Consider the following 87,762-nt stretch of genomic DNA (forward strand, 5'->3'; position numbering starts at 1 on the left):
CCTCTGTACGAACAAGACGTAGTTGAAATCTTTATCGACGAAAAAGGGGATGGCCGAAGTTACATGGAGCTGGAGATCAGTCCGAACAACGTGATTTTCGATGCTCTCATCCAAAATGATGACGGACAGGGCAAGAAGCTGAAGGTAGATGTAACTTGGCGCCTAGAGGGACTTCAAACCGAGGTGGAAGCCGATGACCAAGGTAACCGACTGTACTGTATTCATATCCCGTCCGATAATTTCAACTCACCCTTGACTTCAGGATTATGTTGGAGAGTTAACATGTATCGCATTGATGAGAATGAACAGGGAGAACGGGAATATCAGGCTTGGCAGCCAACCGGAGCCATTAACTTTCATATGTCATCCAAGTTTGGTCTATTGCAATTGGCTTAGCATTGCCATTCATAACGACGAGGAGGTAATGAAGATGAAAAAAGGAATAAATATATGGTCGTTTCCAGGGAACTTAGCCATCGCAGACTGTATTAGGACAGCTAAGAAGGCTGGATTCGAGGGGATTGAACTATCGCTGAACGGAGAAGGGGAGCTAAGCCTGTCAACCACAGATCAGGAAGTTCGCGATATTCAAGGACGTCTTGAAGAGGCAGGAATTGAGATTGCAGGTCTAGCTACCGGACTATACTGGGATTATCCGATGACGAGTGCGAATACGCAGACTCGCACCAAAGCAATGGATGTGTGCAAAAAACAGTTGGAACTCGCAGCCGCATTTGGCGTGGATACGATCTTGGTAATTCCCGGTGCCGTAGGGGTTGATTTTATCCCTGAGAGCGAAGTGACTGATTACGAGGTGGCCTATGAGCGGGCTCAAGAAGCTATCGCATACCTGCTGCCATATGCTGAAAGTGCCGGAGTATCGATCGGAATTGAAAATGTATGGAACAAGTTTCTGGTGTCGCCGCTCGAACTTCGTACGTTCATCGATTCCTTCCAATCCAAGTATGTTGGCTCCTATTTCGACGTAGGCAATGTGGTGCAGAGCGGCTATCCGGAACAATGGGTTCGTATTCTGGGGCATCGGATCAAAAAGGTCCATTTAAAGGATTATCGCCGGCAAGCGGGTGGACTACATGGCTTTGTGGATCTACTCGCCGGAGATGTGAATTATCCCGCTGTTATGGAAGCATTACGTAACATTGGTTACGACAACTACGTTACGGCAGAGATGATTCCGCCATACACCCATCATTCTGAGCAGATAGTCTACAACACGTCCAGAGCGATGGATGCTATTCTGGAGAGATCCATTTATTGAAATCATATAACAACGCATTTATAAAATATCATTTTTACATTAGGAGGGAAACACATGTTGAAAGTGGGCTTGGTTGGTTTTGGTTTTATGGGGCGCATGCATTTTGATAACTATATACGCCTCGCCTCGGAAGGGGAATCTGTCGAACTAGTTGCTATCTGTGATTTGAAAATAGATGAACTACAGCATGGTAAAGCATCCGGAAATATGGCAACAGAGCAAGAAATTTATGACCTCACACCTTATCGGCTATACGACGACATCGCAGAAATGGTGGAGCAAGAAGAACTGGATATCATTGATATTACATTGCCTACACCGCTGCACGCAGAGCTCACATGTGCCATGTTGGACAAAGGCATCCATGTGCTTTGTGAAAAGCCAGTCGCACGCCATTCATCAGATGGTTGGAAGATGGCCCATGCCGCAAAACAGACGGGAAAAACACTGATGATCGGTCAATGTTTACGCTTTTGGCCAGCATATGAATATCTCAAGTCAGTGGTTGATGAGAAGCGGTATGGAGCGGTGAAAGCAGGTTATTTCTTCCGTGGTTCAGGTTTGCCTCAAGAATGGTTTCTGGATGGTGACAAAAGCGGTGGCTGTATATTAGATATGCATATCCATGATACGGATATCATCCACTGGTTATTTGGAAAACCGGACCAGGTTTCTACACTCGCTCGTAATGTGAATCCAGGGAGTGGCTATGATATCCTATCGACCCATTATCTATATCCTGATGGAAAGGTACTGAATGCACAGGCAGATTGGACGTTAGAGGGTGATTACGGTTTCTCAATGACATTCCGCGTTAATTTTGAGAAGGGAAACCTTGTATTTGAGAATGGAGAACTAAAAGTGAATCCGAATGATGCACCAGGCTTTGTTGCCGATCTTTCTCCAGACTCGGGGTATTATCAACAAATCCGGTACTTTATCCGCTCGGTTGCAGCAGGGGAACCAGTGTCGGTATGCACCCCAGAGAGCGCGATAGGAAGTCTTGAAATTATAGAAGCAGAGATACGCTCAGCAGATGAACGAGGTGCACTTATAACGCTCGGGGAAAAGGCTAGCAGCCTGACAGCGGAGGTATAGTTTATTTCATTAATTATGTTTCTTCTGATGGACAAAAACCTGCACTCTGTAGAATGGAACAGATAAGACCGTATTCATATTCGAGCCCCACTTTTAATTATTTCTGAGGAGAGGCGATTTGGGAATTATAAAAGTAAAATAATTATTCAACTAACGGGAACGATAGCTTAATAAAACTAAGAAAGCAGCTGATCTATATGATCGGCTGCTATTTTTTTACTAATGGACTGGTCTCTATCAATCCATTGGTAGCCTCTTACATGATTATTTCAAGGATGGAAGCCATCCCGACAAGAGCGCTCCGCCGCGGGTATCGTTGTCAGCCATAAGTTCGCCTCCATGTCGCCGGATGATGCGTTCGGATATAGCCATGCCCAGACCGCTGCCTCCAGTAGAACGGTTCCGGGACATCTCGCCTCGAAATAAGGGTTCGAATACCCGCTTCAGTTCATTCTCTGCAAATCCTGAACCCGTATCTCGGATTGTAAACCTGACTTGATCGGTAATGCTGTTGCACTCTATGATAATTTTTCCGGAATCAGGGGTGTATCTGACGGCATTATCCATTAAATTGCTGATCGCGCGTTCTAGCAGATGAGCGTCGCCGCGAACAATGCATGCACCTGTTAAATGCAAATTTATTGAGATATTCTTTTGCTGAGCCGAGGGCGCCACATTTTCTACCGATTGCTGCAGAACAGTGTGCAGGTTTACGACTTCTTCGATAAGCATAAATTCGCTATAATCCATTTTGGAAAACGTAAATAGATCCTCGACCAAACGGTGCAGCTGTAATGCTTTTTCTTTGCATACGGCGACGTACTTCGCAGTTTTTTCTTGTGATTGGGCTATCCCCAGTTCAAGTCCTTCGAGGTATCCACGCAGTGCAAAGAGCGGGGTTCTAAGATCGTGTGCCACAGCGGCAATGACGAAACGACGTTCCTCTTCGAGGCTCGTTTGTTTCAAGTGAGACGTTTGCAATCCTTGTACCATCTCGTCAAAAGCATCCCGGACATCGGCAATTTCCTTGATGTGTGAAGCAGGAATAGGCACGTTCCAATCCCCGGAAGCAAGCAATCGCACAGACGTACTAAGCCTCTCAAGCGGTTTGATCAAAAAATGCCGCATCGCCATGCTGATGACAAACAAGGCAACCAAAAATCCGATAAAGATTGAGAACACTTGGAGCTGGTTTGTTTTAGGAATGTAAAGTTCGATTTTCCCTTTTATTTGACCATCTGCGAGCAATGTATATCGTTCAACAGTTGAATATCTATTGATATGGTCCGCATTAGTACGATAAATCTCCTGTCCGGCAGCGGAGACCAGGGAAACCTTCATGTTTGTATCATCCAACAGGCCTTTCAACTGCACCTGCCATTCGGGTACACTCCAGCGGTCCATATTCGCTTCGATCTGCCCAATAATCTCATTCTGTTGCATTTGTTGTTCTTCATTCAGCAGTGGAGCTGCGGAAAATCGTAAGGTTCCGGTTTCGATATAATGAGCGGTCAAAAAGAGGAGCCAAGGCAACAGCAGGATGAACAGCAGAAAAAGCAACATGAGTTTACGAATCCTTAACGTTCTCACGTGAACCTCCTTCGTAGCGATATCCCACGCCCCAAACGTTCACCAGATATTGCGGATTAGCCGGATCGATTTCGATCTTCTCGCGCAAGCGGCTTACATGCACACGAACCGTATGTCTGTCGCCAATGCCTGCCCAATACTTGTCCAGCAATTGATCATACGTAAATACGTGCTTGGGGTGCTGGGTAAACAGCAGCAACAATTCATATTCTTTGGGGGTAAACATGACTTTGTTGCCTTCTACGAATACTTCTCTGGATACGAGGTTTAATTGCAGATGACCGTTTTCCAGCAAAGATTCTACCGTGGTCTGAGGTGGGGAAGAAGTACGTCTTAATACAGCCTTTACTCTAGCAACAATTTCGCCAGGAGAAGCCGTTTTCACAATGTAGTCATCTCCACCCAGCGAAAGCCCTCTAATTTTATCCACGTCATCACTTTTGGCGCTTAAGAACAATATCGGCACAGAACTTTCTTTGCGAATCTGGCGGCACAAATCGAAGCCGTTCTGTCCAGGCATCATGATGTCCAGAACGATACATTGAATGGCACAATGCTGGAGCGCATCCCAAGCCTCAGTAGCGTTGCAAGCCGTGATGACACGAAATTGTTCGTGTTCCAAGAAGTCTTTTAATAATTCGACAATGCTAAGGTCGTCGTCAACAATAAGCACAGTAATTGAATCGTTCATCCGTATCCCACCTTCAAAACCTAGTGTAACATGGGCGTATTGAAAACGAATGAATGTTTATAATTTTGTGATATTTTGTTGATGGTTTTGTGGCGGGTGTGCGCCTTCTTTCGAGAGGTTTTGTTGGTATCCTTTTCAAAGGAACAGGGAGAATTCCCTGCATCAGGATCGAAATCAGAGGGAGGACATATTTATGTTGCATGTTCAAATTGTGTTGTTTGATGGTTTTGATCTCTTGGATGCAATTGCGCCTTATGAAGTGTTTATTGCGGCATCGATGTATACTGAAGAAGCCCTGAGGGTAGAACTAGTGACCGCGGAAGGGCCACGGGACGTCACAAGTGGCATTCAAGGGCTGGAGATCGAGGCGACTGGGAAACTGGATCCTGAATGTGGGGGCATGATCCTTGTGCCGGGCGCATCCGGTAAAGTCTCCGGAGAGGAGCCTGATTCAATTCCAATCATTCTGAACCATGCTGCTGGTACAGAAATTTCTGTAAAGATTAGACAAGCATTGGAACGAGAAGACGTTCTAGTTGCTACGGTGTGTGGCGGTTCGCTTCTGCTTGCGATGGCAGGTTTGCTTGAAGGCAGACATGCAGTTACGCATCATATGGGCATGGGAGTTTTGGGCGCTACCGGTGCATTTCCTATTCAGGCACGCATTGTGGATGACGGCAATTTGGTGAGTGCAGGTGGTGTGACTTCTGGGCTTGATGTTGCGTTATATTTAGTGGAACGTACACTAGGCCCTCGTATCGCACATGCCGTGGAACAGCTATTTGAATTTGAGCGGCGGGGAACGGTATGGAAAGCAGAAGGAATGGTGCGGGCGGATGACATGGACGCGACAGGAAAAGAAGAGGAAATAAAATTCGCGCCGGTTACCCTAGAGAAGGTGCATACCTCTGCGTCACTTTACGAAGGGAAATGGGAAGTAGTCATCTCAACACCAATTGGAAAACTTGAAACTAGGCTTGTGATTCATACAGATAACGGCAGCATTCGGGGCACAGCTACGCAAGACGGTGAGACTGTGGAACTCATCCAACCTCGGGATCAGGGTGATAAATTAGTCTGGGATCTTCGGGTGAGCAAACCGATGAAATTACAGCTTCATTTTGAGGTAAACGTACAAGGGGATGTGATGACTGGAACTGCCAAGGCTGGTTTCTTGCCAGCATCGAAACTGACAGGTCATCGCTTAGTTTGATTGAGATTCAGTGTAACGACAGATGATATTAGAAATGGAAAGGTTCAATCATGAAAAAAACAAACATGGCCTACCGCGTTTTGGTCGGGGTCAGCATCATTTTCATTCTGTATTCACTAGTTAGACATTACGTATTCGATCCGGAAGCAACCGCATTTCTCAATCACAAAACCGGGCTGAAGCGTGAATTGAATCTTCCGGTATGGCTAAAAATCATGTACATTCATGTTGCATTTGCATGTTTAGCAATGGCAGCAGGATTAGTCAATTTTTCAAGCTTCATACTGGAGAAACACCGGAAAATTCATCGGATCAATGGGTATGTCTATGTCGTTTCTGTGATGATGGTTGTGCTGACATCCGGCTACATGGCTCCATATTCCACAGGAGGCAAGATCAACAGCATCGCATTTAACATAATCAACATCATTTGGCCACTAATGACAGTTATGGCGATTGTGCAGATTAAAAAGAAACGAATCGTAAAACACCGGAATTACATGATCCGAAGTTATGCTTTCTGTTTTACGAATATGTTGATTCACCTAATCACATATATGTTCAATGAAGGCTTCGGCTTGGCCTATGCGAGTAGTTATACATATGGTTTGTATAGCAGCCTCGTTCTGTTATTGATCTTTCCGGACATGTTTATCCGGTATCTGAATAAGATTAAAAAAAACAAAACGATCGAAACCTATTTTTCGTAGGTTTCGATCGTTTTTGTTGAACTGTAACAACGTTACATGTCATGTAACGATTCTTTTCTATCCGTAACAAAGTTTATCCTATCTAAAAAATTTGAATTTTAGCTCAAAAGACTTGATACCGCAGTTTTTTTTTCGGTACTTTCCATGATCTATATGTCTAAGAAATTTAAATTGACATATCGCAAATGATCGATATAATAAGGGTTATGAATCCAATTGAAGTATTTAAAGCCATTTCGAATGAATCCAGGTTACAGATCTTACAATGGCTCAAAGAACCATACGTGCATTTCAAACCCCATGAAGGAGTGGATATGAAGGAAGTAGGGGTTTGTGTAAGTCAAATAACCGACAAGCTTAACATGACACAGTCAACGGCTTCTCAATATCTTACGATATTGCAGCGGGCAGGGTTGATTACAACAAAACGGATAGGCAAATTTACGTATTATCAGAGAGACGAGGAAGCCATAAAGCAATTGGCTCGTTATATGATGAATGATATGTAAGTCGTTACTGAGTTCTTACCAAGAATTCAGTTTTTTCTCCGCTCATCATTTCGACAATTCGTTATATGTTTATTTGTAATTATACATATCTACATTTCGCAATATGTCATTTATTATACTTTATTAAAGGAGTTGTATTACATATGTCATCGAGTTTGAAAGTCTATATTTTAGCTATCGTTAGTTTTTTGGTTGGGACTTCTGAGTATATTTTATCTGGCATTTTAGATAAGGTAGCCGGGTCTTTTGATGTCTCACTGGCTGCAGCTGGTCAGTTAATCACCATTTTTTCTCTGGTCTATGCTTTATTCACTCCAATTCTAATGGCGATAACCGCGAGTATGGACAGACGAAAATTGATCATTATTGGCCTAGCAATATTTGTGATTTCTAATATCCTCGCATTTACCCTACCAGGATATGGACTGTTTGTAGTTGCTCGTATCATTATGGCGATTGGTGCAGGAGTTGTTGTGGTCACTGCTTTAAATATTGCAGCTAAAATAGCACCAGCAGGTAAACAAGCAAGTGCTATTGCCACAGTGGTCATGGGTTTCACAGCATCATTAATCGTTGGTGTACCTCTTGGACGAATCACAGCCGACACTCTTGGTTGGAAATCAGTGTTTGGGGGGATTGCACTTTTGGGGATTATCGCAATGATCATTCTTTCTTTCGCCATTCCGCGTATTAAGGGGGACGCGCCCATTCCGTTAAGACAGCAGTTAAGTTTATTGAAAAAGCCTAAAGTTGCATTAGGATTATCGATTACCTTCTTTTGGCTTGGAGGATACTCCATCGCTTATACGTACCTCTCTCCCTATTTGCTTGAAGTATCGGGACTAGGTGATAAATATCTCAGCGGCGCATTGCTTATATTTGGTATAGCCAGCATGATTGGCTCCAAAATCGGCGGCTTCAGTACGGACCGGTGGGGCGTTCATCGAACATTATCCGGTGGATTGGCACTCCACATTGTCATGCTGATCCTGTTGTCCGTTGTGACCCATACATTACTTGGTGTAATGATCGTTCTTTTGTTGTGGTCCTTCTCAGCATGGTCATCCGGTCCAACGCAGCAATATCATTTAACGACAATTGAACCTGAAGCATCAGGAGTTATGCTTGGTCTTAATCAGTCCATGATGCAGCTTGCTATGGCAGCAGGTGCTGGTGTGGGAGGGATAGCTGTTGAAACGATCTCTCTCACGTCGATTACATGGATTGGTGCTGCTGGGATTGCGATTGCAATATTTGCATTGGTCATCCTAAATAAAATGAATACCGTTACAAAAGTTAATTCCAGCATCAACTATAAGTGAATTACAAGGAGCACTCTTCTGAAGAGTGCTCTGTTTGCTTTTACCCTATTATATTAATGTGCGACTTTTATTTAATAATCGGAGTGTTTATTTTGTATTAGACTAAAAACACAACAATGGAACAGGAGACTTTAATCCATACATACGGGGATTAATTCAGTTAGCAAGCGAGTAAACATGCGAAAACATAACTTTATAGTATGTGTGTGAGAAATGAAAAAAACATTATTGGCTTGTATTATGATAATGTTGATGCGAGCATCGGCTTGTGGAAATGTTGAAACAACATCATATCCCAATGCATCAAGTGAGCTTACACCTGAAACGGAAGAGTCTTTTATTCCAGAAAACAAATCCGATTGTATTGTAGATCGTATAAGTTTGGATCGTGAAACTGAAGAATATCTTTATGGAACATGGAAAGTTGAGAAACTTCTAGGATTTGCAAATTCATATAATGAGGCTGCTGAATATCCAACAGGGCAAAATTTATTGGAGATAGAATTATAACCAAAAAAAGACCTTTTTTCATCAAAAGGACTTAAAAAAACTATAGTAAATATCAATATGAACTGAAGAATGCAATATATGATATCACTATTCAGAATCCCACACGGCCATGAAGTGGATTGATTCATTACGGTGATCCGTATCAAAGGTAGAAGTACAGAACATTACGCTAACGGGAAACGATAATTTAATATACCAAGAAAGCAGCTGATCTATGGGATCGGCTGCTTTTGTTCAACTATAGGACAGTTTAGTTGAATATTAATTGCTCTGAACTACCACAAAGGCGAATATTCTTTTGGGGAAAAGACGGAAAAGAACTCCCCAGTTCCAGGCTCTCATGTACAAGAACAAGTTCCCACTTAGATAAGAATTTAAGTGCAGCAATGAAACAGGAGCAGGTACCTCAGGCAGGCAACACTGCTCCTTGTAATATAGGATATCCTTTCAAACACCCTGTTTGATTAAACTCCAGATGCGTTCAAACCGCTCTTGGTAGTCTGGTGAATTCCATGATTCCTTAAAAGAGGGGAGACTAAACACCGCAAAAGCAGATAGTATTGCCTCGGCCCGTTCAAAGTGAGGATCGTTATAACCCATAAACCCATCAATAATTTGATATGAATCCCAGAGAACATCCCGTAATACCAAAGGATTACTGTCCACATACTGTGTATTCAATGCGAACATTTTGGGATTCTCATTATAAGCGCGTTTTTTGGCATTCACAAATGCCCAAAGCCAGTCGTGGAGCACTTCCTGGGATGAGGCCAAATGCGCCATGTTTATACTGATTTGTTCTGAAATCATCCGATTGAACCAGTTTTTAGCTACAGCTGCCCAGAGTTCTTGTTTATTTTTAAAATGCTTATAGAGTGCTGCATGGGTAATATTCAATTCATCCGCTATTTGTGAGAGCGTCACTTCGGATTTCTCCGTGCGCTCCATTAATGCTTCGGCAGTTTCAATAATAAGCTGCTGCGTGATTTTAGCCATTTGTTATGGCAGGTGAATATGGGGCTTTTTGAAGCGACCAGTTACTGCTATACCCCAGTCTCACACCGTTCTGCCCAACCCTTCTTTCGTTAGTTAGTCTTTACCACCCGGTAATCATACCTTTTAATTTATTTTAGCATATAAAATATGTAGTAACAAACGTTGACTTTTGTAACCAATAAGATTATGCTTGCTGTGTAAGTTACAAAATTAAATAAATGTTACTTGGTGAAACTGCATACAGGAGGATAATTTTATGAAAGCAGCACAGATTACCCAATATTCAAAACAGTTTAAAGTTGAAGTACGCGATATCCCAGTCCCGGAAATAACGGATCACGAAGTTTTGGTGAAGGTAAAAGCTGCGGCGGTCAACCACCTGGAACTGCTTATCGCGACCGGAAGCGTGAAGTTAATCCAGGACTATGCGTTCCCGCTGACACTCGGTAATGAGCTCACTGGTATTGTCGAAAAGATTGGCAAGAACGTCACTGGTTTCAAAGTTGGCGATGCGATTTATACACGGCTCCCGCTGCAAAAAATCGGTGCGTTTGCCGAATACGCGGCGATTCATGCGGATGCCATCGCTCACTTACCGGGTAATCTGGATTTTGTAACCGGTGCCGCTGCGCCTTTAACAGGATTGACAGCCTATCAAAGTTTGCATGAAGAGCTAGCTGCAAAAGCTGGAGAAAGTTTGTTCATTCCCGGCGGCTCTGGTTCATTTGGCCAAATGGCTATTCCTATCGCTAAAAGCATGGGGCTGAAGGTCATCGTTAGTGGAAGTCCAACAGCACGCGAACGTACAATGGCCGCTGGAGCGAGTCAATACATTGACTACACGACCGAGAACTATTGGGAACGACTTCGCGATCTTGATTATGTGATCGATACCTTGGGACCCAGTGAATTCGATCATGAACTCTCCGTCATTAAACCAGGCGGTCATCTTCTTTCGCTAAGAACAGGCCCTAATAAACGTTTTGCTAAAGCAATGGGCTTACCGTGGTGGAAACAAAAGCTATTTAGCATTGCCGGAGCCAAGTATGATCACAAAGCAAAGAAAAAGAAGATCGAATATCATTTCGTCTTTGTACGCAGCGATGGAGAGCAGTTACGAAAAATTACTAAGATTATTGAAAAGAACGGAATTGTTCCCGCGGTGGACCCTACAGAGTTTCGCATTGAAGATATCAATGAAGCTCTAAACCTTGTTGCAACAGGTCATCCTAAAGGAAAAGTTATTATCCGATTTTAAGGGAAGGGGGTGATGATCATGAAATTGAAAGGCAGAACCATTCTGGTGACTGGTGGTACGTCCGGAATTGGCTTTGCTTTTGCGAAACGACTGCACGACATGGGGAATACGGTAATCATAACTGGACGCTCACAACAACGAATCGACCAGATCTTAAATAACAATCCCGGCTTTATAGGCATAGTGGCTGATGTTAGCAATCCCAATAGTGTAGAGCATCTTGCGAAGGAACTAACCATTCACTATCCCAAACTGGATATTGTTATGAATAATGCAGGTATTATACACGAATTCGACTTGTTTGATGAAACAGTCACTTACGAGCATCTTACTGCAGAAATTGCCACAAATTTGAACGGGACAATCTACGTGACCAAGGCATTATTACCCCTGTTAGCTAAACAACAGGAGGCAATGATTGTTAACATGAGTTCTCTACTTGCCAATATTACTATTGCCAACGCACCTACGTATTCTGCTACAAAGGCTGGCATTCACATGTTTAGTGATGCGTTACGTGAGCAAATTCGGGCTAAAGGTAAAAACATACATGTAATGGAACTTTGTCCACCGGTTATTTCGGAAACCAATCTCACAGACACTTTTAACGAAGGCTTATTAAATAAGATGATTTCCTTGCCATTAGAGAAGCTTGTTCATGTTGGTATTAAAGGGATGGAGAAAAATAAACTGCGAGTAAATGCGGGGTTTACGAAAGTTATGCGCTTTTCCATGAAGTTCGCTCCGGATTTCATCACACATACTTGGGGACGAATGCTCCTCAAATCAAAGCAGTAAGGATGAGTAAGTGGTGACACCTTCAAAATTCTTTACCGATCGTTCTCAATATGTTATATTGACTAACAGGGAGGGAACCAAATGGCAAGGAGTAAGGAATTCGAAGAGAATGTAGTATTAGAAAAGGCGATGAAGCTCTTCTGGGAACAGGGCTACGAGAAGACATCGATAGCGGACTTAGTGGAGCATATGGGGATTCACCGAAGAAGTTTATATGACACGTTTGGCGATAAGCACACACTGTTTCTGAAAGCGATGGACCGATTTCACGATAAATTAAGTGCTGGGCTTGCAGGAGAGGTTAAACGCTCTAAGACTGCTGCGGAGGCATTACAGCTTATTTTCAGTTCCGTAATCTGGAGTGTGGATGACTCACCTTCCGGTTGTTTGATGGTAAATTCAGCTGTGGAACTTGCAATGCGGGATACCGAGGTTGATATTAAGACCACAGATTTGTTTGTTTTATCAGAACAGTTGTTTAGAGATATTATTCGGTGGGGACAGCAGAATGGAGAGTTTAGTACTGGTTTTAGTGCTGAAGACCAAGCGGAACATTTGCATGCCGTTTATGTAGGGATAAGAGTAATGACAAGAACCTCCATACCCACGGAAAAATTGCAACATATAGCCGATACATCGATTCACCTGCTAACTAAATAATGATTGAAGATCCGACTAAGAAAGTATGGTTGCATCATTCCCTATGCACTTTCTAGTATGATCGTTCTTAAATTAATGATCTATCCTTCATTTAAATAATCTTACTAAATGGTGCTTTATTCAATCATTATTAGAATGATCGTTCTCAAACGTTAAGCCTTTGGGCCCTGATTTTATTATGAATAATTACAATCCAAAACAAACAAAAAAGGAGCTAATACCATGAACATTTCTAAACAAGTCGCATTGGTTACTGGAGCAAACAGGGGGCTTGGCCGCCAGCTTACACTTGAACTTCTTTCTAGAGGGGCTAAGGTTTACGCAGGGGCAAGAAATCCAGAGACCATCGATATCCCCGGCGTTATACCTGTAAAGCTTGATGTAACCAATCCTCAAGAGGTAGCAGCAGCTGCAAGCCTTGCTAAGGACGTTACCCTTCTCATCAACAATGCAGGATCATCTACAGGTGCTTCTCTCCTGGAAGGGGATTTGGCAAAAATCCAGCTGGAAATGGATACGCATTTCTTCGGTACGTTATCCATGGTTCGTGCTTTTGCCCCGGTCATTGAAAACAACGGTGGAGGTACGGTTCTGAATATTCTTTCCGCATTATCTTGGTTCAGTGGCGGAACTGCGGGTGCTTATACTGCTGCGAAGGCTGCAGCTTGGGCATTGACGAACGATCTGCGTTTGAATTTGTACCCTCGTCAGATTAGAGTTGCAGGCTTACATGTAGGATTTATGGAAACAGACATGACAGCCGGTCTTGATGCTCCCAAATCGAACCCTTCAGATGTTGCGAGAATGGCTATTGATGGCATCGAAAGCGGCAGCTTTGAGATTCTTGCCGATGATAACAGTCGAATGATTCAAGCTGGACTTTCCGGTGGCGTTGCTACTCTATACCCGCATCTTTCTTAATTACAATTACGGTTTGGACTAAAATTAAAGAGGAGTGTTCAAAATGAACAAATTGTGGAGTGAAACCAAAGTCGGTAATCTGAAATTGCCGCATCGTTTAGCTATGGCACCGATGACACGCAGCAGAGCAGAAGAAGACGGTACGCCGGGTGAATTAACCTCCCTGTATTATGCACAAAGAGCTTCGATGGGGCTTCTCATTACGGAAGGGGCACAACCATCCGATGATGGTCAAGGTTACCTGTGGTCGCCGGGGATTTATACGGAACAACATATTGAAGGGTGGAAAAAAGTTACAGATGCCGTTCATGCAGCTGGCGGATTTATGTTTATCCAGTTAATGCATGCTGGCCGGATGTCTCATCCCGACAATACACCCCATCATCGTCAGCCCGTTGCGCCATCAGCGATTGCTCCTGGTGTACAGATGTTTACCGCTACAGGCATGGAGGACATCCCTGTTCCGCGCGAGTTAACCAAAGAGGATATTCAGACGACCATTGCCGATTTCCGCAAAGCAGCAGCAGCGGCTATTGAAGCCGGAGCAGACGGCGTTGAAATTCATGGAGCTAATGGATATCTCATTAATCAATTCATTGGTGAAAATTCGAATACACGGACGGATGAATATGGAGGATCGATCGAAAACCGGGCCCGCTTCGCAATTGAAGTGACCAAAGCCGTTGTAGAAGAAATTGGCGCTTCAAGAACAGGCTTCCGTATTTCACCGGGGACACCTCTTGGAGGAATTGAGGATGGGGAACAAGGTCCTGAACTTTATCTCTACCTGGTCCAAGAATTAGCGAAGCTGAATTTGGCTTACCTTCATGTGATGCATCTTGGAAATGAAAAGCTGCTGCAGGACGTTCGCTCCATTTGGACCAATCCACTATTAGTCAACCGGGCAGGACGTGCTCTGGAAGATCTGAGTAACGATCTTGATAACGGCATAGCTGATATCGTACCAGTTGGTGCATGGTCATTAGCTAATCCGGATTTAGTAGAGCGCCTTAAAACAGGGGCACCATTAAATGAGGCAGATCCTAAAACCTTCTTCGCGGCAGGAAGTAAAGGCTACACGGACTATCCTACCTTACAAGATTTAGAAGCACAAAAGAGCTAAGAAGTAGTTAAAGGACTAATACGTCGTTAAACTAACGGGAAACGATATCGTTATAAAACAAAGAAAGCAGCTGATCAATATGATCGGCTGCTTTTTTTCAACTAACGGGCAGGTTAGTTTTATGAAATGACGCATAGCAGTTGGCTACCTTACGTATTTTTTTATATTTCCAATTGTGCGCTTCATCATTATAATATATGACGTTTTTTCTTATATGAGCAGTTTTTGAGTTCAAAAAAATCTCCTTTGTTTACGTTTTGCCGTTTAAACATCTTTGGCTTTCGTATAAGCATATATGATTTAGCGTCAGCTTTAGCATCCTATTTCGTGAGAGTTTTCTCTATGCTTTTTGCGATATTCATTAGGGCTGCATCCTATTTCCTGTTTGAACAGTTTGGTAAAGTGTGAGTAGTTGGCATACCCCACATGTCCGGCAATGGAATGAATCGATTGTGTGGTGGTTTCAAGGAGTTGCCTGGCAGCTACAAGACGGATGTGAATAACATAATTGCCGAGTGACATGCCCATCTCTTTCTTGAACAGTCTTGCGAGATAATCAGGGTTCATATAGACTCTGTCTCCAAGACTATTTCTCGTTAGGTCTTCTCCATAGTGGGTGCGTATATAATGGGTGATCTCGTGTACAACCGACTTCGGCTGCTCGGAAACCTTCAAATATTCCGCAGCCGTATTGACCAGATAGGCAATGTACGATTGCATATCTTCAATCGAATGCAGAGACTGCATAAACAATTGATCATTCGTACTGCCCATGTACAGCTTGTGGACTTCAATTCCCTTACTTTTCAATTGGGCATAAACTAACTGCACCAGATCAAGACGCAGCAGACTGAGAACAGCGGTACCTGCGTTGCCTTCATGGACAAGTTGATGCATATAACGACCGGTTTCATCCAGAAAGGATTGGAAACGATGCTCATTCAGCAATTGCTCCAGCAGTCCCAGATCAGGCGGTATATAATCTAATTCGGGCCTTTTATAGTTCTCCAGCAAGAAGGTTTGGTTGCGGTGCTTGATTCGCTCTTCATTCATTAACAATAGCTCATTCACCGTATGGCGGATTTGCCCGAGCGGCAGGGAGAAGCCGATCGTACAGCAAGCATCCGATTTCAGGTAGTTGTTTACCTCCGGAATGAAGGCGCTGCACATCAATTCGATAAGTTGTACATCCGGTAGCCTGTTCCATTTTATAATAACCATCCAGTTATGATCCTTGATCTCGGATATTGCTTCAATAGAGAACAAACTGTCTTGAAACCGTTCAACCATCACGTTCAAACAAGCGTAATCAAACAGATTTTTGTCGGTTTTGCCCAGCGTACCATCATATGGAAACAGATTAACCAGCATAGGAAGAAATAGATCCGTTGGCTCATAAGGCAGATGCTGCTCAGTCAAAAATTCAGAAACATCAGCGGAGTTGGACAGATAGACTTTACTGGAGATGAGCCTGCGCCAGCTGTCCTCAATAAGCTTGCTTCTATTTTTCTGCCAAAGTTCACCTTCATAAATGGCCTTCTGAATAAACTGCTGATCCCGGGCTTTGGCAACTGCCTTCTGAATAATCAGAGTCAACTTGTCGAATTCGATGGGCTTTAGAAAATAATCAAAGCTTTGCAGTTCGATGGCTTTTTGCGCATAGTTGAAATCGGCATAATTGGTAAGAAAGATCGTTTGTACATTATACGATTCATCACGGACCCAGGCGAGCAGCTCGAGTCCGCTTCCCTGCGGCATCTCAATATCACAAACAAGAATCTGAACCGGATGATTTTGCAGTACCTCTTTGGCTTGTGCAATATTGTAGGCAGTGAAGATCGTATTAATTCCCAAGGCTCCCCAGTCAATTTTATTCTCCAATGCCATGACAACAAAGTAATCATCATCAACCAGCAATATATTCATGATTTATCACCTCTCCAGAAGGTTCTGAATTCAATATCATTTTAGGCAAGGAAAGCGTGATTCGAGCGCCAATTGTGTCGTTTGCAAACGTAATTGCAGCTTCATGCCGGTACAGCAGCTCCAAACGTTGAATGGTATTCATAATGCCAATCCGGTTGCCTCCTGTTTGTTCCAGTGCTTCTCCACGGATGAGAGCTTCAAGAATTTCCGGCTTGAATCCGGGTCCTGTATCAGAGATATGGATCAGCACACGATCACCATTTTCCTGTTGTTCTACATGTACGGATAACGTAATACATAATTCCCGTTCCCGTGAGACTCCATATTTGACAGCATTTTCGATGAAGGTTTGTATAACCAGTGGTGGAACAGCGATACCTGTGATCGTTTCGGACGTTGCAATTCGATAGGAGAAAGCATCCCGGTAACGTGATTTCTGGATGTCCAGATACGTTCTCACATGTTCAATTTCGTTCTCCAGCAGAACGAAATTGTCTCCGCTTTGAAAGATATAACGGAAATACCGGGACGTGGCGAGAGCCATACTTTCAATCTCCTCAAACATTTGCATCTGTGCCATACTGTACATGCTTGTCAGACAATTAAGGAAAAAATGAGGTTTGATCTGTAACTTCATATAATCCAAACGTATTTTCTGTTTCTCCAATTCCTGCTCATAGCGATCAATCTTGAAACGCTTAATCTGGCCCACCAGTTCCTTGAATTGTGCATTAACCTGTTCCAGTTCCATAATCCGGCTGCTCTTATGATCTGTCGCCTCATCACCCTCGTTTATTCGAGCAAGATTTTTGGAAAAACGCTGAATGGGAACAAGCAGATTCTTTCTGAAAAACATAAGGATTGCGCTTAATGAGGAGGTTACAATCAAAAAAAGCAGCATGATGAGCAGCTGAGCCACCATGATTTTCTCGAATGCACCGAATTTGATAACCATGCGTGCACTAAAATCCGCGTTGGAAAAGTCGCTGCTGACAACGTTGTGTGACTGGAGCACATCAAGGAAGGAAGGTATCGGTTCCAAGATGTTCTCTCCTCTGGCAGGTCCAGAAAGCTGGATGCCATTCTCATCCACCAGTGAGGCGTATCCGTTGACGCCCAGATTGATTTGCTGCAGTGGAGCGATCAGATCATCTGCGGATATCAACGCAATAAGATAGCGATTGTAGTACGGCACAATATTGATCAGATAAGAAGTACCATTCACGTGGATGGGCGTCCAATGGGAATAGAACTTCTCATATACGCCTTTGTCACGAGTTAGAGTAATGATTTGTCTTTTCACTTCCGAATAATCTGAATATGAGATGCTTATTGGCGCACAGTTGAGGAAGTATTCACTGTTCTCTAAGTAATAAAAGAAATTGTACGACTGGCCATAGTTTCGTTGTAATTCGGCAAAAAGCTTATGTAATTTCTCGTTGGACTTCAGAAAAGGAATGCTATTCACACCATACGTATTCATCGTTTCCAGATTTTCGTCATTGGCGAGAGTCCATCCCATGAAATGATTAATGTAGGCAAAATCATGATTAATGCGATTCATATACAAATCCGTGGTGTCCTGCAAGTATTGGGCGGACTGCTGCCTGACCAAGGAGATGGAAGCAACACTGATGATCAGATCCAGAACGAACACGACAAATGAAATGACGAACATCATGCGAATATAATGACGAATCGGATAGGGTTTAATGGCGCCCAGGTTTGCCAGAACAATACACCCTTTCTTAAATGCTTCATAATGTAAACGCTTTAATATATCAGAAATAGTATAAGACCTTTGCATGAAAAAAACATAAAGATTTGCATTTTTGGAGTTCAAAAGTCCGGAATACACACAGGAAGGTCTGGATTGCCATATGTTTTCTTTTGCAAGCTTGAGGTTACCCGCAGGCAACCCCAGAAAGGAACATCAGAAGTCCGAATACCGTACGAAGGGGTCCGATAAAGAGAGTGGGAAGCCGTTTATACTGAGGTTATTCCTGAGATGAATGATTCAAACGGGAAAACAGCATCAGTATATGGGAAGGAGGGAAGAAAGAACTGTGCGGACTTACCCACTATTCTTTGTAAAGACAATGGAAAGAATCAGGCGCAATTGGGGGCTTTACGTTTTACTTTTACCGGCTTTCGTGTTAACACTACTTTTTGCTTATAAGCCAATGTACGGCGTTATTATCGCATTCAAGGATTATAGTCCGGCCTCGGGAATCGGGGGCAGCCCATGGGCCGGATTCAAGTATTTTGAGAAGTTTTTTCATTCCTATCAATTTACGAATACGATACGTAACACACTTATAATCAGCCTGTACAGTTTGGCTACATTTCCGCTTCCGATTATGCTTGCATTAATGGTGAACCAGATGAGGGCAGGGAGGTTCAAGCGATTTTTCCAGACCGTCTCCTATATGCCCCACTTTATCTCAACGGTAGTCATGGTCGGATTAATGCTAATTCTGTTCTCGCCTAGCACTGGACTGGTTGGCAATATGTATCAGTTGTTTGGAGCACAGGCACCGGACTTAATGGGCTCATCGGCTCTGTTCAGCAGTGTGTATGTATGGTCTGATGTGTGGCAGCACGTCGGTTGGGACAGCATCATCTATATTGCCGCGTTGTCTGCCGTAGATCCAAGCCTCTATGAAGCGGCAACGGTCGATGGGGCAAGCAGGTGGCACAAGATTCGTTATATTGATATTCCGATGCTTCTGCCGACGGCGATCACGCTGCTCATTCTAAGGATGGGCGGATTGCTTGGTGTAGGATTTGAGAAGGTCTATCTTATGCAGAACGACTTGAATATCCTTTCCAGTGAGATTCTGTCCACGTATGTATACAAAATCGGTTTGCTGAGCAGTCAATACAGCTTCTCCTCGGCAATTAACCTGTTTAATACGGTGATTAATTTCATTTTGCTTATTCTGGTCAATCAGTTGTCCAAGAAATACAGTGAGAACAGCCTATGGTAGAGGGGAGATAAACCAAATGAGCGTTATGGAGACGGCAGCAATCACCAGAACTCCCCGAGTTAAGCGACGATCACGCATGTCGGTGGCAGAAGCTATAATGTATGTTTTTGCTATTCTTTTTCTGATTGCGATCATGTACCCGATCTATTTTATAGTCATTGCATCCTTCAGTGATCCCTCTTCTGTGGCTAACGGACAGGTATGGGTCTTTCCCAAAGGCTTTACGCTTGAAGGGTACAAGGAACTGCTGAGGCACGAAAATATATGGATTGGATATCGCAATACCATTCTATACACGGTGGTAGGAACGCTTATCGGACTTGTTGTTAATATTTCGGCGGCTTATGCCTTATCAAGAAAAGATCTGGTTGGACGAAAATTTTTCTCTCTGTTCTTTATTTTTACGATGTTTTTTAGTGGCGGTTTAATTCCAACCTTCCTAACCATTCGCGATTTTCATCTTTACAATACGTTTCTCGTGATGGTGCTACCGTTCTCCGTAGTGGTGTTCGATATGATCGTTGCCCGGACCTTCTTCCAGACCAGCATTCCTGGGGATCTATGGGAGGCAGCCCAGATCGATGGTTGCGGTAATCTGCGGTATTTTGTGCTGGTTGTACTGCCGTTGTCCAAAGCGATCATCGCAGTGTTGGGATTATGGATCGCCGTAGGATATTGGAATTCATATTTTAATGCCTTGATTTACTTAAAAGACCCTAACCTGTACCCGCTTCAATTGATTCTGCGTAACATTCTCATCACGAATCAGATGCAATCCGGCATGGGAACCGGGGAGGCTGCACAAGTCGCCTTACGTCTTGCAAATCTAATGAGGTATTCCGTGATTATTATCGCCACGATTCCAATCATGTGTGTCTATCCGTTCATCCAAAAGTATTTCAATCAGGGGGTGATGATCGGCGCAGTGAAGGAATAAGGCAGATGGTCATTCATTACGAATCAAGGAGGGTCCCACATGGGGAAAAAGATAGGTAAGAAGTTTTTCACTAAAATGAATAGCTTGCTGCTTGTTACCGTGATGCTGGTAAGCGTTGTTGGATGCAGTAGTGGTAATAGCAGCGAGGTCGCAGAGACTCCAATATCAAGCGATTTTAATAAAGAAGGGCTGCCGATTGTCAATAATCCGGTAACGCTCAAAGTGTTGACGGTTCGCTGGGGGAACATGGGTGATACCTTTACCCAGAACCAATGGCTTAAGGATTTGGAGAAGGAGACCAATGTGAAAATTGAGTGGCAAGTCATGTCCTCCAATGATTGGGGTGAGCAGAAATCGATTATGCTGGCGAGTGGTACGCTTCCGGATATTATTCTGGGGGATCAGGTGTTCAGCGATTCGGACATTGTCAATAACTTGAGCTATTTCCGTCCGCTGGATGAATACATCGATTCGTATATGCCTAACTTGAAGGCAGCGATGGAAGAGACGCCTGACATGAAGAAAATAAGCACATTTCCTGACGGCAAAATTTACTCCATGCCTACCCGATTACCTTCCCGTCCGAAGAGCAGGAATCAACCTGTAATCAACAAGGCATGGCTCGATAAACTTGGGTTGAAGGCACCTACAACCACAGAAGAACTGTATCAGGTATTGAAAGCGTTTAAGGAGAAAGATCCAAATGGAAACGGTAAACCGGATGAAATTCCATACACGGAAACGGGTCTGAATATGGACTTTCTGAATCCGTTCGGGATCACGGATATTAATGCCAGCAGCATGATCGTTCAGGATGGCAAGCCGGTCTATTTTCCGACAACGGACGCTTATAAAGAAGCTCTTATTTACACACATAAATTGTATTCAGAAGGTTTGATCGATCAGGAATTGTTCACCCAAGACAACACCATGACCTCAGCCAAATGGCAAAATGCAGACATTCCCATTGTCGGCTTCAGTAACCAATGGACCCCTGATGCGGTGTTTGGCAAGTGGAGCGACCAGTACGAAGCGATTGCGCCTATTGCCGGACCTGATGGCAAACGTTATCAGCCAGGTGACCCTGGTGGCATGAATCTGGCCCGTAATGAATTGCTCATAACAAGTTCATGTACGGTTCCGGAAGTAGCAGCACGCTGGGCCGATCAATTCTATACGAATGAAGCTAGCATTCAGAATTTCTGGGGTGCGATCGGAACTGTCATTGAGAAAAATGATGATGGCACCTACACACTTATGGACCCTCCTGCAGGCACAAGTGCCGATGCCTGGTACTGGGATCAATCGCTGCGCGATTTTGGGCCTAAATATGTAAGCCCTTCCTTTGAAGAAAACATCAAGCTCAACCCGGAGGCGGGAGACGGACTCAAGCTGCAAATCGATCAGTTGGGCAGCGCAGACGTTACAACGCCTTATCCGAAGGTCATGTACAATGCAGAAGAGTTTCAGGAGCTGCCAACGCTGACAACGGATATTGATGGTTATGTGGCAACGATGCGTGCCCAATGGGTAACGAAAGGTGGCATTGAAGAGGGGTGGGATGCTTATGTCAAAAAGCTGAATGACATGGGTCTTGAACGGTTGGTGACCATCCGTAATGATGCTTATGAGCGTTATATGAACGTTAAATAAGCTCGAATTCAGAGAATGTTTTAAGTAGCGGTTTATATAGCATCCTGAGGAGGAATTGAATGCGCAGCAAATACATTGTATGGTCACTCGTATTAACGATGCTGGTCTCGAACGTATTCCTGAATGTCGGATTTCCTGCCAAAGTTTCGGCTGCTGGTGGGGAGAATCTGGCACTGGGTAAACAGGTTACCGCAAGCAGCTATAACCAAGCCTATAGCCCTACCAATGTGACCGACAGTAATCAGACGACCTACTGGGAGAGTGCAAACAACGCATTTCCGCAATGGATTCAAGTGGATCTTGGAGCAAATACGAATATTGAACAAATCAACTTGAAGCTGCCTTCAGCTTGGGAAACTCGCTCACAGACGATCACCATTCAAGGAAGCAGTAACGGTTCAACGTTCACAGACATCGTTGCTTCCAAGGACTATATATTTGATCCATCCGTGGCAGAGAATACGACTACGATTAATTTTGAAGCTACAGAAACACGATATGTTCGTCTCATGGTGACCGGAAATACCGAATGGCCCGCTGCTCAATTGTCCGAATTTGAAATTTACGGTCCTTCTTCGCAGGTACCAAATCCTGACCCGACTGAACCCGAAGCGCCTGTGGAAGGAACGAATATTGCGATCGGCAAAGCAATCACGTCATCTTCCAGCAGTCAGTCTTATGTTGCTGCGAATGCAAACGATAATAATATCAATACGTACTGGGAGGGAGGCAGCAATCCGAGCACGCTGACGCTGGACCTCGGTTCCAATCATCAGATTACAGCCATTGTACTGAGACTAAACCCGGATCCGATTTGGAGTACACGAACGCAGACGATTCAAGTACTTGGACATAACCAGGACACAACCATTTTCAGCAATCTGGTGTCTGCCCAATCGTACACGTTTAATCCAGCTTCAGGTAACAACGTGAAGATTCCTGTAACAGCAACGGTGAAACGTCTGCAATTAAACATTACGGCGAATTCTGGCGCTCCAGCTGGTCAAATTGCTGAATTTCAGGTATTTGGCACCGCTGCACCGAATCCCGACTTGACGATTACAGGCATGTCCTGGACGCCTTCTTCACCTGTAGAGAACAGTCCAATCACGCTGAATGCCATAGTTAAAAACATGGGCTCTACTGCATCTCCGGCATCTATCGTCAACTTTTATCTGAATAATGAGCTGGCTGGTTCAGCATCCGTAAATGCGTTGCAGGCAGGGGCTTCGACAATGGTATCGCTTAACGCCGGCAACCGAAGCGCCGCATCATATACGCTAAGCGCGAAGGTGGATGAGAAAAATCAAATCATCGAAGAGAATGAAAGTAACAACCATTATACGCATTCATCTGATCTGATCATTGCACCAATTACAAGCTCGGATCTGGTAGGAACGGTCTCTTGGAGTCCGAGCAATCCTACCGTAAACAGCACGGTAGCTTTTACCGTTAATCTGAAAAATCAGGGGAATCAGGCTTCAGCAAGCGGTGCGCACGGTGTTACGGTTGTACTCAAAAATGCTGCCGGAGCAACGATTCAGACATACTCTGGCTCGTATACTGGTGTGTTAGCTCAGGGTGCATCCGTCAATGTCAATGTCGGCAGCTGGACAGCTGCAAATGGTAACTATAATGTGACAACGACCGTTGCCGCTGATAGTAATGAAGCCCCGGTAAAACAATCGAACAACGTAACGACAAGCGCGCTGACTGTATATTCTGCTCGCGGTGCGAGCATGCCGTACACAAGGTACGATACGGATGATGCTACTCGTGGCGGTAGTGCAACGCTGAAGTCAGCACCGACTTTTGACCAGGCATTAACGGCGTCGGAAGCATCTGGGCAGAAGTATATTGCCCTGCCAACCAATGGTTCCTACGCACAATGGACGGTCAGACAAGGCGAAGGAGGCGCCGGAGTTACCATGCGATTTACGATGCCGGATTCGGCAGACGGTATGGGACTAGATGGATCGCTGGACGTATATGTAAATGGCAGCAAGGTCAAAACGGTTCCCCTAACCTCTTATTACAACTGGCAGTACTTCTCTAGTGATCATCCGGGAGATACGCCAAGCGCAGGACGTCCATTGTTCCGTTTTGACGAAGTTCACTGGAAACTAGATACACCTCTGAAAGCTGGAGACACGATTCGTATTCAGAAGACCAATGGGGATAACCTGGAATATGGCGTTGATTTTCTTGAAATTGAATCTGTACCTGCTGTAATCTCGCGTCCGGCCAACGCTGTTTCTGTAACCGATTTTGGTGCAGTGGCTAACGATGGTAAGGATGATCTTGCCGCATTTGAAGCAGCCGTTCAATCCGCCGTTTCTACAGGCAAAACGTTATATATCCCAGAGGGTACATTCCATCTGGGCAACATGTGGAAGATTGGAACGCCAGCAAACATGATTAATAACCTCACTGTTGTTGGTGCAGGCATTTGGCATACGAATATTCAATTCACCAATCCGAATGCAGCATCGGGTGGCGTTTCTTTCCGAGTGCAAGGCAAATTGGATTTCAGCAATGTCTATATGAACTCCATGCTGCGCTCAAGATACAGTGAGAACGCAGTCTACAAGGGATTTATGGACAATTTCGGTAAAAACTCGAAAGTCAGCAATGTATGGGTCGAGCATTTTGAATGCGGGTTCTGGGTGGGGGATTATGCACACACACCAGCGATCATCGCTGATGGCTTGGTCATTGAGAACAGTCGTATTCGGAATAACCTTGCAGATGGGGTCAACTTTGCCCAAGGCACGAGCAATTCGACGGTACGCAACAGCAGTGTTCGCAACAACGGTGATGACGGTCTGGCTGTATGGACCAGCAACGTGAATGGTGCACCTGCAGGGGTGAACAACTCCTTTTCGTTCAACACCATTGAGAACAATTGGCGTGCAGCGGGGATCGCCTTTTTTGGAGGTAGCGGACATAAGGCCACCAACAATCTGATTGTTGATACGGTTGGCGGTTCAGCGATCCGAATGAATACCGTCTTCCCAGGCTACCATTTCCAAAACAACACGGGCATTCTGTTCTCGGATACAACGATTATTAACAGTGGTACCAGCAAGGATCTGTATAACGGGGAACGGGGAGCGATCGATCTGGAAGCTTCCAATGATGCCATTAAGAATGTAACCTTTACGAACATCGATATTCTCAATACACAACGCAGTGCCATTCAATTCGGCTACGGCGGTGGTTTCGAGAACATTGTGTTTAACAATATCAATATTAATGGTACCGGTCTAGATGGAATTGAGACATCACGCTTCACAACGCCGCATAAAGGAGCTGCAATATACACGTATACCGGCAATGGTTCAGCAACGTTTAACCATCTGACAACGAGCAACATTGCCAACCCCAATGTGCATCAGATTCAAAATGGATTCAATTTGACTATCCAATAGAAGTTATTCATGCAAAGAAGGGAGCTCAAAGGGCTCCCTTTTCCGTATTATGACAGGGTAATGGTATTGATAAAAACAGACCGCATATATGGCAAGGAAGGTGGATTTAATCAATAAGTGTACTATAATAATGGAAATTAAATGAGGGATGGTGTTTCTCCATTGAAAACTATTTATTGCGATCTTGAAATTACCTTAGATGTCATTGGCGGAAAGTGGAGACCTCTTATTCTGTATTACTTAATAAAAGGACCTAAACGGACCGGTGAATTGAAAAGGCTCATACCATCAATTTCTCAGAAAATGTTAGTACAGTCGCTGCGGGAGTTGGAGAGTAATCATTTGATTATAAGAAAAGTGTACAATCAGGTACCACCAAAAGTGGAATATGCAATATCAGAACTGGGCATGTCACTTGAACCCACTTTGCGAGCTCTTTGTGATTGGGGTCAGGATTATGTAGAGAAGACATTGAACAAGGATGAATATCGAAGATTAAATATAGAATAGAGTAATTTTAAAATGAATTTATTCTGTACTCCATCACAATTATCACTTTTTAGTTACTATATAACTTAAAAGTACGTACTATTTTAAAAGTGATAATTAGTACATAATGAGACTCGTGACCATGAAGATAATAAAAGGAGTGTTTAGTGATGTCAACAAACAACCATCAAATCATTCTCAATATACGTTTTAAAATTAAGCCTGGTAAGAAAGAAGCTTTCCGTGAAAGCCTATTTGCAATGATTAGCAACTTCAAAAGTGAACCTGCCTTTGTCAATGCAATCGTCTCCAATGATCTTGATCATTCTGATGATCTTGTCATCTATGAGATCTGGCAGGGAACAAGAGAAAGCTGGGTTCAACACGAGCTTACTAAACCTTATCGAGCTGAGTATGAAAGTGCACTTACTAACCTTATTGATGATAGAATCATAAGCTGGCTTGAACCAGTCGGTGAATGGGGGAGTACACTGACGAATGTAAAACGGTAAATTTCTTAGAATGAGTATGGTTACTTGTTATTCTTGCTGTAGCTTCCAAGTCGATTTGTAACAAATCATTTCTGAGTATTTTACCATGAAACAACAATCATTAAATATACTGCCAATTACTTAATCAATGGAAGATGTTCTCGCTTGCTTCACTTTAGAAGATGTGGACGATAAGATAAAAAAGTCACAGTAAATTAATAACATTTTTTCGGGCATAAATGTAACTTTTGTTGTTACATTTATGCCCGTCTAGCTTTAATGGAGAATAAGATGAGAATGTGAACAAGTATTTTTTAATGAAGGTGCCTAATGTAAAAAGGCTTTCTTTATAGAGAGAAAAACCTTTGAACTCTTCAATTCCATATTAGAAGCATGCAGGCAAATTCAAGGCATGCCATAACAATAGGGTGAATATGAAAAGCTGTAACTTTTGGCATGAAGAACATTTCAACAACTGCAGTTCTCTCCCTCTCGACTGTTTCGATACATGATATGAATCATAGGATTTAGGTATGCATTCGATCCCGTCATTATTGGGGTTCTTACATCCATGAATGTTGCAGGTGAAATTTCGATTCTTTTGTTGCTCTCGCTGGAATAGGGGAAATAATAGTTTAGAAAATCTAGGAATTTAGGGGCTGGAGTTTAACGGAACAGGAGATTTCTTCACATAATTGTTTATGATCAAGTGGAGAACACTCTAACAATTGGAGTGAGGTGAAAGAATGGTACAAGCATTAGATAATGTACATGTTGTCATTACCGGAGCCTCCGACGGCTTAGGTTATGCCATGGCAGAAGCCCTTCTTAATAAAGGGGCAACTGTAGCACTAGCATCCCGTCCAGGATCAAAATTAACTGAAGCCATAAAAAAACTTAAAGCCCCACTCATGATTGAACAAGGAAAAGGACGAATCATTAACATCTCAATGAATCATGAGACCATGAAAAGAAAGGGTTTTGTTCCGTACGGTCCGTCGCGTGCCGCAACAGAATCGCTGTCAGCGATCATGGCAGAGGATCTTAAGGAATCTGGAATTTCGGTCAACATGTTGCTACCGGGCGGAGCAACGGCGACGGGCATGATTCCGGATGATCTGCGCAGCGAGATCGAGGCGAAATTCCAGCTGATGCAGCCGGAGGTTATGGCGGAACCTATTATCTTTTTGGCTTCATCGGAAGCGGAGGGTATCTCGGGGGAACGCATTGTGGCCTCCGAATTTGAAAGTTGGTTAAAGGAAAAAAGTAAATAATAGGCAATTCGAATGCTTCCACTATAAGTCACATTGAAAGTCGCTATTTTAGCGGCTTTTTTGTTATATCGGTACAAGTTATGTTCCGTTAGGGGAATGATATGGAACATTTGAGAATCGACCACTAAACCATTTCCATTTTAATCCAAGGATAGTAAAATCGTTGTACCACCACTAGTAGAAATGATGGGGCAGATGGGGATTGGAGAAGGCAAGAAAAGAAAGGAGGCGCATAGATACTTATGTTTCGGAGTCCATATATTTTAGCCTTGTTGATGATGTGTCTGATGTCAGGCTTGGCTGCTTGTTCTGAGTCAGAGCAATCGGAAGACAGGGATGCTTCGAAAAAGGCTGACTTCACGGAGCAGATACAGAGCCTGAATATGGAAGAACCGTCATGGAAGCTGGATACCACCCCAGTAGATCTAACGTGGTTCGTTGGAGCCGAATGGTACGGGCACACTTGGGGTGAGAGCCTGACTTCCAAATACGTCACCCAAAAAACAGGGGTCAATATCGAATTTGAAGTAGCAACTAGTGAACCAAGCGAGATGTTATCACGGTCGTTGACGACAGGTAGTCTGCCAGATTTGATAACCATCGGCTCCTGGGAGAGTGCGGTTAACAAACTTCGGGAGAGTAATCTCATCTATGCCCTGGATGAGTTAGCCAACCAGTATGATCCTTACTTTTACAAGGTAGCAGGTGATAGTGCTTTACAATGGTATCGGCAGGAAGACGGCCATACCTATGTTATTCCCAATGATGCGTACAGTCCCGAACAGATGCGTTCAACCGGCTTGACGGGAGCGAACCAAACCTTTCTCGTACGCAAAGATCTATATGAGTCGATGGGCAAACCAGACCTTAGCACGCCGAAAGGGTTTCTAAATGCACTGCAATTGCTGAAGAATCAATATTCGGTTTATAAAGGACAGCTGATCAGTCCATTTTGGGCACAGGGGAATGCATCCTATGGGATGACTGAATATTTGCAAAATCTGCTTGCGATCCCCCATGAGCAGAACGGTAAAGTATACGACCGAATGACAGATCCCGATTATATCGAGTGGCTGAAAACATTTCGTACCGCTTACGAGCAGGGCCTGATTAATGTTGATTTTCTGGTCGACTCCAGTGCACAGGTGCAGGAAAAAACCAACCATGCCCAATATTTTATGATGATTCGGGAATGGACAGACATATCGGACCTCAATTCGAAATTGGAAGTCCTTACGAATCAAAATTCATACTATATTGCTGTAGATGGACCCCGGAGCAGCAGGGGAGAATCCGCCAAACTGTTCCCCGGCAGCATGGATGGCTGGATGGTTACGATGATTAGCAGATCCACGAAAAACCCTGAACGAGCCATCCGATTTTTGACCTATCTGGCCAGCGAAGAAGGCCAACGGGATTTATTTTTGGGCAAAGAAGGTGAAACCTGGGTGATGGAGAACGGTAAACCACAGTTAACGGCGGCGATGGTCCAGTTGTATGACACGGATCGGGAGCGGCTGGAAAAGGAATATGGCATAATGGATACCTACTGGATGCTGCGAAACCCTGCTTTCGTTAACCAGTGGAGACCAGAGCATACCCCATCCATTAAGCAAATGGAGGAGTTCGCCAACCAACAGGCCGATCTGGACAGCGGCATCTATAAGGGACTAGATCCTGTAGGGGATTCCGATATAGCGTTAGCCTGGTCACGTATTTCTCAGAATTGGGAAGAAGTGCTGCCAGAACTAATTACAGCGAAGGATGAAGCTGCCTTTGACAAAATTTTTGAAAATTTTCTGATACGTCGTGTGAACTACGGCTTTAACCAGGTGATGGAATATCGCCAGGCTGAACTGGAACTGCGGAAAGCCAAGATAGCCAGATAACCTTTCCCTAACACATTCTTACACTAGATATTTTTGGTATAACAAAGGTGGTGAATACATCAGAATGAAATACCTACTGACGAGATTGAGGAAGCTTTATCGGAATGCCCGTATATCCCAGAAGCTGTTTCTGGCATTTAGCCTGATGATTGCCATACCTGTTATTTTGATATCCTTTGTGTATATCCGCATGCAAGAAACGCAGCTATATAAGGACGCTATGGCAACGGGCAAAAGCCACGTTTCATGGCTGTATGAACAATTGAGCAGAAGAATGGACATGATTGAGAACGCTTCCAATACGGCCCTCACTCAAAAGTCATTTATGGATTTTATTCATTCCAATATGCTTGTGGATGGACTGCGCCTCGTAAAGTTTAAGCAGAACCAGTTTGAGCAAATGCTCAATATTATTCAAAGCAATGCGATGATCAGTGAGCTTAGCTTTTACGTCGATAACCCAAACTTGTATGAAATCTGGCCTGAAATCTACCATTATAAGAAATTTTACCCGCAGGATTATTGGGTAAAGCTTCGGGATGAAGGTGGTTCGGCTTACCGTTTATTTTCATTTAGGGATGGTGAACACACCTTATCCTACTATCGTCTGGTTCGACTTCAAGGACAGGAACAAAAACGCCCTAGTATTATGGAAGTGCGAGTCCCGCACAGCATGTTTTTCAGCGACCTGCTCCAGGAGAGCAAGGGGGACTTCTTTTCGGTGTTGATGAACGCAAGTGATCCTCCCCAGTATGTTTACAATCCGCAGCATGAGTTTTCTGAGAAGTACGGGCAGGGGCTGGAGGAGATCCTTGACAGTATTCATCGCCAGCTGGATGCATCGTCGCAGGAAAGCCCACTTCAGGTTAAGGTAGGAGATCAGAGCTACTATGCATTATATCGATACATCGCTCCGTTGAACACTTATGTGGTCGATATTGCTTCTCATCAGACATTGATGAAGGGTCCGCGCAGTTGGTATGCATTTGTGGTAACGATTACTTTATGTGTATTGCTGCTGATTATGTTACTCGTATCCCAAACGACGCGGCGTATTTTCCGGCGGTTGGACAACGTACTGGGTTCCATGCGTCAGGTACGGAAAGGCGAGCTGGATGCAATGATTGATACTGGCCTTGATGAGAATGAAAGAGGAGATGAAATCGATGAGGTGGCCGTGAATTACAATAAAATGTTACATGAGGTCAAACGTCTAATGACACAGGTCGTGGATAAGCAATTAATTGCGAAAAACGCACAGCTGCACTCCCTGCATTCGCAGATTAACTCCCATTTTTTATATAACGCTCTGGAATCGATCCGCATGGTAGCAGAGGTACAGAGGCAGCCTGCTATAGCCAATTCATTGGTGTCGCTCGGCTCCCAGCTGCGCTATAGCATGCAGTGGCGCAGTGATACCGTTGCTTTTCGTGAGGAGCTTGCCAATATCCAGAGTTATATTGAATTTATGAACTTTATGGAAGGTGGCAGTATCGTTATGACGGCAGATCTTCCTCAGGAGATCCTTCGCTACGCCATTCCCAAGATGTGTATGCAGCCCATCGTTGAAAATGCAATTCATCACGGGGCACCTTCAGGCGGCAGGGTATCTATAGAGATTACCTTTTCTGTAGAGGATGACAATCTGCTTTTCATTAACATGAGAGATGACGGAGAGGGGTTAGAGCCTGAGATGTTACACTGTCTTCAGGCGGTACTGCGGAGCGAATCGGATACGCCGATGGTGACTAGCAGGAGCGGACTTGGTTTGGAAAACGTAAATAAGCGGTTGCAGCTTCATTATGGCAAGAATTGCGGTCTTTGGATTGATAGTGTGCAAGGTGCATATACCTGTGTAACGATACGCTTGCCTTGGAAAAATGGTAATCTTGGAGGGTGGTAGAGCATGATGAATATCCTGATTGTGGACGATCAAAAACACATTCGTGACGGCCTGCAGGCCATGCTGCATCAATTTCCTCTGGAGCTGAACAACATATACTGTGCCGCGAGCGGTATGGAAGCGCTGACCCTATTGCGGCAGCACTGCTTTCACATCGTTATTACTGATATTAGAATGCCGGATATGGATGGGTTGGCACTCATGGCTCAAACCAAAGAGGAATACATGGATGTGGAATTCCTCATTATCAGCGGTTACAGTGATTTTACATATGCCCAGAAAGCGATCGGGCTTGGGGCAAAGGGCTATTTGCTTAAACCTTTGAAGCGAGAGGATCTGCAAAATTCCCTGGAGCAGGTATGGAAAGAGATCCAGACACGGCAGGCACTTACGCACAATATGCAGCATGTATCCCGTCTAGCCCAAGAGACAGATCGTAAAGAATTAAGAATGTTTATGCAAGGTGCGTTAAGTGATGATGCATGGATTCTTCAGATTGAGGAACAAAATGATGCGTTATGGCGTTATTATCGCCTAGCGCTGCTGCGGGAGGAAGCTTGCATAAACCAGCCCGGAGCCAGCAGCTCCCATAGCATGGAAGCCATTGCTTATCGTGTGTTTGGCAGAGAAGGTTGTATATGCCTGCAGCATCGCCCATACCTGATCCTTGCGGTGGATGCGTCCATCGATCCAAGTGTTTTGCCTGAAGCGCTCAAGGAAGCAAAGATCACTGCCATAACGGCCATGACTAACCCGATTCAGGGGTTAAAAGAACTACCAGGCAGTTATACCCAAGTGCTTGACCTTTATCGCCACAGTTACCTGTTTCCTGATCAGTACAGTATCTTCCCATCACATATTGAGCATATGGAGCTTCAATGGCAGCTTCCTTATGAAGACTTATATGAACTTTTCCAGTCGGTTGGAACAGAGAACAGTGGAACCATTACACAGGGTATTTCTACAATATTTCATAAAAAGGTGCTGCAACGCTATCCTATTCGCTATACCCAACAGCTCTGCACCGCCACCGTTCAAATGATGGAGGAATATGAACGAGTTATCCGCCCTTATATGGGGGAAGAAAAGCTGGACCTTGAATCATTGCGCAATCTCTTTGATTATCAAGGGATGCGTGATTATATACAAGCACTGCAGCAGCAGCTGCTTCGGCTGAATCAGTTCTATTATGACTATAAGTGCAGCTATCGCCATTCGCAGGATCTGAATGAAGCCATTCGTTTTATCCACGAGAGTTACCACAAACCGCTGGACCTTGCGATGGTATCCAATCATGTATCGCTTAATTATGCTTATTTTTCAAATCTGTTTAAGAAGAATATGGGTAAAGGTTTTGCTGAATACCTACGAGATGTTCGTCTGGATAAAGCGCGGCGGCTTCTCGCTGAAACCGATCATAAAATTGTTGAGGTGGCCGCTATGGTTGGATATGAAAGCTACAAAAGCTTTACACGGGCGTTCCGACATGTGATGCAGATCCAACCCACAGAGTACCGACAGATGATGCGGCAGAAGGCAGATTGAATCAAAAGCCAAAAAAATGGGATACCACAAAAACAATTGTACCTTTTCAGCAAAATAACCTATTCGATAGAATAAGGATATCCCCCATGTAAGCGATTACTTAAGTGCGCATGAATTGGGAGAAGCTATTATTTCATTAAAAGGAGGGCAATGATGAAACCATCTTACTTTACGGAGAAACGGTTTATGAAAAAGCTACTTGGTATGTTCCTTGTAGTTGTAATGCTGGCTAGTGTTGGCATACTCCCAGCTTCAAAGGTTCAGGCAGCGGGAACTACCGTAACCTCAATGGAGTACTTCTCACCAGCAGACGGGCCTGTTATTTCAAAATCAGGGGTTGGCAAAGCCAGCTATGGATTTGTTATGCCTAAGTTCAATGGAGGCTCCGCGACATGGAATGATGTTTACAATGATGTAGGCGTTAATGTAAAAGTGGGCAGCAACTGGGTTGATATCGACCAGGCAGGCGGTTATATCTATAACCAAAACTGGGGGCACTGGAGCGATGGCGGCTTCAATGGCTATTGGTTCACCCTCTCCGCAACAACCGAGATTCAACTGTACTCCAAAGCGAATGGTGTTAAGCTGGAGTATCAACTTGTATTCCAAAACATCAACAAAACAACCATCACAGCGATGAGTCCGACACAAGGTCCACAAATCACAGCAAGTTTCACAGGCGGTGCAGGCTTTACATATCCAACGTTCAACAATAATCCTGCGGTCACTTATGAAGCTGTTGCGGATGATTTGAAGGTGTATGTCAAACCTGTTAACAGCAGCACCTGGATTGATATTGATAATAACGCAGCCAGCGGCTGGATCTACGATCACAATTTTGGCCAATTCACTGATGGCGGCGGTGGGTACTGGTTTAACGTAACGGAGTCGATCAATGTCAAATTGGAATCAAAGACTTCCTCGGCTAATCTTGTTTATACCATTACGTTTAATGAACCTACACGAAATTCATATGTGATTACGCCATATGAAGGAACAACCTTCACCGCAGATGCAAATGGTTCCATTGGGGTTCCGCTTCCGAAAATTGATGGGGGGGCGCCAATCGCCAAGGAACTGGGCAATTTTGTATACCAAATTAACATCAATGGGCAATGGGTTGATTTGAGTAACTCCAGCCAGAGCAAATTTGCATACTCCAGTAATGGGTACAACAATATGTCCGATGCCAACCAGTGGGGATACTGGGCCGATTACGTCTATGGCCTTTGGTTCCAGCCGATCCAAGAGAATATGCAGATTCGTATCGGCTATCCACTGAACGGACAGGCGGGCGGAAATATAGGCAACAACTTCGTCAACTATACCTTTATCGGCAATCCCAATGCTCCGCGTCCGGATGTATCTGATCAAGAGGATATCTCCATTGGAACGCCAACCGACCCGGCAATCGCAGGCATGAACCTCATCTGGCAGGATGAGTTTAACGGAACTACGCTGGATACAAGCAAATGGAACTATGAAACAGGCTATTATCTCAATAACGATCCCGCTACATGGGGATGGGGTAACGCAGAGCTGCAGCACTACACGAACAGCACCCAAAATGTCTATGTACAGGACGGAAAGCTGAATATCAAAGCCATGAACGATAGCAAATCTTTCCCGCAGGATCCGAATCGGTTTGCACAGTATTCTTCTGGCAAGATTAACACCAAGGATAAATTGTCCTTGAAGTACGGCAGAGTCGATTTTCGTGCCAAGCTTCCTACAGGTGACGGTGTATGGCCAGCACTGTGGATGCTTCCACAAGACTCGGTATACGGCACTTGGGCTGCATCAGGTGAAATTGATGTTATGGAAGCGAGAGGCCGTCTGCCTGGATCAGTAAGCGGTACCATACACTTTGGGGGACAATGGCCCGGCAACCAATATTCGGGCGGCGATTATCACTTCCCGGAAGGGCAAACTTTTGCCAATGATTATCATGTATACTCGGTAGTCTGGGAAGAGGACAATATCAAATGGTATGTAGACGGCAAGTTTTACTATAAAGTCACTAACGAGCAGTGGTATTCTGCAGCTGCACCGAATAATCCGAATGCACCTTTCGATGAGCCGTTTTACCTCATTATGAACTTGGCAATCGGCGGAAACTTTGACGGCGGCCGTACTCCGAACGCCTCCGATATCCCGGCGACGATGCAAGTGGATTATGTACGCGTGTATAAGGAACAGTAATAAAACAGCTGTTTGCACAATGAACAAGCCGTTGATCTGAATAATGAGGATCAACGGTTTTTTTTGTTGTTCATTTGAATTGATGTTATTTAAGCAGGTAGGATCTCTGTTTATATCTAGAGTCGCATCATGCGGGTATGGAAAGTCTCGAGGATGTTTGGGGAATAGTAATTCATTATGAACAGGAATGGAGCGTAGAGGAATGAAAGTATTATCTATGATTCAACCATGGGCGACCCTGCTTGTCCGAGGCGAAACTCTCTATGAAACAAGATCCTGGAAGACCCGGTATCGCGGTCCGTTGGCCATTCATGCAAGCCGGAAAGTCGATAAGCAGGCCTGCAAATATGAACCCGTACGTTCTTTACTCGCCAAGAATGGCTATACGGAACAAAACCTCCCTACGGGGGTTATCCTTGCAACTTGCGAGCTTTCAAATTGTTATCAAGTCATCGACACTAATCCTTCGTCAGCCATTCTGGATTGCGGAAAGGTTGTGACGGGTGAGGACTTACTGTTAGGCGATTACAGTCCAGGTTATTTTGCCTGGGAAATAGCGGGTTTCCGTCTGCTCAAGCCCTATATTCCTGCGAAGGGAAAACTGGGACTATGGGAATATCCGATAGACGAAGAGTTGATGATATGACCTATGTAATCCAACATGAATTTCCGATCTGGACAATTATAAGTAAGGAAAGTTTTGAATCAGGGAGGATTTTTTGGGGCTATGTTGCGAACAATCTAAAAGAGCCTGTTCCATTCTTAGAAGTTTCATACAGATTAAGGGCTTGAGAGTGGGGGGGGGACGCCTACACGATGGATTTATCAACTATTTCTCTGAACAAAATCCCGATACATATGTCATTCGCATTTGGGTTGAAGTTATGATTCCCTAGGTGGGAGCTTCTTACATGTCTGAAACACAGTTCTACAAATTAACGGATAGCTTGGATAATACCAAGAAAGCAGCTAATCACTTTGATCGGCTGCTTTTGTTCAAGTTAACGGGCAGGATCGACATCATATTATAATTCCTTATCTTAGCAACCTTCCTCCATTTCGGAACGTCGATAACTGATGATAAGGGGGATTATAATGAAAAATATGATATTTAAATACCGAACATCTATGAATACAAAAATGTTCTTATTCTTTATTGGCATCATGAAACCGTAGACAATTCGAAGAATGCGAAATTTAACAAACAAATTGAAATGGCAATTCAAAAGATTTAAGTGTCGTAAAGGTGAGGTGGAGAAGTTAAATATTGAGGATTAAATCCCTAGTTCGCTTTTAGTTTCTTGAGGTTTTTCTTGTCAAATCCCTTTGCAATTAACCATACAGACAAACTCAATTCATATACGCCAACGGGAAGAGCAATCACTCCTTTTACTGCAGAAAGAGGTTCTATAATACCGAACATTTCTAAAAGACCCGCTATAAATACAAGTATAGCAGTCATAATACCAGATAGCGCTAACGTTCTTGGAACCAACCTTGTTCTAAAAAGTAAATAGCTATACAGTGCAGTATTAATACCGAGCATAAAATTAGGACCTAACATCGATGTCCATCGATGAAATGCTTGCAGCAAGTGACCGAGCTCTTTAAGATTTTCTATACTCGTTAAACTGTTTCCTTCATAATATATACTAAGCTGCACTAAACCTAGTATACTTACCACACCAACGGCAATAAGCACAGCTTCCATGAATCGAAAACATAGATATCCTAACGCGAGTTGTTCATTCCAACGACGAAGATAAGGGAACAGCATAACCGATGTACCAACTGCAGTTAGAACGAGTATGAGATCGTTAAGTACTCCGAGCAAGACCTTTGTTTTAAAACCATTTGCCACGGACAAATACCATTGTTCAGATAATACCGGCTCATAAGAGATAACAGCGATAACTGAAGTGACTGCAGCAACAATATAAAAAATCCCGATTATAATTCCATTCCTTCTGTCTTGCGTCATTTTACCTTACCTCCTTAAATTAATTACTGTCTAGGTATATAATTGCAGAGTTACTCTGAAAATGGATTGGAGGTTATTATGGACCATTACGCAGTCATAGAGAGCGCTCTACTCCATATTGAGAACAATTTAGATCAGCCCTTATCTTTAGATTCTGTAGCGGATACAGCCAACATGTCGAAATATTACTTTCACAGACTGTTTTCCGCCATAACAGGTTCTTCCTTAAACAATTACATACTTTCCAGAAGATTGAACGCTTCACTACAATTCATACAATCCGATCAATTATCCCTTACAGATATTTCGTACCTACTTAACTTTGGAGCCCAATCATCATTTACTCGTGCTTTTAAACGCCAATATGGCATAACCCCGAGCGCTCTAAGAGTACAAAATATGAAAATCCCTCTAACACCAATGCCTTCAGTGGTCAAAAGACCCGTAAAGAACATCAATGGTGATATTGTCACTGACTTCACCCTAACAGACTTTGAATCCATACGAGTTACCGGAATAGCTTTTGAAGTTGATCTGGCTGAAGATGATTATAAGACAAAGATTCGCTCTCAATCTGACAAATTATTGCAGTCAATTGATGAAACAGTAAGTGGCCCATGTTATATCATCTATTCAAATTGCCTACCTAATTCAACCCGCTTTAGAGTCTTGTTTGGAATCCCATATGACATTCAGATCAATAAAGATTCTTATTTTACTATTGACGTACCACATCTCTTCTGTGCCAAATTCAAGTATTTCGGTGATCTCCTTGAAATAGGAGATATCCTTAAAACTGATTATGCAAGATTTTTGAAAATTTCTAGACAGGAAACCGAGGATTCACATATTGAGCTCATTCAAACTTTTGATGATATACACAATTTTCAATCTGCCTTCCACATTTATGCACCTATCAAAAAACTGCCGATTGATTCAGCATACTAATTACCATAATTTACTTCATGCCCTCCGTTCTTTTTGAATTATTATGAATGATCTCAAGATAACACAGAGGTTAAAAATGCACTTTTCAAATCTTGCTGTAACTAAAAAGGGCCTATTCGGATGTATAATTGCCGCTGCTATGCTTTTTCTTCACTTGTAATAACCCGAGCGGGAAACCACAGCTAACTTCAAGAGCCAAACAGACCATGGCGTGCTGGTAGGTCCTGAATGACGTCGTTTGTGATATATTTATAACGGAGATACCTTTTAGCAGTTTGAAAGTATCGATGGACAGGCAGAATGCGTTAATCTCAATGACTTCCATGAGAGGTCACTTACGATGTTTCGCCCGTTAAAGACGGAAAATGCGAAGGAAACAGGAATGAGCGTATGAGACCTCTTGAAAGGATCATGGCAAAGGAGCAGATATTATGGCCAGGAACGTCATCAAAGACCAGCAGCAGAGGGAACTGCGCCGCAATCAAATTTTGTCGGCAGCGGCTTCCGTATTTTCCGTGCGAGGCGTAGCCGTAGCGAAAATATCCGATATTGCGACCGAAGCGGGGTTAAGCTACGGTCATGTTTATAATTTTTTTGATTCCAAGGAGAAGATCCTATTGGCACTTGTACAGTCCTCACAGGAGAGGTATACCGAGCTGCTGCTCGAAGCGCGCGGCGGCAGCGGAACAGCATTGGACAAACTTAGATGGCTCATTGAACAATACCTACAGAAGGGCAGTACGTCCACGAATTTCTGGATCGTGCTGCAGGCGCAGGCGACCGAAGTGTTAAATCCGGAGGAGAAAGCGGAGATCAATCAGAAAGCACAGGCTAACCGTGACCTGCTCGCTGACATTATACGTGACGGGCAGACAGAGGGTACAATCGTGGAAGGGGATGCGGTTGAACTGGCCACGTTGCTGCTGTCGCTGTTTCAAAGCACATCAATATGGGGTTACCGCGGCTTCGGCGAGCCTTCCGGTAATGCCGTCGATATTATGCTGAGGCTTGTTGTAAAAAAGTAAACCAAGCGGATTGGAATAATCAAAAAAGTGGTTGACAGCAAAAAAATCAGCTGGTATTATCACAGTTATAAAATGACAAATTGATCATTCTGTCAATTTGTCGAACGAAGTGAATGAAGAATCGACTGGACGACCGGAGATTCGATTTCCTAACCTTTTACCTGATCACAGGGGAAGATAGGAAATCGAATCTTTCTTTTATTCTCTAAATCCGATTAAATATATAGGCAAAGTTCCATTGAGAAAAAGGGAGCATATGAAAAGAAACAAGTTTCGGGGTTTCACGCTGACAGACTTATCAGTTATAGCGCTGGTAACGGTGGTGGCTCATTAAGAATAAGATTAGCTTCCAGGATCATGTCGAGATGAGTTTTCTTGAGAAGCTGTCCCAATAAATCACTTTATCTAAAAAGGAGCGATTAACCATGACTCAATTAACCGTAGACACATCCCGTCAAATTGATCTTTTAGCGAAACGCACGATACAAGGAGGCCCGCGTTTCCTGCAGCGTTTGGCTGACGGCCTGGAAGACCGTCCTTATACGTTATTCACGCTCAAGCCGCTTGGTCCTGTTATTGGCGCCGAGATTGAAGGCGTTGACTTAAGAGAGCAGGTGTCGCCAGAGGTTAAGGCTGAACTACACCGTGCATTGCTGGAATGGAAGGTTCTTTTCTTCCGCAACCAGGACATTACAAGCCAGCAGCAGCTGGATTTTGCGAGACAATGGGGAGAACTTGAGAATCATCCGTTCCTGCCAAAGGGTGCGGCAGCGGAGATTACCCGTTTCGAGAAAGATGCGAATATGAAGGGGCAGGAGAACAACTGGCATGCGGATGTCACCTGGCGTCTTGAGCCTTCCATGGGTGCCGTTCTTCGATTGTCTGAGGTGCCGTCGCAAGGTGGGGATACGCTGTGGGCGGATATGGGCGCTGCTTATGACAACCTTCCGGATGAGGTGAAGGAGCGCATTGACGGGCTGAAGGCCATTCACGATTTCACGCCAACCTTCGGACGGTCAATGCCACCTGAGCTGCTGGCACAGAAGCAGGCGGAATTCCCTGCCGCCGAGCATCCGGTTGTTCGCACGCATCCGGAGACGGGGCGGAAAACTCTGTTTGTTAATCGGGTATTTACGACGCGAATTGTTGGCCTGGCTGAGGAGGAAGGAGAGGAACTGCTCCAGTACCTGTTCCGTCAGGCGGAAATTCCGGAATACCAAGTGCGCTTCCATTGGGAGAAAAATTCAATTGCACTGTGGGATAACCGTTCGACCCAGCATTACGCTTCTTCCGATTATTATCCAAACCGTCGCGTAGCGGAGCGGATTTCCATTATTGGCGATCGTCCTTATTAATTATATACTTCGGCCAGGCTTCGCTATCATAGCGTTCTAAGAACAGTGGAAGCACGTGCATAGAGCAACATGGATTCAGCATTCCGTTATTTTTACTTTAAAGCACGACGAAGGCTCGGAACAGAAACGTCAGTTTCTCGATGGCGGCAAATGGTTATGGCACCAGTTCAAAAAAATTGAGCTGGTGCTCTTCAAATTTGAAATTGCTCAGTAATCCTCATTAAACAAGACACGGAGATTTGCGGATAAATGCGGTTAGTATCCTTGCTATATCTTCTGGTGGGAATTCGCAATTTGTCATAAACCAGTGTTGAATAATTCCAAACTGTGCATTTCCTAAATAAGTAATTGCATAGTCAGAAAACATATAGGCTGGATCTTTGGTTAAATTTTCAAACATTCGTGTGCCCACCAAATATTGGAGTCGCTCTCTTAATTCAGTTGGAGCTCCCGAACAAATTAGTGTTTTAAAGAAGTTAGCATGAACATGCAAGTACTGAAAGGCTTTCGTGATTGGAGGGTAAGCTTCATTATCGTACTCGTGGCTCATTAACTCTTGAATATTGATGGGTTAATGCCAAATTATAATAGGTTCTACAGCTTTAATCAACATGTGTTTATTATTTCTGACTACATTTAGGAGGGTACCATGGAATATCGATATCTTGGGAAGTCAGGGACAAAAGTTAGTGCGTTTGCATTAGGCGGATCAAGTTTTGGAACTAGAGTAAGCGAAGATGAGAGCATAAAAATCATTGATGAAGCTTTAGACTTCAAATCAATTTAATTGATACATCTAATATCTACGGAAAAGGGGAATCAAAGCGTATTATCGGTAAAGCTGTCGCGGGACAAGAGCCTTGTTCCATTCAAAGTCGCTTATATAGCGGCTTTTTTGATTTAAGGAACTAAGTTCTTGTCCCTTGCTGAGGACAAGAACATTGTACCATTGTCGAAAAGGACAGTGCGCAGGTTTTCGGGCCATGGTAACGCTGAAAAGGTACATAGGCTATCGCGTTTTGAGTGGTGCATCCTCGTCACATCCCACGGAGGGAAGAGGGCTTCGTGAATGGAGGAGACTCTCCGAGGCTGGGAAAGAAAAGTGTCAGGAGTGTCGCAGCTGGAAGCGAACGTGCTTTTGAAGGCACTTTCGCTTCTTTCGCTATTCTTGGTCTATGATGTTTCCCAGCGCCGTTGGAAGAAAGGGTCATTGAGTTCCTTCAGTGTTCGAAAGTTGTCATCGACCTGAATGAGGATTGCCGTCGAAAGTGCTTTTGCACGGTGAAGTATGTCCAATCTTATTGGGTTTTGATGATTCTCACTTATATCCCCTCGAATGAAAAGACCTGCAATAACCTTAAGACAACAGATGGTCGTGTTGTTGTGGCGAGAAACTGGAGCGAACCTGACATCCTTCCCGCAACAGCTCCGCCATGGCTCAACTTTTGTCGTGTCAAGGGAAGATGAGTTGCACGGGAATGACGGCATTCTTAGGAGAATAAATATCTTCCATTTGTTCACGTAACAGCTTTACGGCTGTTCGTGCCATTTCCTGTTCATCCTGCTGCACATAAGCTACGCCTGAAATATGTGGATTATCGAAAGATAGTAAATCGATATTGGAGTGATCGTTCAGACGATCGATCGCGGCAGATGTAAGGCGTGCGGTTTCTTCAGTCAAGGAGAAGGCTGCCGAAATTCCACTGTGGTTCTGTAAGAAGTCGCTTACATAGTCCAATGCTTGATCGCTGCGTAGAATGTCGAGAGGGATGTGACACCACAAGCTCTTGTCAATCGAGATGCCTTGATCTGTGTACGCCTGCTCGAAGCCAAGCGTGCGATCCTCGATGGCTGTATTGGCATTTTCAGGTGAGATGAGCGCAATCTGTTGATGACTCTTGGATAGCAAATGGGAGACAGCCTTGTACGCACCGCCGTAATTGTCGGATGTAATGGTGTACGTCTCAATGTTGCGCAGATAGCGGTCGATGAACACGCACGGGAATTTATCGAGCGACAGACGCAGTAATGATTCGTTGTACTTCTCATCTTCTGTCGGAAAAACGATCAGCCCCTTCACACCGAGCTCCGTTAGTGTACGAATGACGTTTGTTTCAATAGTGGAGGACTCGCGCGTGATGCTTAGTATCATGCTGAGGCCGGCTTCTTGCAGGAATTGTTCCGTGTAGTCAACGAGCTTCTGAATGACACGGGTCCTCATCGTCGGAATGATAAAGCCGATGAGCGGCATGGAGGACGCACTCCTTGGGGATGGCGGAGAATTGATACTGGAAATAACAAGACTAGAAGAGACGAATGAGCCTTTGCCTTGTACGCGTTTAATTAATCCTTCGTCAGCTAGTAGGGTTAGGGCGTTCCTGACGGTTATTTTACTTACTCTGAATTCATCCATTAGTTCTTGCTCAGAAGGAATGCGGTCGGTTGGCCGAAGCTGCCCTGATTTAATTTTCTGAAGAATATCTTCTCGAATTTGTTTGTAGAGCGCCAGCTTTTTCAAAAAGTTGCATCTCCCCATAAACTTTATGATTTTATAATCAATTGGTTATATAAAGCATATTTCATCTATATTATAATACGGCATGTAAAGCGCTTACAATATGGAATCTGAGAATTTGTTGCGAAGGGGTCTTATCTTTGAACGGTTAGATTTGATGTTAAGGATGGTGGTGCCAAGGTAGATTGAACCCGCTTAAATTAACAGAACTAACTAGTCAGCCGACTTTTCAAATGCATAACCAAAAAAGAGAGGATGACGAACAAATGAAAAAACGCAGTACGTTAATCTCCTTCGTTACAGTCCTTATTATGTCACTTGTTTTTACAGCATGTGGTACTCCTTCTGATTCAAAAACGGAAACACAGCAATTAGGCGCTAATGCTGGTGAGAATGCAACAGAATTGTCATTTTGGACATTCGTAGATTTGCACGGCAAGCATTTAGATAAAATGCTGGGATTATGGAACCAACAGAACCCAGACAAACAGATTAAGTTGAATGTAACGGTTATGCCTTACGATGATATGCACAACAAGCTCTTATTGGCAGTTACAAGCGGAAAAGGTGCTCCTGATATCGCGGATATCGAGCTTGGTCAATTCCCTAAATTCTTGGAAGGTGACAACGTTCCACTGGAATCTTTGAATGATGTATTTGCACCATACAAAGACGTTGTTGTTCCTTCACGTGTCGAGATTTACTCCAAAGCCGACCAGGTTTATGGCTTTGATTATCACGTAGGTGCTACGCTTGCTTTCTACAACACTGAAATTCTCGAACAAGCAGGTGTAGACTACAAGACAATCAAAACTTGGGAAGATTACAAACAAGCAGGCATCAAGGTTTATGAAAAGACTGGCAAGTACTTAGGTACTGCTGATACATCAGCTACGTGGCAAGCATCGCTGCTGCTAGCTCAGCAAAACGCAGATTTTACAGATGAAAATGGTAATCCAAAAGTGAACTCGCCTGAAATGATTAAAGCGTATGAAATGTTAGTCGATCTGCAGAAGAACAATGTTATTCATACGATCCCTGGCGGACAACCCGACACAGAAGAAGCAAAAGGCGAATACAACAAAGGCAACTACGCAAGCGCATTGATGCCTGAGTGGTACATGTCCCGCTTTGTAAACGAAATGAAGGACCTTAAAGGGAAGTATGCAATTGCTCCATTGCCTGTATTTGAAGAAGGTAATCCTCGTTCCGTTGGCTTAGGCGGTACTGGCACAGTTGTTACTAAGAATGGTAAAGACGTTCAGTTGGCCAAAGAATTTGTAGCCTTTGCCAAGCTTTCGAAAGAAGCTACGACTGAAATCTGGAATACACTTGGTTTTGACCCAATCAACATGGAAGTATGGAAAGATGATGCAGTAACGAAAAACCCTGATAATGAATACGTCCAATACTTCAAAACAAATGCATTTGATACTTTGAATGAAATCAAGGACGAAATTAGAGCAATCAAGTCCGTTAAAGCTTCACCGACCATCGGCAATATATTCAATACGGTTACCTTGAATGCTATCTTTGAAGATGGCCAAGACGTGAAGGAAGCGCTGGATGAAGCACAAGAAGCAATTGAACAAGAATTGAAATAAATTCAATAAGTAAATGATTTGATTAAACCTGTCGGCAGGTATAGTAGTCGGCAGGTTTAACCATAGTCAAGGGAGATTGAGAATATGATAAAGAAATTTGTATACTCTCAAAAGGTTGCACCTTATGTTTTTGTATTGCCATTTATACTCATATTTTTGTTATTCTGGTTCTATCCGCTTGTAAATTCATTCGTAATGAGCTTTCAAGATAAGATGTTGGGACAGGATCCTAAATGGGTTGGTGAAGCGAATTATTCGAAATTACTTACAGATAAAGTGTTTTTGACGGCTATTAAAAATAGCGTTGTGTACATGTTAGGAACCTTAGTGCTATTAATTCCCTTTCCCATGTTATTCGCCGTTATGATCAACAGTAAGTTAATGCTGGGAAGAGAGTTTTTTAAATCTTCGTTCTTTCTCCCTGCATTGACATCTGTCGCAGTTGCGGGTACCATTTTCCGCCTTACATTTGGTGAAATGGAAGGTTCATTAATGAACAGTTTCCTAGGTCTATTTGGTGTAGAGCCTATTAAATTCCTGAAAGACGGAGAATGGAGTATGGCAGCACTGTTAATCCTCGCATGTTGGAGATGGACAGGTGTTAATATGCTTTACTATCTATCCGGTTTGAAAAGCATTGACAATGAATATTATGAGGCTGCTTCAATTGACGGGGCATCGGCTTGGCAGAAGTTTAGAACGATTACAATGCCATTATTGAAGCCGACCACGGTATATGTTACGACAATTAGTGTTTATGCAGGTTTAGCTATGTTTACCGAGAGCCTGATGATGTTTAACGGTAACAATTCACCCAAAAATATTGGCTTAACCATTGTTGGATTTCTGTATAGACAAGGGATTGAGAAGAATAAGCTGGGTTACGCAGCTGCAGTTGGTATCATTCTGTTAGTCATTGCTATGGTTATCAATTTAACGCAGTTGAAATTAAGTGGAATGTTCAAAAAGGAGGAGGATTAAAGTGGGCAAAAGTCAGACGAGGGATAATTTTATTTCCAGAATAGTTATTATTTGTTTGTTTATTATACTATTCGTTATCATTATGATTCCATTCTATGCAGTGACCCTGTCTTCCTTTAAACCAGGTGAATCATTAATTAGATATGGTCTTAACCTAAGTTTGGATTTTAGTATTATGAGTTTTGACAATTTCATTTATCTGTTTACTGGAGAACATGATTATTTTGTTTGGTTTTGGAACAGTATGACTTTAACCATCGTTCAAGTGGTTTTAACACTTTTTGTAAGCGCATTTGTTGGATATGGTTTCGCAGCATATGATTTTAAAGGGAAGAACTTCCTCTTTATATGTGTTTTGCTCATTATGATGGTGCCTTTCGAAATACTGCTGGTTCCTTTGTACAGCCTAATTAATGATTTGGGAATGGTGAATAGCTATTCGGCAATTATTCTGCCAGGTGTGGCCAATGCTGCGACAATATTTTTCTTCAGGCAATATCTAAGAAGCATACCCAAAGAGATTATTCAATCTGGGCGGGTTGATGGCGCAAACGAGTATGCAATTTATTTCAGGCTCATTATGCCAATTATGAAGCCATCCTTTGCAGCAATGGCCATTCTTAATGGTATGAATAGCTGGAATAATCTGTTGTGGCCATTCATGGTATTAGGAGATCAGAGTAAATATACACTTCCAATCGGTTTGAAAACGTTGTTAACTCCTTATGGCAATAACTATGACCTATTGATCGTAGGCTCCTTCTTCTCCATCATTCCAATTTTCATACTGTTTATTGCTTTCCAGAAATATTTTATAGACGGTATGACTGCAGGTGCTGTTAAAGGGTAGCAAATATTATGATGAAGCAGGTGATAAGATGAAAATGCAACAAAGAGCATTGCACGACATTCAACCATTAATTGAGCAGAGAGCAGATCCTTTTATGTACCGACATTCGGACGGTTATTATTACTTCGTAGCATCCGTTCCGGAGTATGATCGGATTGAAATCCGTAGAACTGAGAACCTTGAGGGCCTTGTGACATCAACTCCTGTGGTGATCTGGAGAAAACGCGAGACGGGTATCCTTAGTGCCAACATTTGGGCGCCTGAACTGCATTTTATTGATGACAAATGGTACGTGTATTTCGCTGCCGCACACACGACGGATACGAATGAAGGCTTGTTCGACCATCGGATGTATGTGCTAGAGAATGACAATGCCAATCCGCTCGAAGGCAGTTGGACGGAAAGAGGACAGGTTCGTACCGCGTGGGAAAGCTTCGCCCTCGATGGCACTACCTTTGAGCATAATGGCAGCCGTTATTACGTATGGGCACAAAAGGATCCGAATATCGAAGGTAACTCTAATCTGTATATATCTAAAATGAGCAATCCGTGGACGCTGACTGGGCCGCAAACGATGATTTCGATGCCGGAATTTGACTGGGAGATCATTGGTTATAAAGTGAACGAAGGCGCAGCATTTCTTCGCAAGGGTAATCGGGTATTCCTTTCTTATTCGGCTAGCGCCACTGATTTCAATTATTGCATGGGCCTGCTTGAAGCCGATGCGGATGCTGATTTGCTCGATGCCACCTCATGGCGCAAGTCGCAAGCAGCGGTTTTCTCGACAGATGAGAGTATCTCGATGTATGGTCCTGGTCATAATTCCTTCACGGTGTCAGAGGCCGACGAAAAGACGCTATTTGTGTTTCACGCAAGAACCTACAAGAACATTATAGGAGATCCGCTGTACGATCCGAATCGCCATACATTTGTGACGGAGCTTTTGTGGACGGCTGACGGCAGACCCGATTTCCGCGGTTCGGTCGCAGCACTTGCACGTTCTGTACAGTGAACGAGTGTCCCAACAAGGTTGGTTGATGGATTTGAGTTCGTTTATCCAACTTGCCAAAGAGAGACAGTAAGAACATCGAAGGCACCCATTTGGGTGCCTTTAATTTCGCTCTACAGATAAGCCCAAGGAATCAGCGTTGGCGACCCTGTTGCATTTGCCGATGTAGGCGGCTTCTGTTTTACTGCAAGGCTCGAATGCCCACTATTTAACAAAAGATAGTTATGCGGTTAAGGAGAGTACTGTAATTCTAGTTATCTAGGGACAAGATTTTGTACCGATTGCCAGAATGGTCGATTTAACAAATTCTTTATTAATCCTAACTTTCATTTATGCTCTTGATATTTTTAATTGTTGCAAAGTGCATTGCTTCATGGTAAATCAGAAAACCCAGTAATTCTTCTACATTTGTAAAGATAAGTCCTGTAGAAGACTTGTAATGAGGATTGATTTCTTCTTTCAATTTGCTTGAAAGTATCGATTCAACCCTTTCAATTTGTTCAGTTAACAAGGCGATTATTTGAGACATCGTTGGAGGCTCTATATTCCAGTCAGACGGTTGCGTTCCTGGATCAAACAACTTGCTAAAATTAGCAGGATAATTGGTTTCTTCCCCCGTAAGTTGGAAAGCGAACTTCTCATGTATAACATACATGTGGCCTAGATTCCATTTTATATTGTTTTTCAAACCTGGTGGAATGATTTCCGAGGCGGAGTCATTTATATTCCTCACATTTTCAACTGCTTGACGGCGAACAAATCCCAATTGATCTGCCACAAAATTGCTCATGATTTTGCCCCCCATACAGTCTCTATTGAAATCGTTAAGAAAAAATCACTTGTTTTTTGGTGAAGAAATTCCGCTAGTTTTACTAAAAAACACTTTTGCGTCAGTGACCAGAGTTGCTTTTAGAAACATAACTTGAGACTCGTTGTGATAGATTTGCCAACGCACGTTCAAAATAGGATTCATCATGAAGTGCTCTACTTAGAATTAATGCCCCTTGGATACTAGCAATTGTTTCCTCTGAAATTTGGTCAGCCGTCTCTTTAGAGATACCTGTTTGAACTAGTGCCGCGCTTAAGGCTTCAATCCATCGTATAAAATATTGCTGAATTACAGCAGCGAATCGATCTCTTGTTTCGTCCAATGCGAATGCACCAATAAGACATATACGCTGACCAGATTGAAAATAAGTATCGACCTCTTGCCACATATGATCAATGGCTGCTTGGGGTTCATTCTGTTCGAGCGGTTCAAAAATGTTCTTGATAAACCATTGATCAATATGAGCAAGAATTTCAGCAGCCATCTCATCTTTTCCACCCGGAAAGAAATAATATAAGCTTCCTTTAGATAGACGCGTCCGGGCTGTAATTTTACTCAAAGATGCCCCCTCATAACCTAATTCACGAAATACCTCAGTAATAAGAGGGATGACATCGGATTTTTCAAAAACGGTACGAGTCATAGGTTTAACTCACTTAGGCTTGGGTGTTCAGCTGGGCGCGTGCCCAGAGGCCAATGAAATTTTCGTTCCTCTTCCTTAATCGGCATGTCATTAATCGAAGCAAATCTACGCTTCATCAAGCCGTCGTCAGCGAATTCCCAATTCTCGTTTCCATACGATCTGAACCAATTTCCACTATCATCATGCCATTCATATGCGAATCGAACGGCAATAAGGTTATCTGTAAATGACCAAAGCTCCTTGATCAGGCGGTAGTCCAGTTCTTTGGCCCATTTTCTAGTTAGTAAAGAGACAATTTCTTGGCGGCCTGTTATAAATTCGCTCCGATTTCTCCAATAACAATCCTCAGTATACACAAGTGAGACGCGCTGAGGGTCTCGGCTATTCCAGCTGTCTTCGGCCATACGAGTTTTTTGGATTGCTGTCTCACGAGTGAATGGGGGAGTTAAATTATTCATTAAGTTTTCCTCACTTTCTATACCGTTTGTGTTAGTATAAACCGATCGGTTTATAAATGCAAGTTTACATCCCAAATTCAATACCAATTTCGAATCAGATAGGTTTAGCTGATAAACATAAAGTCTTGAGATTGACTATTCAATTGAATTACATAGTCGAACTGAATAGAGGGGAGCGGATATGAAGCATAAATTTTTACCTTTGTCGAAACCATGCATTACATTCTATTAGTATTCTTGGCTGATAGGCCTGCATCGGATTAACGACTTCAAACAATTAATGATGATCTTCGAGAAAACGAGTAACAGGAAGATGGTAATGTCCTGTTGATTCCAAAATGATCATAGGTTGGTGATCCGTTTGCTCCTCATTAAGCTTTAAGAACGTATGGAAAGCTTTATGGTCCTTCACGAGTGCGAAGGACCATAAAGCTCTTTCCGTAAGGCTTACCTTTGTCTAGAAAGCATAAGGAGTCGTCATATGGGCGGCTTTTTTCTTCATCGTGCATTAATCCGGTGATTTATAAGATCCTGCGCGATCAATCATTACCTTCCAATCCTCTGCTTCATAAGGCATGCTGTCCTCATTCTCCGGTACGCCAAGCTGAACCTCAAGAATTACCATCCTGGTTTCGGCCAGAATAGAAAAGAGGCTATTCAAGGTAATCGCAAACTGATTGCCTGTGGTCACCTGCCTGATCTGCCCGTTAATAAGCACCTGCCCACTGCCTGAAATGACAGTCCATGCTCGGCACCCTAATCGATGCTGGCGTAATCCGATATGTTTGCCAGGCAAAAGCGTCATATTTAATGTGGTTACGGTTGTATTTTCGTCTTCTACCGATCTCTCCATGACGCGATAGCTGCCCCAAGTTGCCTCGACGTACATCGGTTGCAGTGGAATACTGCCCAATTGCTCTTTAATTTCATTTGAATCTTTTTTGTTGGCTATGAGAATTCCGTCCGGACTTGCGACAGTGATAATACCTGGGACTCCGATGACGTGGATCGGGTAGGGGAGCTCGTTAACGATGTAGGAATCCGGGGAGGATTCGGATATTTTGCCATGTCCCAATACATTGGAATCCAACTGATCACAAAGAGCATCCCAGCTCCCGATATCCTGCCATACACCCTCATATGGCAGTACAACAGCCCGTTGCGATTGTTCAGCAACTTGTTTGTCAAAACTGCGTTCAGGCAACTGTTCATACAGGGCTAACAATTGATCGTAATGAACCGGAAGGCCATTTTTTTCAATATGGGACAACATAAACGCAAGAGAGAAGGCATACACCCCGCAGTTCCACAATGCGCCATGCTGTAGCAGGGTTTCAGCGACATCCAATTCAGGTTTCTCTATGAATTGTGTAACCGGTGCATAACCATTAGGTTCTTTTTTTCCTGGCAGGATGTATCCATATTGTTCTGAAGCGTATGTGGGCCTTGTCCCAATTAAAATGATATCGGCATGAGTCTGTTTCAATATATCCGGAAGTAATTTGAAGCTCCTGAAAAAGTCCTCATCTGCGAACACATCCGCTGGGGCGATACAAATCATATCGTCAGGTTCAGCCGCTCCGGAGGATTTCAGATACAAGGTCGCCAAGGCAGCTGCGGTAAAAGTCCCTCGCTTAAAAGGTTCTCCAATGACGGGTATCTTGCCTTTGGTATGACGGGCTGTAATGTCGGTCTGGTCCTGATGTGAAATGATGAGCGTTTGGTCCAGTAGGCCTGAGCTGTCAAGCTGGCGGCATACTCTGCTGATCATGGATTCTCTTCCGCCTGCAGGTGACGGAAGTATATCCACGAACAGCTTGGAGCGAAGCTCATTGGACAGCGGCCAAAGCCTTTTGCCTGCGCCGCCACATAGCAGTACGATATGCATTGGCTTCCTCCTAAGCTCGGGGAGTTTTGCTATAGATTTTACGTTTGTGAAAGGAAAGAGATCGGTATTTAAGCGCAAAATTGCGAATTTGTTGTTCTTTTAACGAAGAAGCGTTCATGTTCAGACTTTTATTCATGGAACTCTTTAGGGTCATGCTGGCCGGGTTGTTCGAATACATAAAATTGGCATAGGTTTCATACTCAGAGAACCCAAACTGCTTCTTCTTATTGATATTCGAGATAATCGCTTTGTACCATGGCAGCTGATGGATCGTTTCGATTTTCTTTTTCAAAGCAGCGAGTTTCGATTTTTCGAACAGCATATAATGGGTGACAAAAGAGCGTGGGCGCGGCGCTTTCATTTTTAACAGCTTGCGGTAGGTGTTGAAATATTCTGGCTGACTCCAGTCGCGACAGTAAAATACCGTCTTATTTTCAACAATAAATGAATGAGGTTTAATGAGCACCGTATCCGCATCCATCACCAGAAAGTGCTTCGCTCTCACAATGTGATCCCCGTTCATTTTAAGCAGTTGTTGATATAACCAGCCTGAGCGGTCCCAGCGGGATGATTGATAGTGTATATCGTTTTTGGTGATAGGCAGGACTGACCGCTCGTTAACAAAAATGCAGTTTTTGCGGGAACAAAGGTTTCTGATTTTGTTGCTGGTCGGGGAAACAATATAAATCTGTCCAATCGGGTGCCGCACATAACGGCGAATGCTATCGATAACCTGAGGAAGGGTGCTCAAATCTTTTTCAATCGCAGGTATAAGAACATCGATCATAGGCCCACGATTTAACTGTTTTCCATGCTGAACTGGCATCTTCTCAACTCCCTGGACAAATGGTTACATCTTGTTCATGATATGTGTGCAAAATTGGTTTGGTCAGGGCATGTGCGAATATACCATTTTTACGAACAAGGGCATTTGTTTAGGGTAGTTTTATCGGTATTACATATACTGCATGATCTTGATGAAACATCAGGGTTGGATTCATTTGTTGAAGGGAGAAGTGTTATATGGGGGTTGATAAATTGAAGCCGTTAAGAAGCAAATGGTTGAAAACAAAAGTGATCCTCAATAATGGTTCTATCAAACCATTTATACCTGATACGCAGCGATTTAACAAAGCCAGCCTGTGGTCCATGATCAGCAGATACGGTATGGTTTATATTAAACCCGAGATTGGCACTTACGGAATGGGTGTCATAAAGGCGGAGATGCTGAGTCATCAGTATTTCACCTATCAGATTGAACAAAAACGACTGTCGTTTGATAACTTTGACTCGTTCCATGCAAGTCTTGTACGTCTGGTGCATAAAAGAAGCTATCTCATTCAGAGAGGAATCGATCTGCTTAAGCACAACAAGAGGCGTTTTGATATCAGAGTCATGATACAGTTAAGTCCCGACAGTCAGTGGGAGGCAACGGGAATCATCGGCCGACTCGGTCATCCGAAAAAAATCGTGACCAATTATCACAGCGGTGGTAAACCAATGGATGTTCACAGACTGCTTGAATCTCATGCATCCCTGAAACGCAGAAATGAACTCATCCAGGAGATGAATGAGCTTGGATTACGTATTGCACGCCACATGAAGAAAAAATACCCGTACCTTAAGCAAATCGGCGTTGATGTTGGACTGGACCGGAGTTTGAAACCCTGGATTATTGAGGTGAACGTCAAACCGGACCCTTATATTTTCAACCAATTAAAGGACAAGACAATGTATCGAAGGGTGATAAAATATTTCCGCCATGCTGCTAAAAAAACAAAATAACGTTTCTCTTTTAATCATAACGATATCATCCCCCGCAGTCCGTTCTTATTCTGTAATCTATGCAGGGACCGAACTGTTCTTTTAGAGAGATACCCTTATTTGGCAGCCGTCTTGTCGTCATAGAATTTTGCGAAAAAAGTGAATCTATCTCGAAAATTACTCTTAGCAGAGATCCAGAAATGACAGCATGAAACTAAGCCCAGCTTTAGTGGTTTTTAAAAACGGTGCTTCTTAGGATGTATGAGAAATTAGAACATTAAGAGTGCTTAACACCCTTCCTCACCAGCCGTAAGAATAGTATAAAAGGCCGCATCAAAATTTTCATTACGCTGTGGTGCCCCGAGAGGGGCATGGACGGCTAACGGGTAGTTTGAAAAAAGAAGATCTGTTTTGAAATGTGTAAGTTATTTAATGGATATAATTTAGAAAAATTCATTGTCTGTTAATAAGATGTACATATGGGAGTACTACTTAAGATAAACAATCTTTTAGAAGATATAATTAACAGGCTAAAGATAAGCTTGAAAGAGGATACAAACGGAATAATAATTGGTGAGTTCAATGATGTGATCGCTAGTATTAAGTTCAATTCTCTTCATCTAACTCCGTACAAATCATTTCTAAAAAAACAGATGGTGCATAGTGTGGGGCGATTAATTTTTGGTCCTATGAGGAATTACCTGATAATCAATTTAGGGTGAGAGAATTCCCGGATTTTATTGTCGGAAGACAAGAACATAATCCCATTGAAGTCGTTAATTTAGCGGCTTTTTTTGCGTTACCGGTACAATTTCTTGTCCCAAGTCAAGGACAAGAGCCTGTACCGATTACCGATTACCGATTAGATGATTATCTAAATGAAAAGCGATGTAATTAAAGTCTCAATTAAGCTAACGGTCAGTTTAACGTAATTGGGTAGGTTAACAAATACATGGATTGCATTATCCATTCAGTTTCTGCTGTGATTGAACTGCCCGAGGTTTCAACACCGAAGTAAGAATTACAACACTGCTTACGATGCCAATCCAAGTGAGCGTTGATACGCTATTCCAGCTTAACCCTCTATCGAAGAAGAACAGTTCTCGAAGTCCCTCCACCATAAATCGCATAGGTAACCAAGAGTACACCCAATCATGATAGAACGTAGACATCATTTCAGGGGCGAGGGCGAGTAATGGCGCTCCAAAGAATAGAAGTAACGCAAAAATAGGGAGCCCCTTGAAGCCTAACCACGAAACCACAGCGGATATCATGAGGAAAAAACTAAAGAAGGTAATCGTTAAGAACAGTGCTGTATCTACGAATTTCGGAATATGAAGCCCTACCATACTTTCGGCTAACCACGTTAAACCGAACCCGACCACTACCGCAATAACAGCCCCCATAATAATCTGCATAAACTTTGCGGTGAACAGCTCCGATCGAGTTGTCGTCACCATCTTGTTAACAACCATAAAGAGTACCGCTGCACTTACAAGACATGCCATCCAGAGTGGCTGGAATAAGGAAGCAGGGGCGTTGCCGTTTGCGCTTTTCGTGCCGATTTCATTGACATTGGTAACCTTTTTTGCAATTGGTGTTGCCAAGCTGGAAGCTTGTTCTACGGTAAGTGTTGCTCCCTGCCTTTTGAATCCATCGAGAATTTGTGCACGAGCATTGATATTTATATTATCAACGACTCCATTTAAAATTTGTCCTGCCATGGTGGATGCTGCAGTATTCATACCTTGGTTGATAAAAATTTCAACTTCTGGAGAAGTAGGTGCTGGAGTACGCAATGAAGCCTGTTTCTCGCTAAAATCTTTAGGAATAACAAGTGCCGCGTAATACTCTTGATTATTTAAACCCTTCTGTACTTCTGCCGCACTTTTTACTTCCAACCATTCAACAACGTGCACTTCGTCTGAGGTCGGCTCTGATGTTTTTTGCATCGTCTCAACAATCGTTTGCCCCATATTCATTGTGGGCTGATTCGGAATTTCGACTCCTTGGTCTTCGTTTACAATGGCAATAGGCAAGTTTTTAGGCTCGACCTTAACCGAAGGGAAGAGGGTAAGTGAAAAAATAAAAATGACTAATAAAGCAATAATAGGTGACAACAAAGCGAGTTTATTTTTAAACATGTTCAAAGTAGACCATACCTTTCAAGTTGATTATTTCGTTTGAATTTCCGTGGATAAGCCTTTGATACCACTCATGACGAAACGTACAGCCTCTTCAATCTCATCATCGTGAATAGAGGACTTGTTTAACAGCACAAAGTTAGAAGCAAAGAAGCCGCCGATAAAAGTGGAAAGCATCATCAGAATTCGTTCCGTAGGCATGTCAATGAGCTCACCACGTTCTTTGAATGTCTCAATAACTTTTGCAAGGCGAGAAAAAATGACTTCTGAGAAATATGGGATAAGCTCATTTTTTAGTTCCTCTTTATAAATAATTTCTTTGACGAGTACCTGAAATATCTCTTTGTTTTGTGAAATGAACTCCGTTCGGTTTTTAAGAAAAGCAGATAAAAAATCCTCGAAACTCTCTGAGATATTCATGATTCGACTAAGCGTTGTGTCAGCCATGGAAGGGAAAAAATCTTTTAAGTAAGGGATAATAAGGGTCAGTAGTAAGTTTTCTTTTGTGCCGTATTGCTTAAAAATACTTGCTTCAGAAACCCCAGCCACTTTTGCGATTTCAGCAGTTGCAGTATTCGAATAACCTTTCTCAGCAAATAGTTGTATGGCCGTCTTGATAATCCGTTCCTGTTTCACACTTAGCTTTTGGGGCAACTGGATCTCACTGAATAGATTTTTTGGGGTCACTTTAGTTAACACCTCGTCTGTTTGGTATATTTTATAAGTGAGTAGTTACTCACTTAAAGGGTTATATCACGAATTTAAATTACATGTCAATAAAAAGTGAGTATCCACTCACTTTAAGATTGTAGATTTCTCATATTACGACAGCACCAGTTAAATCAATAATAAATTTTATGCCTTTAAAAAAATAAGCAAGATCTCTTATATTGTTAGCGTCCATTTCGGGATTATCTCCATCGGCTGGAGAAGAGATGGAAAAATCAATTAAGGAGACTTTCCTTAATTCTATCTCGCTTGGCTGTAGCTGTATTCAATCACGTTTCGGGAATTAAATGTAACAAGATACCATTTTGTTACATTAGAAACACCCCAGGTCTTAGAGACGAAAAGGGGTGTTTCTATTACTTTTCTAATATTAAAATTAGTATTTAATGTCCAGTTAGATTAATGTTTAACTGTTACCTTGATAAAGTAAAGATATAAGGGAAGGTTATTTCCATTTACCACCCTTGCGAAAACGAAATTATTCCGCGAAATTCCATTCTGAAAAGATATTCATCTTTTTATATAAATCTTCCTCATCCATAGAAATGTTGTTTTCAATCCACCAATTTAAAACGCCAAGAACTGCTCCGATGTAGGCCTCTATTTTAATTTGTATTTCTATGGAATTTACTTCTATTGAGCCATTCTCAGTCAAGTATCTTTTCATGCCTGCTCCCATAGCTTTTCGCAATAAATTCCTTAAGGAATCTCTTTCTTCAAATAGAAGTTGTGAAAATAATGTTTTATGTTTCTTTGCAATAGAAAGCAATTCTCGAAAATTATCAAACGGAGTAAGAGATACCTCGGTAAAATTCTTAAATTCTTCCTCAGCAATTTGACGTACGGCACTGGAAAGTAAATCGAATTTATCCTGGAAATGTGTATAGAACGTAGTTCGGTGCACCATCGCTAACTCACAAATTTGCTTTACTGTTATCTGTTCAAACGGGTGCTTTCCCATTAGTTCAAGTAGAGCATTGTATAAGAGCTTATGGGTTCTTCTGACTCTAAGGTCTTCGTTTGTTTTATTAACCATGACAGATTCCTCTCCGTGTATCGTTATTCGACATATCAGCGTTTTTATCGGTTGTTGAATTTGATTATACATCATATCATTTATTCTACAAACACATCTTAAATATACATGTGTACAGTTAAATAAGGAGTGATATAAATGGCTAACTTAAGTAAGGAACATCAACTCACTACTCTTGAACATCAATTACTAAACAATGCTACAGAGTTAGTTCCTTATCTTCAAAAGTTCGGAACGATTATTGATGAAGAAAGACATATTCCTGAAGAGGTTATTCAAAAAGTGTCTGAGTCTGGTTTGTTCAAACTTGGTACACCCAAAAAATACGGCGGACATGAGGTTAGTATCCGTGCCATGGTTGAGATTATTTCCGAGGTAGCCAAGGGGAACGGCTCTGTTGGCTGGGTCGTACAAATCATAAACGGAAATAACTATACTGCTTCATTATCTTTACCTTCCGAAGCATTAGATTCACTCTACAGTCAGAAAGAAGAGGTACGTTTTTGTTCCGTCTTAGCAGCGCGCAAAGCTGTAGTGAAAAAAGTAGACGGAGGGTATTTGGTAGAGGATGGATTTTGGGGATTCGGTTCAGGTTCTAAGCATGCAACCCACGCTTTGTTAAATTTGAATGACGGAAAGGCCATGCAAGAAAGCGGGAATATGAAAATGATGTTGGCTGTTGTTCCGATGAGTGAAGTTACAATTGTTGATGATTGGTATACGATGAGTTTAAAAGGGTCCGCAAGTAATAGTTTAGCGTTGAAGAATGTATTTATTCCAGATCAATATGTCGTCACCCAGGACACAGAACAGGTCACTTCCTTAACTGTTAAATTAGAAGGACGTGACAGATATAGACCATATGTGCAACTTATTACAAGTATTACAACCGGAATAAGCGCGATACTTGGACTTGCTAGAGGAGCAGTTGAGTATTTTGTTGAAAAAGCGCCTCATAAAGGAATAACAATGACTGTCCATACATCTCAAGCTGCTGTAGGCCATATTCAATATAAAGTAGGATTAGCTGCAATGAAAGTTGAGTCCGCTCACCTTCATATAAGTCGAGCAATTGATAATATGGAGGAGCACGTGCAAGATGCAGAAGTATTGAGTCTAAAAAAACTGGCTCAGCTACAAACGGATATGACTTATGCTGCGATGTTATGCTGGGAAGCTGTAGACCTGTTAATGGCAGAGAGCGGAGGTGGTGTTATTGCTGATTCCAATCGCTTATCTCAAATCTTCCGCGACATTAGAGGCGGCTCGAATCATGCACTGACTACGGCATCTACGGGACTTGAACTTTACGGAAGAGTTTTGCTGGGCTTACCACCACAGCATGGGATGACATTAGCTTATTTATCAACCCTAAAAACAACTAGTGGAGCTGAAGCAAACCATGTGTAAAATAGCAATCATTTCTGGAAGCCCCAACCGTAAATCCCGAGTAAACGGAGTCATAGAATATGCCAGGTTGAAATTGGAGCAAAAGGGCTGCGAAGTGGCGATCATTGATGTGTCATCGTTACCTCCAGTTGACTTGATGCACGCCAATTTCAACAGCAAGCCCATATTAAGCGCGCACACCAAAGTGGAAGAAGCATCAGGAATCATTATCGCTAGTCCGGTTTATAAAACAACCTATACTGGTGTCCTTAAAGCTTATATTGATTTATTACCACAAAAAGGCTTTAAAGAGAAAATCGTTGCTTCGTATTTTGTAGGAGGCACTATTTCGAATTTGCTTTCAATTGACTATACGTTGAAGCCCATATTAGCCTCGATGGGAGCAAAGTCTTTTGCAGAAAATGTATTTGCAATCGACAATCAAATCGAACGTACTGAAGATGAAGAACAAAACATACGTTTTCATTTAGCTAACGAAATTCAGCAACGACTTGATGCCTCAATCTTCGATCTGATCTCCTATACAAATTGAGTTTTGAAGTTAACTAAAGGGAAACGATAGTTCTATAAAACCAAGAAAGCAGCTGATCAACGTGGTCAGCTGCTTTTATTTAACTAACGGTCAGGTTAGTTCTATTATGGTACTATGTAGAGTTATACTATCGGTGAGAGCCTGAAGTATGGGAAGGTAGGTGGGTATGGAATACATCATACGCTTAGCAGAGAAAGAAGATATCAGAGTTTTACTTGATGTTAGAAATAACAAAGATTTATTTACAACGTATTTGAACCAACAAGAAAAAAAGGAAGTGTATCTCCTTGTTGCTGAAATGGATAGATCAACAATTTTGGGGTTCGGTCTTTTAAAACTTAATAGTAACTTATCGCCCAAATTGAGTGACTTATATGTAAATCAAAACTATCGTGGCAATGGTATTGGTTCGAGTTTAATTAGACATCGTGAAAAACTTGCGAGGAAACTCGGCTATTCTGAAATATTCGTTCGTGTTGACCCAATTGGGAATCCTAAAATGATGAAGCTTATAACCAAGCTTGGATATAAAAGAATTACTGAACCATACTCAAGAACAGCTTTATTCCACAATGAAGACGGGACAACATATGAGCAAACTTATACAAGGGTTGATTTAAAGAGGTTATTGAACTAACGGAAAACTGTCGAGGGACGAGAACATATTCCCATTGAAGTCGCTATTATAGCGGCTTTTTTGTTTTATCGGTACAAGTTCGTGTCCCGAGCCAAAGACAACAACTTGTACCGATTGTCAGAATGGACAAGAACATAAGTGGCTAGGAGAGCCTAACTTCGGCAAGCGCTTCCGTACGGAGCCATCTCATTGCGTTGGCCACGTAAGAATCCCGTTTGGACTGGGGTAAATCGCTTGATTTAAAGAATAAACAAAAGAAATAATGGCTGCACAAGAAGTTACCGAGCAGCAAAAGAAATAAACAAAAATTTAATAGCGATTGCTTCTGGGGATGGGAGAATAATCACTATGTATATTTGCGTATTTTTTTACTTTTTGTCCTCCACATGTGTACAAAGAATAAAAAAGATGCTACATTGAAATCAGTATAACCCCCTGTATAACAAGGTTTTTCGCAGAATAACATGTCTCCTGTATGAGGACAAATGTATATCAAGGAGGGAATCGAATGTCAAGTCAAGTATTGGACCAATTTTTAAGTTCGAACATCGAAGATCTAAAGAATAAAGGTCTATATAACTTCATCGATACACTGCAGGGTGCAAATGGTCCTGTTATTCGTATTGACGGAAAGTCCCTAATCAATTTGTCTTCTAATAACTATTTGGGCTTGGCAACAGATTACCGCCTGATTGATGCTTCAGTTAAGGCGGCGCAGGCATACGGGGCAGGGGCAGGGGCTGTGAGAACAATTAATGGTACGATGGATCTTCATATTGAGCTTGAAGAAAAACTGGCCCGTTTCAAAAAAACGGAAGCCGTTATCGTGTATCAATCGGGATTTAACTGTAATATGGCTGCTATATCCGCGGTAATGGACCAGCATGATGCGATTTTATCCGATGAGCTGAACCATGCTTCAATTATTGATGGCTGCCGCCTGTCGAGAGCCAAGGTGATTCGCTTTAAGCATTCGGATATGAATGATTTAAGACGGCTGGCGAAAGAGGCCAAGGAATCCGGTCAGTACCATAAAATTATGGTCATCACCGACGGGGTTTTCTCCATGGATGGTGATATAGCAAAGCTGCCCGAAATCGTGAAAATAGCAGAAGAATTCGATCTGATTACTTATGTGGACGATGCCCACGGTTCGGGCGTTCTCGGAGCAGGCGCAGGAACCGTGAAACATTTTGAATTGTCCGACCGCATTGACTTTCAAATTGGTACTCTTTCCAAGGCAATCGGTGTTGTCGGCGGTTACGTGGCGGGTAAAAAACAATTGATCGAATGGCTGAAACTGAGAAGCCGTCCGTTTCTGTTCTCGACATCGCTACCTCCGGCTGCAATCGCTTCCTGTAGCGCTTCTATCGACATTTTGATGAATGACAAAGAGCTGATCGATAAGCTGTGGGAGAATAGCAATCATTTGAAAGAACGCTTGAGCCGGCTTGGATATGATGTAGGCCAAAGTGAAACTCCAATCACACCTTGTATCATTGGCGATGAAGTAACCACCCAACAGTTCAGCAAACGGCTCTATGAAGAAGGCGTCTATGCCAAGGCAATCGTATTTCCTACGGTCCCGAAAGGAACTGGAAGAATACGCAACATGCCGACAGCTGCTCATACCAAGGAGATGCTCGACCAGGTGATCTCTGTTTATGAGAAAGTTGGCAAGGAAATGAAGCTGATTTAGCTGCATTTGCGGGAGTATATTTCGGGAGGAATGTCTTATGAACACGATCTTGGTGACTGGAGCACTGGGTCAAATCGGTTCTGAGTTAGTTGTTAAATTACGTGAGATTTATGGTGCGGATCATGTCGTTGCTACGGATCTCAGGTCATCAGCCCACGAAATTACCCGATCAGGACCATTCGAGCTGCTGGATGTGACAAATGATAAGGCAATGTTTGAAATCGCCAAGCGGTACGAAGTGGATACCATCATCCATTTGGCTGCGCTGCTGTCGGCTACTGCAGAGGAGAAACCCCTGCTTGCCTGGAATTTGAATATGGGCGGATTGATGAATGCACTTGAAATATCCAGAGAGCTCGGTTGCCAATTGTTCACTCCAAGCTCCATTGGATCTTTTGGCCCTACGACTCCGAAATACAATACCCCGCAGGATACGATCCAGAGGCCCAATACGATGTACGGTGTGAACAAAGTGTCCGGCGAACTGCTTTGTGATTATTATTTTCACAAGTACGGCCTGGATACTAGGGGGTTGCGATTCCCGGGCTTGATATCTTATATGACGCCTCCCGGCGGAGGAACGACGGATTACGCGGTGGAAATATATTACGCAGCCGTGACGGCTGGCCGGTATACATCTTATATCGCCAAAGACACAAACATGGACATGATGTATATGCCGGATGCCCTGAACGCTATCATCGATTTAATGGAAGCGGATTCATTCCGGTTGACGCATCGAAACTCATTTAATGTTACTGCAATGAGCGTGGATCCGGAGGCAATCGCTGCAGCGATTCGGGAAGAGTTACCCGGCTTTGTCCTCGATTATGAGGTTGATCCGAAAAGACAGGCGATTGCCGATAGCTGGCCGCATTCCATTGATGCGACGGCAGCGAAAACAGAATGGGGATTTCATGCCCGCTACGACTTGAAGGCCATGACGAAGGATATGCTTTCACAGCTAAGCGCGAGACCAATGCTTCGCAAAGCTTAAAGTTATTATAAATTCACTGTGCAAAGCGAGTAAAAATACAAAAGAATCTGCACCAAGAGGAGGTTTGGCGTTACCCGGATAAAATGAAGGGAAGAACAACGTCAATCGTCAATGGGGTACAAGAACATTGTTCCAATCAAAGTCGCTATTTTAGCGGCTTTTTTATTTTAAAGGTACAACTTCTTATCCCAAGCCAAGGACAAGAACTTGTACCGATTGCCGAAATGGACAAGAACATGTTCCTATTCCAGATTAGTCGTATATCTAATCGTTATTTGCCATAAATTCATTAAGCTAACGGGGAGGCTACAATCAGTTTCACATGTTCAAATCGTCATTTATATCATGCGTAGGGCCCACTTTTAAATGAGCAATCAATAGCACAACCCCAAGCAGCAAACACTTGCCGTGCGGATTCATCCGCCGGTACAAAGAATTCGATTCGTGGGTAAGCTTGATCGGTCACGGCAAGGTGCAGTTGGTTATACCGTATGGGTCTACGTTCTGCTGAGCCTGGCTGCCGCGCGAGGAAGTATTTCGCCGTCTTCAAATCCTGCTCAACCGTCCATGCCTCTCTATTCCAAAACTCGCGAAGCTCTGCATATTTCTCCATCAACCCATGAAAACGCGCATATTTAGGGTCAACAAATAGAGCCGGGTGGTGGCTCTTAAAAGTTTGAATGCCAACAATTCCATGGGACTCCCAGCGGGCCCGCGACTTCTCGTCAAAGGAAGAAGCCGCTCGAATAGGCATATCCTTATTGAAATGAAGATCAATCATATTAGGCGGGTTGGAGGCAAAAGAAAAATCGGACAGACCAAACATGTTACAGAAAGCCTCATTATATCCGACGATATCCAGCACATCGGTTACGATCATCCCCGGATAAGGCAACTGATGCATCATGGATCTGGTTTGGTCCAGAACCCGGTCCAATTGTCGGTCAGATAAGGGAAGGGGAATCGGCACATAACCTGCGGATAGAAGCAGATCATTTCGTTCTTCGCCTGTGCATTCCAAATAATTCGCGATGTCCATAAGGGTTTGACGATCAGGCAAGCGTCGAGAACGTCCCATCAGCAAGTTTTTGTATGTGCCGCAAGCCTCATCATTCAATTCCTGTTGGGTAAAACGCTTCATGTTCTGGATCCGGGAGACAATCTTACCCGGGTTCTGCTGCCGCTGTATCCGAAGCCGTTCAATCGTGTCTAGTACACGTTTTAATTCGGCAGCGCTTCTATCTTGATTTGATGTCGTCACGGTGTTCCTCCCATTCAAAAAACAGGTGTAGTTCTGCACTTGGGAAATGAAATTGCTGCAGATATACTACAAAGTATACCAACTCACCATACATTGAAAAGGGGGGATCATCATGATACGTGCGATTGTTGTCAACCCGCACAACAAAGATCCATTCACTATTCAGGAAGTCGAAACACCTCAAGCACAACCGTGGGAGACCATCGTGGAAGTTAAAGCCTTTTCGCTTAATCGCGGCGAAGTCGTCGATGCAATCCAGCGCCAGGAAACGAGCAGGCCCGGCTGGGATTTCTCTGGTATTGTACGGCAGCAGGCCTCAAATGGCGTTGGCCCCAAGAAAGGGAGCCGTGTGGTTGGTCTTTTGCTAACGGGAGCCTGGGCGGAGCAAATCGCGGTACCTGCCCTCACTCTGGCTGAAATTCCTGACGAGATCAACTTCGAACAAGCTGCTGCCTTGCCAGTTGCCGGCCTCTCGGCTCTATACGCCTTGCGTAAAGGAGGACTCTTGCTAGGCAAGCGAGTGTTAATTACAGGTTCAACCGGAGGGGTCGGTGCATTCGCTCATCAGTTGGCTGCCTTATCTGGCGCTTATTCAATCGGCGTTGCCCGTTCCGAGTCCAAGGCCAAGCAAGCTATGTCTTTTGGCGCAGATGAAGTCCTTGTCGGGGAAGACGTGACGAAAGCCATCGCTACGAATGGCCCCTATGATTTTATCCTCGATTCCGTTGGCGGAGATACGCTTGCCGCTCTTTTCCCGCAGTTGATCCCACAAGGCGTCTGCGTATCCCTGGGTCATTCTTCTTCAGATACCTCTTCTTTGCACATACTCGGTTTAGGCGGAAGGACGCTGTATAGCTTTTTTCTCGGTGAAGAAATGAACCGCCATGCGCCTTCGCAAGATCTTGCTATGCTCGCTCGGTTGGTTGAAGCAGGCAAATTGCAGACGGTTATCGCGGTGCAAGAATCCTGGGAGCAGATTGACGCCGTGGCACGTCAATTAATCAATCGCCGCTTTACAGGCAAAGCTGTGCTTACGATCTAAAATATGAACTTGGTATTAAACCTCTAACCAAGAAGAACTGGTACGTATTGTTGGAAAGGTCTTTAAGAAAGAAGTGCAAGTACAGCAAGTTGATTTTGAAACACACGGCAAAGTTAGGCAAGCGGCTGGAATTCCTAAACAAATGTTCCTGTTCTGATATTAATCCAAAAGGGGCAGAAAATTTCCCATCAGTTATTCAAGATTATTTTGTGAAATATCTTAAAGGAGAAAATTTTTTGTTCAACTAACGGGCAGGTTAGTTTAAGATCATTCGCGCTGAACCGTATCACAAGTAGTGGTAAAGCAGAGAGCCGAATTAATGGTGAGTTTAAAAGAGTAAGAAGGAAGACCAGAGCGCAAATAAATCCGGTCTTATCTTTGTAACAATTCAGCTAGCGGGCAGGATAGTTGCAAGAAATAAAAAGCTGCCCCAAAGGGCAGCTTTTTTATTTCTTGATATTAAACCAACCTGGCGATACTTGAATCTGATCCCAAAGTTTTCCTGGAATATGAAGTTGGTCGAGTTTTGAAATATCCAGCTCGGTTTCGACTTCGGCTTCACGTCCATTTTCCACTTTTTCAACCCAATCGGGATTCATAATTAATGCATGTCCAATGGCGACTAATGGTAATCCTAATTCCACAGCTTTAAGAGCATCATCCGGTGTTATTATGGAACCAGCAGCCATCACAGGGACCTTACCGTTTGCTCTTTCAAGGATTAATTCAAGCCATGTTTTATCTTCTTGACTATCTACAGGCTTTATAGACTTATCAAATAATGAAGCATGTATATAATCCAAATCCTGTTCAACAAGGTTATCAATTAATTCATAAGTGTCTTTCAGACGTAATCCGTCCACTTTGGAGGTTTCTTCAGGTGAAAATCGGTATCCTAAAATGAATGGTTTTTTAGCATGTTTTTCAATGACATTTTTGACTTCTTCAATAATCGCCAATGGAAAACGCAAGCGATTTTCAAGTGATCCTCCCCATTGGTCTGTCCGTTGGTTTGTCGCTGGCGACCAGAAATTCTGAATTAAAAATCCATGAGCCCCATGAATTTCGACGCCATCAAATCCGGCTTCAATCGCTCTTCTTGTTGTGTCGCCAAAGTCACGTATAATTGACAGGATTTCCGCATGTTCTAGCTCTCTTGTTTCTACGCTTATTTCAAAAGGATTAGTAGCTTCGGCTTTCAATGCACTCACACTAACTGCATCCAATCCAGGTATGGCTTTATTGCCTGCATGGAAAATCTGTAGGATCGCAGGAGCTCCTCCACTTTTTGCTGCCTCAGCTAATTTTCGTAAACTTGGAGTAAATTCATCATTGTACCCTGCGAATTCATTCGTAAAACCCTGCCCATTAGGTGTAACATGAGTACAACCTGTAATGACGAGCCCTACTCCATTCACTCTGTGTTTGTAATACTTTACTTCGTCATCCGAAATGGTAAGGTCGTCATTACTTGACCATGTTGTCATGGGTGCCATAACAACTCTATTCTTGATCGTTACTCCGCTTTTGAAGGTGAAGGAGTCAAAAAACTTACTGTATTTTTGATTCATTTTATTAACCTCTCATTCATTTTAATTTGTTTCAAGTTCTACTAAAGTGTAATGTGTTAACCTTAGGGCAAGTCAAATATAAATTTTTTTACATAAGAATTAAGATTTTTTTGGAATATTATAATCATTTGTTATATTGTTTGAGTTACAGTAACTGTAGTAAGGGGTGAGTGAAATGTTATACTCCATGAAACATGTGTTGGAAAACTTTAATATCACGGCAAAGACACTTCGATTCTATGAAGAGCAAGGGATACTGCCGAATGTATCGCGTGATGAAATAGGGCGAAGGGTTTACAGTGAAGGACATTTGGATTGGATTTCTTTTATACGTTGTCTCAGAGAAACTGGAATGTCAATTGCTCAGATAAAGGAATATAAAGATCTATATGAAGAAGGAAATTCTACCTTCTTGCAAAGACACGATATGTTGGTTAAGCATAAAATAGAAGTGCAAAAGAACATTGAAGAGAAAATAAGACACTTGGAAGAACTAAACTATAAGATAGCTATGTATGAACTTCAGGAAGAAGATGTCAAGAAAAACCCAAAGCATAAATTCAAATGCCATGGTCTGGGAAATAGCTACGCGAATTGATGTACGTTAAGCTTAAAGAGGAACAATAAGTTGAACAAGAATGCAAATTGCCATTCGAATGATTGGCTATTCTTTAGATGTAACATCAACAGCGAAATTACACGAGACTAATTAAAGGCAAATTGAAATAAGGTATAGCATTCAGAAAAAGAAGTATGAAGTCTGTTCTTAGACTTTGTACTTCTTTCAAGTTTATAGATCAACGAAGGCATGCTCTAGATTGAGTAATGTATACAGTAACTGATGTGAAGGACAACCGTCAGAACTGAATTTGAATAACAATAATCATTGATCTAACGGGAAACTACAGCGTAATAGAACTAAGAAAGCACGGAAAAGTAATAGAAGAAAGCGCTTCAAAGAAAGGTATTGAAACGTTTCCAATTTGATGATATGATGACTTTCATAAAAGAGATTAAGTGGGGGGTTAAATGTCAAGTATTAAAGATGTAGCCACCTTAGCTGGTGTAGCTGTGGGGACCGTGTCCCGGGTCATTAACAATTCAGGCTCTGTAAAACCCGCAACACGCAAAAAAGTAGAGAAGGCCATACAAGAGTTGAATTATATCCCTAATGAGATTGCACGAAATTTCAAAATGCGGAAGTCCAAGATGGTAGCACTGCTGCTCCCAAGTATCTGGCATCCCTTTTTTTCTGAACTGGCTTATTACATCGAAGATGAGTTGGACCGGGAAGGTTTTAAGCTTATGCTGTGCAACAGCGGCGGCAAGCCTGAAAAGGAATTGTATTATCTGGATATGCTTCAGCAAAATAAAGTGGCAGGTATTGTCGGCATTACGTACAACGATATCGAAAATTTCGTAAGCAATGACATTCCGATTGTCAGTATCGACAGGCACTTCAACAAGAAAATCACATGCGTTACTTCGGACAATTATGAAGGTGGACGTCTGGCGTTAAGGGAACTTGTCAAAGCGGGAGCCCAAAAACCGGCTTTTATGGGAAGTGTTACATCCGTTTTCAGCGAAACGATGAATCGGAGAGAAGGTTTTATTCATGAAGCCAAAGCAATGGGAGTCGACTATGTTATATACGAAAAGCCAGACCCGGTTGTAGACGATGATGCCTATTTTGGCGAGTTTCTAAAGGAGCATCGGGATGTGGACGGCATTTTTGCCATTACCGATATGTTCGCCGCCAAATATATTGAAAGAGCAGGCAAGCAGGGCATTCGCGTTCCGGAGGATGTAAAGGTCATCGGATATGACGGCATTCAGGATCATACTTATTTCCATCCGATATTGTCAACGATCAGACAACCTGTAGAGGAGATGGCTCGTACAACGATCAGGCTGCTCTACAAAAAGATCGATGGCGAAACATTGGACAGGGAAGTTTATCGTCTTCCGGTCATCTTTAGAAAAGGCGAAACTACTTGATTATTTCCTCGAAATAAATAATGTACCCTTTAATTATTACTAGAAAAACATCAGCTGTTCCGGCTGCTTCACCGGTGGAATTACCGGATGACGTTTTTCTTATACTAAATTGGAAACGTTTCATTTTTTTTTGGAAACGTTTCAAAAACAAAATGCATTCTATAAAGAAAGGGAGTATGAGGATGAATTCAAGAGATTTTGGGGGAGATCAGCCCCTGATCAAAGAAAATCGTAAAACTTGGAGTCGAGTCAAACGCGACTATGAACTGTATCTGTTCCTGCTGCCGATCATTCTGATTTACCTCCTGTTCAAGTACTATCCGATGTACGGAGTACAAATTGCATTTAAGGATTTTTCGCCGAGTCAGGGAATTTGGGGCAGCGAATGGGTAGGGTTCCGGCATTTTATTGATTTTTTCAATTCTTATAACTTTTGGACGATCATAGAAAACACGCTAACACTTAGTTTTCTATCGCTTGTGTTCAGTTTCCCTGCCCCAATTATTATCGCGATTATGCTGAATCAGATGTTAGGCAAGCGATACAAGAAATTTATCCAGACGGTCATTTATGCACCGCACTTTATTTCTACTGTTGTCCTCGTCGGTATGCTCCATGTTTTTTTATCGCCAAACAGCGGGATCGTGAACCACATTATTACCTGGTTCGGTGGAGAACCCATTCTATTCATGGCTGACGAGGGATGGTTTCGTCCTTTGTACATTTTGTCAGGGATATGGCAAGAGACTGGTTTTGCCACGATTATTTACCTGGCTGCCCTTGCCGGGGTTAATCCCGAGCTGCATGAAGCCGCGATTGTAGATGGAGCAAGTAAATGGAAGCGTGTATGGTACGTTGACATTCCGTCCATCTTGCCGACCATTGTCATCCTGCTCATTCTCGCACTTGGAAACGTCATGAGCATTGGTTTCGAGAAAGCATTTCTTATGCAAAGCGATCTGAACTATGCCACCTCGAATATCATTCCAACCTATGTATATGAATTGGGGATTCAGAAGGCGCAGTACAGCTTTTCTACCGCAGTGGGACTGTTTAATTCTGTCATCAATATCATCCTGATTGTCATTGTCAACCGGATCGCCAAAAAATTAACCGAAACCAGTTTGTGGTAGGGGGGATTCACTGTGAACCTATTTTTGAAGAGAAAAACCAGAGGGGACGCATGGTTTGACGCTGTCAACTATTTTTCTTTGACCGTAGTTATGCTGATTGTTTTATTTCCGCTGTATTTTGTACTGATTGCTTCATTCAGTGATCCCAATCTGATTTATTCGGGGGAAGTATGGCTATTTCCAAAGGGCTTCACGCTCGATGGCTATGAACGAATATTCAGTGACTCTTCCATATGGATCGGATATGCCAACTCTTTGTTGTATGCGGGTTTAGGAACCTTGATCGGAGTAGGTGTTACCGTATTTGCAGCTTATCCGTTAGCCCGAAAGAATCTGGTTGGAAGATCGGCCATCATGTGGTTTTTACTGATCACCATGTTTTTTAGCGGCGGGTTGATCCCTACGTATTTGTTAATCAAGGATCTTCATATGCTTAACACGATTTGGGCACTTGTGATCCCCGGTGCTGGCGGCATAATGAATGTCATTATTGTAAGGACTTTCTTTCAGTCCTCCATCCCGGATGAAATGTGGGAAGCCGCTTCGATTGACGGTTGTTCAAATACCAGATTCTTTTGGAGCATTGTATTGCCTTTATCCAAGTCAATATTAGCCGTCATGGTGCTGTATCATGTCGTCGGGTTTTGGAATGGATTCTTTGACGCTTTGATCTATTTAAACGACGAAAATAAATATCCGCTACAACTGGTGCTTCGCAATATTCTCGTCCAGAATCAGGTAAACTCCGGCATGATGGTAGATGTGGAATCCTATGCGGCAAAGATGCGTGTAACGGAACTGATCAAATATGGTGTCATCATGGTATCCAGTCTGCCGCTGCTGATTTTGTATCCTTTCCTGCAGAAGTACTTTGTCAAAGGCGTAATGATCGGCTCGATCAAGGGATGAGGTTGTCATGGTACTTGAAAGGGGGGATGTGGAGCAGTTTCGATATATCACTACAGAAGAAGGTCAAAGAAAGGTATCTAGCTTGTGCAATGATCTAAAGGGAGGTTATGTACAATGAAATCTGTATTCAAAAGAGCGGGAATTCTTATGCTGGCCGGAGCGTTTGCACTGAGTGGATGTTCAGGAGACTCCAAGAACCAGTCGGAAAATTCCGATCAGACTGCGAGTTTTAACAAAACGGGTCTTCCAATTGTGAATGAACCAGTATCGTTAAGGATGGTATCACCGAAAGCTGCTTTGGCACCGGAGTACTCGCAAATGGAAATTTTCAAGCAGCTGGAAGAGCAAACCAACGTTCAGATCGAGTGGGAGAACATTCCGGATACCGACTTTACCGAGAAGAAAAATTTGCTGCTGGCCAGCGGAGATTTACCTGACGCTTTTTATGGAGCCGGATTCTCGGATTACGAGCTGGTTAATTACGGCACAGACGGAACGATCCTTCCGCTGGAGGATTTAATCGATCAATATGCGCCTAATCTGAAAGCGCTTTTAGAACGCAGACCTGACATCAAATCCTCGATCACGGCACCGGACGGGCATATTTACGGGCTGCCTTCGTGGGAAGAGAACAACCTTGGAACAAACCCTTTCTTTCACGTCATTAATAAAAAATGGCTCGACAAACTGGGCCTGAAAATGCCGCAAACTTTGGATGAATACACGGAAGCATTAGTTGCCTTTAAGACACAGGATCCAAACGGTAACGGCAAGGCCGATGAAATTCCGTTAAGCTTTATGCACATGCAGTGGTGTATGGATATTGCTGGCATATTCGGAGCTTTCGGACTTCCGGATAATATGGAGCATCGGGTCGTTCGCGACGGAAAAGTGATCTTTACCGCTACGCAACCTGAATATAAGGAAGCATTGAACTATTTTCATGAAAAATGGTATAAGCAGGGCCTGATTGACCCTGAATCGTTCACCCAGGACGCCGCTCAGTACCTGGCCAAAGGGAAGACAACAGTCGAAACGCTCGGCTCCTATATCTGGTGGGAAGTCGACGAGGTGGTCGGAACGGAGCGAAGCGAAGATTATGCTTTACTGTCTCCGCTCAAAGGACCGAACGGGGATCAATTGATCGGTCGCGGCAATGGTGGCGGTCCAGGGCGCGGCGCTTTCGTGATTACAAAAGAGAACCAGAATCCGGAAATCACAATGCGTTGGATCGATCAGCAGTATGAACCGTACATGGCTGCTCAAATCCACTGGGGTCCGCTGGATATCGTATTTAAGAAGGACGAGAATGGAAAGTTGGTAAACCTGCCGCTTCCGGAAGGAACATCCGCAGGCGAATTCCGTCAAAAAGTGGCTCCAGGAGCGGGCGGCCCTGGCGTCATTACCATCGAAGACTTGGGGAAAGTAGTTGATTTGGAGCCTAGAGCCCAACAGCGAGTTGAAGATTTGGAGAAATATTACGATCCCTATATGGAAGAGGAAAACTATCCGAGTATCTTCTTTGAGCCGGAGGAACTGGACAAAATCAATAGAATTGAGCCCGAATTGATTAAATATGTAAATACCCAACGAGGAAAATTCATTGTTGATGGCGGCGTGAATGAACAGTGGGACAGCTATTTGAAGAACCTGGAGAAGATGGGATTGAACGAATTGATGGAGATCTATCAAAATGGGCTGGATCGTTATAACGCAAATTTAAACAAATAAATAATCAAGCGTTGGGTGGGGAGAATCTGTGCTTAATGTAATAGCTGACGAGGGAGTATTGATAGACTTATAAGTTGCTGAATTTGCCAATGCTGGCGGTACGTTAATAACAATACGGAAAGGGGCTCTTCAGTCTATGCCGACGACAGATGAAATTAATAAGATAATGCAGTTAAATAAACAGCATGTGAATAATGGATCTAGACCGGGATTTCATTTTTCGCCTCCATCTCATTGGATGAACGATCCGAACGGATTAGTCTATTACGAGGGAGAATATCATCTGTTTTATCAACATCATCCCTATAGCAATACATGGGGGCCAATGCACTGGGGCCATGCCGTAAGTCGAGATCTGATTCATTGGCAGCATGAACCTGTTGCTCTTTTCCCGGACGAACATGGAGCTATTTTTTCCGGATGCTGTGTGGTTGACTTTAACAACAGTAGTGGATTTTTCGAAGGTGCTCATGGATTGGTTGCGATCTTTACCCATGCGGATACATGTCCAGAGACCGAACAGCCGCGCCAGCGGCAAAGCTTGGCTTACAGCAGTGATAATGGAAGGACCTGGCACAAATATAAGGGGAATCCGGTGCTTGCCGAACCTGCTCTGGCAGACTTCCGGGATCCGAAGGTGTTCTGGCATTCGCAAAGTGAGCAGTGGGTCATGACGATTGTCGCGGGAGAGCATGTTCGGTTTTATGGATCGAAAAACTTGCGTGAATGGTCACTAACAGGGGAGTTCGGTCAAGAGGAAGGCTCGCATGATGGCGTTTGGGAATGCCCGGATCTTTTTGAATTGTCAATCGATAACAGTGGGCGTTCCAAATGGGTACTTGTCATTAGCATTGGGGATAACCCTTCCTGTCCGGAAGGATCACGCACGCAATATTTTATCGGAGAGTTTGACGGAAATACCTTCATCAACGACAATCCTGCGGATCATATCATGTGGCTGGATTATGGTCGGGACAACTATGCAGGGGTCACCTGGTCGGATATGCATGAACTAGACGGCCGTCGCGTGATCATTGGCTGGATGAGTAACTGGAAATATGCCAACGAGACGCCTACGGGAGACTGGAGAGGCGCCATGACGCTGCCTCGTTCCTTGTCCTTAACCAATCGGGATGAGGGTATCGTATTAACCCAAATGCCTGTCCAGGAAATAGAGCAGCTTCGAAAAGAATCGATAAGCTGGTCTGATACCACGGTTACTCCGGATGTCCCATTTAGGCTAAAGACAAAGGATGATCTACTGGAGATCGAAGCGGATATCGATATTAGATCTGCGGGCGAGGTTCGTATCAAAATGCAATCGTCCGAGCAGAGTGAGACCATCATAGGATATGATCCTGGGCGCCAATGGCTTTTCATCGACCGATCCAAATCGGGCATAACGGACTTCCATCCTTCGTTTGCATGTCAGCATGGAGTTAGGCTGTTTCCGGAAAACGGGAAAATTAAGCTACATATCTGGCTAGATCGCAATTCGGTTGAAGTGTATGCGAATGAAGGCCTGGTTGTGCTGACAGATCAAATTTTTCCGGATGCCCCGGTGGATCATATTTCAATAAGTACGGAATCAGGGCAGTTTGTACTGAATTCGCTGTATGTCCATGCACTTCAGTCCATTCATATTTCAAATAACAACACAGGAAACACATCGAGGAGGGATGAATCGTGAACCAAATACCCGACAATCAGGGTTTGATTATGTCTTGGGCCTTCGATGAAGGAAACGGGACCAGCACGATGGAGAGCGTCTCTCATGATCGGAATGATATTCAATACGTATTTAATCAAGCGGAGTTTACCGAACCGTGCGATCCGCAGTGGAGACAGGGAGTTTTGGGAAGCGGCCTCCTGTTTGACGGTTACTCGACTAGCATTGCTCATTCATTCAAAAAAGAGGGAGATTCGAAGCGCGAGCCGGAATATCGGTCAGCGTTAAGTATCGGAGTATGGGTAGCGCCACGCTCCTATGAATGGGGAGATGGGGGCAAGTTGTCCGCCATTGTGAATCGCTACAACATGGATCGCAAGCAGGGTTATCTGCTGGGCATGTTTCGTCACGGTACCTGGTCCTTCCAAGTCGGTCTGGAAGGGGGGAGCTGGAAGGAAGTTTGGTCGTCGGACGGCCATGAACTGCCTAAGAATGTGTGGTCTTATGTGAGTGCCGTGTTCGATGGGGACCAAGGGGAAATGAAGCTGTATTTGAATGGCAATGAAATCGCTTCGGCCGTCTTGCCTCGTGGTTCCCGCTTGGCCGAGGCTGTGGACGAGGATCTGCTCATCGGCAAAAACAATCACTGCAGCCTGCTGGCGGGAGTATTCAGCCTGCACATGTTTAGCGGTATCATCGATGAGCTCAAGATTTATAATCGGCCTCTGAGCGCGGACGAGGTGGCCGCTTCCTATCGGCATGTGCTGGACACCGCCCATGGAGGAAGCCATCCACAATTAACGTATGATGAGATCAAGCTGGATCGGACGCCTCTGCTGCAGGATCGGCACAGACCACAATATCATGTTAGCCCGCCGGCCCATTGGATGAATGAACCCCACGCGCCGATCTATTTTGACGGACAATATCATTTATTTTATCAGCACAACCCGCTCGGACCGTTCTTTCATCAGATCCACTGGGGACATTGGGTAAGCAAGGACCTGGTACATTGGCTGGATCTTCCCGTGGCCCTAGCACCCGAAAAAGATCAACTCGCACCGGACGGGATTTGGTCTGGTAGCGCGACATATGACGCAGAAGGCCTGCCTGTCTTGTTCTTTACGGCGGGCAATGACAGTGCTTCGCCGAATCAGAGCGTGGCGCTTGCCCGAAGCACCTATTCCAGGGATGGAGATCCGGATCTGGTTCAATGGGTCAAACATCCGGAGCCGTTGATTGTACAGAAGAAGGGCATGGGCTTATTCGGAGATTTCCGGGATCCATTCGTGTGGAAGGATGATGACGGTTGGCTTGCCTTGGTCGGGTCCGGGATCGAAGGCGAAGGTGGAGCAGCGCTGGCATTTTCGTCGCAGGATATGCTGAATTGGATGTACAAAGGGCCATTATTTAAAGCGGAGATTCAGAAGTTCCCTTATCTTGGACCGATCTGGGAGCTGCCCGTGCTTCTTCCACTTGGCAGCGATAAACAGGGAGTGAACAAGCATCTTTTACTGGTAAGCCCTGTGGGACAAGGAGCGGATGTCGAGGTATTCTACTGGATTGGGCAGCTCGATAAACAAAACCTTTCGTTTATTCCAGATCAAGAGGAGCCGGAACTGATTGATGTCGGTGATTTCCATTTTACCGGCCCGAGCGGCATGGTGGATCCGAAGACCGGCAGAAAGATCATATTTACAATAGCCCAAGGCGACCGGACGTCTGAGCTTGAATATCAATCGGGCTGGGCTCATAACGGCGGCTTGCCTCTCAGCGTGTATTTGCGGGATGACGGACGGTTGGGAATCGAGCCGATTCAAGAGCTTCAATCCTTGCGTGGTGCCAAGCGGCTAGAGCTCCGGGACAAATCATTGGCTGAGGCTAATGAACTGCTTCAGGATGTTCAAGGCGACATGCTAGAGATTCAAGTGGAACTGGAGCCGGGCAGTGCCAGCCAAATTGGAATCAAAGTCCGGTGTACGCCGGATAGAGAAGAAGAAACGCTACTATTTTATGATCTAAATGAAGCTAAACTCTTGGTTGATCGGACGAAAACGACGCTGCATCCGGGAGAAAGGTGTAACGGGGTTCAGGGAGGTAAACTGGAGCTGATGGGAGAGAATCTGAAGCTTCACATCTATTTGGACCGCTCCATGGTCGAAGCGTATGCCAACGGATTGAAAAGTCTGACGACCCGGGTGTATCCGAGCCGTAAGGATGCTCTGGGACTTGAGATCTGGGGCGATGTGGATCTGCTGGTTAAGTCCATGGAAATATGGGATATGCGATCCATATGGTAACGTGAGCGCCTAGGCGCACCTTACTTACTATGGGTAATGTAACTGATATTTAGGCCACTTACCACCCTCGGGATGGAAACGCTTCATTAACGCCTCTCTTACTTCATGACTATGCATCCTTGTATACGGAGAGCCATTTTCAAAATTACGTATGAATGTTTGCATGAATAAGAAATGACGAAGGAGGCTCGTTGATGAGAGAAGCCAAAAGAAACAAAGGATGGATCTCCAGAATGGTTATAGGGGTGATGGTTCTTCAGCTTGTAGCTCCCGGAATCTCGGCCGCAGCCGAATCCAAGGTTAATGTTGAGGAAACACTCAGTCCACAGGTGAACATGGGATTGTCGGTTACGGATGAGGTCCATCATATTCCCAAGCCTGACGAGGGGCTGTCCGTTACGGATACAGTCTATCAAATCCAAAATCCAAGCTTCGAAACTGGGGATATGTCAGGCTGGACGGTTGTCAGAGGTCAAGCGTTTGGTCAGGACAGCGTATCGAATGAAACAACCTGGTGGGCGGAACAAATCCCGTACCATCAGGAAGGTACTTATCATCTAAACGGCTGGAAGCATGATGAGGCTGCGACCGGTGTGCTTCGTTCCAGCACATTCGAGCTGGGCGGCAGCGGCTGGATCAGCTTCAAGCTTGGCGGCGCCAAAAATCCAAACAAAGCATATGTAAATATCGTGGAAGCCCAGACGGGGCAGGTTATTGCCCGGTATGGCAATAGCGCCTTCGCTGACGTTGGCTTCCCGAATCCCGATCAGGGCTTGCGGCTTGCCAATATGGAGCAATATAAGGCAGATCTTTCCGAACATCTAGGCAAGAAGTTGTACGTGGAGATCGTCGATAATGCAACCACGGACTGGGGAGTGGTATTTGCGGATGCATTCTTCATGTATCATCAATCCGAGCCGACTGTAGGAATTATCGCCACGGATATTAAGCCGGATTTCAAACGCTATCAAATCGAAAATCCCAGCTTTGAAACCGGAAACTTAACAGGGTGGACGGTTGTCGAGGGTGAAGCATTTGGTCCGAACAGTGTATCGGACGACAAAACCTTTTGGGATGAACAAATCCCGTATAACCAGGAAGGCAATTATCATTTAAACGGCTGGAAATATAATGAGGCTGCGACCGGTGTGCTTCGTTCGAGCACCTTCGAGCTGGGTGGAACCGGATGGATTACCTTCAGACTGGGTGGAGGCAAGAATACGAATCAAGTGTATGTGAACGTCATCGAGGCGGATACGGGAGACTTGATTGCCAGGTTCGGGAATAGCGAATTTAATGAGTCCGGGTTCCCGGATCCTGAGCAGGGTCTGAGACTGGCGAATATGGAACAATATAAAGCCGACCTGTCCAAGTATATCGGAAAGAAACTGTATGTTGAAATTGTAGATCATGCAACATCCGATTGGGGACTGATATTTGCGGATGCCTTCAATACCTTCAGTGAAACCGTACCAGATGAAGGAGTTATGGCAGAAAACATTATCCCGGCCGAAATCACAAACCGCAGTTTTGAAACTGGGAATTTGGATGGGTGGACAGCTGAGGGAAATGCCTTTCAAGTGACCCAAGAAGCTCAAGCCGGTAAAGAAGGAAACTTCTTCGTCAAGTCCTCTGCGGAAGGACAAGGCTCCATTACCTCCAATACTTTCACCCTTCAGGGAACCGGAAGCATTACCTTCACTGTTTTGAATATCGAAAATCCGGAGGACGCCTTCGTCGCACTTTATGATGCGGGTACGAATGCATTGCTTGAAAAGATCGGGGATGTCAGTGCGAACGAGAAAATTACCTGGGAAATACAGGAACACTATAATAAGAAGCTCTATGTCAAGGTTGTCGATCAATCTAACCAAGCAAGTATTGCGGTTGACGCTTTTCAAGCTCATGGTTTCGGGACCATTTTTTATATGAGTCTTGATGAAGGCGCAGGAAAGAAGGCGCTTGAGGAAGTAAGCAATCTGGAGCACAATGTGAACTATGTATTTAACAACGCCAGATACATGGCCTCGAAGGAGCCGAGATGGACTCCGCGCGGAGTAAAAGGCGGCGCCTTGTTGTTCGATGGATATTCGAATGATATTGAGGTGAATACAAAGGATACCATTCCTGTAAGCGATGCGTTCACGCTTGAAGCTTGGGTCGCCCCACGCAGCTACGAATGGGGAGACGGGAACAAGCTCTCTGCGATTGTAAATCAGTCCGATCAGGATAAAGCGGAAGGCTTCGCGCTTGGCATGTACCGGCACGGCACATGGTCGATGCAGGTCGGGATCGGCGGCCAGTGGATTCAAGTATGGGTGAAGGATCATCCGCTCGAAAAATACAAGTGGAATTATATGGCCGCTACCTTCGACAAGGAAGAAGGAATGATTAAGTTATATCTAAACGGCGAGGAAGTGGCTTCCCAGGCAACACCAGTCAACGTTCCGATCACACCATCTGCGGCAAGCCTGATTATCGGTAAAAACAATAAACCGGTAGAGTTGGCAGGCTTGTTCTCCTACAATATGTTCAGCGGACTCATCGATGAAGTGAATCTGCAGAACAAAGCCCTTACCGCTCAGGAGCTGCTAGCTGAATATGACAAGGTGAAGTCACTTCATGGCGGTGCGGTTCCGGAAATTCCAAATGGCGATATTGATGAGGACCCTAGTGTATTCGACGGTGATCAGCACCGTCCGCAGTACCATGCGATGCCTCCGCAAAACTGGATGAATGAAGCGCATGCACCGATTTATTATAACGGCAAATACCATTTATTTTATCAGCATAACCCCCAGGGTCCATTTTGGCATCAAATCCACTGGGGACATTGGGTTAGTGACGATATGGTTCACTGGGAAAATGTGAGGCCTGCTCTTGCCCCCGAAGCGGGCACCCTTGATCCGGACGGCGCATGGTCAGGCAGTGCTGCGTATGATCGAGACGGAAATCCCGTTCTCTTTTATACCGCCGGCAATGACTCCCTGTCCCCCAACCAAAGAACAGGACTGGCGACTCCGGCGGATTTGTCCGACCCCAATTTAGAGCAATGGGTGAAATATCCCGAACCGGTAACGGAGCAAAACGGGAATGGCATCCATAACGAGTTTCGGGACCCATTTGTATGGTACGACGAAGAGGTAGATAAGTGGTACCAGTTAGTGACGTCCGGCCTTGAGGACTTTAGCAGCGGCACAGCTTTGGTGTATGTGTCTGATGACATGTACAATTGGGAGTATAAGGGGCCTTTATACGTTAGTGACAGAAGCCAGTATCCAGAGTTGGGTACAGTATGGGAACTGCCCGTATTATTGCCGTTAGGCAAAGACAGTACGGGCAAGCAAAAGTATATTTTCATGATTAATCCCCATGAAAAGCCGGAGCAAGTGCCTCCGGCGAACGATGTGCAAAGAGATGTTGAGGTCTTTTACTGGGTAGGCACCTGGGACCGGGAACACTTCAAATTTATACCTGATCAAGAAGCACCCTCCAAAATGGATGTGGGTGATGGTTATTTAACCGCAGAGAGCGGTATGGTCACACCTGACGGAAGAACGGTCGTTTACTCCATGGTGCAAAACGTAAGAACACCGCAGGCTGAATATCAAGCCGGATGGGCTCATAACCTGGCACTGCCCGTTTCCCTAAGCCTGGACGACCAGGATCAATTGCGCATAGAGCCCATTCAAGAATTGCAGAGTCTCCGGGGAGATAAGGTGGTTGATTTCTCGGACAAAAATTTGGCTGCCGCCAATCAATTGATTCAAAATGTCAAAGGCGACATGCTGGAGATTGTGATGGAAATTGATCCAGGCGAAGCCCAGAAATTCGGTCTCAAAGTGCGGCGCTCCGATAACGGCCAAGAGGAAACGCTGATTTACTATGACAAGACGAACGGGACCTTTAATGTGGATCGGACCAAGAGCAGCATTGATCCGGATGTGCGCGTGGACGGTATTCAAGGAGGGTACGTAGATCTTGACGGAGAGAACCTGAAGCTGCATATCTTCCTCGATCGCTCGGTTGTTGAAGCCTTTGCCAATTACAAGAAAAAGCTGACAACCCGCGTCTATGTAGGCAGATACGACTCCTTAGGCTTGCAGGTCTGGGGCGACAACAATATAACGGTCAAGTCGATGGAAGTATGGAATATGAATGCTTTGACGGGTGAACCGGCTGCTCCGGTCGATGTGCCTGACAACTGGGACAACTCCGTATACACCGATATTACGGACCTGGCTAACCATGATTTTGCTACAGGCGACTTAACAGGCTGGATAACGGAAGGAGACGCCTTCCAGAATGTCCATGTGACCGACACCCAGTTTTTCTGGGACACGATTTATTTCAATCCGTCGCATAAAATTCCAGGAGGCTATCATTTGTGGGGCTTCAATGAGGAAGCCGGCGGCGACAGTTTAACGGGAACGCTTAAATCACAGAACTTCATCCTTGGCGGGAACGGTAAACTCAATTTTCTGGTCAGCGGCGGGCGCGATCTAGATAAGCTGTATGTTGCGCTGGTCCGGGCGTCGGACGGCAAAGAGCTATTTAAAGAGACTGCCACCAATTATGAGGAGTATCAACGGAAGATTTGGGACGCGTCGGCGTATATCGGCGAGGAGCTATACATCAAGGTGGTTGACCAAACCACAGGCGGTTTTGGACATATTAACGTCGATGACTTCAATGTACCGGTTAAGGTGAATAACCCGACTAATCTAAATAATCCGACCATTTCAATCGATCCAGCCGGTCCTACCAGCCCTGAGAATAACTCTGTGGTCACCGCAAACAAACCGAGCAAGTCAGAGCAGCTTGTCATTCGGAACGGCAGGTGCGGTTCCCGGTCAGAACAGCGGCCAACGATGAAAAGAACGCTCTGAAGATCAGAGAGTGATGCAGAGATCGAAGTTCCCGCAGAAATATTGAAGGATTTGCAGGGAATGGATAAGCATGCCGGAAGCAAGAATAAAGCGGATTTATCCGCTTTAGGAGAGGTCTAAGACTTCAGATTATCTATAATGAAGGCAGTATGGAGAAGATCAACAGGTAAGAAAGAAGGGAGTATACAGTATGACTCAAGCCAATCAAGAGCAGCAATCTTATTTATATAAGGATCTTGTGAGAAGACTGTATGACTTTGAATCGCTGGCGGTACCGCCGCAGGCAGGTGAGAAATCGGGGTGCTTCTCAAGCTTTGACCGAAGTTCTGTTTATAATGCCCAGACCGGCTTATACGAGAATTGGGGAGCCAATGATGACGGAGGGGGCTTCATTCGTAAGGAAGGGGACAGCATCGTCGCTATGGAACTCGGCGGTCCTGGCGTGATCTGGAGATTCTGGTCTGCGCTTCCGGAGGATGGACATATCCGGATTTATATTGATCATGCTGATACCCCTGTAATCAATCAGCCCTTCCGGGATTATTTTGAAGAATTCAACCAAGAAGGGCCCCCGGCCAATTTTCCGAATCTGTCGCCTACATTATCCCGCGGAAGAAACAGCTTCATTCCGATCTCCTTTCAAAAACATTGCAAGGTGCTGTTGGATAAAGGTTGGGGCGCTTATTACCACATCACTTATACTTCATTCCCTTCCGAAGTTAAACTGCCGTCTTTTGATGGTATCATCGACAAGGAGTCAGCTATTGCACTGGCCGAAGCGGATCGGGTATTACAGCAAAGAGGAATCGATTCTTCCTTGAATAAGGAAGGGTCTTTCCTCGAGAACGTTACGATATCCGTACCACCAGGGGGCAAGGCTGTGCTTTTTGATAAACAGGGGGCCGGCGCTATCTCCATGATCCGGATCAGGACTGACCTTGGACGAAAGAGCGAGGAACAGCAGCGGATCTTGGCTAGGCAATTGGCCATCTCAATGAAATGGGACAATGAAGTTGATCCCTCCGTATGGGCTCCACTGGGTGATTTTTTTGGAAGCGCTCCCGGCATCAAGCCGTACCGTTCTCTGCCTCTGGGTATGAATGAACATGAAATGTACAGTTATTGGTACATGCCGTTCTCGGAAGGTGCCAGGATCGAAATTGAAAATGATGGAACGCAGCCGTGTGAGATCTCAGCTGATATCCGTTATTTTCCCTTGACAGCATCTCATACTTGCGATCTCCTGCGTTTTCATGCGAAATGGCACCGGGACGATTATCTGGATCTGGACGTGGGGCGCTTCAAGGAAGGCGGGGATCGCTGGCCGGATTGGCCTCTGCTGCTGACGAAAGGGCGGGGAAGGTTCTGCGGCGTTCATCTTCACGTGTACAATACCTGGGAGAAACCCAATAAGGAATCCGAAACCTGGTGGTATGGGCGTTGGGATCGAAAAACGATTGATTGGTGGTGGGGAGAAGGGGACGAGAAATTTTTCGTGGATGGCGAATCCTTTCCGTCCACTTTCGGAACGGGCAGCGAGGACTATATTGGCTATGCCTGGGCGGCTGAGCCTCCCTTCCCGATGTTTGACAGTGCTTTCGCCAGTCAGCCGTTTATCGAATTGGATGCGAACGGACATACCTCGGTTAGCCGATTTCATATTTGTGATAACATTCCCTTCATGAACTCCTTCGAGGGATTTATTGAGAAATATAAAGAGAATCAATGGGGCCTAAATAACCAATGTTTGTATGCCTCCACGGTTTATTGGTATCAGGAGCGGGGCACAAGCGATGAGTATAGGCCCGTTTCGCTCAATAACCGCTTAGTTACTTTAAACACCAGGAGGGATGAAAAATGAAGGAATTTTTCTATCGGCCGGATAACGCATGGGTAGGAGACGTTATTCCATATTATGAAGACGGGGAGTTTAAGCTGTTCTATCTGCACGGATGGAGAGATAACTACCGGGAGGGCCTCGACCACGGCTGGTATCTTGTCGGAACGAAGGATTTTGTGAATTATCGGGAAGAAGGAGCTTGCAAGATCGAAGGCGGGACCGGTCACATTTTGAAAGTGGACGGCATCTACCATATGTTCTATTGCATATTTCCTGAAGGCAAGCAGTTGGTATGTCATGCGATAAGTAGAGACTTCAAGACCTGGGAGGCAATCCCTGAGGATACCTTTACCGCTGACGACCACATATATGAGCTATCCGATTGGCGTGACCCCTTCGTATTCTGGAATGAAGAGGAAGGCCAGTACTGGATGTTGCTTGCAGCGATGGCAAAAGGGCCAACTAATCGAAAAGGATGCACCGCGCTGCTGTCATCCAAGGATCTTAAAGCTTGGGAGTACCGCGAGCCCCTGTACTCGCCAAATCTGCACGTGGGGGCTCACGAATGTCCCGATTTGTTTCGGATCGGGGATTGGTGGTATTTGATCTACTCTTCTTATACCGGACGATTTGCGACCTTTTACCGGATGAGCCGTTCCCTGGAAGGCCCTTGGATTACTCCAAAGGAAGATACCTTCGACGGTCGTGCCTACTATGCTGCCAAATCCGTTTCAGACGGCGAGAAGCGCTATCTGTTTGGATGGAATCCGACGAAGAATGACGATTTATTCGGCTGGAATCCGCCGAAGTCCCTTGGCAAGGATTACGACACTTGGGACTGGGGCGGGAATCTGATTGTGCATGAAATCGTTCAACGGGCGGATGGCACCCTTGGCGTAAAAGTACCAGAAACGGTTGATGCCGCTTTTGACAAAACGCTGCCTGTTCAATTCAATGGTATTATTGGAGAGTGGGAGTTCGCAGACGGATCGATCTCTTGCGAGTCACCGTATAGGTTTGCCGGTTGTACAACTCCGGAAGATTTACCCGATCAATGTAAAATATCGGCTATTGTCTCATTCACTGAACAAACTCAAGGTATTGGGTTCATGCTCCGGACAAAAGACACTCTAGATGAGGCCTATTATGTCACGCTGGAACCACAGCGGAACCGCATTACCTTTCAGGGGGCGATTATGCAGTCGGAAGAGGGGGGGAAGACGTTCCCTTATGAGGTTGAGCTGGAACGCCCCGTTCAGCTTGTTCCCAATCGTCCTTATGAAATCAAAGTTTATATTGACCATTCGATATGCGAAATTTACGTAGACGATGAAATTGCGATGAGTGCCAGAATGTATGATATTCTTCAAGGGAAGCTGGGCTTGTTCGTCAGTCAAGGCAGTGCTCAAATCAGCAATGTGAAAATTGCGATCAGAGAATAATATGGAAAAAGTCGAGCATGGCACCCCATAAGAGTTCTTTGCTCGACTTTTTGAAGTAAACTCTCGGAGGGCATTCCGAAATTAGATGGTTCGCCAAACCATTAGTTCTGTCGGAAATACTTCATCGAAAGGTGTAGTGCAATGACCATCCGTTTCGATAGATATGATCATCAGCTTGGCAGCGGCTTCGTCAAATCGTTTATCGGATATAGGGGATATGTCATTTAAGCAAAATAATGCTTGAGGCAGGACATCCATACAATAAATAAAAAAGAAATCAGCTGATCAAGAATCGGCAATAGTCATTAACGGGTTTGGTTTTGGGCTAGTTTGAATCGTCTAAAACTGTCGAGGGACAAGAAGATGGTCCCATTGAAGTCGCTATTTTAGCGGCTTTTTTATTTTATCGGTACAAGTTCTTGTCTCGAGCCAAGGACAAGAACATGTTCCTATTGCCGATTAGGCGTGCATCTAATCGTCATCTTGCCCTTCAATTCATTAAACTAACGGGCAATAACGAACCATATGAAGCAGGGTAATAGTGCTTTGATTTTTGTAATTACAATGTATTGACATTGTAATTACGACTGGATTACAATAAGCATATTCAGGCTAAGGGGGAATGAATTAAAATGGATACGAATTTACAAATACGAATATCAAAAGACATGAAAGAAAGTTTCCAGCAGGTTGCTAAGGATAATAATAAAGATACCTCGTCACTAGTGCGTGATTGGATTTCGACGTATATATCTGAACATCAGCGAGTTGATGAAGAAATAGCAGCTGAGCTATATATGGCAGGGTACCAATTACAAGAAGCGCTTGGCGGGAGAGGAAACGTAAGCAATGAGTTTGCAAAACAATTGCAGGAATATTCCTTAACCAATCAGAAAGAATTCACACAGCGGATACTAACCACCTACATGGACCTTGATCTGACAATTCCTTCATGTCTATCGAAAACGTATAAAGGGTTCGCTTTTTCTCAAATGTTTTTGTTGGGCTTAATTGGGGAAAAGCCGAAAGAGAGTTTTTAGGTGAATAACTTAATTAATGGAACAACCTTTAAGCTAACGGGAAACGTTAATTCAATAGCAAGGAGCAGTTTACCGGTTGGAAGCAAGTTTTTAGAAAAGCCTGTATTTACATCGAGAAGAGTGGTTGGTCTCGCTCCATACTACACCTAATTTTTTGCGTGCTAAGGAAATGCGAGAAGGTACATGAGAATAGATAATAATGTGTAGGTCAGTTTATAAAAGTCACTTAATAAAGAGCGTGATGATTAACGTCAAGCGATCATATGTTAAACGCTCGGTAAAGAATACGATCAAACATTCTATCCGACAAGATTCTTCTTACGAGTATAACCGGTCTGGCGTTGCCCGCTACGTATCTTGTTTTCGGTTTTTTGGATCGGATCGCCTTTGAAACCAAGTGTGCAATCCGAGTAGGAGGATAAACAGCACCGGGTTTTTTTAAAGCTTTTATAAAAGCATCGGCCATGATACTGTATGCCGTACTCCCTGATGTTGTCTGCACATGTTCAAATACAACCTCTGCCCATTCACTATCAGTAGCCCCCGGCTCAATGATAATGACATCAATTCCAAATGGCTTGACTTCCACGCGCAGGCAATCAGAGAATCCTTCCAGAGCATGTTTTGCAGCATGATACCAGGCACCAAGTAGCGTATAAACTTTGCCGCCTGCAGACGAAGTGTTGATAATCTTCCCTGATTTTTGTCTTCTCATATAAGGAAGAACCAATTGTGTCAGACGGCTTAATCCAAAAAGATTCACTTCAAATTGTCGTCTTGCTTCCTCCAGTGGTACATCCTCAACTGCGCCATAGGCGCCGTATCCCGCATTATTGAATAAAACGTCAATTCTTCCCTGCTCCCGAATGATACGATATACACCATTACTCATGGAGGTTTCATCGGTTACATCCATTGCTATAATCCGCGCGCCTTTGGATTCAATGTCCTTCATTTGCTCTATTCGTCGGGCGGCTCCATACACTATAAACCCTTCTTGTAATAGTAACTCTACTGTGGCTTTACCTATTCCTGCCGATGCTCCTGTGACCAAAACGACCTTTTGCTCATTCCTATTCATCGCACTCGCCTCCTGGATTATTGGTAATCGATAAACCGAATGTAGACGATAATAACTGGTAAGTAACGTGACGTCACGTTACTTACCAGTTATTATAAATTGCTGAATAGGGATGCGCAAGGTTTATATGCTATAATTTTTTTCGAAGGAGGCTCTAAGTGATGGAATTTAACCGGGTAAGAAATGATGAACAGCGAAAGATCAGGATAGAACAGATAAAAAGTGCGGCGATCAAGCTTTTTGATACAGAGGAATTTCATAAAATTGACCTAGCTAAAATTGCTAATGAAACGACCTTTACACGTGGGAATTTATATAAATATATCTCTTCCAAAGAAGAGATATATCTTCTGGTAGCGCTGGATGAGATTAAGGATTGGATGCGTGACATCAGACATACTTTTGACTCTGATATGACTCATGATATTTCAAATTTTTCACGCCAGTGGGCAGAAGTTTTGTATCGGCATCCACGGTTTTTAAAGCTTGTTTCTATGCTTTTTACCATGATTGAGAGAAATGTTTCTCTCGACAGACTTGTAGATTTCAAAAAGCAATATCTTATCACTATGATTGAGGTAAACAACGTCATTAAAATCATTTTTCCTGCATGGGACGTCAAAACCATTGATAAATTCATTCAGTTGCAATCCAATTATGTGATTGGACTATTCCCTTATACATCGCCGACGCCTATCCAAAAACTAGCCATGGAACAATCCGGAATGAATTATGAAGCTATAAATTTTGTTGATGATTTTTCCGAATTTGTTACCTTTACGGCAAGTTATTTGAACAGCAAATTGCATTGAGTATATTCATCTTTCAATACCTCAAACATTGTAGGATTCTACGGGTCCTTTATGCATTAATGCCGACAGTCCCCTTAAACTAAATCGTATCACATACTGTGGTAAATCGAAGAAGGTCCATTAAGCTAACGGGAAACGTTAGCTTAATACAACTAAGAAAGCAGCGGATCAACATGATCAGCTGCTTTTGTTTAACTAACGGGCAGGTTAGCGTAACGAGTGTAGGTTCAGTCATTTACAACAAACGGAACATATATCCTAATAATAGTGGTACTAATTTTCTAACTATGGACGGCTTTTAACTTGACTCAAAACGGGATTGTATTGGTTGTGAGTTTTTCGATAATACATGAAGATAAGCTGCTTATGATCAAAGAAAACACAAGACTACTGTTAAGAATACATGGAACTTCCCGTCAGGGAGAATCGAATATCATGAAGATATTCTAGAGGCGGCACGTCGAGAAGCCAAGGAAGAAACCGGGTACGATGTTAAACTTACAGCCACCACAGGCGTTTACAATTTCATGAGTAGTACAAATCATCAGGTTATTTTATTTCATTTTATTGGTGAAATCATCGGTGGTTCTCTTCAGTTAGAT

General features: G+C 43.8%; 72 protein-coding genes and 1 pseudogene (1 of these 73 cut by a window edge). 54 read left to right on the top strand and 19 right to left on the bottom strand.

Going from position 1 to position 87,762, the window contains the following annotated elements:
• The 3 genes in view from PIL01S_RS08385 to PIL01S_RS08395 are tightly spaced (at most 54 nt apart) and all read left to right on the top strand, a layout consistent with a single transcriptional unit that may run on beyond the window.
• Positions 1 to 396 carry the 3' portion of a carbohydrate-binding family 9-like protein gene (locus PIL01S_RS08385; protein ID WP_127537123.1) on the top strand. The gene continues 249 nt to the left of window position 1, outside the view, so 396 of the gene's 645 nt are visible here — the last part of the coding sequence; its start codon lies off the left edge, out of view; its stop codon occupies positions 394 to 396.
• Between the two features lie 34 nt (positions 397 to 430).
• Positions 431 to 1,279, top strand: coding sequence for a sugar phosphate isomerase/epimerase family protein (locus tag PIL01S_RS08390; protein ID WP_127537124.1), 849 nt, complete (start codon positions 431 to 433; stop codon positions 1,277 to 1,279).
• A 54-nt stretch (positions 1,280 to 1,333) separates the two neighbouring features.
• Positions 1,334 to 2,377, top strand: a complete 1,044-nt coding sequence (locus tag PIL01S_RS08395; protein ID WP_127537125.1) for a Gfo/Idh/MocA family protein — start codon at positions 1,334 to 1,336, stop codon at positions 2,375 to 2,377.
• Positions 2,378 to 2,641: 264 nt separating this feature from the next.
• On the opposite strand, the gene PIL01S_RS08400 is transcribed toward PIL01S_RS08395, so the two are convergent.
• Together PIL01S_RS08400 and PIL01S_RS08405 are read right to left on the bottom strand one after the other, a co-directional pair.
• Positions 2,642 to 3,967 carry a sensor histidine kinase gene (locus PIL01S_RS08400; RefSeq protein ID WP_127537126.1) on the bottom strand — a complete coding sequence of 442 codons (1,326 nt, stop codon included), beginning with the start codon at positions 3,965 to 3,967 and terminating at the stop codon, positions 2,642 to 2,644.
• The gene (locus PIL01S_RS08405) at positions 3,945 to 4,658 is read right to left on the bottom strand and encodes a response regulator transcription factor (protein WP_127537127.1); all 714 of its coding nucleotides are present in this window, start codon (positions 4,656 to 4,658) and stop codon (positions 3,945 to 3,947) included. Before PIL01S_RS08405 ends, PIL01S_RS08400 begins: the two co-directional genes overlap by 23 nt.
• A gap of 193 nt (positions 4,659 to 4,851) precedes the next feature.
• On the opposite strand from PIL01S_RS08405, the gene PIL01S_RS08410 reads away from it, so the two are divergent.
• The 5 genes from PIL01S_RS08410 (at position 4,852) to PIL01S_RS08430 (ending at position 8,922) form a co-directional block, all read left to right on the top strand.
• A complete protein-coding gene (locus tag PIL01S_RS08410) occupies positions 4,852 to 5,871 on the top strand; it encodes a DJ-1/PfpI family protein (RefSeq protein ID WP_127537128.1) in 1,020 nt (339 codons plus the stop codon).
• Positions 5,872 to 5,921: 50 nt separating this feature from the next.
• Positions 5,922 to 6,581 (top strand): DUF2306 domain-containing protein, encoded by a 660-nt coding sequence (locus PIL01S_RS08415; RefSeq protein WP_127537129.1) that lies wholly within the window; start codon positions 5,922 to 5,924, stop codon positions 6,579 to 6,581.
• 206 nt (positions 6,582 to 6,787) lie between these two features.
• Entirely contained in the window at positions 6,788 to 7,090 is a 303-nt protein-coding gene (locus tag PIL01S_RS08420) for an ArsR/SmtB family transcription factor (RefSeq protein WP_095357945.1), read from the top strand.
• 143 nt (positions 7,091 to 7,233) lie between these two features.
• On the top strand, positions 7,234 to 8,412 hold the full coding sequence (locus tag PIL01S_RS08425) for an MFS transporter (protein WP_127537130.1): 1,179 nt from the start codon (positions 7,234 to 7,236) through the stop codon (positions 8,410 to 8,412).
• 213 nt (positions 8,413 to 8,625) lie between these two features.
• Positions 8,626 to 8,922 (top strand): hypothetical protein, encoded by a 297-nt coding sequence (locus tag PIL01S_RS08430; protein ID WP_246058127.1) that lies wholly within the window; start codon positions 8,626 to 8,628, stop codon positions 8,920 to 8,922.
• 447 nt (positions 8,923 to 9,369) lie between these two features.
• Here PIL01S_RS08430 and PIL01S_RS08435 read toward each other — a convergent pair whose 3' ends face one another.
• Positions 9,370 to 9,918 carry a TetR/AcrR family transcriptional regulator gene (locus tag PIL01S_RS08435; protein WP_127537131.1) on the bottom strand — a complete coding sequence of 183 codons (549 nt, stop codon included), beginning with the start codon at positions 9,916 to 9,918 and terminating at the stop codon, positions 9,370 to 9,372.
• A gap of 256 nt (positions 9,919 to 10,174) precedes the next feature.
• Here PIL01S_RS08435 and PIL01S_RS08440 point away from each other — a divergent pair, with 256 nt between their 5' ends.
• From PIL01S_RS08440 to PIL01S_RS08460, 5 genes are all read left to right on the top strand, one after another.
• A complete protein-coding gene (locus tag PIL01S_RS08440) occupies positions 10,175 to 11,176 on the top strand; it encodes an NADP-dependent oxidoreductase (RefSeq protein WP_127537132.1) in 1,002 nt (333 codons plus the stop codon).
• A gap of 18 nt (positions 11,177 to 11,194) precedes the next feature.
• Positions 11,195 to 11,974 (top strand): SDR family oxidoreductase, encoded by a 780-nt coding sequence (locus PIL01S_RS08445; protein WP_127537133.1) that lies wholly within the window; start codon positions 11,195 to 11,197, stop codon positions 11,972 to 11,974.
• A gap of 81 nt (positions 11,975 to 12,055) precedes the next feature.
• Positions 12,056 to 12,634: a TetR/AcrR family transcriptional regulator gene (locus PIL01S_RS08450; RefSeq protein WP_127537134.1), complete on the top strand. Its 579-nt coding sequence runs from the start codon at positions 12,056 to 12,058 to the stop codon at positions 12,632 to 12,634.
• Positions 12,635 to 12,856: 222 nt separating this feature from the next.
• Positions 12,857 to 13,555 carry an SDR family oxidoreductase gene (locus tag PIL01S_RS08455; RefSeq protein ID WP_127537135.1) on the top strand — a complete coding sequence of 233 codons (699 nt, stop codon included), beginning with the start codon at positions 12,857 to 12,859 and terminating at the stop codon, positions 13,553 to 13,555.
• A gap of 43 nt (positions 13,556 to 13,598) precedes the next feature.
• Positions 13,599 to 14,678, top strand: a complete 1,080-nt coding sequence (locus tag PIL01S_RS08460; RefSeq protein ID WP_127537136.1) for an alkene reductase — start codon at positions 13,599 to 13,601, stop codon at positions 14,676 to 14,678.
• A 312-nt stretch (positions 14,679 to 14,990) separates the two neighbouring features.
• Here the strand turns inward: PIL01S_RS08460 and PIL01S_RS08465 are convergent, their stop codons facing one another.
• Together PIL01S_RS08465 and PIL01S_RS08470 are read right to left on the bottom strand one after the other, a co-directional pair.
• Positions 14,991 to 16,604: a helix-turn-helix domain-containing protein gene (locus PIL01S_RS08465; RefSeq protein ID WP_127537137.1), complete on the bottom strand. Its 1,614-nt coding sequence runs from the start codon at positions 16,602 to 16,604 to the stop codon at positions 14,991 to 14,993.
• Positions 16,585 to 18,411: a sensor histidine kinase gene (locus tag PIL01S_RS08470; protein ID WP_246058128.1), complete on the bottom strand. Its 1,827-nt coding sequence runs from the start codon at positions 18,409 to 18,411 to the stop codon at positions 16,585 to 16,587. The genes PIL01S_RS08465 and PIL01S_RS08470 overlap by 20 nt, the downstream gene beginning before the upstream one ends.
• A gap of 292 nt (positions 18,412 to 18,703) precedes the next feature.
• Between PIL01S_RS08470 and PIL01S_RS08475 the strand changes: the two genes are divergently transcribed.
• From PIL01S_RS08475 to PIL01S_RS08530, 12 genes are all read left to right on the top strand, one after another.
• The gene (locus PIL01S_RS08475; RefSeq protein ID WP_127537222.1) at positions 18,704 to 19,594 is read left to right on the top strand and encodes an ABC transporter permease; all 891 of its coding nucleotides are present in this window, start codon (positions 18,704 to 18,706) and stop codon (positions 19,592 to 19,594) included.
• 16 nt (positions 19,595 to 19,610) lie between these two features.
• Positions 19,611 to 20,531 (top strand): carbohydrate ABC transporter permease, encoded by a 921-nt coding sequence (locus PIL01S_RS08480; protein ID WP_127537138.1) that lies wholly within the window; start codon positions 19,611 to 19,613, stop codon positions 20,529 to 20,531.
• Positions 20,532 to 20,570: 39 nt separating this feature from the next.
• Positions 20,571 to 22,184 (top strand): extracellular solute-binding protein, encoded by a 1,614-nt coding sequence (locus PIL01S_RS08485; protein WP_127537139.1) that lies wholly within the window; start codon positions 20,571 to 20,573, stop codon positions 22,182 to 22,184.
• Between the two features lie 59 nt (positions 22,185 to 22,243).
• Positions 22,244 to 25,615, top strand: a complete 3,372-nt coding sequence (locus PIL01S_RS08490; RefSeq protein ID WP_127537140.1) for a discoidin domain-containing protein — start codon at positions 22,244 to 22,246, stop codon at positions 25,613 to 25,615.
• Positions 25,616 to 25,777: 162 nt separating this feature from the next.
• Positions 25,778 to 26,125, top strand: coding sequence for a winged helix-turn-helix transcriptional regulator (locus PIL01S_RS08495; protein WP_127537141.1), 348 nt, complete (start codon positions 25,778 to 25,780; stop codon positions 26,123 to 26,125).
• 149 nt (positions 26,126 to 26,274) lie between these two features.
• Entirely contained in the window at positions 26,275 to 26,616 is a 342-nt protein-coding gene (locus PIL01S_RS08500; RefSeq protein WP_127537142.1) for a putative quinol monooxygenase, read from the top strand.
• A 725-nt stretch (positions 26,617 to 27,341) separates the two neighbouring features.
• A complete protein-coding gene (locus tag PIL01S_RS08505; protein WP_127537143.1) occupies positions 27,342 to 27,869 on the top strand; it encodes an SDR family oxidoreductase in 528 nt (175 codons plus the stop codon).
• Positions 27,870 to 28,111: 242 nt separating this feature from the next.
• Positions 28,112 to 29,758, top strand: coding sequence for an extracellular solute-binding protein (locus PIL01S_RS08510; protein ID WP_127537144.1), 1,647 nt, complete (start codon positions 28,112 to 28,114; stop codon positions 29,756 to 29,758).
• A 64-nt stretch (positions 29,759 to 29,822) separates the two neighbouring features.
• Complete coding sequence (locus PIL01S_RS08515) at positions 29,823 to 31,661, top strand: sensor histidine kinase (protein WP_127537145.1); 1,839 nt, start codon at positions 29,823 to 29,825, stop codon at positions 31,659 to 31,661.
• A 3-nt stretch (positions 31,662 to 31,664) separates the two neighbouring features.
• Positions 31,665 to 33,206, top strand: coding sequence for a response regulator transcription factor (locus PIL01S_RS08520; RefSeq protein ID WP_127537146.1), 1,542 nt, complete (start codon positions 31,665 to 31,667; stop codon positions 33,204 to 33,206).
• A gap of 153 nt (positions 33,207 to 33,359) precedes the next feature.
• Positions 33,360 to 35,408: a glycoside hydrolase family 16 protein gene (locus tag PIL01S_RS08525; RefSeq protein WP_246058129.1), complete on the top strand. Its 2,049-nt coding sequence runs from the start codon at positions 33,360 to 33,362 to the stop codon at positions 35,406 to 35,408.
• A gap of 202 nt (positions 35,409 to 35,610) precedes the next feature.
• Entirely contained in the window at positions 35,611 to 36,054 is a 444-nt protein-coding gene (locus PIL01S_RS08530; protein WP_127537147.1) for an ASCH domain-containing protein, read from the top strand.
• 636 nt (positions 36,055 to 36,690) lie between these two features.
• Here PIL01S_RS08530 and PIL01S_RS08535 read toward each other — a convergent pair.
• A complete protein-coding gene (locus tag PIL01S_RS08535; RefSeq protein ID WP_127537148.1) occupies positions 36,691 to 37,389 on the bottom strand; it encodes a DUF4386 domain-containing protein in 699 nt (232 codons plus the stop codon).
• 78 nt (positions 37,390 to 37,467) lie between these two features.
• Here PIL01S_RS08535 and PIL01S_RS08540 point away from each other — a divergent pair, with 78 nt between their 5' ends.
• From PIL01S_RS08540 to PIL01S_RS29705, 4 genes are all read left to right on the top strand, one after another.
• Positions 37,468 to 38,337 carry an AraC family transcriptional regulator gene (locus PIL01S_RS08540; RefSeq protein ID WP_127537149.1) on the top strand — a complete coding sequence of 290 codons (870 nt, stop codon included), beginning with the start codon at positions 37,468 to 37,470 and terminating at the stop codon, positions 38,335 to 38,337.
• 431 nt (positions 38,338 to 38,768) lie between these two features.
• Positions 38,769 to 39,362: a TetR/AcrR family transcriptional regulator gene (locus tag PIL01S_RS08545; RefSeq protein WP_127537150.1), complete on the top strand. Its 594-nt coding sequence runs from the start codon at positions 38,769 to 38,771 to the stop codon at positions 39,360 to 39,362.
• A gap of 425 nt (positions 39,363 to 39,787) precedes the next feature.
• The gene (locus PIL01S_RS08550) at positions 39,788 to 40,717 is read left to right on the top strand and encodes a TauD/TfdA dioxygenase family protein (RefSeq protein WP_127537151.1); all 930 of its coding nucleotides are present in this window, start codon (positions 39,788 to 39,790) and stop codon (positions 40,715 to 40,717) included.
• Between the two features lie 55 nt (positions 40,718 to 40,772).
• Positions 40,773 to 40,931 carry a hypothetical protein gene (locus PIL01S_RS29705; RefSeq protein ID WP_174818676.1) on the top strand — a complete coding sequence of 53 codons (159 nt, stop codon included), beginning with the start codon at positions 40,773 to 40,775 and terminating at the stop codon, positions 40,929 to 40,931.
• A gap of 6 nt (positions 40,932 to 40,937) precedes the next feature.
• On the opposite strand, the gene PIL01S_RS08560 is transcribed toward PIL01S_RS29705, so the two are convergent.
• Positions 40,938 to 41,267, bottom strand: coding sequence for a TetR-like C-terminal domain-containing protein (locus tag PIL01S_RS08560; RefSeq protein ID WP_127537152.1), 330 nt, complete (start codon positions 41,265 to 41,267; stop codon positions 40,938 to 40,940).
• Between the two features lie 99 nt (positions 41,268 to 41,366).
• On the opposite strand from PIL01S_RS08560, the gene PIL01S_RS29440 reads away from it, so the two are divergent.
• Positions 41,367 to 41,504 (top strand): hypothetical protein, encoded by a 138-nt coding sequence (locus PIL01S_RS29440; RefSeq protein WP_164764189.1) that lies wholly within the window; start codon positions 41,367 to 41,369, stop codon positions 41,502 to 41,504.
• Between the two features lie 666 nt (positions 41,505 to 42,170).
• On the opposite strand, the gene PIL01S_RS08565 is transcribed toward PIL01S_RS29440, so the two are convergent.
• Entirely contained in the window at positions 42,171 to 43,235 is a 1,065-nt protein-coding gene (locus tag PIL01S_RS08565; protein WP_127537153.1) for a GntR family transcriptional regulator, read from the bottom strand.
• 263 nt (positions 43,236 to 43,498) lie between these two features.
• Here PIL01S_RS08565 and PIL01S_RS08570 point away from each other — a divergent pair, with 263 nt between their 5' ends.
• The 4 genes from PIL01S_RS08570 to PIL01S_RS08585 all read left to right on the top strand — a co-directional run bounded on the left by PIL01S_RS08570 (position 43,499) and on the right by PIL01S_RS08585 (position 47,679).
• Entirely contained in the window at positions 43,499 to 44,836 is a 1,338-nt protein-coding gene (locus PIL01S_RS08570) for an ABC transporter substrate-binding protein (RefSeq protein ID WP_127537154.1), read from the top strand.
• A gap of 84 nt (positions 44,837 to 44,920) precedes the next feature.
• Entirely contained in the window at positions 44,921 to 45,817 is an 897-nt protein-coding gene (locus PIL01S_RS08575) for a carbohydrate ABC transporter permease (RefSeq protein ID WP_127537155.1), read from the top strand.
• Between the two features lie 31 nt (positions 45,818 to 45,848).
• A complete protein-coding gene (locus PIL01S_RS08580; RefSeq protein WP_164764196.1) occupies positions 45,849 to 46,667 on the top strand; it encodes a carbohydrate ABC transporter permease in 819 nt (272 codons plus the stop codon).
• A gap of 28 nt (positions 46,668 to 46,695) precedes the next feature.
• On the top strand, positions 46,696 to 47,679 hold the full coding sequence (locus PIL01S_RS08585; RefSeq protein WP_127537157.1) for a glycoside hydrolase family 43 protein: 984 nt from the start codon (positions 46,696 to 46,698) through the stop codon (positions 47,677 to 47,679).
• Between the two features lie 316 nt (positions 47,680 to 47,995).
• On the opposite strand, the gene PIL01S_RS08590 is transcribed toward PIL01S_RS08585, so the two are convergent.
• The 5 genes from PIL01S_RS08590 to PIL01S_RS08610 all read right to left on the bottom strand — a co-directional run bounded on the left by PIL01S_RS08590 (position 47,996) and on the right by PIL01S_RS08610 (position 52,320).
• Positions 47,996 to 48,466 carry a DinB family protein gene (locus tag PIL01S_RS08590; protein WP_127537158.1) on the bottom strand — a complete coding sequence of 157 codons (471 nt, stop codon included), beginning with the start codon at positions 48,464 to 48,466 and terminating at the stop codon, positions 47,996 to 47,998.
• Positions 48,467 to 48,566: 100 nt separating this feature from the next.
• Positions 48,567 to 49,148 (bottom strand): TetR/AcrR family transcriptional regulator, encoded by a 582-nt coding sequence (locus tag PIL01S_RS08595; protein WP_127537159.1) that lies wholly within the window; start codon positions 49,146 to 49,148, stop codon positions 48,567 to 48,569.
• Positions 49,145 to 49,606 (bottom strand): nuclear transport factor 2 family protein, encoded by a 462-nt coding sequence (locus PIL01S_RS08600; protein ID WP_127537160.1) that lies wholly within the window; start codon positions 49,604 to 49,606, stop codon positions 49,145 to 49,147. The genes PIL01S_RS08595 and PIL01S_RS08600 overlap by 4 nt, the downstream gene beginning before the upstream one ends.
• Positions 49,607 to 50,114: 508 nt before the next feature.
• Positions 50,115 to 51,494: a sugar phosphate nucleotidyltransferase gene (locus PIL01S_RS08605; protein WP_127537161.1), complete on the bottom strand. Its 1,380-nt coding sequence runs from the start codon at positions 51,492 to 51,494 to the stop codon at positions 50,115 to 50,117.
• 10 nt (positions 51,495 to 51,504) lie between these two features.
• Positions 51,505 to 52,320 carry a DUF6492 family protein gene (locus tag PIL01S_RS08610; protein WP_127537162.1) on the bottom strand — a complete coding sequence of 272 codons (816 nt, stop codon included), beginning with the start codon at positions 52,318 to 52,320 and terminating at the stop codon, positions 51,505 to 51,507.
• Positions 52,321 to 52,517: 197 nt separating this feature from the next.
• Here PIL01S_RS08610 and PIL01S_RS08615 point away from each other — a divergent pair, with 197 nt between their 5' ends.
• The gene (locus PIL01S_RS08615; protein WP_127537163.1) at positions 52,518 to 53,279 is read left to right on the top strand and encodes a YheC/YheD family protein; all 762 of its coding nucleotides are present in this window, start codon (positions 52,518 to 52,520) and stop codon (positions 53,277 to 53,279) included.
• A 941-nt stretch (positions 53,280 to 54,220) separates the two neighbouring features.
• On the opposite strand, the gene PIL01S_RS08620 is transcribed toward PIL01S_RS08615, so the two are convergent.
• From PIL01S_RS08620 to PIL01S_RS08630, 3 genes are all read right to left on the bottom strand, one after another.
• Positions 54,221 to 55,402 (bottom strand): YhgE/Pip domain-containing protein, encoded by a 1,182-nt coding sequence (locus PIL01S_RS08620; RefSeq protein WP_127537223.1) that lies wholly within the window; start codon positions 55,400 to 55,402, stop codon positions 54,221 to 54,223.
• 30 nt (positions 55,403 to 55,432) lie between these two features.
• Positions 55,433 to 56,089, bottom strand: coding sequence for a TetR/AcrR family transcriptional regulator (locus PIL01S_RS08625; RefSeq protein ID WP_127537164.1), 657 nt, complete (start codon positions 56,087 to 56,089; stop codon positions 55,433 to 55,435).
• Positions 56,090 to 56,609: 520 nt separating this feature from the next.
• Positions 56,610 to 57,167 (bottom strand): TetR/AcrR family transcriptional regulator, encoded by a 558-nt coding sequence (locus PIL01S_RS08630; RefSeq protein ID WP_127537165.1) that lies wholly within the window; start codon positions 57,165 to 57,167, stop codon positions 56,610 to 56,612.
• A 138-nt stretch (positions 57,168 to 57,305) separates the two neighbouring features.
• Here PIL01S_RS08630 and PIL01S_RS08635 point away from each other — a divergent pair, with 138 nt between their 5' ends.
• The 5 genes from PIL01S_RS08635 (at position 57,306) to PIL01S_RS08655 (ending at position 62,442) form a co-directional block, all read left to right on the top strand.
• Complete coding sequence (locus PIL01S_RS08635; RefSeq protein ID WP_127537166.1) at positions 57,306 to 58,577, top strand: acyl-CoA dehydrogenase family protein; 1,272 nt, start codon at positions 57,306 to 57,308, stop codon at positions 58,575 to 58,577.
• Entirely contained in the window at positions 58,570 to 59,109 is a 540-nt protein-coding gene (gene ssuE / locus PIL01S_RS08640) for an NADPH-dependent FMN reductase (protein ID WP_127537167.1), read from the top strand. Before PIL01S_RS08635 ends, ssuE begins: the two co-directional genes overlap by 8 nt.
• 166 nt (positions 59,110 to 59,275) lie before the next feature.
• Positions 59,276 to 59,746 (top strand): GNAT family N-acetyltransferase, encoded by a 471-nt coding sequence (locus PIL01S_RS08645; RefSeq protein WP_127537168.1) that lies wholly within the window; start codon positions 59,276 to 59,278, stop codon positions 59,744 to 59,746.
• A 508-nt stretch (positions 59,747 to 60,254) separates the two neighbouring features.
• Complete coding sequence (locus tag PIL01S_RS08650; protein WP_127537169.1) at positions 60,255 to 61,445, top strand: glycine C-acetyltransferase; 1,191 nt, start codon at positions 60,255 to 60,257, stop codon at positions 61,443 to 61,445.
• A gap of 37 nt (positions 61,446 to 61,482) precedes the next feature.
• Positions 61,483 to 62,442 carry an L-threonine 3-dehydrogenase gene (locus PIL01S_RS08655; RefSeq protein ID WP_127537170.1) on the top strand — a complete coding sequence of 320 codons (960 nt, stop codon included), beginning with the start codon at positions 61,483 to 61,485 and terminating at the stop codon, positions 62,440 to 62,442.
• 343 nt (positions 62,443 to 62,785) lie between these two features.
• Here the strand turns inward: PIL01S_RS08655 and PIL01S_RS08660 are convergent, their stop codons facing one another.
• Complete coding sequence (locus PIL01S_RS08660) at positions 62,786 to 63,703, bottom strand: MmyB family transcriptional regulator (RefSeq protein ID WP_127537171.1); 918 nt, start codon at positions 63,701 to 63,703, stop codon at positions 62,786 to 62,788.
• 112 nt (positions 63,704 to 63,815) lie between these two features.
• Between PIL01S_RS08660 and PIL01S_RS08665 the strand changes: the two genes are divergently transcribed.
• Positions 63,816 to 64,745, top strand: a complete 930-nt coding sequence (locus PIL01S_RS08665; RefSeq protein ID WP_127537172.1) for a zinc-binding dehydrogenase — start codon at positions 63,816 to 63,818, stop codon at positions 64,743 to 64,745.
• A 446-nt stretch (positions 64,746 to 65,191) separates the two neighbouring features.
• Here the strand turns inward: PIL01S_RS08665 and PIL01S_RS08670 are convergent, their stop codons facing one another.
• The gene (locus PIL01S_RS08670) at positions 65,192 to 66,316 is read right to left on the bottom strand and encodes an NADH-dependent flavin oxidoreductase (RefSeq protein WP_127537173.1); all 1,125 of its coding nucleotides are present in this window, start codon (positions 66,314 to 66,316) and stop codon (positions 65,192 to 65,194) included.
• A 175-nt stretch (positions 66,317 to 66,491) separates the two neighbouring features.
• Here PIL01S_RS08670 and PIL01S_RS08675 point away from each other — a divergent pair, with 175 nt between their 5' ends.
• From PIL01S_RS08675 to PIL01S_RS08730, 11 genes are all read left to right on the top strand, one after another.
• On the top strand, positions 66,492 to 66,914 hold the full coding sequence (locus PIL01S_RS08675) for a MerR family transcriptional regulator (protein WP_127537174.1): 423 nt from the start codon (positions 66,492 to 66,494) through the stop codon (positions 66,912 to 66,914).
• 431 nt (positions 66,915 to 67,345) lie between these two features.
• Positions 67,346 to 68,314, top strand: coding sequence for a LacI family DNA-binding transcriptional regulator (locus PIL01S_RS08680; protein WP_127537175.1), 969 nt, complete (start codon positions 67,346 to 67,348; stop codon positions 68,312 to 68,314).
• Positions 68,315 to 68,496: 182 nt separating this feature from the next.
• A complete protein-coding gene (locus tag PIL01S_RS08685) occupies positions 68,497 to 69,447 on the top strand; it encodes an ABC transporter permease (RefSeq protein ID WP_174818677.1) in 951 nt (316 codons plus the stop codon).
• Positions 69,448 to 69,459: 12 nt separating this feature from the next.
• Positions 69,460 to 70,356: a carbohydrate ABC transporter permease gene (locus PIL01S_RS08690; RefSeq protein ID WP_127537177.1), complete on the top strand. Its 897-nt coding sequence runs from the start codon at positions 69,460 to 69,462 to the stop codon at positions 70,354 to 70,356.
• 114 nt (positions 70,357 to 70,470) lie between these two features.
• A complete protein-coding gene (locus PIL01S_RS08695) occupies positions 70,471 to 72,087 on the top strand; it encodes an ABC transporter substrate-binding protein (RefSeq protein ID WP_127537178.1) in 1,617 nt (538 codons plus the stop codon).
• 166 nt (positions 72,088 to 72,253) lie between these two features.
• A complete protein-coding gene (locus tag PIL01S_RS08700) occupies positions 72,254 to 73,777 on the top strand; it encodes a glycoside hydrolase family 32 protein (protein ID WP_246058149.1) in 1,524 nt (507 codons plus the stop codon).
• A 29-nt stretch (positions 73,778 to 73,806) separates the two neighbouring features.
• A complete protein-coding gene (locus tag PIL01S_RS08705; protein WP_371859940.1) occupies positions 73,807 to 76,056 on the top strand; it encodes a GH32 C-terminal domain-containing protein in 2,250 nt (749 codons plus the stop codon).
• 194 nt (positions 76,057 to 76,250) lie between these two features.
• Positions 76,251 to 80,945, top strand: a complete 4,695-nt coding sequence (locus PIL01S_RS08715) for a GH32 C-terminal domain-containing protein (RefSeq protein WP_246058130.1) — start codon at positions 76,251 to 76,253, stop codon at positions 80,943 to 80,945.
• Between the two features lie 190 nt (positions 80,946 to 81,135).
• Entirely contained in the window at positions 81,136 to 82,806 is a 1,671-nt protein-coding gene (locus PIL01S_RS08720; RefSeq protein WP_127537181.1) for a glycoside hydrolase family 172 protein, read from the top strand.
• Positions 82,803 to 84,227 carry a glycoside hydrolase family 32 protein gene (locus PIL01S_RS08725; RefSeq protein ID WP_127537182.1) on the top strand — a complete coding sequence of 475 codons (1,425 nt, stop codon included), beginning with the start codon at positions 82,803 to 82,805 and terminating at the stop codon, positions 84,225 to 84,227. The genes PIL01S_RS08720 and PIL01S_RS08725 overlap by 4 nt, the downstream gene beginning before the upstream one ends.
• A gap of 632 nt (positions 84,228 to 84,859) precedes the next feature.
• Entirely contained in the window at positions 84,860 to 85,267 is a 408-nt protein-coding gene (locus PIL01S_RS08730) for a hypothetical protein (protein ID WP_127537183.1), read from the top strand.
• Between the two features lie 259 nt (positions 85,268 to 85,526).
• On the opposite strand, the gene PIL01S_RS08735 is transcribed toward PIL01S_RS08730, so the two are convergent.
• The gene (locus tag PIL01S_RS08735) at positions 85,527 to 86,348 is read right to left on the bottom strand and encodes an oxidoreductase (RefSeq protein WP_127537184.1); all 822 of its coding nucleotides are present in this window, start codon (positions 86,346 to 86,348) and stop codon (positions 85,527 to 85,529) included.
• A gap of 161 nt (positions 86,349 to 86,509) precedes the next feature.
• On the opposite strand from PIL01S_RS08735, the gene PIL01S_RS08740 reads away from it, so the two are divergent.
• Positions 86,510 to 87,160 carry a TetR/AcrR family transcriptional regulator gene (locus PIL01S_RS08740; RefSeq protein WP_127537185.1) on the top strand — a complete coding sequence of 217 codons (651 nt, stop codon included), beginning with the start codon at positions 86,510 to 86,512 and terminating at the stop codon, positions 87,158 to 87,160.
• A gap of 303 nt (positions 87,161 to 87,463) precedes the next feature.
• A pseudogene (locus PIL01S_RS08745) lies at positions 87,464 to 87,762 on the top strand (NUDIX hydrolase); the annotation flags it as partial.

The organism is Paenibacillus illinoisensis NBRC 15959, assembly GCF_004000925.1.
Taxonomy (GTDB): domain Bacteria; phylum Bacillota; class Bacilli; order Paenibacillales; family Paenibacillaceae; genus Paenibacillus; species Paenibacillus illinoisensis.

What these genes read in the sequence shown, in the direction of transcription:
- PIL01S_RS08645 (WP_127537168.1), top strand. Translation starts at nt 59,276, where the DNA reads ATGGAATACATCATACGCTTAGCAGAGAAAGAAGATATCAGAGTTTTA.
- PIL01S_RS08420 (WP_095357945.1), top strand. Translation starts at nt 6,788, where the DNA reads ATGAATCCAATTGAAGTATTTAAAGCCATTTCGAATGAATCCAGGTTA.
- PIL01S_RS08670 (WP_127537173.1), bottom strand. Translation starts at nt 66,316, where the DNA reads ATGAATCAAAAATACAGTAAGTTTTTTGACTCCTTCACCTTCAAAAGC.
- PIL01S_RS08395 (WP_127537125.1), top strand. Translation starts at nt 1,334, where the DNA reads ATGTTGAAAGTGGGCTTGGTTGGTTTTGGTTTTATGGGGCGCATGCAT.
- PIL01S_RS08725 (WP_127537182.1), top strand. Translation starts at nt 82,803, where the DNA reads ATGAAGGAATTTTTCTATCGGCCGGATAACGCATGGGTAGGAGACGTT.
- PIL01S_RS08410 (WP_127537128.1), top strand. Translation starts at nt 4,852, where the DNA reads ATGTTGCATGTTCAAATTGTGTTGTTTGATGGTTTTGATCTCTTGGAT.
- PIL01S_RS08680 (WP_127537175.1), top strand. Translation starts at nt 67,346, where the DNA reads ATGTCAAGTATTAAAGATGTAGCCACCTTAGCTGGTGTAGCTGTGGGG.
- PIL01S_RS08525 (WP_246058129.1), top strand. Translation starts at nt 33,360, where the DNA reads ATGAAACCATCTTACTTTACGGAGAAACGGTTTATGAAAAAGCTACTT.
- PIL01S_RS08700 (WP_246058149.1), top strand. Translation starts at nt 72,254, where the DNA reads ATGCAGTTAAATAAACAGCATGTGAATAATGGATCTAGACCGGGATTT.
- PIL01S_RS08510 (WP_127537144.1), top strand. Translation starts at nt 28,112, where the DNA reads ATGTTTCGGAGTCCATATATTTTAGCCTTGTTGATGATGTGTCTGATG.
- PIL01S_RS08635 (WP_127537166.1), top strand. Translation starts at nt 57,306, where the DNA reads ATGGCTAACTTAAGTAAGGAACATCAACTCACTACTCTTGAACATCAA.
- PIL01S_RS08560 (WP_127537152.1), bottom strand. Translation starts at nt 41,267, where the DNA reads ATGAGCCACGAGTACGATAATGAAGCTTACCCTCCAATCACGAAAGCC.
- PIL01S_RS08600 (WP_127537160.1), bottom strand. Translation starts at nt 49,606, where the DNA reads ATGAATAATTTAACTCCCCCATTCACTCGTGAGACAGCAATCCAAAAA.
- PIL01S_RS08695 (WP_127537178.1), top strand. Translation starts at nt 70,471, where the DNA reads ATGAAATCTGTATTCAAAAGAGCGGGAATTCTTATGCTGGCCGGAGCG.
- PIL01S_RS08595 (WP_127537159.1), bottom strand. Translation starts at nt 49,148, where the DNA reads ATGACTCGTACCGTTTTTGAAAAATCCGATGTCATCCCTCTTATTACT.
- PIL01S_RS08520 (WP_127537146.1), top strand. Translation starts at nt 31,665, where the DNA reads ATGATGAATATCCTGATTGTGGACGATCAAAAACACATTCGTGACGGC.
- PIL01S_RS08610 (WP_127537162.1), bottom strand. Translation starts at nt 52,320, where the DNA reads ATGCCAGTTCAGCATGGAAAACAGTTAAATCGTGGGCCTATGATCGAT.
- PIL01S_RS08470 (WP_246058128.1), bottom strand. Translation starts at nt 18,411, where the DNA reads ATGCAAAGGTCTTATACTATTTCTGATATATTAAAGCGTTTACATTAT.
- PIL01S_RS08715 (WP_246058130.1), top strand. Translation starts at nt 76,251, where the DNA reads ATGAGAGAAGCCAAAAGAAACAAAGGATGGATCTCCAGAATGGTTATA.
- PIL01S_RS08415 (WP_127537129.1), top strand. Translation starts at nt 5,922, where the DNA reads ATGAAAAAAACAAACATGGCCTACCGCGTTTTGGTCGGGGTCAGCATC.
- PIL01S_RS08615 (WP_127537163.1), top strand. Translation starts at nt 52,518, where the DNA reads ATGGGGGTTGATAAATTGAAGCCGTTAAGAAGCAAATGGTTGAAAACA.
- PIL01S_RS08650 (WP_127537169.1), top strand. Translation starts at nt 60,255, where the DNA reads ATGTCAAGTCAAGTATTGGACCAATTTTTAAGTTCGAACATCGAAGAT.
- PIL01S_RS29440 (WP_164764189.1), top strand. Translation starts at nt 41,367, where the DNA reads ATGGAATATCGATATCTTGGGAAGTCAGGGACAAAAGTTAGTGCGTTT.
- PIL01S_RS08530 (WP_127537147.1), top strand. Translation starts at nt 35,611, where the DNA reads ATGAAAGTATTATCTATGATTCAACCATGGGCGACCCTGCTTGTCCGA.
- PIL01S_RS08445 (WP_127537133.1), top strand. Translation starts at nt 11,195, where the DNA reads ATGAAATTGAAAGGCAGAACCATTCTGGTGACTGGTGGTACGTCCGGA.
- PIL01S_RS08465 (WP_127537137.1), bottom strand. Translation starts at nt 16,604, where the DNA reads ATGAATATATTGCTGGTTGATGATGATTACTTTGTTGTCATGGCATTG.
- PIL01S_RS08620 (WP_127537223.1), bottom strand. Translation starts at nt 55,402, where the DNA reads ATGTTTAAAAATAAACTCGCTTTGTTGTCACCTATTATTGCTTTATTA.
- PIL01S_RS08425 (WP_127537130.1), top strand. Translation starts at nt 7,234, where the DNA reads ATGTCATCGAGTTTGAAAGTCTATATTTTAGCTATCGTTAGTTTTTTG.
- PIL01S_RS08590 (WP_127537158.1), bottom strand. Translation starts at nt 48,466, where the DNA reads ATGAGCAATTTTGTGGCAGATCAATTGGGATTTGTTCGCCGTCAAGCA.
- PIL01S_RS08630 (WP_127537165.1), bottom strand. Translation starts at nt 57,167, where the DNA reads ATGGTTAATAAAACAAACGAAGACCTTAGAGTCAGAAGAACCCATAAG.
- PIL01S_RS08435 (WP_127537131.1), bottom strand. Translation starts at nt 9,918, where the DNA reads ATGGCTAAAATCACGCAGCAGCTTATTATTGAAACTGCCGAAGCATTA.
- PIL01S_RS08685 (WP_174818677.1), top strand. Translation starts at nt 68,497, where the DNA reads ATGAATTCAAGAGATTTTGGGGGAGATCAGCCCCTGATCAAAGAAAAT.
- PIL01S_RS08575 (WP_127537155.1), top strand. Translation starts at nt 44,921, where the DNA reads ATGATAAAGAAATTTGTATACTCTCAAAAGGTTGCACCTTATGTTTTT.
- PIL01S_RS08455 (WP_127537135.1), top strand. Translation starts at nt 12,857, where the DNA reads ATGAACATTTCTAAACAAGTCGCATTGGTTACTGGAGCAAACAGGGGG.
- PIL01S_RS08390 (WP_127537124.1), top strand. Translation starts at nt 431, where the DNA reads ATGAAAAAAGGAATAAATATATGGTCGTTTCCAGGGAACTTAGCCATC.
- PIL01S_RS08515 (WP_127537145.1), top strand. Translation starts at nt 29,823, where the DNA reads ATGAAATACCTACTGACGAGATTGAGGAAGCTTTATCGGAATGCCCGT.
- PIL01S_RS08535 (WP_127537148.1), bottom strand. Translation starts at nt 37,389, where the DNA reads ATGACGCAAGACAGAAGGAATGGAATTATAATCGGGATTTTTTATATT.
- ssuE (WP_127537167.1), top strand. Translation starts at nt 58,570, where the DNA reads ATGTGTAAAATAGCAATCATTTCTGGAAGCCCCAACCGTAAATCCCGA.
- PIL01S_RS08570 (WP_127537154.1), top strand. Translation starts at nt 43,499, where the DNA reads ATGAAAAAACGCAGTACGTTAATCTCCTTCGTTACAGTCCTTATTATG.
- PIL01S_RS08720 (WP_127537181.1), top strand. Translation starts at nt 81,136, where the DNA reads ATGACTCAAGCCAATCAAGAGCAGCAATCTTATTTATATAAGGATCTT.
- PIL01S_RS08605 (WP_127537161.1), bottom strand. Translation starts at nt 51,494, where the DNA reads ATGCATATCGTACTGCTATGTGGCGGCGCAGGCAAAAGGCTTTGGCCG.
- PIL01S_RS08705 (WP_371859940.1), top strand. Translation starts at nt 73,807, where the DNA reads ATGTCTTGGGCCTTCGATGAAGGAAACGGGACCAGCACGATGGAGAGC.
- PIL01S_RS08430 (WP_246058127.1), top strand. Translation starts at nt 8,626, where the DNA reads ATGAAAAAAACATTATTGGCTTGTATTATGATAATGTTGATGCGAGCA.
- PIL01S_RS08540 (WP_127537149.1), top strand. Translation starts at nt 37,468, where the DNA reads ATGGACCATTACGCAGTCATAGAGAGCGCTCTACTCCATATTGAGAAC.
- PIL01S_RS08505 (WP_127537143.1), top strand. Translation starts at nt 27,342, where the DNA reads ATGGTACAAGCATTAGATAATGTACATGTTGTCATTACCGGAGCCTCC.
- PIL01S_RS08730 (WP_127537183.1), top strand. Translation starts at nt 84,860, where the DNA reads ATGGATACGAATTTACAAATACGAATATCAAAAGACATGAAAGAAAGT.
- PIL01S_RS08550 (WP_127537151.1), top strand. Translation starts at nt 39,788, where the DNA reads ATGACTCAATTAACCGTAGACACATCCCGTCAAATTGATCTTTTAGCG.
- PIL01S_RS08500 (WP_127537142.1), top strand. Translation starts at nt 26,275, where the DNA reads ATGTCAACAAACAACCATCAAATCATTCTCAATATACGTTTTAAAATT.
- PIL01S_RS08485 (WP_127537139.1), top strand. Translation starts at nt 20,571, where the DNA reads ATGGGGAAAAAGATAGGTAAGAAGTTTTTCACTAAAATGAATAGCTTG.
- PIL01S_RS08450 (WP_127537134.1), top strand. Translation starts at nt 12,056, where the DNA reads ATGGCAAGGAGTAAGGAATTCGAAGAGAATGTAGTATTAGAAAAGGCG.
- PIL01S_RS08735 (WP_127537184.1), bottom strand. Translation starts at nt 86,348, where the DNA reads ATGAATAGGAATGAGCAAAAGGTCGTTTTGGTCACAGGAGCATCGGCA.
- PIL01S_RS08585 (WP_127537157.1), top strand. Translation starts at nt 46,696, where the DNA reads ATGAAAATGCAACAAAGAGCATTGCACGACATTCAACCATTAATTGAG.
- PIL01S_RS08480 (WP_127537138.1), top strand. Translation starts at nt 19,611, where the DNA reads ATGAGCGTTATGGAGACGGCAGCAATCACCAGAACTCCCCGAGTTAAG.
- PIL01S_RS08545 (WP_127537150.1), top strand. Translation starts at nt 38,769, where the DNA reads ATGGCCAGGAACGTCATCAAAGACCAGCAGCAGAGGGAACTGCGCCGC.
- PIL01S_RS08440 (WP_127537132.1), top strand. Translation starts at nt 10,175, where the DNA reads ATGAAAGCAGCACAGATTACCCAATATTCAAAACAGTTTAAAGTTGAA.
- PIL01S_RS08460 (WP_127537136.1), top strand. Translation starts at nt 13,599, where the DNA reads ATGAACAAATTGTGGAGTGAAACCAAAGTCGGTAATCTGAAATTGCCG.
- PIL01S_RS08740 (WP_127537185.1), top strand. Translation starts at nt 86,510, where the DNA reads ATGGAATTTAACCGGGTAAGAAATGATGAACAGCGAAAGATCAGGATA.
- PIL01S_RS08675 (WP_127537174.1), top strand. Translation starts at nt 66,492, where the DNA reads ATGTTATACTCCATGAAACATGTGTTGGAAAACTTTAATATCACGGCA.
- PIL01S_RS08665 (WP_127537172.1), top strand. Translation starts at nt 63,816, where the DNA reads ATGATACGTGCGATTGTTGTCAACCCGCACAACAAAGATCCATTCACT.
- PIL01S_RS08655 (WP_127537170.1), top strand. Translation starts at nt 61,483, where the DNA reads ATGAACACGATCTTGGTGACTGGAGCACTGGGTCAAATCGGTTCTGAG.
- PIL01S_RS08475 (WP_127537222.1), top strand. Translation starts at nt 18,704, where the DNA reads ATGGAAAGAATCAGGCGCAATTGGGGGCTTTACGTTTTACTTTTACCG.
- PIL01S_RS08490 (WP_127537140.1), top strand. Translation starts at nt 22,244, where the DNA reads ATGCGCAGCAAATACATTGTATGGTCACTCGTATTAACGATGCTGGTC.
- PIL01S_RS08405 (WP_127537127.1), bottom strand. Translation starts at nt 4,658, where the DNA reads ATGAACGATTCAATTACTGTGCTTATTGTTGACGACGACCTTAGCATT.